Origin of the sequence: Candidatus Poriferisodalis sp. (assembly GCF_965208925.1) — a bacterium.
Lineage (GTDB): Bacteria > Actinomycetota > Acidimicrobiia > Acidimicrobiales > Poriferisodalaceae > Poriferisodalis.
In genome coordinates this window covers 1,663,565-1,778,907 of record NZ_OZ242364.1, presented here as the reverse complement: position 1 = coordinate 1,778,907, position 115,343 = coordinate 1,663,565, and the positions used below count along the sequence as shown (strand labels likewise).

The 115,343-nt window shown below is 67.0% G+C and carries 93 protein-coding genes (2 of these 93 running past the window's edge); 39 read left to right on the top strand and 54 right to left on the bottom strand.

Features of this window, described 5'->3' with window-relative positions; genetic code table 11:
- Positions 1–439: the final stretch of a CaiB/BaiF CoA transferase family protein gene (locus tag ACOGI5_RS07850; protein WP_419863869.1), read on the top strand. 794 nt of this gene lie to the left of the window's left edge; 439 of the gene's 1,233 nt are visible here — the last part of the coding sequence; its start codon lies beyond the left edge, outside the window; the stop codon is at positions 437–439.
- Between the two features lie 39 nt (positions 440–478).
- Positions 479–1,324, top strand: coding sequence for a response regulator (locus ACOGI5_RS07845; RefSeq protein WP_419863868.1), 846 nt, complete (start codon positions 479–481; stop codon positions 1,322–1,324).
- Positions 1,325–1,426: 102 nt separating this feature from the next.
- On the opposite strand, the gene ACOGI5_RS07840 is transcribed toward ACOGI5_RS07845, so the two are convergent.
- The gene (locus ACOGI5_RS07840) at positions 1,427–2,383 is read right to left on the bottom strand and encodes a thioesterase family protein (protein WP_419863867.1); all 957 of its coding nucleotides are present in this window, start codon (positions 2,381–2,383) and stop codon (positions 1,427–1,429) included.
- 72 nt (positions 2,384–2,455) lie between these two features.
- On the opposite strand from ACOGI5_RS07840, the gene ACOGI5_RS07835 reads away from it, so the two are divergent.
- The 7 genes from ACOGI5_RS07835 (at position 2,456) to ACOGI5_RS07805 (ending at position 15,447) form a co-directional block, all read left to right on the top strand.
- Positions 2,456–3,280, top strand: coding sequence for a TRAP transporter small permease subunit (locus tag ACOGI5_RS07835; protein ID WP_419863866.1), 825 nt, complete (start codon positions 2,456–2,458; stop codon positions 3,278–3,280).
- Between the two features lie 7 nt (positions 3,281–3,287).
- Positions 3,288–4,859 carry a TRAP transporter large permease gene (locus tag ACOGI5_RS07830; protein ID WP_419863865.1) on the top strand — a complete coding sequence of 524 codons (1,572 nt, stop codon included), beginning with the start codon at positions 3,288–3,290 and terminating at the stop codon, positions 4,857–4,859.
- A gap of 88 nt (positions 4,860–4,947) precedes the next feature.
- Positions 4,948–6,183, top strand: a complete 1,236-nt coding sequence (locus tag ACOGI5_RS07825; protein WP_419863864.1) for a TRAP transporter substrate-binding protein — start codon at positions 4,948–4,950, stop codon at positions 6,181–6,183.
- Between the two features lie 127 nt (positions 6,184–6,310).
- A complete protein-coding gene (locus ACOGI5_RS07820; RefSeq protein ID WP_419863863.1) occupies positions 6,311–7,240 on the top strand; it encodes a TIGR03621 family F420-dependent LLM class oxidoreductase in 930 nt (309 codons plus the stop codon).
- 218 nt (positions 7,241–7,458) lie between these two features.
- Positions 7,459–8,082, top strand: coding sequence for an FxLYD domain-containing protein (locus ACOGI5_RS07815; protein ID WP_419863862.1), 624 nt, complete (start codon positions 7,459–7,461; stop codon positions 8,080–8,082).
- Between the two features lie 235 nt (positions 8,083–8,317).
- Positions 8,318–11,872, top strand: a complete 3,555-nt coding sequence (locus ACOGI5_RS07810) for a PD-(D/E)XK nuclease family protein (protein ID WP_419863861.1) — start codon at positions 8,318–8,320, stop codon at positions 11,870–11,872.
- A complete protein-coding gene (locus ACOGI5_RS07805; protein WP_419863860.1) occupies positions 11,872–15,447 on the top strand; it encodes a UvrD-helicase domain-containing protein in 3,576 nt (1,191 codons plus the stop codon). Before ACOGI5_RS07810 ends, ACOGI5_RS07805 begins: the two co-directional genes overlap by 1 nt.
- Here ACOGI5_RS07805 and ACOGI5_RS07800 read toward each other — a convergent pair.
- From ACOGI5_RS07800 to ACOGI5_RS07760, 9 genes are all read right to left on the bottom strand, one after another.
- Positions 15,420–16,787 carry an amidase family protein gene (locus tag ACOGI5_RS07800; protein ID WP_419863859.1) on the bottom strand — a complete coding sequence of 456 codons (1,368 nt, stop codon included), beginning with the start codon at positions 16,785–16,787 and terminating at the stop codon, positions 15,420–15,422. The two genes, ACOGI5_RS07805 and ACOGI5_RS07800, sit on opposite strands and share 28 nt — an antisense overlap.
- A gap of 25 nt (positions 16,788–16,812) precedes the next feature.
- Positions 16,813–17,883, bottom strand: a complete 1,071-nt coding sequence (locus ACOGI5_RS07795; protein ID WP_419863858.1) for a TIGR03857 family LLM class F420-dependent oxidoreductase — start codon at positions 17,881–17,883, stop codon at positions 16,813–16,815.
- 36 nt (positions 17,884–17,919) lie between these two features.
- On the bottom strand, positions 17,920–19,356 hold the full coding sequence (locus ACOGI5_RS07790) for a hypothetical protein (protein WP_419863857.1): 1,437 nt from the start codon (positions 19,354–19,356) through the stop codon (positions 17,920–17,922).
- Entirely contained in the window at positions 19,353–20,033 is a 681-nt protein-coding gene (locus tag ACOGI5_RS07785) for an RNA polymerase sigma factor (protein WP_419863856.1), read from the bottom strand. The genes ACOGI5_RS07790 and ACOGI5_RS07785 overlap by 4 nt, the downstream gene beginning before the upstream one ends.
- Before the next feature lie 132 nt (positions 20,034–20,165).
- Positions 20,166–21,377 carry a CaiB/BaiF CoA transferase family protein gene (locus ACOGI5_RS07780; RefSeq protein WP_419863855.1) on the bottom strand — a complete coding sequence of 404 codons (1,212 nt, stop codon included), beginning with the start codon at positions 21,375–21,377 and terminating at the stop codon, positions 20,166–20,168.
- 31 nt (positions 21,378–21,408) lie between these two features.
- Positions 21,409–22,266, bottom strand: coding sequence for a TauD/TfdA dioxygenase family protein (locus ACOGI5_RS07775; RefSeq protein WP_419863854.1), 858 nt, complete (start codon positions 22,264–22,266; stop codon positions 21,409–21,411).
- Between the two features lie 16 nt (positions 22,267–22,282).
- Complete coding sequence (locus ACOGI5_RS07770; RefSeq protein ID WP_419863853.1) at positions 22,283–23,245, bottom strand: LLM class flavin-dependent oxidoreductase; 963 nt, start codon at positions 23,243–23,245, stop codon at positions 22,283–22,285.
- Positions 23,242–24,636 (bottom strand): cytochrome P450, encoded by a 1,395-nt coding sequence (locus tag ACOGI5_RS07765; protein ID WP_419863852.1) that lies wholly within the window; start codon positions 24,634–24,636, stop codon positions 23,242–23,244. The genes ACOGI5_RS07770 and ACOGI5_RS07765 overlap by 4 nt, the downstream gene beginning before the upstream one ends.
- A 5-nt stretch (positions 24,637–24,641) precedes the next feature.
- Positions 24,642–25,934: an MFS transporter gene (locus ACOGI5_RS07760; RefSeq protein WP_419863851.1), complete on the bottom strand. Its 1,293-nt coding sequence runs from the start codon at positions 25,932–25,934 to the stop codon at positions 24,642–24,644.
- A gap of 134 nt (positions 25,935–26,068) precedes the next feature.
- On the opposite strand from ACOGI5_RS07760, the gene ACOGI5_RS07755 reads away from it, so the two are divergent.
- From ACOGI5_RS07755 to ACOGI5_RS07715, 9 genes are all read left to right on the top strand, one after another.
- A complete protein-coding gene (locus ACOGI5_RS07755) occupies positions 26,069–26,902 on the top strand; it encodes a nitrilase-related carbon-nitrogen hydrolase (protein WP_419865456.1) in 834 nt (277 codons plus the stop codon).
- 58 nt (positions 26,903–26,960) lie between these two features.
- Positions 26,961–28,370: a dihydropyrimidinase gene (gene hydA, locus ACOGI5_RS07750; RefSeq protein ID WP_419863850.1), complete on the top strand. Its 1,410-nt coding sequence runs from the start codon at positions 26,961–26,963 to the stop codon at positions 28,368–28,370.
- Positions 28,371–28,436: 66 nt separating this feature from the next.
- Entirely contained in the window at positions 28,437–29,438 is a 1,002-nt protein-coding gene (locus ACOGI5_RS07745) for a TIGR03842 family LLM class F420-dependent oxidoreductase (RefSeq protein ID WP_419863849.1), read from the top strand.
- 64 nt (positions 29,439–29,502) lie between these two features.
- Positions 29,503–30,453 carry an ABC transporter permease gene (locus tag ACOGI5_RS07740; protein ID WP_419863848.1) on the top strand — a complete coding sequence of 317 codons (951 nt, stop codon included), beginning with the start codon at positions 29,503–29,505 and terminating at the stop codon, positions 30,451–30,453.
- The gene (locus ACOGI5_RS07735; RefSeq protein WP_419863847.1) at positions 30,450–31,301 is read left to right on the top strand and encodes an ABC transporter ATP-binding protein; all 852 of its coding nucleotides are present in this window, start codon (positions 30,450–30,452) and stop codon (positions 31,299–31,301) included. The genes ACOGI5_RS07740 and ACOGI5_RS07735 overlap by 4 nt, the downstream gene beginning before the upstream one ends.
- The gene (locus ACOGI5_RS07730) at positions 31,298–32,080 is read left to right on the top strand and encodes an ABC transporter permease (RefSeq protein WP_419863846.1); all 783 of its coding nucleotides are present in this window, start codon (positions 31,298–31,300) and stop codon (positions 32,078–32,080) included. Before ACOGI5_RS07735 ends, ACOGI5_RS07730 begins: the two co-directional genes overlap by 4 nt.
- Before the next feature lie 51 nt (positions 32,081–32,131).
- Complete coding sequence (locus tag ACOGI5_RS07725) at positions 32,132–33,256, top strand: ABC transporter substrate-binding protein (RefSeq protein ID WP_419863845.1); 1,125 nt, start codon at positions 32,132–32,134, stop codon at positions 33,254–33,256.
- Between the two features lie 376 nt (positions 33,257–33,632).
- Positions 33,633–35,243 carry a hypothetical protein gene (locus tag ACOGI5_RS07720; RefSeq protein WP_419863844.1) on the top strand — a complete coding sequence of 537 codons (1,611 nt, stop codon included), beginning with the start codon at positions 33,633–33,635 and terminating at the stop codon, positions 35,241–35,243.
- A gap of 48 nt (positions 35,244–35,291) precedes the next feature.
- Positions 35,292–36,287 (top strand): molybdopterin-dependent oxidoreductase, encoded by a 996-nt coding sequence (locus ACOGI5_RS07715; RefSeq protein WP_419863843.1) that lies wholly within the window; start codon positions 35,292–35,294, stop codon positions 36,285–36,287.
- A 71-nt stretch (positions 36,288–36,358) separates the two neighbouring features.
- Here the strand turns inward: ACOGI5_RS07715 and ACOGI5_RS07710 are convergent, their stop codons facing one another.
- A complete protein-coding gene (locus tag ACOGI5_RS07710; protein WP_419863842.1) occupies positions 36,359–37,597 on the bottom strand; it encodes a cytochrome P450 in 1,239 nt (412 codons plus the stop codon).
- Positions 37,598–37,740: 143 nt separating this feature from the next.
- Between ACOGI5_RS07710 and ACOGI5_RS07705 the strand changes: the two genes are divergently transcribed.
- The 3 genes from ACOGI5_RS07705 to ACOGI5_RS07695 are packed head-to-tail and all read left to right on the top strand — an operon-like array spanning position 37,741 to position 40,187.
- On the top strand, positions 37,741–38,319 hold the full coding sequence (locus ACOGI5_RS07705) for a carboxymuconolactone decarboxylase family protein (RefSeq protein WP_419863841.1): 579 nt from the start codon (positions 37,741–37,743) through the stop codon (positions 38,317–38,319).
- 56 nt (positions 38,320–38,375) lie between these two features.
- A complete protein-coding gene (locus tag ACOGI5_RS07700; RefSeq protein WP_419863840.1) occupies positions 38,376–39,323 on the top strand; it encodes a crotonase/enoyl-CoA hydratase family protein in 948 nt (315 codons plus the stop codon).
- A 60-nt stretch (positions 39,324–39,383) separates the two neighbouring features.
- On the top strand, positions 39,384–40,187 hold the full coding sequence (locus tag ACOGI5_RS07695) for an alpha/beta fold hydrolase (RefSeq protein WP_419863839.1): 804 nt from the start codon (positions 39,384–39,386) through the stop codon (positions 40,185–40,187).
- 34 nt (positions 40,188–40,221) lie between these two features.
- On the opposite strand, the gene ACOGI5_RS07690 is transcribed toward ACOGI5_RS07695, so the two are convergent.
- The 4 genes from ACOGI5_RS07690 to ACOGI5_RS07675 form a co-directional block, all read right to left on the bottom strand.
- Complete coding sequence (locus ACOGI5_RS07690) at positions 40,222–41,004, bottom strand: SDR family oxidoreductase (protein ID WP_419863838.1); 783 nt, start codon at positions 41,002–41,004, stop codon at positions 40,222–40,224.
- Between the two features lie 41 nt (positions 41,005–41,045).
- Entirely contained in the window at positions 41,046–42,296 is a 1,251-nt protein-coding gene (locus ACOGI5_RS07685; RefSeq protein WP_419863837.1) for an acyl-CoA dehydrogenase family protein, read from the bottom strand.
- A 55-nt stretch (positions 42,297–42,351) separates the two neighbouring features.
- Complete coding sequence (locus ACOGI5_RS07680; protein WP_419863836.1) at positions 42,352–43,902, bottom strand: acyl-CoA carboxylase subunit beta; 1,551 nt, start codon at positions 43,900–43,902, stop codon at positions 42,352–42,354.
- Positions 43,903–44,007: 105 nt separating this feature from the next.
- Positions 44,008–45,039 carry a zinc-dependent alcohol dehydrogenase gene (locus ACOGI5_RS07675; RefSeq protein WP_419863835.1) on the bottom strand — a complete coding sequence of 344 codons (1,032 nt, stop codon included), beginning with the start codon at positions 45,037–45,039 and terminating at the stop codon, positions 44,008–44,010.
- Positions 45,040–45,175: 136 nt separating this feature from the next.
- Here ACOGI5_RS07675 and ACOGI5_RS07670 point away from each other — a divergent pair, with 136 nt between their 5' ends.
- Complete coding sequence (locus tag ACOGI5_RS07670) at positions 45,176–45,961, top strand: SDR family oxidoreductase (protein WP_419863834.1); 786 nt, start codon at positions 45,176–45,178, stop codon at positions 45,959–45,961.
- Between the two features lie 11 nt (positions 45,962–45,972).
- Here the strand turns inward: ACOGI5_RS07670 and ACOGI5_RS07665 are convergent, their stop codons facing one another.
- A complete protein-coding gene (locus ACOGI5_RS07665) occupies positions 45,973–46,383 on the bottom strand; it encodes an acyl-CoA thioesterase (RefSeq protein WP_419863833.1) in 411 nt (136 codons plus the stop codon).
- 243 nt (positions 46,384–46,626) lie between these two features.
- On the opposite strand from ACOGI5_RS07665, the gene ACOGI5_RS07660 reads away from it, so the two are divergent.
- Positions 46,627–48,291: a Ppx/GppA phosphatase family protein gene (locus ACOGI5_RS07660; RefSeq protein WP_419863832.1), complete on the top strand. Its 1,665-nt coding sequence runs from the start codon at positions 46,627–46,629 to the stop codon at positions 48,289–48,291.
- Here the strand turns inward: ACOGI5_RS07660 and ACOGI5_RS07655 are convergent.
- Entirely contained in the window at positions 48,219–50,267 is a 2,049-nt protein-coding gene (locus tag ACOGI5_RS07655) for a 5'-nucleotidase C-terminal domain-containing protein (protein WP_419863831.1), read from the bottom strand. The genes ACOGI5_RS07660 and ACOGI5_RS07655 overlap by 73 nt on opposite strands.
- Positions 50,268–50,483: 216 nt before the next feature.
- On the opposite strand from ACOGI5_RS07655, the gene ACOGI5_RS07650 reads away from it, so the two are divergent.
- On the top strand, positions 50,484–52,862 hold the full coding sequence (locus tag ACOGI5_RS07650; RefSeq protein WP_419863830.1) for an MMPL family transporter: 2,379 nt from the start codon (positions 50,484–50,486) through the stop codon (positions 52,860–52,862).
- 11 nt (positions 52,863–52,873) lie between these two features.
- On the opposite strand, the gene ACOGI5_RS07645 is transcribed toward ACOGI5_RS07650, so the two are convergent.
- Together ACOGI5_RS07645 and ACOGI5_RS07640 are read right to left on the bottom strand one after the other, a co-directional pair.
- On the bottom strand, positions 52,874–53,317 hold the full coding sequence (locus tag ACOGI5_RS07645; RefSeq protein ID WP_419865455.1) for a YbaK/EbsC family protein: 444 nt from the start codon (positions 53,315–53,317) through the stop codon (positions 52,874–52,876).
- 141 nt (positions 53,318–53,458) lie between these two features.
- On the bottom strand, positions 53,459–54,502 hold the full coding sequence (locus ACOGI5_RS07640; RefSeq protein ID WP_419863829.1) for an LLM class F420-dependent oxidoreductase: 1,044 nt from the start codon (positions 54,500–54,502) through the stop codon (positions 53,459–53,461).
- A gap of 119 nt (positions 54,503–54,621) precedes the next feature.
- On the opposite strand from ACOGI5_RS07640, the gene ACOGI5_RS07635 reads away from it, so the two are divergent.
- Complete coding sequence (locus tag ACOGI5_RS07635; RefSeq protein ID WP_419863828.1) at positions 54,622–55,797, top strand: acyl-CoA dehydrogenase family protein; 1,176 nt, start codon at positions 54,622–54,624, stop codon at positions 55,795–55,797.
- Between the two features lie 49 nt (positions 55,798–55,846).
- On the top strand, positions 55,847–57,448 hold the full coding sequence (locus tag ACOGI5_RS07630; RefSeq protein ID WP_419863827.1) for an FAD-binding oxidoreductase: 1,602 nt from the start codon (positions 55,847–55,849) through the stop codon (positions 57,446–57,448).
- Positions 57,449–57,511: 63 nt separating this feature from the next.
- Here the strand turns inward: ACOGI5_RS07630 and ACOGI5_RS07625 are convergent, their stop codons facing one another.
- Positions 57,512–59,224 carry an ABC transporter substrate-binding protein gene (locus tag ACOGI5_RS07625; protein ID WP_419863826.1) on the bottom strand — a complete coding sequence of 571 codons (1,713 nt, stop codon included), beginning with the start codon at positions 59,222–59,224 and terminating at the stop codon, positions 57,512–57,514.
- A gap of 208 nt (positions 59,225–59,432) precedes the next feature.
- Positions 59,433–61,130, bottom strand: coding sequence for an ABC transporter substrate-binding protein (locus tag ACOGI5_RS07620; protein ID WP_419863825.1), 1,698 nt, complete (start codon positions 61,128–61,130; stop codon positions 59,433–59,435).
- Between the two features lie 232 nt (positions 61,131–61,362).
- On the opposite strand from ACOGI5_RS07620, the gene ACOGI5_RS07615 reads away from it, so the two are divergent.
- Entirely contained in the window at positions 61,363–62,280 is a 918-nt protein-coding gene (locus tag ACOGI5_RS07615; RefSeq protein WP_419863824.1) for an LLM class F420-dependent oxidoreductase, read from the top strand.
- Positions 62,281–62,336: 56 nt separating this feature from the next.
- Complete coding sequence (locus tag ACOGI5_RS07610) at positions 62,337–64,373, top strand: ABC-F family ATP-binding cassette domain-containing protein (RefSeq protein WP_419863823.1); 2,037 nt, start codon at positions 62,337–62,339, stop codon at positions 64,371–64,373.
- Positions 64,374–64,466: 93 nt separating this feature from the next.
- On the opposite strand, the gene ACOGI5_RS07605 is transcribed toward ACOGI5_RS07610, so the two are convergent.
- On the bottom strand, positions 64,467–65,279 hold the full coding sequence (locus ACOGI5_RS07605; protein WP_419863822.1) for a metallophosphoesterase family protein: 813 nt from the start codon (positions 65,277–65,279) through the stop codon (positions 64,467–64,469).
- Between the two features lie 57 nt (positions 65,280–65,336).
- Here ACOGI5_RS07605 and surE point away from each other — a divergent pair, with 57 nt between their 5' ends.
- Positions 65,337–66,197, top strand: coding sequence for a 5'/3'-nucleotidase SurE (gene surE, locus ACOGI5_RS07600; protein WP_419863821.1), 861 nt, complete (start codon positions 65,337–65,339; stop codon positions 66,195–66,197).
- A gap of 97 nt (positions 66,198–66,294) precedes the next feature.
- On the opposite strand, the gene ACOGI5_RS07595 is transcribed toward surE, so the two are convergent.
- On the bottom strand, positions 66,295–67,593 hold the full coding sequence (locus ACOGI5_RS07595) for an MFS transporter (RefSeq protein ID WP_419863820.1): 1,299 nt from the start codon (positions 67,591–67,593) through the stop codon (positions 66,295–66,297).
- Between the two features lie 108 nt (positions 67,594–67,701).
- Between ACOGI5_RS07595 and ACOGI5_RS07590 the strand changes: the two genes are divergently transcribed.
- Entirely contained in the window at positions 67,702–68,424 is a 723-nt protein-coding gene (locus ACOGI5_RS07590; RefSeq protein WP_419863819.1) for an SDR family oxidoreductase, read from the top strand.
- On the opposite strand, the gene ACOGI5_RS07585 is transcribed toward ACOGI5_RS07590, so the two are convergent.
- The 8 genes from ACOGI5_RS07585 to ACOGI5_RS07550 form a co-directional block, all read right to left on the bottom strand.
- Positions 68,421–69,368 carry a sterol desaturase family protein gene (locus ACOGI5_RS07585; RefSeq protein ID WP_419863818.1) on the bottom strand — a complete coding sequence of 316 codons (948 nt, stop codon included), beginning with the start codon at positions 69,366–69,368 and terminating at the stop codon, positions 68,421–68,423. The two genes, ACOGI5_RS07590 and ACOGI5_RS07585, sit on opposite strands and share 4 nt — an antisense overlap.
- A 72-nt stretch (positions 69,369–69,440) precedes the next feature.
- Positions 69,441–70,592, bottom strand: coding sequence for an ABC transporter ATP-binding protein (locus ACOGI5_RS07580; RefSeq protein WP_419863817.1), 1,152 nt, complete (start codon positions 70,590–70,592; stop codon positions 69,441–69,443).
- A gap of 28 nt (positions 70,593–70,620) precedes the next feature.
- Positions 70,621–74,052, bottom strand: a complete 3,432-nt coding sequence (locus tag ACOGI5_RS07575; RefSeq protein WP_419863816.1) for a hypothetical protein — start codon at positions 74,050–74,052, stop codon at positions 70,621–70,623.
- 4 nt (positions 74,053–74,056) lie between these two features.
- Positions 74,057–75,136, bottom strand: coding sequence for a glycoside hydrolase family 16 protein (locus ACOGI5_RS07570; protein ID WP_419863815.1), 1,080 nt, complete (start codon positions 75,134–75,136; stop codon positions 74,057–74,059).
- A gap of 2 nt (positions 75,137–75,138) precedes the next feature.
- Positions 75,139–76,038, bottom strand: coding sequence for a carbohydrate ABC transporter permease (locus tag ACOGI5_RS07565; RefSeq protein WP_419863814.1), 900 nt, complete (start codon positions 76,036–76,038; stop codon positions 75,139–75,141).
- On the bottom strand, positions 76,035–76,976 hold the full coding sequence (locus tag ACOGI5_RS07560; protein WP_419863813.1) for a carbohydrate ABC transporter permease: 942 nt from the start codon (positions 76,974–76,976) through the stop codon (positions 76,035–76,037). Before ACOGI5_RS07560 ends, ACOGI5_RS07565 begins: the two co-directional genes overlap by 4 nt.
- Before the next feature lie 112 nt (positions 76,977–77,088).
- Positions 77,089–78,483 carry an ABC transporter substrate-binding protein gene (locus tag ACOGI5_RS07555; protein ID WP_419863812.1) on the bottom strand — a complete coding sequence of 465 codons (1,395 nt, stop codon included), beginning with the start codon at positions 78,481–78,483 and terminating at the stop codon, positions 77,089–77,091.
- A gap of 205 nt (positions 78,484–78,688) precedes the next feature.
- On the bottom strand, positions 78,689–79,729 hold the full coding sequence (locus tag ACOGI5_RS07550; RefSeq protein ID WP_419863811.1) for a LacI family DNA-binding transcriptional regulator: 1,041 nt from the start codon (positions 79,727–79,729) through the stop codon (positions 78,689–78,691).
- Between the two features lie 115 nt (positions 79,730–79,844).
- On the opposite strand from ACOGI5_RS07550, the gene ACOGI5_RS07545 reads away from it, so the two are divergent.
- Both ACOGI5_RS07545 and ACOGI5_RS07540 read left to right on the top strand, forming a co-directional pair.
- Positions 79,845–80,510 carry a 5-formyltetrahydrofolate cyclo-ligase gene (locus ACOGI5_RS07545; protein WP_419863810.1) on the top strand — a complete coding sequence of 222 codons (666 nt, stop codon included), beginning with the start codon at positions 79,845–79,847 and terminating at the stop codon, positions 80,508–80,510.
- Positions 80,511–80,573: 63 nt separating this feature from the next.
- Positions 80,574–80,873 carry a hypothetical protein gene (locus tag ACOGI5_RS07540; RefSeq protein WP_419863809.1) on the top strand — a complete coding sequence of 100 codons (300 nt, stop codon included), beginning with the start codon at positions 80,574–80,576 and terminating at the stop codon, positions 80,871–80,873.
- Positions 80,874–80,946: 73 nt separating this feature from the next.
- Here ACOGI5_RS07540 and ACOGI5_RS07535 read toward each other — a convergent pair whose 3' ends face one another.
- Both ACOGI5_RS07535 and ACOGI5_RS07530 read right to left on the bottom strand, forming a co-directional pair.
- On the bottom strand, positions 80,947–81,606 hold the full coding sequence (locus ACOGI5_RS07535) for a DNA-3-methyladenine glycosylase I (RefSeq protein ID WP_419863808.1): 660 nt from the start codon (positions 81,604–81,606) through the stop codon (positions 80,947–80,949).
- Positions 81,603–82,634: a TIGR03617 family F420-dependent LLM class oxidoreductase gene (locus ACOGI5_RS07530; protein WP_419863807.1), complete on the bottom strand. Its 1,032-nt coding sequence runs from the start codon at positions 82,632–82,634 to the stop codon at positions 81,603–81,605. The genes ACOGI5_RS07535 and ACOGI5_RS07530 overlap by 4 nt, the downstream gene beginning before the upstream one ends.
- Before the next feature lie 103 nt (positions 82,635–82,737).
- Here ACOGI5_RS07530 and ACOGI5_RS07525 point away from each other — a divergent pair, with 103 nt between their 5' ends.
- Entirely contained in the window at positions 82,738–84,099 is a 1,362-nt protein-coding gene (locus tag ACOGI5_RS07525) for a hypothetical protein (RefSeq protein ID WP_419863806.1), read from the top strand.
- Positions 84,100–84,145: 46 nt separating this feature from the next.
- On the opposite strand, the gene ACOGI5_RS07520 is transcribed toward ACOGI5_RS07525, so the two are convergent.
- The 8 genes from ACOGI5_RS07520 to ACOGI5_RS07485 form a co-directional block, all read right to left on the bottom strand.
- The gene (locus tag ACOGI5_RS07520; protein ID WP_419863805.1) at positions 84,146–84,613 is read right to left on the bottom strand and encodes a VOC family protein; all 468 of its coding nucleotides are present in this window, start codon (positions 84,611–84,613) and stop codon (positions 84,146–84,148) included.
- Positions 84,614–84,701: 88 nt separating this feature from the next.
- Positions 84,702–85,220, bottom strand: a complete 519-nt coding sequence (locus ACOGI5_RS07515; RefSeq protein WP_419863804.1) for a UGSC family (seleno)protein — start codon at positions 85,218–85,220, stop codon at positions 84,702–84,704.
- A gap of 139 nt (positions 85,221–85,359) precedes the next feature.
- Entirely contained in the window at positions 85,360–86,130 is a 771-nt protein-coding gene (locus tag ACOGI5_RS07510) for a hypothetical protein (RefSeq protein ID WP_419863803.1), read from the bottom strand.
- Between the two features lie 49 nt (positions 86,131–86,179).
- Positions 86,180–87,244 (bottom strand): hypothetical protein, encoded by a 1,065-nt coding sequence (locus ACOGI5_RS07505; protein ID WP_419863802.1) that lies wholly within the window; start codon positions 87,242–87,244, stop codon positions 86,180–86,182.
- A gap of 45 nt (positions 87,245–87,289) precedes the next feature.
- A complete protein-coding gene (locus ACOGI5_RS07500) occupies positions 87,290–88,066 on the bottom strand; it encodes a TIGR00266 family protein (protein WP_419863801.1) in 777 nt (258 codons plus the stop codon).
- Between the two features lie 177 nt (positions 88,067–88,243).
- Positions 88,244–89,392, bottom strand: a complete 1,149-nt coding sequence (locus ACOGI5_RS07495; protein WP_419863800.1) for an amidohydrolase family protein — start codon at positions 89,390–89,392, stop codon at positions 88,244–88,246.
- A 63-nt stretch (positions 89,393–89,455) separates the two neighbouring features.
- On the bottom strand, positions 89,456–90,310 hold the full coding sequence (locus ACOGI5_RS07490; protein ID WP_419863799.1) for a vWA domain-containing protein: 855 nt from the start codon (positions 90,308–90,310) through the stop codon (positions 89,456–89,458).
- A gap of 206 nt (positions 90,311–90,516) precedes the next feature.
- Positions 90,517–91,968, bottom strand: coding sequence for a DUF222 domain-containing protein (locus tag ACOGI5_RS07485; protein ID WP_419863798.1), 1,452 nt, complete (start codon positions 91,966–91,968; stop codon positions 90,517–90,519).
- A 120-nt stretch (positions 91,969–92,088) separates the two neighbouring features.
- Here ACOGI5_RS07485 and ACOGI5_RS07480 point away from each other — a divergent pair, with 120 nt between their 5' ends.
- Positions 92,089–93,657: a hypothetical protein gene (locus ACOGI5_RS07480; RefSeq protein WP_419863797.1), complete on the top strand. Its 1,569-nt coding sequence runs from the start codon at positions 92,089–92,091 to the stop codon at positions 93,655–93,657.
- Positions 93,658–93,706: 49 nt separating this feature from the next.
- Here ACOGI5_RS07480 and ACOGI5_RS07475 read toward each other — a convergent pair whose 3' ends face one another.
- Together ACOGI5_RS07475 and ACOGI5_RS07470 are read right to left on the bottom strand one after the other, a co-directional pair.
- On the bottom strand, positions 93,707–94,510 hold the full coding sequence (locus ACOGI5_RS07475) for an HpcH/HpaI aldolase family protein (protein WP_419863796.1): 804 nt from the start codon (positions 94,508–94,510) through the stop codon (positions 93,707–93,709).
- Between the two features lie 10 nt (positions 94,511–94,520).
- Complete coding sequence (locus ACOGI5_RS07470; RefSeq protein WP_419863795.1) at positions 94,521–94,829, bottom strand: NIPSNAP family protein; 309 nt, start codon at positions 94,827–94,829, stop codon at positions 94,521–94,523.
- Between the two features lie 479 nt (positions 94,830–95,308).
- Between ACOGI5_RS07470 and ACOGI5_RS07465 the strand changes: the two genes are divergently transcribed.
- Positions 95,309–96,490 (top strand): Fic family protein, encoded by a 1,182-nt coding sequence (locus ACOGI5_RS07465; RefSeq protein ID WP_419863794.1) that lies wholly within the window; start codon positions 95,309–95,311, stop codon positions 96,488–96,490.
- 43 nt (positions 96,491–96,533) lie between these two features.
- Here ACOGI5_RS07465 and ACOGI5_RS07460 read toward each other — a convergent pair whose 3' ends face one another.
- On the bottom strand, positions 96,534–97,832 hold the full coding sequence (locus tag ACOGI5_RS07460) for an AMP-binding protein (RefSeq protein ID WP_419863793.1): 1,299 nt from the start codon (positions 97,830–97,832) through the stop codon (positions 96,534–96,536).
- A 257-nt stretch (positions 97,833–98,089) separates the two neighbouring features.
- Between ACOGI5_RS07460 and ACOGI5_RS07455 the strand changes: the two genes are divergently transcribed.
- Entirely contained in the window at positions 98,090–99,232 is a 1,143-nt protein-coding gene (locus ACOGI5_RS07455) for an LLM class flavin-dependent oxidoreductase (protein WP_419863792.1), read from the top strand.
- Between the two features lie 5 nt (positions 99,233–99,237).
- Here the strand turns inward: ACOGI5_RS07455 and ACOGI5_RS07450 are convergent, their stop codons facing one another.
- Entirely contained in the window at positions 99,238–100,398 is a 1,161-nt protein-coding gene (locus ACOGI5_RS07450) for a pyridoxal phosphate-dependent aminotransferase (RefSeq protein ID WP_419863791.1), read from the bottom strand.
- Between the two features lie 32 nt (positions 100,399–100,430).
- Positions 100,431–102,077, bottom strand: a complete 1,647-nt coding sequence (locus tag ACOGI5_RS07445; protein ID WP_419863790.1) for a hypothetical protein — start codon at positions 102,075–102,077, stop codon at positions 100,431–100,433.
- 40 nt (positions 102,078–102,117) lie between these two features.
- Here ACOGI5_RS07445 and ACOGI5_RS07440 point away from each other — a divergent pair, with 40 nt between their 5' ends.
- Both ACOGI5_RS07440 and gluQRS read left to right on the top strand, forming a co-directional pair.
- Positions 102,118–103,329, top strand: a complete 1,212-nt coding sequence (locus ACOGI5_RS07440) for a nitroreductase family protein (protein ID WP_419863789.1) — start codon at positions 102,118–102,120, stop codon at positions 103,327–103,329.
- Positions 103,326–104,282, top strand: coding sequence for a tRNA glutamyl-Q(34) synthetase GluQRS (gene gluQRS, locus ACOGI5_RS07435; RefSeq protein WP_419863788.1), 957 nt, complete (start codon positions 103,326–103,328; stop codon positions 104,280–104,282). Before ACOGI5_RS07440 ends, gluQRS begins: the two co-directional genes overlap by 4 nt.
- Here the strand turns inward: gluQRS and ACOGI5_RS07430 are convergent.
- The 5 genes from ACOGI5_RS07430 to ACOGI5_RS07410 all read right to left on the bottom strand — a co-directional run bounded on the left by ACOGI5_RS07430 (position 104,251) and on the right by ACOGI5_RS07410 (position 111,270).
- On the bottom strand, positions 104,251–106,701 hold the full coding sequence (locus ACOGI5_RS07430) for an FtsX-like permease family protein (RefSeq protein WP_419863787.1): 2,451 nt from the start codon (positions 106,699–106,701) through the stop codon (positions 104,251–104,253). The genes gluQRS and ACOGI5_RS07430 overlap by 32 nt on opposite strands.
- Positions 106,702–106,710: 9 nt before the next feature.
- Positions 106,711–107,412, bottom strand: coding sequence for an ABC transporter ATP-binding protein (locus ACOGI5_RS07425; RefSeq protein WP_419863786.1), 702 nt, complete (start codon positions 107,410–107,412; stop codon positions 106,711–106,713).
- 155 nt (positions 107,413–107,567) lie between these two features.
- Complete coding sequence (locus ACOGI5_RS07420) at positions 107,568–109,148, bottom strand: acyl-CoA carboxylase subunit beta (protein WP_419863785.1); 1,581 nt, start codon at positions 109,146–109,148, stop codon at positions 107,568–107,570.
- 17 nt (positions 109,149–109,165) lie between these two features.
- A complete protein-coding gene (locus tag ACOGI5_RS07415) occupies positions 109,166–110,017 on the bottom strand; it encodes an LLM class F420-dependent oxidoreductase (RefSeq protein WP_419863784.1) in 852 nt (283 codons plus the stop codon).
- Positions 110,018–110,157: 140 nt separating this feature from the next.
- The gene (locus ACOGI5_RS07410) at positions 110,158–111,270 is read right to left on the bottom strand and encodes an LLM class flavin-dependent oxidoreductase (RefSeq protein WP_419863783.1); all 1,113 of its coding nucleotides are present in this window, start codon (positions 111,268–111,270) and stop codon (positions 110,158–110,160) included.
- 197 nt (positions 111,271–111,467) lie between these two features.
- Here ACOGI5_RS07410 and ACOGI5_RS07405 point away from each other — a divergent pair, with 197 nt between their 5' ends.
- The gene (locus ACOGI5_RS07405) at positions 111,468–112,211 is read left to right on the top strand and encodes a helix-turn-helix domain-containing protein (RefSeq protein WP_419863782.1); all 744 of its coding nucleotides are present in this window, start codon (positions 111,468–111,470) and stop codon (positions 112,209–112,211) included.
- Between the two features lie 27 nt (positions 112,212–112,238).
- On the opposite strand, the gene ACOGI5_RS07400 is transcribed toward ACOGI5_RS07405, so the two are convergent.
- The 3 genes in view from ACOGI5_RS07400 to ACOGI5_RS07390 are tightly spaced (each overlapping or abutting the next) and all read right to left on the bottom strand, a layout consistent with a single transcriptional unit that may run on beyond the window.
- A complete protein-coding gene (locus ACOGI5_RS07400) occupies positions 112,239–113,456 on the bottom strand; it encodes a CaiB/BaiF CoA transferase family protein (protein WP_419863781.1) in 1,218 nt (405 codons plus the stop codon).
- Positions 113,456–114,733, bottom strand: coding sequence for a CaiB/BaiF CoA transferase family protein (locus tag ACOGI5_RS07395; RefSeq protein WP_419863780.1), 1,278 nt, complete (start codon positions 114,731–114,733; stop codon positions 113,456–113,458). Before ACOGI5_RS07395 ends, ACOGI5_RS07400 begins: the two co-directional genes overlap by 1 nt.
- A protein-coding gene (locus ACOGI5_RS07390; protein WP_419863779.1) for a lysophospholipid acyltransferase family protein crosses the window boundary here: on the bottom strand, positions 114,730–115,343 show its 3' portion. 133 nt of this gene lie beyond the right edge of the window; 614 of the gene's 747 nt are visible here — the last part of the coding sequence; its start codon lies off the right edge, out of view; the stop codon is at positions 114,730–114,732. The genes ACOGI5_RS07395 and ACOGI5_RS07390 overlap by 4 nt, the downstream gene beginning before the upstream one ends.

Sequence of the window (115,343 nt, the reverse complement as noted above, 5' to 3'; positions counted from 1 at the left end):
GTGCCGGATCATCGAGCGGCTCGATTGGCTCGATGACGAGCGCTTTGCCGACATCCGCGGCCGGTTCGCCCACATGCCCGAGATCGTGGCCGGCATCGACGAGGCGCTCGCTCACCGCACCCGTGACGAGTGGGGCGAGATCTTCGATGCCGAGGGAATCATCTGGGGCCCAGTACTGGGCCTGCACGAAGTTGCCGACGACGCCCAAGCCGAGGCACTCGGCCTGTTCCCCACGCTCGACAGCCCCGATATCGGTCCGTATCGCAGCGTCGGCATCCCGATGCGATTCGCCAACGCCGAGGTCGGTCCCCGCGGACCGTCGCCGAAACTGGGCGAGGGCACACGTGACGTCTTGGCCGCCGCCGGCATGTCAGAAGCCGAGATCGACAGATTGATCGCCGACGACGCCGTGCGCGAGGCACAAGAGCGCCGCGTCTAAGTTCGCTTTCACAGACCTACCACCGAGGAGGTGCCCGGCATGCGACACGTCTTGATCGTGGCCAACCAAACCCTCGTCGGCGGCCACCTGCACGAGCGCGTGGAGCACATCCTGGCCGTCGATCCTGAGACCCGGTTCCACATCGTCGTGCCCGCGACCGGTGCGAACGGTCCTGATCCCGCGAGAGCGCTGGCCGGTGCACGCCGCCGCCTCAGCCAGGCGTTCGAGGCGCTCGACGACATCGGTGCCCGCGTCACCGGCGAGGTCGGCCCCGCGCATCCGGTCGTGGCGGTCAACCTGGCCATTGATCGGCTGAATCCCGACCTGATCGTCTTGAGCACGCTGCCCGCCGGCGCCAGCAGATGGCTGCATCTCGACCTGCCGCACCGGCTGCAGCGGCGCTTCGGCGTTCCCGTCGAGCACGTCTCGGCGGAGACGCAGACCGTCGATCGCGCAGGCACCTTCGAACCGCCGGTCGTCCACGCTCCTGACGACACGGTTCATGTGCTGCTGGCCGAGGAGAATCAGCACGACGTCGACGTGATCACCATGGCGCTCGCCGAGGCCGGCACGCGCAACCAGCTGCGTGTGGCACATGACGGTGCGAACGCTCTGGCGTTCATGCGTGCGGTAGGTCCGTCGGAGATCGATCTCGTTCTGTTCGACCTCAAGCTGCCGGTGGTCAGCGGGTTCGACCTGCTCGCCGAGACGCGTGCCGCCGACGAATTCGACAAGGTGATGATGGTTGCGCTCACCACCGACGAGGCCGCCGACGACCGCGCCCGCGCGTATGACCTCGGCGCGGATGCGTTCGTGATGAAGCGGCCCGACTACAGCCAGATGGCTCACGTCATCGACGACCTGCTGGCCGAGGTCGCCGGGTAGACAACCGGCCGGACACGTGCGCCCGCCGTGGAGGCGGCAGGACCCTCTGCTCCCGCGATCCAGCAGGTCGCAACGTCGCAGAGTTTCCCGCCGCCTCCACGGCTACGGCATATGTGTCTGACGGGCGGCATTCATGCCGCCGGGGAAGCCGATCTCGGCTGGCGCCTCGACTTGGCTCTGCAGCACCCACCCGAGCAGGCCGTGCCGGTCGCTGATGGCCGTGTGAGTGCCGGCCAGCCCTCGGGGTGCCACGACGGTGGCCGCATCGAAATAGAACCACTCCCCCGCTGGCACTCGCAGCAGTTGCAGCGTTACGTCAGTGTTGATGTAGGCGCCGCCGGAAGGCGAGAAGTCCCAGCCCACCGCCGCGCCGAGATCGGCCAGCGTCGCAACCCGAGCCAGCGGTGACGTCTCCTCACCGGCCACGAGCGGATAGTCCAATCGCAGCCATGTGCGGCCGGGGCCCGGCTCCTCCGTCGAGCCGTCGACGAAGCGAAAATCCACCGCATCGGCGTTGAAGCCGGGACGCGGGTAATCGATATCGGGATTCGCGCCGGGATCGGCCCGCTCGACGGGGATCGGCGGCAGCGATTGCCCGTCACTCCCAGGCTCGACCGCCGGGATTGTCGGCGTCAGCCATTGCGAGGTCGCACGGGCCACCAGGCGACCTCTGTTCGATTGGCCCGGTACCGGGATCTCCGATGGAGCGGCGCGCACCTCGGCGTCGACCAGCGCAGTTCGCTTGCCAGCCTTGACGGTGGTTGCGGTGATCTCGTAGCTCGCCATCGGCATCCCCGAGAGGATCTCCACCGTCAACCGGCTGCACACCTGAGCGATGCCTGCCCGTCGCTGCTCGCGCTCGACCGCCCAGCCCAGCAGTCCGCAGATGGCGCCGCCGTGCATCACCTGGTGAGCCCATGGGCCGCGCGTCAGCTCGGTCGCGCGCACGCCGCCGGGTTCTGAGACGAACAAGGCGGACGGCATCAGCGCCGACGGCAGCGATGCCGCGTCAGGGGAATCCGAATTGGCGCCGCTCGGCCCGGATTCGATGTTCACCACGGCGACAAGCTAGGTGGCAGGATGTTGGATCGCCGGTTTGCTGAGCCGGATCGCATGAGGGGGATGGGTGTCGTGACCGATACCGCGGCGGCGGCGCCGCCGGCACCACCAGTCGCCCGCGAGATCAAATGGTGGGCGCGGCTGCATCCCATCGGCTGGCTGGCAGCGTCCACGATCGTGATCGCAGTTGTCGCCCGGCTGTTCACCGACACCGAATACTGGATCGGCAACCTGGTCTGGTGGAACTGGCTGGTGCTCGCCGGCGCCATTGCCATGGGGCTCTGGCACGACGGGCTGGACCGGCTCCGCCGGGGCGTGGAGTCCATTGCCACGTTCAGCCTGACGGTGGCGTGGATCCTGGCGTGGGTGGTTTTCCTGCTGCAGCTTTTCAACGTCATCACCCGCTACGGCAATGACCTGGTCGAAGCCGACATCCTCTTCGGCGAGACCACCAGCCTGGCGTGGCAGTCGTTCGGACTGATGTTCCTCATTGCCATCAACTTCGGCGTGCGCGAGGGCGTCAACCCGCGCATCGACTTCTGGTGGGCCAACTTCAGCGTCCGACGCAAGGCTTGGCTCGATTTCGTCATTCACTCAGCCCTGCTGCTGCCGTTCATCGTGATGGCCATACGGATTCTCAAGGGCTATGCGGCCACATCGCTGGGACGTCGGCACAACGGGGAGTGGCCCAGCGGCTGGAGGGTCTGGGAGACCTGGGAGGAGGCCGTCGATGCCGGCGGATTGCCCGTCGGCCCGATCAAGGTGATGATCCTCATTGCCTTCATCCTGTTCGGCCTGCAGATCCTGGCCGAGGTCATCAAGACCGGCTTCGCGATGATCGGCGATGAACGCAGGGGCGACATCGTCCAGCACGATTCGCCGCTGCGGGTCGAGTAGCAACCTGATGAGCCACCTGCTCGCCATCTTCGGCATGGACACCGGCGTCTTTCTGGCGCTGACGATGTTCGTCGTCTTCATGCTCATGATCCTCACCGGCTACAACGTGGCCTTCTCGTTCGCCGCGACTGCGCTGGCGTTCGCGTTCATCGGCGACCTCACCGGCTCGTTCAACGCCGCCACGCTGAACACGCTGCCGGCGCGCTGGTTCGTGGCCATCAGCGACCCGGTGCTGCTCGCCGTGCCGCTCTTCGTGCTCATGGGTGCGATCCTGGAGCGATCAGGCATGGCCGAGCGGCTGCTGAACGCCGTGGGCATGTTGATGGGCGCACTGCGCGGCGGCGTGGCCGCCGCGGTGGTGCTGGTAGGCACGCTGCTGGCGGCTGCCACTGGCGTGGTGGCGGCCACCGTCATCGTGATGGGCCTGCTGTCGCTTCCCGCGATGGTGCGGCTCGGCTACGACAACAAGCTCTCGACGGGCGCCATCACCGCTTCGGGCACGCTCGCGCAGCTGCTGCCGCCCAGCATCGTGCTGATCCTGCTGGCCCAGCAGATGGGTGTCGGCATCTTGGGCCTGTTCGCCGGCGCCCTGCTGCCCGGTCTGATGCTCAGCGGCCTGTACGTGGCCTACGTGCTGGCCGTCTCGTGGTGGAAGCCCGACATGGGTCCGGCGATGCCGCTGGAGGAACGGAAGCTGGAGGGCAACCCGTCGGTCCAGACCAAGCTGCTCATCGCCGCGCTGCTGGGCTTCATGGTCGGCTGCGTGATGCTGCTGGCCAACGTGCGCATCGCATTGATCGCCGCCGTGCTGGTGCTGATCGCGAGCTTCGCAATCATGTTCTTCACCCGGATGCTGGCGTGCGAGGTGCTCATCGCGATCGTGCCGATCGTGGTGCTCATCCTGGGCGTGCTGGTGTCGATCTTCCAGGGGATCGCCACGCCGTCAGAATCGGGCGCAGTCGGCGTGTTCGGCGCGCTGGCACTCACGGGCTTGAACTGGCTGTTCGACCGCCTGCTCATGCGCGAGGGCGCCACCCACATCACGCCCCAGTGGCGACTCAGCCGCGCTGCGGCGGTGCAGGCAGGCAAGTCGACGGCCAGCGTGGTGGTGCTGGTCATGACGCTGCTGTTCAGCTCCACCTTCTTCAGCGCCATGTTCTTCCAGCTCGGCGGCTCCGATCAGACCTCGGAATGGCTCACCTCTATCGGCGGCGGGAAGCTGGGCTTCGTCCTCGTCGCAATGGTGGCGGTGTTCCTGCTGGGCATCAACCTGGAGTTCCTCGAGATCACCTTCATCGTCGTGCCCATCTTCGTGCCGGCCATGGAGGTGCTCGGCTTCACACAGGACGAGAAGGTCTGGTTCGCCGTGATGATGGCTGTGAACCTGAACATGGCGTTCATCTCGCCGCCGGTCGGTTTCTCGCTCTTCTACTTGCAGAGCGTGGCGCCGCCCGAAGTGCGCACTGCGGAGATCCACAAGGGCGCCATCCCGTTCATGGGACTCCAGTCGATTGCGCTGGTCATCCTCGGCGTGTTTCCGGGCATCGTGTACACGTCGCTCGAGCTATTCAGCGGCTGAATCGGCCCCGTCGGGGGCGTCCTAGGTGCGTGCTAATTTCGCGCCACGTAGTTGGCGCGACTTGCGCGCATACGGGGAGGCACTACCCATGACTATGCACGACGAGGCCAGTCCGGAGACTGCCCTCGATGATGGCATCGAGGACGCCGGCTTTGACCGGCGATCGTTCCTCAAAGCAGGCATTGGCGTAGCAGGCTTCGCCGCAGCCGCGACACTGCTGAATGCCTGCACATCGGACGGTGACGGCGACACTGCGGCGACCACCTCTGAGGGTCCCGCGGGGACCGATGCGCCGGCGACGTCGGTCGCGCTCACCCAGGACGGACCTGAGATCGAGTGGGAGATGGCGACGAGCTGGCCTGCGGCGCTGGTCACCCTGTTCGGCTCAGCGAATTTCTTCGCCGAGCAGGTGAGCCGGCTCACCGGCGGCAAGTTCAAGATCAACCCTCGACCGGCAGGCGAGATCGTCGGCGGTCTTGAGGTGCTGCCGACGGTGCGCGATGTGGGCGTGCAGGCCGGTCACACGGCCTCGTACTACTACGTGGGTCTCAGCCCGGTGCAGCAGTTCGGCACCGCTGTCCCGTTCGGCCTGACCCAGCGCCAGCAGAATGCCTGGCTGTACAAGGGCGGCGGCCTCGAGATGCTCAACGAGTTCTACGCCGAGGAGCACGGCGTGATCGCGTTCCCAGCCGGCGGCACCGGCTGCCAGATGGGCGGCTGGTTCACCAAGGAGCTCAACTCGGTGAGCGACCTGCAGGGCTTGAAGATGCGCATCCCCGGCCTCGCCGGGCGCGTGCTCGAGAGCCTGGGTGGCGAGCAGGTCACCCTGGCCGGCGGCGAGATCCTGCCCGCGATCCAGCAGGGCGCGATCGACGGCGCCGAGTTCGTGGGGCCCACCGACGACCTGATCCTGGGTCTGGACCAGTTCGCCGGCGATCTGTTCTATTACCACCCCGGCTGGTGGGAGCCAGGCACGGCGGTGGAGGTGCAGTTCCCGCTGTCGCTCTGGAATGACCTGCCTGCCGAATACCAGGCGGCCATCGAGATTGCGGCGGCGTCGGCCAACATCAACACGATTGCCGACTACGACGTGCGCAATCAGGCTGACCTGCAGCGGGTCAAGGAATTCGCCAGCATCCGGCAGTTCCCGGATGAGCTGATGGCGGCGTTCAAGGAAGAGACCGAGAACGTGCTGGATGCCGTGGCGGCTGACGATGCCCGCTTCGCGGCCATCCTGGCGCCGTGGCGCCAGTTCCGCGATGGCATCGCAGAATGGCACGGCCTGGCAGAGCGTTCCTTCCTAGATCAGCAGACGCAGATCTAGTCCCAGGACTGGCGCTGATGGCCGGCGTCAGGACCTGGCACCCATAGCCGGCAACCGGCGCCGTGGTGTCGCGCCTGTGACGCGCTGCCTTCGTCGGGAGCGGATCGGCTCCACCTAGCCTGCCGCTGTGCATCCCTTCAGATTCGGCGTCCAGTACGGCAAGCCGGAGAGCCCTGCGGCGTTCCGCGAGATGGCGCGCAAGGTCGAGGGCTTGGGCTACTCATCCCTGTTCTGCCACGACCACTTCTGGGACAGCTGGTCGCCGATCGTGCATCCTGCTGTTGCTGCGGAGATCACGACGACGCTGCGGGTCGGGACGCTGGTGTATGCGGCCGATTACCGGCACCCCGCGGTGCTGGCCAAGGATTTCGCCACGCTTGACCTGCTGGCGGAGGGCCGGACCGAGTTCGGCATCGGCGCCGGCTGGCTGACCGAAGACTACGAACAGGCGGGCATACCGCTGGATCGGCCCGGCGTGCGCATCGACCGCATGATCGAGGCGCTGGAGGTCATCAAGGGGCTCTGGCGCGGCGAACCGCTCGACTACGACGGCGAGCACTACCAGATCTCCGGCATGGTCGGGCGGCCGCTGCCGCATACGCCAGGCGGACCGCCGGTCATCATCGGCGGCGGTGGCAAGCGTGTGCTGACCGAGGCAGCACGCTTGGCTGACATCATCAGCCTGAACCCGAATCTGCGATCGGGCACCGTGGGACCGGATGCGGCGCGCAGTTCGGTCGCGGCAAAGTTCGCAGAGCGGCGTCAGTGGATCGCCGATGCCGCTGGTGAACGGTTCGCAGAGATCGAGATCCAGCTGAACACATTCATGGCACTGGTGTCCGACGATGCCGACAGCGTCCTCGAGGCGTTCGCCCCCGGTTTCGGGCTGACGCTCGAAGAGGCTCGGGAGGTGCCGCTGGTGCTTGCCGGCACGGTGGATGACATCTGCGAGCAGTTGCACCATCACCGTGAGACCTACGGCGCCAGCTACATCATCGTTCACGACCCCGAAGTCGATGCGATGGCGCCGGTCGTGGCGCGGCTGGCCGGTACCTGAGCCGCTCAGCCGCCCGATCGCACCGCTGACTTCTCGTCAACTCTGAGCGACGACGCCTGCTGGCGCGGCCACGACGTCGCCGGCATTCGAAGGAGCCCGTACAGGACATCGCGGCGCTTCTCCGACCCGGTTCACGGCCCGCTTCGCGTCGCCACATTTGGGTCACATTCGGTTCTTACGTTGCTCCCCAAGTCAGAACCTCACGAAAGGAGAATGACATGGGGTTCACGAATTCAAGAGCAAAGAAGTGGCTTGCCGGAGCACTGGCCGGAGTCACGCTGTCGGCGGCCGCGCTGGGCGGGTTCGCCGTGGGCGCAGGCGCCGGGGACGGACCCGAGAACGCCGAGCGGCCGGCGGGCCAGGTGATCGGCGACCGAGGCGGCGGCGAGAACGGTGGCGAGAACGGTGGCGAGTCCGGCGGCGAGCGCGGCGGCGAGGTGACCGAGGCCGGCGGCGAAGGCGGGGGCGACACCGCAGCGGCGCTCACTCCCGACCAGACCTACGACGTGACCCGCAACGGCGCACGGCTCAGGCTGGCCTACGACCCCGCCACGAACACGTTCAACGGCACGGTGACCAACACCACCAACAGCGTGCTGACCCGAGCCCGGGTGGAGATCCACCTCTCCAACGGCACCGAGCTCGGCCCCACCACGCCGACCAACCTGGCACCCGGTCAGACCATCACCATCAGGCTGCCCGCTACCCAGGCGCCGTTCGCCACCTGGAGCCCCCACGCCGAGGTCGGCAACGCCGAAGCCGGCGAGAGCGGCACCGGCGGCGGCGAGGGCGCCGAGCGAGCAGGCGGCCACGCCGAAGGCAACGAAGGAGGTGCCAGCTGATCTCGTAGAGCCACAGCTGCCCCGCCCAGACGGCAGGTGACCCCCTCCCATCACCGCACCGCACCAAGGGGCAGTACACAGGGCGATCCCCCGGCACCCGACAGCAACCCGCCGTCAGGGCCGGGGGATCCGCCGCGCAATGGCACAAGACTCCCGTGCGCCGACTGATGAGAACGCTCGGCGTCCGCGGGCCCCAACATCATGGCCGTCACACCCCTGACGTAAGTTCGCTGTGGTGCAGCATCTCTGGTTCCGGCTCGTCGGCTTCGGCGCACCGGCCTGTGACGAACTTGAGGCCTTCGTCCGTGATGCCAAGGCCGATGATCCCTTTGCGCCCGTCACCGTGTTGGTGCACAACAACTACGAGGGGGTGGCGCTTCGCCGCGAGCTTGTGAAGCGACGTGCGAAGCGTCAAGAAGCCTCGGAGACCCAGCGGGGGCTCATCGCCGTGAGCTTCTGGACCCTGCGGGACCTGGCCGACGAACTGATGTCCGTCAACCTGCGTAACCAGGAACTCCGACCGGTGAACGATCTGGTCGTCGCTGCCGCGATCCGGCAGGAGTTGGCCGATGATCCCGGCCTGTTCGCTGCAGTCGCCGATCATTCATCCACGGAAGCATCTCTGGCGCGTGCGTACGCAGAGCTCCGGATGCTCCGCAACGATCAGAGACGACGGCTTGCCGGGTCCGAAGTCGCACGGACGTGCGAGGTGGTCGCCATCGCCGATCGCGTTTGGAGGCGCCTGCAACGTCAGCGCTACTACGACGCCAGCGCTCTCATGGAACGGGCAGCCGACCATCTGCGGCATCTCGACGAAGAGGCGACGGCACGTCTCAACACTCGGCTTGGCCGCACGGCATTGCACTTGCCGCGCACCTTGGCGCCAGTCGAAGTGCGCTTGGTGCGCGAGCTGGCTGCCGCGCACGAGACCGTCGTGCATCTCGGCGTCACAGGGAATCGCGACGCAGATCGCCCCGCGCACGAGACGTGCACGGCCCTGAGCAGGCCTCGACGCCCAGAGGTGGCGGACGCGCCAGCGAGCGGCGCAGGCGAATCCGTCGAATTCGCCGATGATCTCTTCGCCGACATCGAGGGCGATGAAGCCACGGCAGATGCAGTCATCAGCGTGACCGATCCCGACGACGAAGTGCGCGCCGTCGTGCGCGCCCTGCTCGAGGATCTTGACGCTGGAGTGGCGGCCAGCGACATTGCCGTCCTCATTCCGGCGCGCGAGCCCTACGCGCGCGCACTCACTGAGCAACTCGACGCCGTCGGCATCGCTTGGAACGGCGATGCTGCCAGAACGCTCGCCGAGTCACTCGTGGGGCGATTCGTCCTCAGCCTGATGCGACTCGTCGTCGATCAGCGGATGCGGCGTGTTGACGTGATGGCCCTGCTAGCAGAGGTGCCCGTATGGGTGTCGTTCGAAACTGCCGACGGCACACGAGCGCGTGCACCCGCACCCGCTGCGGCGTGGGAACGCTTGGCCCGCGCGGCCAAGGTGGTCGAGACCGGTGACTGGGTGACTGCTGGCGGCGCGGGCTCGCCAGAGCTCGATGCGTCAACTCGGCTTGGCCGGTTCGCGCAATCGCTCGATGCGCAGATCAACGCGGAGGAAGCGGACCCAGAGGCCAGTGAGGCTCGACTCGCCCGTCTTCGAGCCGACCGTCGACGCTGCAGCGACCTTGCCGTGTTCGTCTCCGAATTGTCCTCGCGCCTTGGCGCAACGGCGGCGGCGCGCACGTGGGACGCACTGTCGGCGTGGCTGCGCGCGCAAGTGAGGTACTACCTAGGACGCACCACCGACGACGACTGGACTCCGGGTCTCGAACCGACGCGCAGCGGCCACCCACCCGATTCTGACGATTGCGCATCTGCTGGCACGGCCGACACGCAGTGGAGCACAGAACGCTCAGCCGCCCAGCGCATCGACACCCTGCTCGAAGGCCTGAGCTCGCTCGGCGAGATTGAGTCCGCGGCGGATGCCTCCCTCATGCTGCGGACGTTGCAGGCTCAACTGGCTGCGCCGCACGGCCGCAAGGGCGTCGTCGGTGCTGGCGTTTTCGTCGGCAGCTTCAGCGGCCATGCCCGCGTGCCGCGGCAGCGGCTGTACATGCTCGGCCTGGCCGAGGGCATCTACCCCTCCCGCCAGCACCCCGACAGCCTCATCGGAGACGCAGACCGCCACCAGGGCGCACTGACCAGCCGCTCCGAGCGCACCGACGTCCAGCATCGTGACCTGCTGACTGCATTGGCGTGCTGCCCGGAGGGCAGCACGATCACAGTTCCGCGCGGCGACCTGCGTCGCAACGCCGAGAATGTTCCCTCCCGCTGGCTGTTGCCCACAGCACAGCGTCTCGCAGCGGAGGCATCGCATCCCAGTGACGATTTCGCCGGGGGTTTCCTCGACGCGAGCAATCTGACAGCTGCGGCGGCATCGGGAACGGTGCCCGGCCTGCGGGTCAGCCATTCGTTCACCAGCGGGCTGTTGGGTGCGCGCTTCCCGGCCAGCGACGCCGAGTACGAGAGCAAGGCGCTGCACCTCACCGCTCAGCGACGCGGTGAACTGAACCGGCACTGGCTGTTCTCCGACACCGCCGAACCCGCCTTCGCACGTGGCATCGCGCTGTGGCGAGGACGTCGAAGCGGCCGCTTCACCCGTTTCGACGGCAATCTCAGCCAGGTCGTCGAAGCCCACGACAGTCTCGCCGAGGTCCTGTCGGCGAGTCGTCTCGAGGCATGGGCTGCCTGCCCCCGCAAGTACCTGTTCTCGTACCTGCTCGGTATTGACGAAGTCGTCGAACCCGAGTCGATCGTGCGCCTCAGCCCCATCGATCGTGGTCAGCTCATCCACGAATCCCTTGATGCGTTGCTGCGAGAGCTGATCGAAGAGGCTCGCACGGTGAGCGAACTCCCCGGCATCGGCCGCAGCTACAGCCAGGGTGATCGTGACCGCTTGCGTCAGATCGGAGAAGCCAAGGCGGCACAGCTTGAGGCCGTCGGCACCACGGGCTACCCGTTGCTGTGGAGCTTCGACCGAGAGACCCTGCTGGCCGATCTCGTCGAAGTGCTCGAGCGCGACGAGCAGCGGCTCACAGACCGTCATGCCGCCGCGCCGGGCAAAGTCGTCGCTTCCGAGCACCGCTTCGGCTTGGTCCCGATGACCGATGGCGATGTCGAGGCCGCGGTCGTGCCGTTCGAGGCAGAACCAGGTCGTCAGCTGCTCCTCCGAGGAGCGATCGACCGAGTGGAGCGACTCGGCGGCCCGGACGAGGACCACTCGTCGGCCAACGGTGGGCGACTGGTGGTGATCGACTACAAGTCCGGTTCGGCATTTCCCTACTTGGGCATTCGCAGACCGTCCGAACGGGCCCGCCGACCTGACGACCCCACCCTGCGTGGCACGAAGCTGCAACTCGGGGTGTACGCGCTCGCAGCGGCGCATCACTTCGCGCCCGGTTTCCGGGTGGTCGATGCAGTCGCGCAAGCTGCGTACTGGTTTGTCTCGGCGCGCGCCGATTGGACTTGGGTCACTCGCAACATGGACGACGCCTATTTCGCGCGATTCACAGACGTCGTGCGCTCGATCACCGACGGCATCGCCGCAGGCGTCTTCGTCGGCTACGTGCGAGCGGGGGACGATCGAGCTGGCTTCACGCCATGTCCTTACTGCGATCCAGACGGGATCGGCACAGCCGAGGTCCTGCGACAGTGGAAGCGAAAGCGCCTCGCTCCCGAACTGAGCGGTTTTGCCCACCTAGTCGAGGGCCCGATCGAAGAGGTTGCGTGATGCTGGCTGACCAGGCTGAACGCGATCTGATCGCGTCGGAGGCAGATCGGCTGCTGTTCGTCGAAGCGGGGGCAGGCACCGGGAAGACCACAGTGCTCGTGGAACGGATCGTGTCGATGGTGACCGGCATCGGCGGCTTCGAACCGGTGCCGATGCCGGCTATTGCTGCGATCACGTTCACCGAGAAGGCGGCGGCAGAACTCCGCAACCGCGTGCGCACAGAACTCAACAAGGCGTTGCAAACGGCCTCGGAGCGCGAGCGCGAGCTCGTGCAGGTTGCGCTCGGCGAACTTGACGGTGCTGCAGTGTCGACACTGCACGGATTCGCCCGCCGCATCCTGGCCGAATATCCCATCGAGGCGGGGTTGCCGCCGTCGTTCGACACGCTCGACGAGATCGCTTCCGACGTGGCGTTCGACGAACGCTGGGAGGCATTCCTGTCCGAGCTGCTGTCTGACGAGTCGATGCGCTGGCCGATCGGCATGCTCGACGCGGTTGGCGTGAGCACCGACCACTTGCGAGACCTCGCCCGAGCACTCAACGACAACTCTGACCGGCTCGAGTGGCCGGCTCATGCCGCAGCGATGCTGCCGCTCAAGACCACGGAAATCGAGAGCACCGCAGCCGACCTGCTGCAACGCCGCCGTGAGTGCGCCAACCCTGCCGAGTGCAAGCTCTACGCCTCATTCCCTCGCGTCAGCATGCTCATGGAGCGCCTCGCGAATGCCCGCAATAGCCGTGAGCGACTGCGAGCGCTGTTGTCCGCAGGTATCCCCAGGGTGGGCAACAAGGGTCGCCAGCGCGACTGGCCTGATGTCTCCGAAGTGAGGGATGCATTTGACGAACTGCGCTTGCTCGTCGCCGGATCGGTGTCCTCGGTGGTGACCGAGGCATTGGCACAGGTCTGCGAACGCCTGCGCTCTTTCACCGTCGACGGCACCATGCATCGTCGCCTGGCAGGCGGCCTGGAGTTTCATGATCTGCTGACCCGGGCGCGGTGGCTGCTGCGCGACAGCCCCACGGCGCTGCGCGTCCGCACCGCGCTGTCGCAGCAATACCAGCGCCTGCTGATCGACGAGTTCCAAGACACCGATCCGATCCAGATCGAACTGGCGTGCTTGATCGCATTCCCCGACGGCCTCGACGCACCGTCGGCGGAGCCTGAGCGACTCTTCTTCGTCGGCGATCCGAAGCAGTCCATCTACCGATTCCGGCGGGCCGACATCGCTCTGTACATGCAGGCGCAACAGCGCCTCGGCCAAGAGCTCGGATCGGTGGTCTCGCTCACGACGAACTTCCGCACACTGCCCGAAGTCATCACATGGATCAACGATGTGTTCTCGCAACTCATCAGCGAGGTGCCAGCCGTTCAGCCTCCCTACCGCGCGTTGGCTGCGGGCCGGCAGCCGTCCACGCCGCAGACTCGCGCGCCGGGCGCGTCTCGGGTAACCGTGCTGGGACTCCCCGCACACCCAGCCGAGGCCCACATCGAGGACATTCGCGAGGCCGAGTCCGAGGACGTGGCCGGTGCCATCACCACGATCATTCAGGAGAAGTGGACCGTCATCGATCCCGACACCGGCACTGAGCGCTGTGCACAGCCCAGCGACATCGCCGTGCTGATTCCCAAGCGGACAGGGCTGCCGCAACTCGAAGATGCGCTCTCCGAAGCAGGCGTCTCGTACCGGCTCGAAGCGGCGTCGTTCGTGTGGCGGACCCAGATGGTGCGCGATCTGATGATGTGCCTGAGGGCAGTGGCTGACCCTACTGATGCACTCGCCGTTGCGACCGCACTGCGCACTCCGGTTTATGGGTGTGGCGACGACGACCTCTTCCTCCACCGGGTTTCGGGTCACGGTTCGTGGAACTACACCGATCCTCACCTCGCGGAGAGTGCCAGAACACCGGTCACCGAGGCGTTGGCGCACTTGCGCTCACTGCACTTGCGACACACAGTTCTCGGACCCGCCGAGCTGATTGATTCGCTGGTGAGCGAGCGCCGCCTGTACGAGCAGGTGGCCGCCCGGCCGCGGCCACGCGATGCCTGGCGCCAGATTCGCTACATCGTCGACCAAGCGCGGGCATGGTCAGACAGCCAGCACGGCGGCCTGCGCGGCTTCCTGGCTTGGGCCACGGGACAGGCATCGGAGAACTCACGCATCACCGAATCCATCCTGCCCGAATCCGATGACGATGCCGTGCGCGTGATGACAGTTCACGCCGCCAAAGGTCTGGAATTCCCGATTGTCATCGTGGCCGGACTGCAGGACAAGCCCCGCAAGCGCGGCGGTGTGCAGGTGATCTTCGGCAGCGACGACGCACAGCCCGAGATCCGCGTACGCGGCGACGTGGAGTCGCACGACTTCTGGGAGCGCAACGAAGCCGAGATCGTCGCTCTCCACTACGAGCGATTGCGCTTGCTCTACGTGGCCTGCACCCGTGCGCGCGACCATCTGATCGTCTCGGTGCACCGCAAGCCGCGGCCCCGCACGACGGGCGGCGAGCACAATCTCGAGAGCGGCCAACTGCTGGCCGTCGCCGCGAACCGGCTCGTTACGTCCGATTCCTCACAGCCGCTGCGCGGCGAGACGTGGCGTGCACGGGACTTCCGGCCGCCCGGGGCGCGACCCGACACGCCAGTCGCCGACCATGCGCACGACGACGGCCCCCTGGCTGCAGGGGATCATCGCGAAGCGACGCCGTCTGTCGCCACGGCCGATGCTGCGCCGGATGATCTCTTCAGCAGTCGCGAGGAATGGCTGCAACGGCACGCCGCAGCCGTCCACGCGAGCCGCAGACCGGCCTACCTCAGTGCCTCTGCGCTCGCCAAGCAGCACGCTGTCGGGGCAGTCGGCGCCCGCGGCGGCGACAGCGACGAGTCCGCCTTCCCCTCAGCACTCGACGCAGCCGGGCTGTCAAAGGACGACGGCAGCGCCGACATCGGACTCGCAGCAGGAAGCCCGTCTGGCATGCACGGTGATACGGCGAATGGGGCGCCGCCGATGCGCCACGGTCGCTACGGCACGGCGCTGGGCAGCGCCGTGCATTCGGTGCTGCAGAGCATCGATATTGCCGATCCAACAACGCATGGCCGCGAAGCGCTGCGAGCGCTTGCGAACATCTGCGCACGCGACCACGGCGCCTCCGGGCGTGAGCGCGAGGTGTTGCGACGGGTGGAGTCCGCGCTCACGAGCCGCACGGTGAAAGACGCTGCGCTCGGACGTTTCTGGCAAGAAGTGTTCGTGACTGCGCCACTCAACGACGCACTCGTGCTCGAAGGCTTCATCGACTTGCTGTACGAGACACCCGAAGGCCGTCTGGTGGTCGTCGATTTCAAGACCGACGCCATTGCTGACAGCGATTCCGTCGAGCAGAAAACCGCCTACTACCGATTGCAAGGCGCCACCTACGCCTGGTGCGCACAGCAGGCCACCGGCATGGCGGTGGAGCGAATCGTGTTCCAGTTCTTGACCCGCGACGCTGCAACCGAAGGTGTCATCGAGGGCGCTGATCTCGCCCGAGCGCTTGACGAGGTGCCCTCAGCCGCTCAGAGGGCGCGGGGTGGGGGCTGGTAGCCGCCGGTGAGTTCGCCGATGCGGCGGGCCAGCGTCATGGTGGTGCGGTCACCGCCGTATGGGCCGACCACTTGGAAGCCGACCGGCAGGCCCTGGGACGTGAGGCCCAGCGGCGGCACGGTTGCAGGCAGGTAGGACATGCCGGTCAGGATCGTCCAGCGGGTCATCTCGATGTACGGCCGCTCGACGCCATTTGCCGGGATGCGGCGCTCGGCGAAGGTGCCCTCCTGCATGTGATCGAAGGGCGGGTGGAAGCTGACCGGCATGAGGATCGCGTCGTAGCGGGTGAAGAAATCGGCCCACTTGCGGCGGCACTCCTCGCGCGTCATGTGGTGTTCCAGCCACTCCCGATGACCGGGTCCCTCGCCACGACCCGCCAGCGTCATGGCGGCTCGCACCAGCCACAGCCCGGTCTCCCATGCAGGCAACGGATCGATATCCGGCCGGGCCTCGTGGTCGACGCTCGCGCCGCTCGCCTCGAGTGAAGCGACGGCTGCATTCATGACCTCGAGCACGTCGCCGTCCACCGGGCAATACGGATCGTCGAGCCACGCAGCCACGCGCAGGCCGTTCACATCACCCGGTGCCGGCGGCAGCTGCGGCAACCACGGCGCTTCGCGCCGCAGCAGCACATCGAACAGCAGCTCCAGGTCGTCGCAGCTGCGGGTCAGCGGGCCGAACACATTGATGTCCGGCTCGGTCGTGCCGCCACGGACGTGATCCAGGTAGCCCGTCGTCGGGATCACACCGAAGCTCGGCTTGTGGCCCCAGATGCCGTTGTACGAGGCCGGAAAGCGGATCGAGCCGCCGATGTCCGTGCCGATCTCGAAACCGGTGAAGCCCATGGCGGTTGCGGCTGCGGCACCGCCCGAGGAACCGCCGGGCACCTTGGTCAGGTTCCACGGGTTGCTGGTGGTTCCGAACAGGTCATTGAAGGACTGGTTGTCGGCCGACCAGCGAGGCAGGTTGGTCTTGCCGATCACGATCGCCCCGGCAGCACGGCAGGCAGCGACGACGGCTGCATCGGTGTCAGGAACGTTGTCGGCCAGCTCCCGCGCCCCGCCGGTCGAGCGGATGCCCGCCGTCATCAGGGCGTCCTTCGCTGTGAACGGCACACCGTGCAGGGGCCCGAGCGGCTCGCCGCCGGCCTGCGCGGCATCGGCTGCGCCGGCCCGCTCGAGTGCCGCCTCGAAGTCCCGGGTGACGACTGAGTTGATCTCGCCGTCGAGCCGTTCGATGCGCTCGATGACGTGCGCCGTCAGTTCCCGGCTCGACAACTCGCCCGCAGCGATGGCCGCCGCCTGTTCGGTTGCGCTCAGCAGTCCCAGATCATGTGCCATGCGCTCATTCCAGCAGTTCTCACCGTCACGAACCGGCGGGCGCAGTGATCTGCCGGTAGGCATCGATGACCGACGCCAGCTCGGCGGGTGTTGCGCCGTGCATGAGCACGGCATCGCAGCCGAGGTCGATCTGGCGCTTGACGGCCGCGGCGCATTCGGCAGGAGTGCCCGCACCCATCGGGGCCAGCCACTCATCGGGAAGCAGCGTGCCGATGTGCTCGAGCTCGCCGACTGTGGCCGTGCCGTCGATCGGTGCCAGGAACTTGGCCACCACCTCGTCAGCGCGGAACCGCGCCAGCACCTCGGGGTCCCAGCGATTGACGCCCACCAGCACGTCGCCGTAATACTGCAGGTAGGTGGCGAGGCGTCCCACCGTCTTGCGCAGCCCCAGCTCAGCCGGCACCTCGTCGCTCACCACGACAAAGCAGGACCACACCGCCGCGTCGCCCGGATCGCGTCCTGCCTGCTCGGCAGCCGTCTTGACTGCATCCACCGATCGCACCACCGTCTCGTCGGAATAGAACGGGTGCAGGATCACGTCGTCGAAACAGCGACCGCCGAGCGCCAACGTCCGGGGACCCATCGCACCGAGCGCCATCGGCAAGTGCTCATCGAGCGTCATGTCGAGGAGCAGGATCGGAACGCGTCCGGTCGGACCGTCGAAGTCCGAGATGATCTCGCCCCGGAACAGCCGGCGCATGATCAGGGTGAACTCCTCCAGCTCGGCCGTGGTGACGGGCTTGAGGCCCATGATCTCCTGCGCCACGGCGACACCGCGCCCGAATCCCATCGTGAATCGCCCGCCGGCCAGGCTCTGCACGGTCAGCGCGAGACCGGCAGTCAGCGTCGGGTGGCGGGTATTGATGTTCGTCACTCCCAGCGTGATGCCGATGGAGCTCGTGACCGCGGCGGCAGCGCCGCAGATGGCGCCGGCTTCCTTGCGGTTCGGCCGTTCCCCGAGAAACGCCCGGCCGAGCCCCATTGCTTCGGCTGCTTGAACCTCGGTGAGGGCATCTGAGGAGTCGTCGGCATCGCCAGGCAGCATGTAGAAGCCCAGCTCCGGGAATTCCTGTTTGGCGGATGTGTCCTGAGGCATCCGGTCACACTAGGACCGGCCCCGAGCCGACGGCAGCTACTCGGTGCGTTCGACGAGGAACAGCGTCTGTTCGGGCTTGCCGACCACGACCGCGAGATGCTCGCCCGCCCTGCCGACCTCCCCGTTCACTTGGTCCAGCTCCTCATCGGCGATCGGGCAGACCTCCCACGTCTGCCCGCCGCGTTTCAGCATCGCCATGCCGTGGCTGACATGCACCGTCGTAGCGACATCCATGACGGTGGTCTCGTGCAGGGCCACGGCCACAGCACCCCCGTCAGCCGATCGACTCGGAGTCAGCGGCAGTGCGGGCACCGTGTACTTCGGCGGACTCATGGTCGTCCATTCCAAGTCGGCGCCGGAAGCTGCGGCGGCATGTGCATCGGAGCGAGCCACGTGCGGCCAGCGATCCGCGAATCCCCCGTCCAATCGTGCGTGCGGCCAGCTGTCACGCCGCATTTCGCCGATCTCTTCCAGATCGGCAACGAGTTCCGCTGCCGCACCGATCGGCGCTTCGTACTCCGTGGGGCTTGGGCACTGCTCGTCGAGCCACAGGCGCTCGACCCGCTCGAGTTCGATGGCTGCGTCGGTGACACGAACCCGGGCTTCGAGCAGCTCCCACCCCACCGTCGGCGGAGTGTCGTCATCGACGCGGACGTAGCTCCACTTCTCGCCTGTGCGGACTGCCACCACCTGCTCACGGCCGCACTCGAGCGGTCGAACCACACCGAACACGGCGATGCGCCCCGATCCGGACAGATCGACTGCCACGACCTCCATGTCGCCGGGCAGGCCCACCGTCTGCCAGTCCGCGCCGTCGTAGGCGTACCAATTGCCGGCTGCGCGGGCAACGGCGTGCGCGCCGCTGAACGAGTAGCGCATGTCTGCACCCTCGGCGTCCGACGGCGGTTGCACGATCGACACGGTCGTGGCGAACACGGCGGATTCCGGGTCGCTGCTGGCAGGCGGCTTGCTGTCCCAGTTCTCCGACTCGCCGGCGATTGCCGGTTCGAGCGTCTCGCCGACGGACGGCTTGGCGGGACCAGCCGCTGCCTCCTCCGATTGCTCCGGCACGACTTGGGAGGATTCGTCATCGCTCGCCGCTGCCGTGGTCAGGATTTCGGCGGCTGCCTCGTCGGCCATTTCCTCGTCCGCCATTGCTTCCTCGGCCGATTCCTCCTGAGCGACGCTGACTGCGACAGCAGCAGTCGTCGCGGACACTGGAACCGCCTCCTGCTGTTGTTCTGCGGCCACCACGGAGTCGCTGAGTTCATCAAGCCCGCCGTCTCGCAAAGACACGACACCGATAGCTGCCACAGCCACCAGAGCGAACGCCCCCACACCGCCGCGCGCTGCATTGCGCCGGCGCTGCAGCTGGGCAGCCCGCGCCTGGACGCCTGCGAGCGAGCCCGAGCCCACCGACATCGACGATGCTGTGCTGCGCAGCCGGCCGCGGAGGCGATCCTCGGCGGTCACGAACCCTCCCCTTCTTCGGGTGCCGCTTCCAGCACATCACGCAACTGCTCCAGCCCCCTGCTGAGCCGGCTCTTGACGGTCCCCGCCGCGATGCCGAGCGCATCAGCGGTCTCGGCCACCGACCAGTCCAGGTAGAAGCGAGCCACGATCACTGCGCGGTGAGCATCGTTGAGCGTCGAGAGCGCCTGCTCCAAGTCGAGGTCGCGGGGTCGGTCCTCGGTCGAGTGGGGTTGCGCCAGCAGCGGCCGTCGTTCGCGCTCGCGCCGGACCCGTCGCAGCCACGAACGGGCCCAGTTCAGCCCGACCCGGAACACCCAGCCCTGCGGATTCGCAAACGAGCTGACCTGTCCCCAGCGCTGGCAGGCCCGGGCGAACGCCTCATCTGCAGCCTCAGTGCCAAGTGCCGCATCACGCAGCGCCAGGCCCAGCGCTCGCGCCATCTCGTCGCGGTGGGACGCATAGAAGTCCTCGAACCGCAGTGCCACTGCATCGACGTGGGCAGCTCCGGTGCCCGCTGCGCTCTCAGCGACGTTCACCGTCAGTCCCGTGCGGATCGTGCCCGAACCCATGAGCTCTGAGCCCACGAGCCCTGAATCCACTGGCACTGAACTGATGAGCCCCGAGCCCATCAGCGCCGAGTCCAGCCGCGAGGCAGTGAACGGCAGACCTGCGCTCATCACTGCTGGAATCGTCAATGCAATGGGCGCGCCAGCCATGCCTAGTCCCCACGAAGACTGCCTGCCCCTTCAGACTCCCGCCGGACTGTTTCGGTTCCATGAAGATCGTTGCATGAACGTCATGGTCAACGGTCACGGTCGCCCGTGCGCGCGCCCTTCGGCCGCGAACTCGTCCTCGATGAGCACGCCCGCGCCGCGCAACGCGTCAATCTCCGCGCCGCCGGCGCCCAGCCACTCCGCCAGCACCTCGCCGTTGTGCTCGCCGAGGTACGGCGCCAGTGAATCCGATGTCACCCCCGCGATCGCCCCGGAATCCGCAGTAGCACCGGCAAATCTGTACGGCGTCTGGGTGACGCGCCGCTTGCCGCCGTCGCGGGCGTCGATCTCGATCGAGGAACCCCTGTGTGCAGCGGTGGGCGATTCGTGCGCCTCTGCCGTCGTGCGGATGTCACCCCATGCCAGGTTCGCTTCGTCGAGGGCCGACAGCATCTCCGCACGGGTCCCGAACGAGCTCAGGAATGCGTTGATCGCATCGGTGCGGTACGCCCGCTTGGTCGGGATGTCGGCGTCGGGGGGCGACGGGTCAGCGAGCCCGTGGGTCTCGCTCAGCTGCCGCCAGATCCATCGGAAGTCGCCTGCCGTCAAGACTGGACCATCGACGCCGTCCCACACGAGTCCGCCCTGGGATGTGTAGTTCCCGCCGTCGAGTCCGGCCTGGCTCCCCTCATCGGTCGCCAAGAAAGACTCGAGCATCGCGATGTCGATGTGCTGGCCGTGCCCGGTCGTTTCCGCGACGCGCAGCGCTGCGAGGACGCCGATCGATCCGTGCAGTGCTGCGTTGGTATCGGCGACAGCCAAGTAGGGCTCTTGGAGCGGCTGCTGATGCATCTTGGCGGCGCGAGCCATCCAGCCCGACTCGCCGTGCAGCACTGCCGCATAGGCCGCTCGCTGCGAATCGGGACCCTGCTGCCCGAATCCGCTGATCGACAGCATCACCAGCGCCGGGTTCACCTGGCACAGCTCGGCAAACGACAGGCCGTGGCGCGCCATGACGCCCGGTCGGAAGTTCTCGACGAGCACATGGGCCTGCGCCACGAGCCGCTTCACCGTCTCGGCTCCGCCCTCGGCCCGCAGGTCGATGCAGACGTTTCGCTTGCCCACGTTCTGCTGGGTGTAGAAGCCGGCGAGCCCCGCCCGATTGACGCCCCACAGGCGCGAGATGTCGCCTTCGGGCGGCTCCACCTTCACGACATCTGCTCCGAGGTCGCTGAGAATCCGTCCGGCGAACGGCCCAGCCAGCACGCGGCTCATGTCGACCACGCGGATGCCTGCCAGCGGTCTCATCGACATGTGCTCCCCTCGCAGGTGAGGCGACTCAACGCGGCCGGTCGCCGGCGATGGTCACCCGGAGCATGTGCCGGCGCTGCCCGTGATAGTCGTTCAGCGCGTAGTGCTGGACGCTGCGGTTGTCCCACATCGTGAGCGTGCCCGGCTCCCACCGCACCCGGCACGTGAACTGCTCGCCGACCGCATGGCTCCACAGCATCTCGAGCAGCGCCTTCGATTCGTGCCGGCGCATGCCCGAGATGGCCTCGGTGAATGCCCGATTCACATACAGCGCTTTCGCGCCGGTCTCGGGATGGGTCCGCACGACCGGATGCGTCAGCTGTGCGTGCGCCTCGTCGGACACCTCGACATTCATCGAGCTGCGCTGGCCGGCGTACCGGTCCGAATCGCCTCGCCGCCCGTACTGGCGGGCGGCGGAGTGCACCGCGCTGAGGCTCCCGGCGAAGCGCTTCATCGTGTCGGACAGCCCGGTGTAGGCCGCCTGCTGGTTCGCGAACAGCGTGTCGCCGCCGAAGCTCGGCACCTCCACCGCATACAGCGCTGTCGCCATCGGGGGGCATTCCAGGAACGACATCTCCGAGTGCCACCCACCGCCGAAATTGACCGTCTCATGGGGCTCCTTGATGACCGGCACCACCTCGGGCTCTTCGGAGGTGCCGCCGAGGTAGGGATGACGCTCCAGCTCGCCGAACCGACGGCCGAATCGTGCGAGCGCTGCCGCGTCCATCTGCTGGTCGCGGATCACCACGACATGGTGGGTGCACAGTGCTTCTCGGATCGCTGCGCACCCTGCGCCGTCGAGCGTGGCGACATCGAGCGGCCCGTCGTCGGTCGCCCACAGCTCGGCACCGAGTGCGCCGGCGAGAGGCTTGGCCGTGATGGTCATGACGATCCTGTCGCGTTCATACCGGGTCCGCCTGTCTCAGCCGCCGTGCCACTTCCCCCGCTGCAAGTATCGCCTCTTCGGGGTTCCCGCCACACAGCGTCATGTTGATATGGCGGCAGCCGGCGTCGAGGTACGGCATGAAGAACTCGACGATGTCGTCAACCGTGCCGCATGGGGTGTACTTCTCGAACGCTTTGAATGGCACCCGGTAGAAGCGCTCCAGTTCGGGGCCGACCCAGCCGGCCGCTTCTTCACGGCTGTCGCCCAAGCCGATCCACAGCTGGATGCCGTGATCGGGCGCGGAGGGTGCAGGAGCGTCGATCGCCCGCTCAGCGGCGGCCGTCTCGGCGTAGAGGCGCAGTGCCGCCCGGTAGTGCTCCACCGTGCACCAGATGCCCAGCCAGCCGTCGGCGAAGCGACCGGCTCTGCGGATGGCGGCATCGGAACGGCCCCCGACATAGACGGGAATGGGCGGGTCGGGCACCGGGACGATGCGGGCCTCCGAGAAGGAGAAGAACTCGCCTGCGTGATCGACGGTCTCGCCGGCCAGCAACCGCGCCACGATGCCGAGCGATTCGTCTGTTCGGCGCCCGCGGGTTCGCGGATCGACGCCGCACACTTCCACTTCGTGGCGGTCGTCGCCGCCGATGCCGACGCCGAAGCTGATCCGTCCCGGTGCCATCTCGGCCAGGTTCGCGAGCTGGCGGGCGACGGGAATCGGGTGGCGCAGCGGCAGCAGGTACACGCCGAGATAGACGCCCAGCGTGGGATGCAGGTTCGCCAGGGCCGCCGCAGTGACCATGCCGTCATTGCCGTGCCCGATCCGGAAGCTGACGTGATCGGCAAAGAACACATGGTCGATGCCAGCATCGGCGACGAGTTCGAGCATGCGACGGCGCTCGGCCCACGGTCGTGACCAGAGCTTGACGTCGGGTGTGACGCCGACCCGGATTGGCGGTGCAGCAGTGCGCTCGGTCATGCCGCTGCCGCCTCGCGGCCGGCAGGCGCATCCCAGAGCACCGGCAGGTGCTTGAAGCCGTGCTGGAAGTTCGACAGCAGTCGCTCGGGTCTCCGAGCCGGGTCGAGGCGCAGATTGGGGAGCCGCCGGAGCGACTCAGCGAACATCGCGGACATCTGGCGACGGGCCAGGTGAGCGCCGAGGCAGAAGTGCGGCCCCGCCCCGAACGTGAGGTGGTCGTTCGGGCTGCGCTCGATGTCGAACCGGTCGGGCTCGGCAAACACGGCCGGGTCGCGATTGGCCGCCACGTGGAAGACCACCACCTTGTCGCCGGCACGCACGGTCCGGCCGCCGAGTTCGACATCACATGATGCCGTGCGGCGGAAGTGCACCACGGGCGGCATGTACCGCAGCATCTCCTCGATGGCGCCGGGCAGCAGATCGGGGTGGGTGAGCAGCTTGTCGAGCTGTCCGGGATGCTGCAGCAGCGCCCAGAGCCCGCCGGGCATGCCGTTTCGCAACGTCTCGTTGCCGGCTACGGCAAACAGGAAGAACATGGTCTCGAACTCTTCGTTGGTGATGCCGCCCTCGGCGTCGTCGGCGGCCAGCAGGATCGACACCACGTCGGAGCCCGGGTTCGCCCGCTTGTATGTCGCTAGGTCGTGTGCGTACGCATACATGTCTGCGAGGCCTTCGCGAGAGCGAGGGTCGGGCATGCGACCGTCGGGGCCGGGGCGGATCTGGGCGCGCACCTCGCAGGCGCGCTGCGCCATCTCCGTCCCTGTTGCCGGATCGAATGCGTCGGACACCGAGTACTCGGCGTCCTGGTAGCCGATGACCCGGTTGGACCAGTCGAACAGCAGCATCCGGTCCACTGATGGCACTCCCATGATGTCGGCGAGTGTCAGCAACGGCAGCTCGGCCGAGACCTCCTTGGCGTAGTCGGCGTGCCCGCGATGCACCACCGCGCTCACGAGGTGCTCGGCTCTGGCAGAGATGGTGGCCTCCAGTGCGGCCACGGCGCTCGGTGTGAACGAGCGCATGAGCAGGCGCCGCAGCCGGGTGTGCTGAGGCGGGTCCTGATTGAGCATCATCCGCTGGACGAATTCGAGCATGGCAGCGGTCTGGGGATCGCGGATCTGCGTCCCGCCGAGGTGGGACGAGAACGTCCCCGGATCGCGCAGCACCCGGTTCATCAGCTCGTGCGTGAGCACTGCCCAGAAGCCGGGTCCTGCTTCCCACCCCATGAGCTCGGGTTCGGGCACCCAGTGGACCGGTGCATGTGCCCGCAGGTCGGCGATCAGGTCGTGCGGCACGCCCTCCAGATAGGTGCGCGGGTCGAACAGCGGCGACGGATCCGGGCCGGCGTCACGCTCAGATGCAAGCTCAGTGCCCGTGCGAACGGCTCCCATGGAACTCAGCGTGCCATTTCTTGTTGTTGCTGTGGGCCCGCAGCGACGACAGTCGTGCGCTGCGGTGGGCTCGGGGGTTTGGTGATCACGAAGAACAGCATCCCGGTGGCGGTAATGGCAGCGAGCGCAACGAATGCGGTGACGTAGCTGCCGGTGGTGTCAGCCACCCACCCTGCGGCGAGCGGGCCGACGATCGGGCCGATCATCACGATGAGCGAGCTCACGCCCATGATCGCAGCGAAGGCCGAAGAGCCGAAGTAGTCGGCTCGCATGGCTTGCATGAGCGGCCCGCGCGCACCCCAGGCCAGCCCATGAAAAACGACGGACAGCACCACCACGAACGCGTTGGGCGCCCACGCCAGCAGCAAGATGCCGCCGGCGTGCCCGAACATGGCGACCGACGCAATGAGCCGCTTGTTGATCCGGTCGCCGAGGTAGCCGCCCACCGCCATGCCGGCGAGCTGCATCAGCGGCAGCGCGGCTGCGAACAGGCTGGCCTGCTGCAGCGAGTAGCCCCGTTCGGATGTCAGGTAGAGCTGCAGGTGCGCCATCACTGCACCGACGACGATCAGGGCGCTCAGGTGACCGAAGGAAATGGTCCAGAACGCTCTCGTGCGCATCGCCTCTTTCGCCGTGAAGTGGACGTCGGTGAGGCCTTCGGCGCGGACCGTCCTTCCGTTGGCAACGATCTTGGCCCCGCCGTCGACCTCTTCGCCGAATTCAGCAGGGCTGCCGTCGAGGTACTTGGCCAGCCACCAGGCGACGGCTGCACCGCCGACACCGGTGACCGCAGCCGTCGTGCGCCAGCCGAACCACGTGAACATCAGAACCACGAGCGGGACGCACATGCCGCCGACAGCTAGGCCCATGCCGCCGAGCGCCAGTGCTCGGGCCCGCAGCCGTTCGAACCATCGGACGATCGCGACGGTGACCGTCAAGAACCCGCAGAAGGCGCCGCCGACCGACAGGATGAAGAAGGCGCCGTAGAACTGCCACAGCGAGTGCAGCTGGCTGAACCACACGAAGCCGACCGCCATGCACACGGCGCCTGCTCGGGTAATGGTCTTGGGCCCGAACCGGTCGATCAGCCAGCCCTGCGCCGGCCCCAGCAGCGCCGTCTCGGCGCGATTCACCGCGAACGCGCCCGACAGGGCCGTCTTGCTCCAGCCGTACTCCCGATCGAGCTCCACCAGGTAGGCGCCCAGCGAGTGCATGACGAAGGCGCTCTGCAGCCCCTGGATCACTGCCCCTGCACCCACCACCCTCCATCCGCGGAAGGTGGTGCTGCGTTTGGACATCGTTACATCCTGCCTGATGAGGCGGTTGCTGCGTCGGTTCAGACCACCTCTACAGGCTGATCTAGACTCGTTTTTTTCCTCCAGCCACGCACAAGGGACTCCCAAGGGAGCGAGGAGGGCACAACATGGCACGCATGGTGACGGCCGCAATCGTGCAGACGGCCTGGACCGGCGACAAGGAGTCGATGATCGAGCTCCACGAGAAGTACGTGGCCGAAGCGTCCGCCGCCGGCGCCCGGGTGATGTGCTTCCAGGAGCTGTTCTACGGTCCGTACTTCTGCCAGGTGCAGGACGCCGAGTACTACTCCTACGCCGAAGCGATTCCCGACGGCCCGACCACCAAGCGCTTCTGCGAGCTCGCCGCCCAGCACGAGATGGTGCTCGTCGTGCCGATGTACGAGCGGGAGCAGGCCGGGCTCCTGTACAACACCGCAGCCGTCATCGACGCCGACGGCACCTACCTCGGCAAGTACCGCAAGAACCACATCCCGCAGGTCAAGGGGTTCTGGGAGAAGTTCTACTTCCGTCCGGGCAATCTGGGCTATCCCGTCTTCGAAACCGCCGTCGGAACGGTTGGCGTCTACATCTGCTACGACCGGCACTTCCCCGAGGGCTGGCGTGCTCTCGGGCTGGCCGGCGCGGAGATCGTGTTCAACCCCTCTGCCACCAGCCGCGGACTGTCCGCCTACTTGTGGCAGCTCGAACAGACATCCTCCGCGGCAGCGAACATGTACTTCGTCGGGGCCATCAACCGTGTCGGCGTCGAGCCGCTCGGTGACAATGACTTCTACGGCACGTCGTACTTCGCCAACCCTCGGGGACAGATCGTTGACGGGGCCGCATCGGACCACGCCGAGGAGCTGGTGGTGCGCGAGCTGGACCTCGAGATGCTCGACGAAGTCCGCAACCAGTGGGCCTTCTACCGAGACCGCCGGCCCGAGTCGTACGAACCGCTCGTAGCGCCCTGAGGCGGCGAGCCAAGACTGGAGCGGGCTTCACAGATCGCGACCGAGGGGGAACACGGAGATGACGACGCTGATCAAAGGGGGCACCGTTGTCAGCTCGACCGGCGCGGATCCGGCCGAGGTGCTCATTGACGGAGAGCAGATCGTCGCGGTGTTGCAACCCGGCAGCGACATCGCTGTGGCAGCTGAGCAGGGCGCAGAGGTCGTCGACGCCACCGGACGGCTGGTGGTGCCGGGCGGGGTGGACGTGCATACGCATATGGAGCTGCCCTTCGGCGGTACCTACGCCTCGGACACCTTCGAGACAGGCACGAGAGCCGCAGCGTGGGGTGGCACCACCACGATCATCGACTTCGCCGTTCAGAAGTACGGCGAGAACGTGCGCGAATGCCTCGACGAATGGATGGCCAAGGCCGAGGGCAACTGCGCGATCGACTTCGGCTTTCACATGATCATCGGGGGCGTCGACAACGACTCGCTCAAGGAGATGGACCTGCTGGTCAACGAGGGCATCACCAGCTTCAAGCTGTTCATGGCCTACCCGGGCGTCTTCTATGCCGACGACGGGCAGATCCTGCGAGCGATGCAGCAGGCCGCCGGAAACGGCGGGCTGATCATGATGCACGCCGAGAACGGCTTGGCCATCGACGTGCTGGCCGCCCAAGCATTCGAGCGGGGCGAGACCGCGCCGGTCACCCACGGCTACGTGCGGCGCAAAGAACTGGAGTCAGAAGCCACCCACCGGGCTATCCAGCTGGCCAAGGTGGGCGCGGCACCGCTGTACATCGTGCACCTCTCTGCCGCTGAGGCCCTCGAGCAGGTGACGCTGGCACGCGACGCAGGCATGAACGTGTTCGCCGAGACCTGCCCGCAGTACCTGCATTTCAGCTTGGAGGAGCACCTCAACCTGCCCGGTTTCGGGGGCGCCGCCTACGTGTGCTCGACGCCGATCCGTTCCCGGGAAGAAGGCCACCAGGACGCCTTGTGGAAGGGGCTGCGCACCAACGATCTGGCCGTCGTGTCCACCGACCACTGCCCGTTCTGCATGAAGGAGCAGAAGGAGCTCGGGCTCAACGACTTCCGGGCCATCCCCAACGGCATCGGCGGCGTCGAGCACCGCATGGACATGATCTACCAGGGTGTGGTGACCGGCGAGATCGGCTTGGCGCGGTGGGTCGAGCTGTGCGCCACCACACCTGCGCGCATGATGGGCCTGTACCCCCGCAAGGGAATCATCGCAGCGGGTTCCGATGCCGACGTAGTGATCTATGACCCCGAGCACCGCTGGACCATCAGCGTGGACAACCACCACATGAATATCGACCACTCGGCCTATGAAGGCGTCGAGGTGACGGGTCACGTCGACGTGGTGTATTCCCGGGGTCGCAAGATCATTGACAACGGCCAGTACCTGGGCCGCGCTGGCCACGGCCAGTATCTGCCCCGCGGACTCTGCCAGTACCTGCAATAGGGGGCGGCATCACCTCCCGGCGCAACGGCGCGCCGGGGCAGCACAGCGGATCGGAGAACTCAGCACATGGATTTTGGCGTTGTTCTTCAGACCGATCCGCCTGCATGGCGAGTGGTTGACCTGGCCCAGCGGGCTGAGACGCTGGGGTTCGACTACGGGTGGACTTTCGACAGCCATGTGCTGTGGCAAGAGCCCTACGTGATCTACAGCCAGATGCTGTCGGCCACGAATCGCATGATCGTCGGCCCGATGGTCACCAATCCGGGTACCCGCAATTGGACGGTGACCGCTTCGCTGTTCGCCACGCTCAACGACATGTTCGGAAACCGCACCGTGTGCGGCATCGGGCGCGGTGACTCGGCGATGCGGGTGCTGGGCCACCGCCCCACCAGCCTGGCCACACTGTCCGAGTCGATAACGGTCATCAAGGGCTTGGCCGAGGGCCGCGAGGTGACCTACAACGGCACCCGCCAGCAGATCCCGTGGTCGGCGGGCAGCCAGCTCGACATCTGGATGGCGGCGTACGGGCCGAAGGCGCTGCGACTCTGCGGGGAGCAGGCCGACGGCTTCATCCTGCAGCTCGCCGATCCCCAGATCACCGAATGGACCGTTGCCGCCGTCCACCGGGCCGCAGCGGAGGCTGGACGCAATCCCGACGATCTGTACATCTGTGTGGCGGCGCCGGCGTATGTCGGTGAAGATCTCGACCACCAGCGCGACCAGTGCAGGTGGTTCGGCGGCATGGTCGGCAACCACGTGGCCGACCTCGTCGAGCGGTACGGCGACACCGGGGGCGGGGTGCCGCAAGCTCTCACCGACTACATCGCCGGCCGCGAGGGCTATGACTACGCCGAGCACGGAAAAGCCGGCAACGTCCACACCGACTTCGTGCCCGATGAGGTGATCGACCGGTTCTGCATTCTGGGCGATGCAGACCATCACATCGCTCGCCTGGCCGAGCTGCGTGATCTGGGCGTCGACCAGTTCGCCATCTACCTCATGCACGACGCCAAGGACGAGACGCTCAACGCTTACGGCCAGCGCATCATTCCGGCGCTCAGAGACTGACCGGTCCATCGTGCAAGCGGCAACTGCTACCCAATCGCATTCATTGGCGTCCGATCCCTCAGTGATGGACGACCCGATCGTCCGCGAGCAGTTCATCAGGCTGCAGGCAGCTCGCGAGCGCCGCCGAGCGCGCACCCGCAGCACAGTCCGCCAAGCATTCGTGCTGGTGGCGTTCGTGCTGCTGCTGTGTGTCGCCTACACCGCCTACAAGGCGGTCGGGGCCGCCATCGACGACGCACAGTCAGAGTGGCCGATCATCGGCTCGTTCCTGCCCGAGTCCGGCGACCTGAAGATGCCGCCGGTGCTGGACATCGTCTCGGGCATCTTCGCCGAGCCCAGGGGCACCGGCGAGCCCTTCTGGTCGATCGTCGGCAAGGAGGCCGCCTTCACGCTGCGCGAAGCCGCAGTCGGGTTCGCCATCGGGGTCATCGTCGGCCTGGGCATCGCCATCGTGCTGACGACATCGGGTCGCCTGGAGCGAGCGCTCGTGCCGCACGTCATCGCCAGCCAGACCATCCCGCTGATCGCCATCGCCCCGATCATCGTGATCTGGGGCCGCAAGAGCTTCGACTTCCTGCCGTTCGAATGGCAGGACTGGATGTCGGTCTCGATCATCGCCACCTACCTGACGTTCTTTCCCGTGACCATCAACGGTCTGCGGGGGCTGCAATCGCCGCTGCCGGAGAACCTGGAGCTGATGGACTCCTACGCCGCACGCTGGGGACAGACGCTGTGGCGGCTGCGGCTGCCTGCGTCGCTGCCGTACCTGTTCGCGGCGTTCAAGATCGCAGCGACGGCGAGCGTGGTGGGCGCCATCGTGGGCGAGATCTCGGCCGGGGTGAAAGGCGGCCTGGGCCGCCGCGTGCTGCTCGAGGCGCAGCGCTACACGACAGGGCCCGAGCGCCTGTATGTGGCGGTGCTGGGCGCAGCCGCCCTCGGGATCTTCGTCTTCGCCGTGATCTCGTCGTTCGAGTACGTGCTCGTCCGGCGCAAAGGTCAAGAAGCTGTGACATGAGCCATACGGGACATGAGGAACGGGACATGAACAGCGCCGAGCCGCAGCCTGAGGACAACGGCACTCCCGACGGCGCACCTGCCGCCGTCGACGTAGCGGGCGTGTCCAAGGTGTTCAACCCGGGACGCTCCAACGAGATCAAGGCCCTGACCGGCATCGACCTGCGCATCGACCCAGGCGAGTTCGTCACGCTGATCGGGCCGTCGGGCTGTGGCAAGAGCACGTTGCTGAGGCTGATCGCCGCGCTGACGGGCGTCACCGAGGGATCGGTCGCCGTGAACGGCAAGACTGCCGATCAGGCCCGCCTCGACCGCGACTACTCGATGGTGTTCCAGCGGGCAGGTCTGTTCGACTGGCGCAACGTGTCGCGCAACATCGAGCTGCCCCTCGAGCTCATGGGCTGGAAGGCGGCCGAGCGACGGGAGCGCTCAGCCGAGATGCTCGACTTGGTGAAGCTCAGCGAATTCGCCCGGCACCACCCGGCGGAGCTCTCCGGCGGCATGCAGCAGCGTGTGGCGATCGCCCGGGCGATGTCGTTCCATCCCCAGCTCCTGCTGATGGACGAGCCGTTCGGCGCGCTCGACGAGATGACCCGCGAGCACATGCAGAACGAGCTGCTGCGGATCTGGGCTGAGACCCAGATCACCGTGATCTTCGTGACCCACTCCATCAGTGAGGCCGTGTTCCTGTCCACCAGGGTCGTGGTGATGTCGCCCCGGCCCGGCCGCATCTCGGCTGTGATCGACGTCGACTTGGGCGAGCGCAACGAGGCGACACGTGACGATCCGGCCTATTTCTCCTGCGTGACTGCGGTGCGTGACGCGCTGCGCGAAGGCGACGAGTCGTGAACACGGCAAGGTCGCTGGGGCGTGCGTGGCTGCCGCCGGTGGTGGCCGCAGCGGTCATGTTCGGCGGCTGGGAGCTGCTGCTGGCGTTGATTCGCCCTGACGGTTTTGTGCTGCCGCCGCCCTCGAGCATCGTCGGCGCGGTGGTCGAGAAGTTCGACGTCATCGTCACGGCAACCGGCGTCACCGGTTTCATCATCGTGACCGGTTTGATCGCCGGGGTGGCGGTGGGAGCGCTCGCCGCGGTGCTGGTCACGGCATTCCGTGCGGCGAATGAGACGCTCACACCGCTTGCCGTCGCCGTGAACGCCGTGCCGATCATCGCATTGGCGCCGATCTTCAATGCCTGGTTCGGCATCCTGTCGCCCCGTTCCAACCAGGCCGTGGTGGTGGTGCTGGTCTTCTTCCCGGTCTTCATCAACACGGCCCGCGGGCTGGGACAGGTGGAGCCCAGCCAGATCGAGCTCATGGAGTCCTACGGCGCAGGGAAGTGGCGGATCATGCGCGAGGTGCGCATCCCGAACGCGATGCCGTACTTCTTCACCGCGCTCAAGCTGGCGACGTCGCTGGCGGTGATCGCGGCCATCGTGGCCGAGTACTTCGGCGGCCGTCAGGATGCGCTGGGCAATCTCATCACCAACTCAGCCGGCCTGACCCGCTACGACGACGCCTGGGCCGCGGTGCTGGCTGGTTCGTTGGTGGGCATCTGCCTGTACGCGATCGCCGTAGCGCTGGAACGGCTGATCATGCCTTGGTACTTCGCAATGCGGAAGGCGGCATGACCTCGACCTTGGGCGTGTGAGCCCATTGAGCATCCCAACAGGGGGGGAAATATGAAGGTAAGGAAGACGCTGACAAGGACGCTGGCGCCGCTGCTGGCGCTCGGCCTACTAGCCGCGGCCTGCACTGGCGGCGACGACGCGGATGAGCCCGAATTCGAGCCCATCAGCGAGGTGTCGCTGCAGCTGCAGTGGTTCACGCAGGCACAGTTCGCCGGCTACTACGCGGCGCAGGCGCTCGGCTTCTATGACGACGTCGGGCTCAGCGTGGAAATCCTCGAAGGCGGCGTGGACATCGTTCCCGCCTCCGTGCTGGATTCCGGCGCTGCTGACTTCGCCGTCTCGTGGGTGCCGCGGGGTCTGGTGCCCCGGGAAGAAGGCACCAACATCACCAACATCGCGCAGGTGTTCCAGCGAAGCGCCACGTTGCAGGTGTCGTTCGCTGATGCGGGTATCGACTCGGTGGCGGACCTCGAGGGCCGCACGGTCGGCAACTGGGGATTCGGCAACGAATTCGAGCTGCTCGCCGGGCTGCGCCGCAGCGGGCTGGATCCGGATTCCGACATCCAGCTCGTGCAGCAGAACTTCGACATGCTGGCACTGATCGACCGTGAGATCGACGCCGCGCAGGCGATGATCTACAACGAGTACGCGCAAGTGCTCGAGACGATCAATCCCGACACCGGCGAGCTGTACCAGCCCGAAGATCTGCACATCATCGACTGGAACGACGAGGGCACGGCAATGCTCCAGGACGCCCTGTGGGCCGACGCCGACCGCCTCGATGACGATCCTGCGTACTACGACGCAGCGGTCCGGTTCGTGGAGGCGTCGCTGCGCGGCTGGATTCACTGCCGGGACAACACCGAAGAGTGCGTGCAGATCGTGCTCGACAATGTCCCGACGCTGGGCCAGTCGCATCAGACGTGGCAGATGAACGAGATCAGTGCGCTGATCTGGCCGTCTCCGCTTGGCGCGGGCATCATGGATCCCGACCTGTGGGCACAGACCGTCGATGTGGCTACCAGCGAGGGCATCTTGGCCTCGGAGCCCGACGACGGCGCCTACCGCACCGACATCGCCGAAGCGGCGGTGGCCAATCTGCGGGACGCCGGCATTGATGTCGTGGGCAACGACTGGGAGCGGATCCCCGTCGTGCTGCTCGAGGGCGGCGAATAGCCGCAGACAGCATCAGTTGAACGGTCGCGGGGCGGCGGCGAGCGGATCGCCGTCGCCCCTGCTGGCCGCGTTCGCAGGGGCATTGCCTGCCACGGCTAGCAATGACCGGTCTCGATGGTCCGGCGAAGGGGTCAGCACCCTTCGGCCTCTGCCAGAGCATGCGGACTTCTCAACTTGAGGCTCAGATTGCTGATGCTTGCTGCTCAGACTGCTGAAGCCTGCCGGGTTTCCTGATCGCATCTCGTTCGCTTGACGGAATTGGGCACAATTCGCGGCATCCGTCTGCTCGATTGGCTGAGTGGCGGTCCATGACCGACGGGCCTCGGCGAGACTTCCCGATGCCATCGACCAGCGCACTCTCCGCATCATCGGACGAATGCCGCTCGCGAGCACCTCCAACTTGGTGCCGATTCTCGCTCTGGGCGAGCCGCAATTGCGGGCGAAATTCGGACGGCTGCAGCGCGCCGGCTGGCTTGCGTCGATGAGCGTCGGGATGATCGAACGCCAGCAGCAACGCTGGTTTCTCACGAGTCAGGCCGCCGAGGCGCTCTATCTCCACGATCGTGCACAGGCGCACGGGACCGCAGTGAGCTGCGCAGCCGAGCAGATCCTGTCCCCGGACACGGGCACTCTCCCCGGCGAACCGGTCCTCGGCTCTCGCGAGCGTGTCCAGTGGACAGTCACCGCGCGAGGTGTGCGCACGTGCGTGCGCCGACTGGCTTGGCTGGAGCTGCTCTACCGGCTCGCTCCCAGGCTGCTGTTCTCCGGCTGGCTGCGTGTGCCACCTGGCGTTGCCCCTGGGGTGGGAGATCTCGCCATGACCGAATTCCGGCTGCTGCGCCACGGCGGCTGGTTTCACGCTGTCGCGCACTATGGCGAGCGGTATTGGGTGACGTTCACCTACGTGGGCCTGCACGCCACCGAGCGATCGCTGCGGCGCAAGCGAGCCCATCGCTTCTGGGGACTCGACGCGTACTCGAGCGATCACGACGCCCACGAGCGGGCTGCCGACCGGGTCTTCTACGGCGACCCCACTTACGACGCAGTGCCATCCGCGCAGGTGATCCTCGCCGCCGATTCGTGGGCGGCTCAGTTGGCGCAACGCGAGTTTGCGCGCGACGCGTGGCCATTGATCTGCACACCCGATGGGCTGTGGGGAGATCCCGTCGAGCTGCGGCCATCCAGTGATCGCGTCGACGACCCGGTCACGCCGATGGAAGTGGGGAGAGCCGAGAAGCTGAAGCGCTGGCGGAAATACAACGCAGACACGGTGGCCATCGCCGAGCCGCTCTCCTACGCCGTCTTCATGGCCGTCGCGCAGTTCCCGGCAATGCGGGGCAGCCAGCTGAGCAGCTTGTTGAGCACATCGCCTCGACGGATCGACGCAGTGCTCACCGCGCTCGACGAGGTCGGGCTCATCGACCGTTTCGACGGCCACTGCTATCTCACCGAGCGCGGTCTGCGCCGAGCGGCCAATCTGAGCCGGCTGCTGGCCCGGGCGCTCATCCGGCGCCACGGTGCCTACCTGATCCCGACCTTCCGGCACCGGCAGCGCCACCACGACGACGGCGTCAACCGGCTGGTCCTGCAATTCGCCTCCGAGGGCGCAGCAGCATTCGCGGGTTGGAGGGGGGAGATCAACGTGCCCGCCATCACGCAGATCCGGCCCGACCTCGTGGTGCTGGTCACTGATGGGCCGCTCGGCAGCGGCGCCTACTGCCTCGAGTACGAGCGCAGCGCCACCACTCCCTCGGAGATCATCGACAAGATCAGGCCCTACCGGAAATGCGCCGCCGTGGGACGACCTGTGCCCCTGCTGATGGTCTGCGAGACCGAGCAAGCAGCCGAGAGGTTCGCCGAATACGACTCGCTGCTGCCCCTGCTGGTCACCCACACGGCGGCCGTCGAAGCAGGCCGGCTGACCGGCGATGACACCGTCTGGCGGCAGCGTGACGCCGACACCGTGTCGCTGCACTGCCGCCGCTGATCAATCCGCTACGAGCAACAGAGATCGTCATGCCATGATCGCCGTGACATGCAACTTCGCACACGGCTGACGGCGCGGCAGGTGGACCTGCTGCTGGCCGTCGCCGCCACGGCGGCGATTGGGTCCGGGCTGGCGTCGTGGGCGGTGGGAACCGGTTGGGGACGCTGGCTCACCGTCATGCACGCTCTCGCAGGTCTGAGCCTGCTGGCAATGGCCCCGGCAAAGCTCCGGGGCTCGGTGCGCACAGGGCTGAAGCGTCGGCGCGCCACCCGGTGGTTGTCGATGCTGCTCGGCGCTCTCGTCGTCGCGACCGTCGTGCTCGGAGTGCTGCACGCCACCGGTCTGTGGCACGGCGTGGGCTACTGGTCGGCGTTGTGGACACATGTCCTGCTGGTCGCGTTCGTGGCCCCGCTGCTGGTGTGGCACATCGTCAGCCGGCCGGGCCGTCCCGGCATCGCCGACCTCGACCGCAGGGCATTCGTCGGCGGGGGCATCGCGCTGGCCGCCGCCGGCGCGGCCTACTGGATCCAGCAGCTGGCGGTGGGCGACAACCGACGATTCACCGGCTCTCACGAGATCGCTTCGTTCACACCCGCCGGGATGCCAACCACCATGTGGCTCAACGACCGGTCGCCCCGGGTGGCAGCGTCGGACTGGGAGCTCACCGTCGCCGGCGAGCCGGTCGTGCTGGAGACCCTCCACGACCGGGCCGCGCCGCTGATCGCCGACCTCGACTGCACCGGAGGATGGTGGAGCCGCCAGTCGTGGGACGCAGTGCCATTGGCCGAGCTGCTGCCCGAGAACGACGCGCCCACACTGGAAATCACATCGCTGACCGGCTACAGCCGGCTGTTCCCCGCCGGCGATGCGGCCGACCTGTACCTGGCCGTCGGGTACGGCGGTGAGCCGTTGCGCCGAGGCCACGGCGCCCCGGTGCGGCTGGTCGCACCAGGCAGGCGGGGATTCTGGTGGGTCAAGTGGGTCAGCCGAGTCGACCCTGTCGACCGGCCGTGGTGGCTGCAGCTCCCCTTCCCGGCGGAATAGCGGGCGGCACGCTCGAAGCCGCGGTCGCGACGGGTCGAGCAGACCTCAGATGCCTGCATCCGGTCGGGAACTCAGATGCCGACGCGGATCAGCAGGTTGCGGGGGCCTCGGATCTGGTAGCCGCCCCATTCAGCGCTGCGGCCGTCCGCGTCGGTGGCGAGCTCGAAGTTCGGGAAACGTGCGAGCCATTCTTCGAGCGCGACTTTGAGCTCCATGCGGGCCAGGTTCGAGCCCAAGCAGCGGTGAATGCCGATGCCGAAGGCGAAGTGCCGGTTCTCCGCCCGGTCGATGAGGACCTCGTTGGGCCGGTCGAACTTGGCCGGGTCGCGGTTGCCCGCCCCGAACGGCAGGTACACCTTGTCGCCCTCGGGGACCGGGCAGCCACTGATCTGTGCGTCGTCGGTAGCGCTGATCCGTGCCATCGTGACAGGTGCGTACGCCCGCAGGAACTCCTCGATGGCCGAATCGAGGAGCTGCGGCTCGGCCAGCAGACGCTCGCGGTCGTCGGGGTTGGTCGCCAGGTGCAGCAGGCTGGCCGAGATCGAACTCCACGTCGTGTCGATGCCAGCCAGCAAGAGCAGGAAGCCGACACCGGTGATATGGCGGTTGGTGAGCGGGTCGCCGTTCGGCAACCGCATGTCGATCAACTTGGACGGCAGATCGTCCGCACGTTCCTCGCGACGAGCGTCAACCAGATCGCCGAAGTAACGAAGCACTTCGCGAGTGGCGACGGCGCGGTGGTCGTGCTCCTCCGGCGTGGCCTGCAGCACGGCAACGGCCCAGCGGGTGAACATCGGCTCGTCTGACTCGGGCAGTCCCAGGATGCGGGCGATCACCCGCACCGGGATGTACTTGGAGTAGGCGTCGGCGGCGTCGACGACGCCGGAACCGCCCCGGTCCGCCCCCGTTTCGGCTGCGATGACATCGAGGCGCTCACGGGCGATGCTGCGCGTGACCTCGACGAGCTCCTCGACCGCCGGGGGCGAGAAGAACGGCAGCAGCATCCGGCGAGCGTCGGCATGGAACGGCGGATCGGAGGTGATCGGCGGCGCCGAGATGAACGAAGCACCCTCGGGCGTGTGCGCTACGGAGCTGTCGCGTGAGCTGAAGTTGTCGGTGTCGTAGGCGACCGCCGCGATGTCGTCCCAGGTGGTGGGCAACCACCCGCCACCGTTTCGGTCGCTGTGCGCGACGGGGCACTCAGCGCGCAATTCGTCCCACACCACGGACGGGTCCGCTATGTACTCGTCGCTGAAGATGTCGAAGTCGCGCTCGACCTCGCTGCGATCAACGCCGGTTGTTGTGCTCACGGCAGCCTCCTCCCCCGAGGCTCAACAGTCCCAGATGGCGCCAGCGTAAGCGAGAAGCTCGAGCCGGAGTGCGTGATGGTGTTCATCACGGCCATGACTACTGCACATTCACCGGGGTATGGAGCGGGTCCTACTCTGTGCGCATGCACTTTTCTCGACCGTCGGAACCACGGTTGGAGCCCTTGGAATGGGCAGCGAAGCTCGCACGCGAGGCCATGAAGGACTCGCCCGCCTACGTGGTGAACATGCGGGCGACGATGGCCCACAACAAGCTCGTCTCCAAGGCCATGGGCATGTTCTCCCAGACCATCCTGCTGCAGTTCGAAGACGACCTCACGCGGCGGGACGTGGAGATCGCGGTGCTGCGGACCTGCTGGAACTGCGGCTCGGCGTACACGTTCGGTCAGCACGGTCTTGTGGCGCTGGTCGACGGCGTGACCGAGACCGAGCTCTACGACGCCACCCGGCCCATCTCCCAGGGCAAGTGGACACCTGCCGAAGCCGCCATGCTCCAACTCGTCGACGACCTGTGCGCCGACGACTGCGTCTCAGACAGTGCCTGGGCCGAGGCATCACAGCACTACAGCGCCGCCGACCTGTGCCAGCTGCTCGCCGTGTCGGGCTGCTATCGCATGGTCTGCGGCTTCAACAACAGCGCCGGAGTGCAGCTCGAAGACGGCGTGCCCGGCTGGCCGACGCCGGTCGACACAGCCCAGGCCTAGCCGCCCGTCCGCCCCCGCAGCAATGCCGCGGGATGTGCGCAGCTAGCGTCCGCGCCATGAACTCCGACACGAGCGCCGCCGGATCTGCCGGAGCTGGATCCGGCAACAGCGGTGCGGAGCCGGTGGTGCTCTACGACGAAGACGACACCGTCGCCTTCATCACCCTCAACCGGCCCGAACGCATGAACACGCTCACCGAGAGCGTCATTGCCGGGGTGGCAGACGGCATCGATCGGGCGACAGCGTCGAGGGATGTCTGCTCGATTGTCATCCGCGGCAACGGCCCGACGCTCACCGCGGGCTATGACCTCAATCCGGGCGGGGGCAGTGGCTCAAGCTCAGAGGAGCTGTACGACTCGTGGGGTAGCCCATACAGCGCACCCGGCCCGAAACCCCGTGAGGGTGCTTGGGATCCGGTACGCGACTGGCAGTTCATGGGCCACAACGTGAAGCGATTCATGAAGATCTGGGAATGCCCCAAGCCGGTGCTCGGGCAGATCCACGGCTGGGCGATCGGCGGAGCCACGGACATGATCCTGTGCTGCGACCTGCTCTTCATGGCAGAAGACGCCCATATCGGCTACGCCCCGTCGCGGATCTATGGCACGCCCACCACCATGATGTGGGTCTACCGGCTGGGCCTCGAGCATGCGAAGCAGTTCCTGCTGTCGGGCGATGCCATTGACGCGCAGACGGCGCACCGCATCGGATTGGTCGCCTACGTACATCCGCCCGACGAGCTCGACGAGCGGGTCGAGGCATTCGCCCGCCGGCTGGCCCACATCCCCGCCAACCAGTTAGCGCTCAACAAGCTGCTCGTGAACCAAGCCTTCGAGAACATGGGACTCCGCACGAGCCAGCTGCTGGGAACCTTCTTCGATGGCGTGACGCGGCATACCGAAGAGGCGTACCGCTGGGTGGAGGACTTCGAGACCAAGGGCTTCCGCCAGGTCATCGCCGAGCGCGACGCTCCTCATGGCGACTACGGCGAGCGGTCCCGATGAACCCGACCGACGCGGATTGCGGCCGCTGCAGCCACCGCCGGCAGTTCCCCGGAGGAGACCGTGGCTGAGCTGCCGACTCTGGTGCTGCTACACGGGCTGGGCGCGAATCGGCACGTGTGGGACGGAGTGACCCGGATCATGGAGGCGGCCGGCGGCACCGTGTACGCGCCCGACATTCGCGGGCACGGCGAGGCGGTGTGGCGCGTTCCCTACACGTTCGGGGCCATGGCGGCAGATGTAGCTGAGGCACTACGGCGTGAATACGGGGAGCGTCCTTTCGCTGTCGTCGGGCATTCGATGGGCGGCGCCGTCGCGCTCGCGCTGGCCTCAGGTTGGTTCGGACCGCCGCCTGTCGGGGCAGCGACCGTCGGGGTGAAGCTGCGCTGGTCGGATGACGAACTGGCTCGCATGCCAGACCTTGCGGCGCGCCCCCCTCGGCTGTTCGACGACCGTGCGGGTGCCGTCGACTGGTTCTTGAAGCTGTCCGGATTGTTCGGCGTCATCGATGCTGACGATGAACGCATCGCCGCTGCAGTTACGGCCGGCGTGACGTCGGACTCAGATAGCCCAGGCCGCTGGCGAACGGCGCAGGACCCCGCCACCATCGGCGTAGGCCCGCCTGACATGTCGGGTCTGCTGCCGGCAGCGAAGTGCACCGTCGCTATGGCGATCGGCGAGCACGATCCGCTCGTCGCACCAGATCATCACGCTGACTTGGCCGCGGTCGCAGCGACCAACGCTCACGCGGCCGACGTCACTGAGCCACACGTATTCGACGGCCTCGGCCACAACGCGATGGTCGAGAACCCACAACGGGTCGTCGACTGGCTTGCGACGTTGCCGGGGTTCGCTGACGTCCTCTGACCAGCAACCGTGCGCAGGGCCGGCTCAGCCCGACTCAGCCCTCTTCGAGCGGCAGCTCTCCGGAGATCTTCACGCATTCGCCGCCGTCGATGTCCATGACATGACCGGTCATCCACGAGCCGGCAGCTGACAGGAACAGGGCAGCCTCGCCGATGTCGGACGGCTCGCCGAGCCGCTTCATGGGCAGCTGGTCGGCGATCATCTGGCCACGCGGCCCATCCCACAGAACACGGGCGAAATCAGTGCGGATCAAGCCGGGCGCGATGCAGTTGACCCGCATCTTGGGCCCCAGCTCGGCCGCGAGCTGCCTGGTCATGTGCATGAGCGCGTCCTTGAACATGCAGTAGACGCCCAGCGCCTCGGATGTGTGATGGCCGCCCACCGACGCGATGTTGATCACCGAGCCGCCGTGTTCGCCCATCCACATCTGCCTTGCAATCTGCGTCCACTGCAGCGGCGCTCGCAGGTTCACCTCGTAGGTCTTGTCGAGGCGCGGGATGTCGCAGTCCACCATGGGTCCCGCCCAGGGATTGGTGGCCGCATTGTTGACCAGGATGTCCAGCGATCCGAAACGCTCGATGGTCTCGCCCATCACCCGCTCAGCCTGATCGAGGTGGCCGATGTGAGCGGCGACGTAGCTCACCTCGCCGCTGGCGGTCTCGGCCAGTTCGGCCACCGCCGCCTCGCACTTGTCGGCCTTGCGGCTCGTGATCATCACGTTCGCGCCTGCATCGGCGAACGACTTCGCGATGCCCTTGCCGATACCGGCCGAGCCGCCGGTCACGAGCGCGGTCTTGCCATCCAGTCGCAGTTCCATGGTGGACTCCCCTAGTTCTTGCGGATCTAGTTCTCGGCGATCTAGTTCTTGCCGATCTCGTTCCACGGGCCGCCGTCGGCACGCGGCTCACGCGGCAGCCCGAGCACCCGGTCGCCGATGATGTTGCGCTGGATCTCCGACGTGCCCGCGTAAATCGTGCCCGGCCGGGCACCCATGAAGGTCTGCACCCACGCCAGCGACGAGAACTCGACGCCGACCGCGTCGGTGTTGATGCCATGCGCTGCGGGATGCCCGCTGGGTGCCGTGGCCTCCATGCCCAGCAGCTCCATTGACAGCTCGGTCACCCACTTGTGGTACTCGCTCCACAGCAGCTTGTGCAGCGACGACTCGGGTCCGGGTGCGTTGCCGGCCAGCACGTTGGTGACGTTGCGCTGGCCCATCCACCGCATGATCTCCACCTTGGTGTGGGCCCGGGCGAGGTCTTGGCGCATGAGCGGATCGTCGGCGGCGCCCCGCTCGACGGCCTCAGCGGTGATCCGGTCGAGCTCGTCACGGAAGCGCAGCGCATCGGTGGTGGCGCCGTGGCCGCGCTCGAAGCCGAGCAGCACGTTGGCCACCCGCCAGCCGTCGTTGACGTCGCCGACCACGTTCTCCTTGGCTGTCTTGGCGTCGGTGAAGAACACCTCGTTGAAGTCGTGCCGGTTGTTGATGTTGATGATCGGGCGCATCTCGACGCCGGGCTGATCCACCGGCACCAGCAGGAACGAGATTCCCCGATGCTTCGCCTCGGTGGGGTTGGTGCGGCACAGCACGAAGATCCAGTTGGCGGTGTGGCCGCTGGAGGTCCAGATCTTCTGCCCGTTGATCACCCACTCGTCGCCGTCCAGCACTGCACGGGTGCCCAAGTTGGCGAGGTCCGAGCCGCTGTCCGGCTCGCTGTAGCCCTGGCACCAGCGGTGCTCGCCCGAGATGATCTTGGGCAGGAAGTGCCGCTTCTGCTCCTCGCTGCCGCACTCGATGATGGCGTTGCCGACCATCGTGATGCTGAAGCCGTCGTTGTTGCCGCCTGTGGGCACGCCGGCCTTGGCGAACTCCTCGGCCAGCACGATCCGCTCGACCTCGCTGAGCCCCGCGCCGCCGTATTCGACCGGCCACGACACGGCGAGGAGCTGGTTCTCAGCCAGGAGCGCACGCCACTCCTCGACGAAGGTCTCGCTGGCCTCGTCGGAGAGCCGGCCCATGCCGCCCCAGTTCTCCGGGAGGTGCTCGGCCAGGAATGCCTGGATCTTCTCCCGGTAGTCCTCGGCCTCGTCGGTATAGGTGGGATCCATCGTTGCGCTCCCCTGTTATCCGCCGCTGAGTCTGCCACGCAACTGGTTGGATAGCTCAGGGGCGATACCCGAAGGAACTCGGCCCGGGCCGCAGGGTGCGGCGGGCGAGGTCGACCCACTCGCACAGCACCGGACGTGTGTCGCGGGGGTCGATGATCTCCTCGATCTCGAAGAACTCTGCAGAGCGGTGCGGCGAGCGGACGCTGTTGAGCCGCTCCCGGATCTCGGTCAGCAACTCGTCGGGGGTGTCGCTGTCGGCCAGATCCTGCTTGTAGGCCACCTCGAGGCCGCCCTCGATAGGCAGCGAGCCCCAGTCGCCAGAGGGCCATGCCACCCGGAAGCTGCGGGCGCCCGGCTTGTTGTTGGCCGCGCCTGCGACACCGAATGCCTTGCGGATGACCACACAGGCGAAGGGCGCGGTGAGCTGTCCCAGTGCCGCGAGGGCAGCCGATCCGAAGCGAATCGTCCCGCTCTCCTCGGACTCCTTGCCGATCAGGAATCCCGGGCAATCCGCGAGATGCACCACCGGCAGGTGGAACGTGGAGGCGGTGTCGAGCAGGCGGATGAGCTTGCGGCAGCTGTCGGCTGTCCAGCCGCCGCCATATACGTACGGATCCTCACCGAAGATCGCCACCGGCCACCCGTCGAGGCGCGCCAGCCCGGTGATGATCGAACGCCCCCACCGGCTTCCGATCTCGAAGAAGCTGCCCTGGTCGCAGACCGACTCGATGATCGAGCGCATCTTGTAGACGCGCCGCGGCTCTCGGGGCACGATCGAGATCAGCTCCTCGTCGCGGCGCTGCGGACTGTCGCCGGTGAGCACCCGCTCGGGCATCTCGTCCACGTTGGGAGGCAGATACGAGAGAAATCGGCGTGCACGTTCGAACGCCTCGTCCTCGCTGTCCACCACGTCGTCAATGGCGCCGTTGGCCGTGTGGATGTCCGCGTGGCCGAGTTCTTCCTTGCCGTGATCGCCCAGCGATGCCTGCTCAACCAGCGCCGGCCCGGCAATCATCATCTGCGCTGTGTCGCGCACGATGACCGAGTAATGCGCGGTGGCCACTCGGGCGGCACCGATGCCCGCCACCGAGCCCAGCGCCAGCGACACCGACGGCGCCACCGAGAGATGGTTCACGATGACATCCCAGCCCCGCAGTTCGGGGATGTACGTGCGGCCGGCCATCTCGATCGACTTGACCGAGCCGCCGCCGCCCATGCCGTCCACCAGACGGATGTGCGGCAGCCGCATCTCGTACGCCATGGACTCCGCTGCGTTGCGTTTCTCGGGGATGGTGGCGTCCGAGGAGCCGCCGCGCACCGTGAAGTCGTCGCCCGAGAGCACGACGGGGCGGTCGTCGATGCGGGCGAGGCCAAAGATGAAGTTCGACGGCGTCAGATGGACGAGCTGACCGTGATCGTCATACTCGGCCACGCCGGCGGTCTTGCCAATCTCGTGAAACGAGCCCTTGTCCGCCATGGCGTCGATGCGCTCGCGCACGGTCATCTTGCCGAAGAAGTGCTGGCGCTCGACCTTGTCGGGCCCGCCCAGCGCCTCAGCGAACGCTTCGCGGCGCCGCAGCTCAGCGATCTCAGGCTCCCAGCTCATGCGACCCCCGTTCTGGCTGCTCGCTCCGACTCAGCAGGTCCGCACAGAGCGTACGGCCGCGCTCGGTGTGCCTGCCGGTGAAGCCAGGAGAACATCCCGAACCGTTCAGCCGGCAGTGGGATCGACCAGCAGCTTGATTGCCGTGTTGCGCCGGGTTGCGAGATCGTCGATCGTCTGCGGCAGCTCGTCGAGCGTGATCGTGCCCTGCACCAGCGGGGCGACGCTGATGCGTCCATCGGCGATGAAGCCGGCAGCGGCGCGCATCTCGTCGAGCGTGAATGCCAGCGACGTGTCCACCGAGACTTCCTTGAACAGCCAGCGGTTCGGGCGGATCACCGCATCGCTGCCGGTCACGCCGACTATGCAGACTGAGCCTCCGTAGCGCACCATGTCCACCGACTGCTGGATCGTCTGAGGGATGCCGGCGCAATCGAATGCGATGTCGGCCCGCAGGCCGCCGGTGGCCTCATTCACCGCCTCTCGCATCTCTGCGCCGGGTGCTACGGCCGCATCGGCCCCGACCTCGAGCGCTAGGCGGCGCCGTTCGGCGTCAGGTTCGATTGCGATCACCGTCCCGGCTCCCGCCAGGCGAGCGCACTGGGCAACCAGCAGGCCGATCGGTCCACAGCCGACGACGCACGTCACGTCACCCGCTCGCAAGCGGCTGCGACGTACCGCGTGCAGCGCGACCGAAGCGGGCTCGATCACCGCAGCGTCGTCGTCGGTGAGCTCGTCGGGCACGCGCACCAGTCGGTCTGCGCTGGCAGCCATGAACGGCGCGAAGCCGCCGGAGGCCGGCGCCTTGGGACCCATGTAGTACGAGCGCGCCGTGGAGCAGTAGGCGGGATGGTCGGCGCGACATTCCGGACACTGGCCGCAGCCCGGTGCCAGTCCGCCCGTGACGCGGTCGCCCATGCCCACTACCTGAACATCAGCATCCACAGCAACGATGTTGCCGACCCACTCGTGGCCGCAGATGCCCGGCGCGTATGGCCAGCCTTCGGCATAGGCATGCACGTCGCTGCCGCAGATCCCGCAGAGCGAGATCTCCACCAACGCCTCGCCCGGCCCGGGCGTCGGATCGTCGACCTCCCGCAACTCGAATTGTTCCTTGCCGGTCACCAGTCCCGTGCGCATGCCACATCGTCGCGCGGGACAGCGCCCGGATTCAGCACGAGACAGCGCCCGGATTCGGCGCGGGACAGCGCCCGGATTCGGCGCGGGACAGCGCCCGGATTCGGCGCGGGACAGCGCCCGGAAATATGGTGCGCGTATGGAACTGAGACTCGATGGCCGCACTGCACTGATCACGGGCGGCAGCAGAGGTCTGGGCCGCGCCATGGCCGAGACCTTTGCGGCCGCAGGTGCCTCGGTGGCGGTGGTCGCCCGCGACCAGGCCATGCTCGACGAGACGCTGGCAGCATTGAACGCCGCAGGTCCCGAAGGTGCCCACACCGCCATCTCGGCCGATGTCCGCATGGCCGACGAGGTCACCCGGGCTCACGCCGCAGCGACGCAGGCCTCCGGCGCCATCGACATCCTTGTCAACAATTGCGGGACATCGCACGCCAAGCCATTTCTGGACATCACCGATGACGACTGGCAGGACGACTTCGACCTGAAGCTCTTCTCCGCGATCCGCCTCTGCCGCCTCTGCCTGCCTCACATGCGCAGCCAGGGCTGGGGACGCATCATCAACTCGCTGAATGCCGAGGCCAAGGCTCCGCGAGCGCAGACGTGCCCGACGTCGGCGACCCGCGCCGCAGGCATGGCGATGACCAAGGCACTCGCGTCGGAGTTCGCCACCGACGGTGTGCTGGTGAACGCGCTCAACACGGGTCTGCTGGTGACCCACCAGTGGCGCGCTCGCTGGGAACGAACGCAGCCCGGGGGGACCTTTGAGGAATACACGGCAGCGGTCGGGGAACGCATTCCGCTGGGCCGCATGGGCGACGCCCAGGAGTTCGCCAACTTGGCTCTGTTCCTCGCCAGCGACGCCGCCAGCTACGTCACCGGAGCCGCAATCAACATCGACGGCGGATTGTCCCCCGTCGTCTAGTCCTCGAGCAGCTAGCCGGGGATCAGGGCGCCGAGCTTGTCCATCAAGCCGGGAGGCGGTCGGCGGGGCTTGCCACTGTTGTCGCAGATCGCTGCGGTCAGGTAACCCTCTACCAGCACCGCCTCGTCGGACTCGCGGATGATCCGCTGCTGCCATCGCGTGCTCGCGCGGCGACGCTCGACCAGTTCGGTTTCGACGCGCAGCGTGTCGCGAGCGGTCGCGGGCGCCCGGAAGCGCACTTCCAAGTTTGTCACCACGATCTGGACGTTTTGATCTGACAGGTCCGGCAGTGCGAGATCGGCGGATTCCAGCGCCAGGCAGCGGGCGGCTTCGAAGTACGACACGTAGACCGCATGGTTGACGTGGTTATACGGGTCCAGCTCGCCGAATCGGGGCACGATCTGGGTCGCGTGTGTCGCCATCGGGGCAACGCTACGGCGCGATGGCCGTCACCATCGCCGCAACGCTACGGCGCGATGGCCGTCACCATCGCCGCAATGACACGGCGCGATGGCCGTCACCATCGCCGCAATGACACGGCGCGATGGCCGTCACCATCGCCGCAATGACACGGCGCGATGGCCGTCACCATCGCCGCAATCACACAGCGCTCTGCCCCCGGCCATCTTCCGGGTCCCCCGGTGATCCCTCTAGCGTTGCGGTGCGTGAGCGTCATCGCGGCGATCGACGTGGGAACCAATTCGTTCCACCTCGTCGTGGCATCGGTGGACGAGGATGGCCATTTCGAGGTGTTGACGCGCGAACGCGAGCCGGTGCGGCTCGGATCGGGCGGGGAGGACATGAAGCGCCTCGCGTCCGATGCCATGGACCGCGGCCTCGCGGTGCTCGACCGTATGCGACGCATCGCTGCTCACGCCGGCGCCGACACCGTGACTGCCGTAGCCACCAGCGCGGTGCGCGAGGCCGACAACCGAGGCGAGTTTGTGGCGCGGGCTCTCGCCGAGGCCGGCGTGGACATTGAAGTGGTGTCTGGAGTCGAAGAGGCCCGGCTGATTCACCTCGGCGTACTAGCGGCCGTCCCGCTGCTCGACAAGCGACACCTGGTCATCGACATCGGCGGCGGTTCCACCGAGTTCATCGTCGGTGACGGTGCCGAGCCGCTGCTCCTGCGCAGTCTCAAGCTCGGCTCGATCCGGCTCACCGACCGCTTCTTCCCCGAGGGCCGGACGCGCAAGCGTGCCGTTCGCGAGTGCCGCATCTACATCGAGTCGTTCCTCGGCCACCTGCCAGCCGAGATCGACGAGCTCGGTTTCGAGACTGCAGTGGGCTCGTCGGGAACCATCATGGCTCTCGCACGCATGTGTGCTATCCGGCGCGGTGACCGGGAGAGCCGCACCGGACGGCTGTCGTTCACGACAAAGGAACTGCGTTCCTTGACGGCCGATCTCGCCGGCGCGCCGACACCGGAGCGCCGGCTCGCTATCGAAGGACTGGAAGAACGCAGGGCTGACATCATCGTGGGCGGCGCATTGCTGCTGTCTGAGACGTTCAAGCTCCTCGGCATCAAGCGCATGGAGGTGTCCGACTACGCCCTGCGCGAAGGGATCCTCTTCGAGCAGATACGGCGAGCTGCTGCGCCGGGACTGGACCCGTTCCACCGTCTCGAGGATCTGCGGCGCTCAGGCGTGATGTACGTGGCAAACAGCTACCACGAGGACCTCGGCCACGCCGAACACATCACGGACCTCGCGCTGGAGTTGTTCGACGGCCTGAGCACGCTGCACGGACTCGGCGAAGAAGACCGCGAGCTGTTCGAGGCGGCCTCGCTGCTGCACAACGTGGGGATATTCGTCTCCCACAGCGCCCACCACCGCCACAGCTACTACCTCATTCGCAACAGTGAGCACCTCACCGGATTCACCGAGCGCGAGATCGAGATCATCGCCCAGGTTGCCCGCTACCACCGCAAGAGCGCACCCAAGTCCAAGCACCCTGAGTTCGCCTCTCTGGGTGCAGCGGACAAGAACAAAGTGCGCTGGATGGCGGCAATGCTGCGTGTGGCGATTGGCTTGGACCGCTCCAATCGTCAGGTGGTGACGCGCGTCCGCGTCACGAACGAGCCTGGGGAATCCGGCACGCAACCCGACGGCGAACTCCGGCTGGTCGCACGGGTGTCACCCGGGGTCGACACCTCCGTCGAGCTCTTCACAGCCCGAGCTCGCAGCGAGCTGCTCGAAGCAGTCACCGGACGCAGCGTGGTGATCGAACCTGAGATCGCCGAGACCGGACGGGCTGCTCACCCCACCAACGGGATGCGCAGCACCCAGCCCACCAGGATCAGGTCCGGGTCGGTCAGCGCACCGCCATAGGCCTGCTCGCGGCCCTTGTTCGCCTCGAAGATGAGTGGCCAGCTGGCGCCCTCCCCCAGGTGCAACGCCGCGATCTTCCAGAGGAAATCGCCCGGCTGCACGGTGTACAGGACGAAGTCGCTCTCGGCGACGGCACCGTCACCGGAAGTCTCATCGCCGTCTTCGGCCTCCAGCGGCGACACACGACCGCCGCCGTCGACGGGATACTGCTCGGCAGTGATCTCGCCGCCGAGGTCCTCAGCGATGTAGTCCGCCAGCGCCTGTTGGTAGGTGACGCCGAGCCGGGTGAAGGCGAGGCCACCGAGCGGGTAGCAGTCGCCGCCGTTCGCGAGGAAGTCGACCGTCGCCAGCACGACAGGATCACCTTCGGTGACCTCGCCGTCCCGAACGATTTCGGTGCCGTCATCCAATGTGACGCTTCGCAACCGCGTGCCGCTGGGCTCGATGAGCTCACAGTCGCTCTCGCGATCGACGCCTTGAGCGGTTCCGTCAGGGTCGTAGGTCACCGTCATGCCCGAGACGTGCGGGAACTGGCCCGACGCGCGCGGCAACGCGCCCAGCGCTCGTTCGAGCAGCTCTGCCAAGGTGGCACGCGGCACCGATCCACTCACCAGCACGTTGTTGAACGGAGCGATGTCCCACGTCGTGCCTACGGTCACCGCGGCTGGGGCGATGACCGAGTCATTGCGCAGCCCGCCGCCGTTGGTGACCGCCACCTGCGGCGCTTCCACGCCGAAGCCCGGCGCGAGGTGCGCGCCGCGTACACGCAGAGCGTCCGCCATGAGGCTGCCGACATTGGTCGACTGTGACCGCAGCACTGGCTTGCGGCCCTCGAGCTCGACAGCGCTCGTGCCGATCTGGGTGCTCCCGACCAGAGCCACCTCTGCCGTCAGCGGCTCAACCACGGACGACTGCACCTCGGCATCGGGCTCGCGGTCGAGCGCGACGCCGATCGAGGCGCCCGCAGCCGCCGTGACGTTGCCGTCGGCATCGAAGGTCACCTCCAGCTTGCCGATGCAGCGGTAGCCCCCAGGCGCGGTGACTACCGGGACTTGGCTGCCCGCTGCATCGTCGACCCACTGCGGGTACGGCCCCACCGGCTCCTCGCCAGGCTGGCAAGTGTCGCCGTCGTTGGCCAGCAGTTCGTCACCGCCCCCGGCAATGATCACATCAACGCCGGTGAGCCCAGCGACGAGCTCGCCTTCTTCCCGCACGTCCTGCAGGTGGCTGACGAGGATGATCTTTGTGATGCCGTCCGCCGCGAGGCGATCGGCTTCGGCCTGCACTGCGGGCAGCACCGCACTGACCGTCACCTTGCGCGGGCTCGAGATGTTCGGCAGCCACGGCGTGACCGCACCGATCACACCGATGCGCTCACCGCCGGTCTCGATCACCGTCGAGGGCGCCACCAGCCCGCGCTCGGCCAACGCGGCCAAGGCCGGTTCAGCCGAGACGTCGATGTTGGCGCTCAGGAAGGGGATCGGCGGATCGAATCCCTCGATGAAGCGAGCCGTCACGTCAGGGCCGAAGTCGAAATCGTGATTGCCCAGCGCCATCGCGTCGTAGAGCCCGCTCAGCGCGACCGAGTCGTACATGGGGCCCTCGCGGTCGAGCGACACGCCCAGCTCCAGCGAGGCGAGGAAGTTGTCACCGGACGTAAGCGTCACTACCGGCCCGGCTTCAGCGGCCGCAGCCTGCAGCTCGCGCATCGCTGCGACGAACCTCGCTACCCCCGGGAAACCGGACTCGACATCACCTAGCAGCTTCGATTCGCCGTCGTTGTTGTGCAGGATCGTCACCGTGACCGAATCCGCTGAGATGAGCGTCGGTTCAGCATCCTCCCCTTCGGCCTGGGCACCCGACGGCACCGCTGCCAGCGACACCGCCAGCAACACAGCGACGGCCGCCGTCACCCACCGCACACCGCCGACCCGTCGCCGGCGCCTTCCTGCGTCGTTCAACTCGCTCACAGCCACCTGCTGACTCCTCAGTTCATTCGCCGCGAAGTGTCGCAGCACGGTGTGACAGCGACGCCACGGGCGGGAAACGTAGAGGCAAACGCTCATGGCGCGCGCCGCACGGTCTGCTGCGGCGGTAGCTTGCCGGGCTGACCCGCTCCGGGCGCACTGTGCCGGGCACCAGACATCGCGCTGGGCCGCGGCGGCGCTCATCGTCTGGAAAGGACGCCGCCGATGTACACCGCGCTCGGCCAGTGGTGCTTCCGCAACCCGTGGCGCGTCTTCGCTGCGTGGCTGGCGCTCGCCGTCGCTGCTGCGCTGCTCGCTGGGCTCGTGGGGCCGTCGTGGGGCGCGGCGCTGAGCACCCCCGACTCCGAGAGCGACCGCGCCGCCGACGTGCTGGACAGCCACTTCGGCGACTTCGGCTCCAACATCAACGGGTCGATCGTGGTCAAGTCCAGCTCCGGGGTGGACGACCCTGCCGTGCGATCGACGCTCACTGAGCTGTTCGTCGCCGTCGATGCCCTCGACGAGGTGACGGTCAACTCGCCCTATGACCCCGGCGGCCGCCAGTTCGTCGCGCGGCAGGGTCCCCATGCGGGTCAGATCGCCGTCGCCGAGGTCCGGATCAGCCGCTCGTTCAATCTCGACAACGCGGGCGGGCTCGGCGAGCACATCGTCGAGCTCATCGACCGCAGCGGCGTGCGCGAGATCCCGGGTGTCCAAGTGGAACTCGGCGGCTCGTGGCTCGCCGGCCAGGAGCCTCCCGAGACCGAGGCCATCGGGCTCGCCTTCGCCGTGTTCGTGCTGATCGCCGCCGTGGGCTCGGTGGTCGCCATGGGCGTGACCGTCGGGACGGCGCTGATCGGCGTCGGCATCGGCGCGCTCACCATCACGATCCTCAGCAATGTGTTCACGGTGCCCGATATCGCGCCGACGCTCGGGGTGATGATCGGGCTCGGTGTGGGCATCGACTACGCGCTGATCATCCTCAACCGCTACCGGGAATGGGTGCGCAACAAGTTGAGCCCGCTCGACGCGGTCGGTGCGGCGCTGGATTCCGCAGGACGTTCGGTGCTCTTCGCCGGTGCGACCGTGGTGGTGTCGCTGCTGGGACTGCTGCTCATGGGCTTGCCGTTCGTCGCCGGAATGGGGCTGTCTGCAGCCATCACCGTCGCGATCGTGATGGCGGGTTCGATGACCCTGCTGCCCGCCGTGCTGGGGCTGATGCGCAACCGGATGACGACCACCAGGGTCCGCGGCATCCTCGCTGCATCGCTGGTGTCAGTGGCGCTGCTGGGCTTCGGTCTGGGCATCCGCCCGCTGCTGGCCGGGCTGCCCGCGGCCGCTGCCGTTCTCATTGCCGGGGCCGTCGGCGGCCCTCGCAATCCACTCAGGCGGATCCTGCACCACCGCCAGCCCAAGCCGCTGCGCTCCACCGCCTGGTACCGGCTCAGTCGGGTCGTGCAGCGCCGGGCCTGGCTGTTCGCGCTCGGCGGCACCGCCGTGTTGGTGCTGGCGGCCGCTCCGGTTTTTGCATTGCGCCTCGGTTTCTCCGACGAAGGCAATTTCCCGCCCGACAGCACCACCCGCAAGGCCTACGACCTCATCGCCGACGGCTTCGGCCCGGGCGCGAACGGCCCGCTGCTGATCGTCGCCGAGACGTCTGGCAACCAGGACCTGCTCGCGCTGTTGGAGCTGACCGACGCGCTGAACCGCACCGAAGGCGTCGTGGCTGCCTCGCCCCCGTTCCCGAGCCCCGACGGCCAGGCCGCGATGATCCGGGTGCTGCCTGCGACCGGTCCCCAGGACGCCGAGACCGAGACGCTCGTCCACACCCTGCGCGACCAGGTCATCCCGACCGCCATGGACGGCACCGGCGTCGACGCGCTGGTCGGCGGAACGGTGGCCTTCCAGATCGACTTCAGCGACTACCTGGCCGGCCGCATGCAGATCTTCTTCGGCGCGGTGCTGGGGGCGTCGTTCCTGCTGCTGATGGCCGTGTTCCGCTCGCTGGTGGTGCCGCTCAAGGCGGTCATCATGAACATGCTGTCCATCGGCGCGTCCTACGGCGTGCTGGTGGCCATCTTCCAGTGGGGTTGGTTCGGCAGCATTCTGGGCATCCAGCCCGCACCGATCGAGCCGTTCATCCCGATGATGCTGTTCGCCGTGCTGTTCGGGCTGTCGATGGACTACGAGGTGTTCCTGCTGTCACGCATGAAGGAGGAGTACGAGCGCACCGGCGATCCGGTCAACTCCGTAGCCGACGGACTTGCCGCGACAGCCCGAGTCATCACGGCAGCGGCGGCGATCATGATCGTGGTCTTCGGCAGCTTCGTGCTGGAGGAGGAACGGGTCGTCAAGCTGTTCGGCCTGGGCCTGGCCACAGCCATCGCCATCGACGCAACGCTCGTGCGGATGCTGATCGTGCCCTCGACGATGGAACTGCTCGGCGCCCGCAATTGGTGGCTGCCGGCTTGGCTCGACCGCATCATCCCCAACCTGCGGGTCGAGGGCGAACTGCCCGATATCGGGCATGCCGACGATGAGGATCTTGAACCCGAGCACGTCGAGCAGCCCGAACGCGGCGAAGAGCCCGAGCACGCCGGCTGAACGCGTCGCATTCAACCAGCGACGAAATCGGCGACCTCGGCGCCGCTCGCGCGCACCAGCTCGTCGGGCGTCAGCTCGAAGACCGTGTCGGGCGTGCCTGCGGCGGCCCACACCGTGCCGTAGGTCAGCAGTGCCGGGTCTGCCACTGCACGCAGCGGCCGCGCATGCCCGAACGGGGGCGTGCCCCCGATCGCGTAACCGGTGGCCTCCCGCACGCCATCGGCGTCGGCACGGGTGATCGTGCCACCGAGCAACTCCCCCAATCGGCCGGTGTCGACCCGATTTGCGCCGGAGGTGAGCGCCAGCACTGGCCGACCGTCGCACAGGAACACCAGCGACTTCACGATCTGACCGAGCTGGCAGCCGACTGCTGCCGCCGCCTGCTCGGCGGTACGCGTGCCCTCGGGAAAGCGCAGGACGTCGGGTGACAGCCCGAGATCGGCAGCTGCAGCCATGAACCGTTCATCCGACCGCGCCCGCCGGCCACGTCCGCTCACCGGCGGAAAGCTAGCTGGCGACCTGTCGCTGTTCTGGCAAGCCCAACCGGCGACGACACCGGCACACGCCGCCGAACACGTATCGCCTGCGGGTTCCCGCTATTCGGCCCAAGCCTTGACTTGCGAGATGACTTCGAGCGGGTTCTCGGTCTCGGGCGGGATCGTGATGTCCAGATAGCTCACGCCGACGGAGCGGTACACCTCGACTCGTTCCTTCACACGTTCGGGATCGCCTGTGAGGCTGGCACGGTCGACATAGTCGTCGGGCACCGCGGCAAATGCCTCGTCGCGCTTGCCGGTCAGGAACAGGTCCTGGATCTTCTCTGCCTCGTCGACGTAGCCGTAGCGCTTGAAGAGGTCGTTGTAGAAGTTCTTGTCGCGGGCACCCATACCGCCGACGTAGAAGCCGACGTTGTCGCGAACGCCCTTGCGCACCGAATCGACCATCGCGCCATCGCCCAGCGCCACGGTGCCGCCGGCCACGATCTGCAGGTCGGCCAGTTCGTCGGAGCGCTTGGCGCTGCCGGCAGCGAGCGACTCTCCCCACACGTCGTTGAACATCTCGGGAAGGAAGTGGATGGGCTGCCAGACCTCGGCCAGCTCGGCAGTCATCTCCACGTTGCGAGGCCCGATCGACGCCACCGCAATCGGGATGTCCCTGCGGAATGGCTTGGCCATCAGCTTGAGCGGCTTCCCTAGGCCCGTGCCCCCGTCATAGGGCAGGCTGACGGCGCTGCCCTCATGAACCACCTTGTCACCCGACCAGACCTTGCGGCAGATCTCGATCACGTCGCGGGTCCGTCCCATTGGCTTGGAGAACGGCACCCCGTGCCAGCCCTCGATCACCTGGGGTCCCGAGGTGCCGAGGCCCAAGATGAAGCGACCTTCCGACAGGGTGTCGATGGTCATGGCGGTCTGGGCGATGATGGCGGGGCTGCGCGAATAGATGGGCAGGATTCCGGTCATGAGCTGGATGCGCTCGGTCTTGGCAGCGACATACGCCAGCGTCGACACGAGATCGAAGCCGTAGATCTCGCCGCCCCAGATCATGTCGACGCCTGCTGCTTCGAGATCTGCGACGTGCTGGCTGAGCCGCTTGGGATCCAAGCTCGCGCCTGCTCCGATCGCCATGGATATCTTCATCGTCGTACCTCCTAGATCAACGGCGCGAATGCTAGGAGCAACTCTGTTGCTCTGGCAGCGCAGGCAGCGCCGCATCGATGACGGAGCAAGCATCGGCACGGACCACACTGGGAGGATCGGTGCACGACAACGACGAAGCCACTGACGAGGTTGCGGACGAGATCATCGACACACTGCGACGCTGGGTAGACGAAGTGGTGGTGCCCGAGTCGTCTGCCCTCGAGCTGGCTGACGAGTACCCCACGGCGATGGCCGAACAGATGGAGGACTTCGGCCTGTTCGGCGCCACCATTCCCGAATCGCACGGCGGGCTCGACCTCGACCATGTGACGTACGCCCGGGTCATCGAGGAGCTGTCTCGGGGGTGGATGTCGCTGGCGGGCATCGTCAACAGCCATCTCATCTGCGCCAAGCTCATCTCCCGGTTCGGCACCGGCGAACAGCGCGACCGTTCACTGCCCGGCATGGCCACCGGCAAGCTGCGCGGCTGCTTCTCGCTCTCGGAACCTGACAGCGGCTCCGACGCGGGTGCTCTGCGCTGCCGTGCGGTGCGTGACGGCGACGAGTTCGTCATCAACGGCACCAAGATGTGGGTCACCAACGGCGAGCGGGCAGGCATCGTGGCGCTGCTGGCTCGGGTTCCCGAAGGCGACCCCATGGGTTCGGGCATCACCTGCTTCCTGGTGGACAAGACACCGGGCAAGCAGTCGGGCGGCATCACGGTGAGCCGCAAGATCGACAAGATCGGCTACCGGGGGCTCGAGACCGTCGAGATGTCCTACGTAGACCATCGCGTGCCGGCCGACAGGGTGCTCGGCGGAGATCAAGGCATCGGCAACGGCCTGCGCTGGGCGCTTGCCGCGCTCGAGTTGGGCCGCATCAATGTGGCAGCTCGCGGCGTGGGCGTGGCCCAGGCTGCTTACGACGCCGCGGTCGCTTATGCGAAGCAGCGCGAGGCGTTCGGCAAGCCCATCGCCAAGCACCAGGCGATCGCCTTCAAGATCGCCGAGATGGCCACCAAGCTGCACGCTGCGCGGCTGATGACCTACGACGCGGCGCGCAAGGCCGATGCCGGCGAGCGGGTCGACCTGGCCGCAGGAATGGCCAAGCTGTTCGCCTCGGAGACCGCTGCAGAACTGTCGCTGGACGCCATGCGCATTCACGGCGGGAACGGCTTCTCCACCGAGTACCCGGTGGAGCGCTACTACCGGGACGCGCCGTTGATGATCATCGGCGAGGGCACGAGCGAGATCCAGAAACTCGTCATCAGCCGCACGCTGCTCGCCGACGACTGACGCTGCTGAAACATCTAGGTTGACGGGCGCGTATCTGGAGGTACAGGTCATGGCAGATCGCAAGTCCTTCTGGGCGTGGTGCCTGGAGTCTGAAGAACCCACCGATGCTGACCGGGCTGAACTGGCCAAGAAGCTCTCGGCCCAGTACGGCACCGAGATCGTGGCCAAGCCCGTCCCGTCGGTGGACGACGCCGACCTGCGCCCGCCCCGCATCGCGGTTCCCGACTCGGTGGCCGGCTGGTGCTCGACGAGCACCTACGACCGGGCCCGGTACGCCTATGGCGCCCACTTCACCGAGCGAGTCCGGGCCTTCAACCTGGACTTCCCGAACCCGCCCGACGCGGTGGCGCACCCGCGCAACGAGACCGAGGTTGAGGCCACGCTCGACTGGTGCGATGCCAACGGCTACATCGCAGTCCCCTACGGCGGCGGCTCGTCAGTGGTCTGGGGCCTGACGCCGCCTGAGGACCGCGGACCCACGGTCGTCATCTCCTTGGACCAACTCGATCAAGTACTCGAGATCGACGACGTGTCCCGGGCCGCTCGCATCCAGGCCGGCGTTTTCGGACCGCACCTCGAAGATCAACTGCGCCCGAGCGGGCACACGCTGCGCCACTTCCCGCAGTCGTTCCGGTTCTCCACGCTCGGTGGGTGGATCGCGACTCGCTCAGGCGGCCACTACGCCACCAACCACACTCATATCGACGACTTCGTCGAGTCGACCCGGATGATCACGCCGTCGGGCTGGTGGGAGTCGCGCCGGCTGCCGGGGTCGGGTGCCGGCCCCAGCCCGGACCGCATGGTGATCGGCTCGGAAGGCATCTACGGGATCATCACCGAGGCGTGGATGCGCATCCAGAAGCGCCCGACGTTCCGGGCGACGGCGGGCATCACATTCCCGTCATGGGAAGCCGGCTACACCGCGGTGCGGCACCTAGTCCAGGCGAAGCTGTGGCCCGCCAACCTGCGCATCCTCGACCCGGCCGAAGCCGGTCGAGCCGCCGGCATGGACGGCAAGCACGCGCTGGTGATCGTGTCGTTCGAATCAGCCGAGCTGACCCAGCGCCACAGCATCGCCCAGGCGGTCGAGATCGCCCGCGGCTGTAACGGTCATGTGCCCGACGACGAGATCCAGATCGACGACGGCACCGGAACGCCTACCGGACGCGGCGGTGCAGTCGGCGCCTGGCGCAGTGCGTTCATCGGCGTCGGCAATGGCGTGGAGACATCGCTGGGGCTCATCAACGACACCTTCGAGACAGCGATCACCTGGGACCAGTGGCCCGAGTTCGACGCGGTGGTACGCGAGAAGGTCGGCGCAGTGCTGGCCGAGGTCTTCGGACCGCATCATTCGCTGTCGTGCCGGTTCACCCACGTGTACACAGACGGTCCGGCGCCCTACTACACGTGGTCGGGCATGGGCACCCAGGGCGGCGAGATCGAACAGTGGCAGATCGTCAAGGACGCCGCCAACGAGGCACTCGAAGCAGCCGGCGGCACCTGCACACACCATCACGCGGTCGGCCGGATGCATCGCCCCAACGCGTACGACCAACAGCGCCCAGAGCTGTTCGCCGAAGCGATCCGAGCCGCGAAGAAGCGGCTCGACCCCAACGGCATCCTCAACCCCGGCGTCCTCATCGACCCCTAGACGCGACGAGCGGCCGCCGCTGCATGACTGCAGCGACGGCCGCTCTGTGTCGCTAGGTCTGGATCAGCGGCAGCCGCCGTTGTCCTTGTCCCAGGCGCAGTTCGGAGAGCCGCCGTTCACGTCCACGATGGCGCCGACGATGTCCCACGTCTGCTCCGCCGCGTCGTACTGGCTGAAGTCCGAGCCTTCTACGTAGTACCCGTCCACAGCGCCGTCGGCAGCAAAGCTGATGCCGTCCAGCAGCAGCGGGTGGTAGATGTCCAGCGACCGCGCCGCCAGGATGAAGTTGGTCCTGGTCAGGCCGCCCGGCAGCTCGGCAGCCACACGGATCGCCTCGGTGTGCGGGTACGCGAAGTAGTAGCCGGTGCCGAGCAGCGAGATCTCGGGATCGAGTCCTCGATCTGCCAGTTCGCCACGCAGGAACGAGATGAACGGCTCGTCGACGTGCTTCGGGTCGGTGGAGTCCTTGACACCGCCGCCCACGATCCACCAGTCGTCAGCCGAATCGCCCGCCGGCGCCATGTAGGCCGCCACGGCCTTGCAGACCGACGGCGTGAACGCCACGGACAGGTCGTCGAGCAAGCCCGAGGCGTCCACCTCTTGAATCGCAAGCAGGCACGGATTGCCGGCGGTCATCGAGATGAACACATTCGGGCTCGCGGCGGCGATGGTCGTGACCTCGTTGGTCAGCGTGGGTGCGGCCGGGTCATGACGCACCGGGATGAACTCGCTCACGACGTCGGGATTCGCATGCGCATACGCGTGGAAGCCCAGCTCATAGGCCAGGCCGAAGTCGTTGTCCATCACCAGGCCGGCCACCTTCACCGGCAGCTCGTCGGCGAGGTTCTGCTTGATCCAGTTGCCCCACAGGATCGCCTCGGTGGAGTACGACATCTGCAGGCCCGTGGTCCACGGGTGGTTCACCGGATCGCCCCAAGCCGGGTGGCCCGTCGCCACCATGACCTGCGGGATGCACTCGTCGTTGATCTGGTCGTACACGGCGAGCGTGTTCGGCGAGCCCAGCGTGTGCAGCGCGAACACGTTCCCCGACTCGATCAGCTCATCGATGAACTCGATGGTCTGTGCGGCCACATAGCCGTCGTCACGGGAGATCAGCACCATGTCCTTGCCGGCCACGCCACCGGTGGCGTTCACGTACTCGTAGTAGTTCTCCCAGCCGACGGTGATGTCGCCATAGGCGGCCAGGTTGCCCGACTTCACGGTCGTCTGGCCGATCCGGATCTCGGTGTCGGTGATGCCGGTGGTGTCCGACCAGTCGGACGGGCACCCGTTCATGTCGATCTCGAAGCCGGACGGCCCCCGCAGGATGCCGTCGTCACCGACGCCCCACTCGCCGGCTTCGATGCCGGCGGTCAGCTTGTCGACGATGGCGTGACGCTGCGCCGCGGCAAGCTCCCAGATGCCGTCGATGGTGGACAGGTCGAAGTCGTCGGGGTTGACCGACATCATCTCGTCGTCGGCCATGTCGTCGTCGGCCATGTCGTCGTCGGCCATGTCGTCGTCGGCGTCTTCTTCCAGCGCCTCCTGGGTGATGCCGCCGCCGATGGAGCCTTCGTCCTCCGGCTCGGCCTCGTCGGCCATGTCCCCATCGGCCATGTCCTCATCGGCCATGTCCTCGTCGGCGGTCTGCGTGCCGGCGTCCGTGGTGCCGTCGCCCGCATCGTCGTCGTCACCGCCGCCGCATGCGGCCGCGATGAGCGAGAACGCGAACAGCAGCGCCAGCAAGCGCCACAGCCGTCGGTGTGATCCGGTCATATGGGTCTCCTTGATGTGTGCCCGCACCAGCGGCCGCACGGCCCACTGACGCCCAACAGTCCCGCCGAAGCTAATCGCTTGCCACACGTCGTGTTGCCGCGCCGAGGGACATGACAAGCGACGAGCGGCCGCCACCGCATGAGTCATACGGCGGCGACCGCCCTGTGTCGCTCAGTCTGAAAGGGCTGACAGCAGCCCTAGATCTTGATCAACGGCAGCCGCCGTTGTCCTTGTCCCAGACGCAGTTGCCTGAAGCGCCGTTCACGTCAATGACGTTCGAGACGATCCAGGAGTGATTGGACGAGTCGTACTGGCTGATATCCGTGCCCTCGATCGGGAAAGCATCGGCGTTGCCGTTCATGGCGAACGTGATGCCGTCCAGGAAGATCGGGTGGTGGATGTCGATCGCCCGCACCGCCAGGATGAAGTTCGCCCGGTTCAGGCCGGCCGGGTTGTTCGCACTCGCAGGCAGTTCCGCAGCGATGCGCAGCGCCTCCACGTACGGATAGCCCAGCATGTAGCCGTTGCCGAACATCGAGATGGTGGGATCGAGGTCATTGGCCTCGAGGCTCTCGATGATGAAGTCGATGAAGGCATCGCTGCCGATCAGCGCCGGGTCGGTGGTGTCCTTGACACCGCCGCCCACGATGTACCAGCCGTCGCCGTCATCGCCTGCAGGGGCAATCCAGCTGGCCGGGGCCTTGCACACCGAAGGCGTGAAGGCAGCCGACAGCTCTTCCTTCAGACCTGACGCTGCGACCTCTTGGACGGCCAGCAGGCAGGCGTTGCCCGCGGTCATCGAGATGTAGACGTCGGGGTTGCCGGCGGCAATGGTCGTGATCTCGTTGGTGATCGTCGGCGAGGCCGGGTCATGGCGCACCTTGATGAACTCGGACACCACATCGGGATTGTTGTGGGCGTACTCCTCGAAGCCCAGCTCGTAGGCCAGACCGAAGTCGTTGTCCATCACCAGGCCGGCCACCACGACGGGCAGCTGGTCTGCGAGGTTCTCCTTGATCCAGTTGCCCCACAGCACCGACTCGGTCGAGTACGACAGGATGCTGCCGGTGGTCCACGGGTGCACCTCGGGATCGCCCCATGCGGGGTGGCCGGTCCACACGAACGGCTGCGGGATGCACTCGGCGTTGAGCGTGTCGTACACCGCCAGCGTGTTCGGCGAACCCAGCGTGTGGATCGCGAAGACGTTGTCGTTCTCGATCAGCTCGTCCACGAACTCGATGGTCTGTGCGGCCACATACGCGTCGTCGTAGGACTTCATGACCACATCACGGCCTGCGATGCCGCCTTCGGCATTCACATGCAGGAGGTAGGTCTGCCAGCCCAGACGGGCATTGCCGTACAGCGCGAGGGTGCCCGACTGCGGACCGGTCTGGCCGAGACGGATCTCCGTGTCGGTGATGCCCTCAGTGTTGGACCAGTCGTCAGGACACTCGTTGAGGTCGATCACGAAACCTTCGGGGCCGCGCAGGATGTTGTCGTCGCCAACGCCCCACTCGCCGGACTCGATGTGGGCAGAGACTCGCTCTACGACCTTGGCACGCCGGAACTCGGCCTCTTCGAAGATGCCCTCGATGGTGGAGCGATCAAACTCCATCATCTCCTCATCTTCGGCCATCTCCTCTTCGGCCATCTCGTCTTCTTCGGCGGCCTGCTCGATGACGTCCTGGCTGAGACCGCCGGCTTCTTCCTCCGGCTCGTCGGAGGCCATCTCCTCCTCCTCGGCCATCTCCTCTTCGGCCATCTCCTCCTCTTCGGCCATGGCCTCAGTGGTCTGGGTTTCGCCGGCGTCGTCGTCGCCATCGTCGCCACCGCAGGCGGCCGCGACGAGCGAGAACGCGAAGAGCAGCGCTAGCAAGCGCAAAAGGCGGTTCTTGGATAGTTGCATGGATCCCCTCCTCGGTGGAACAGCAGCCACCGCGGCATCGCAAGTTGACGGCAATCAGCCGAAGCCCTCGACCGTCCCCCAATAGACCGCTGCGGCGGTGCGCGCGAGCGTAATCGCGCGTAGCCGTGCGTTTCCCGCCGAGGTGCGACGATCCCGTGACAATCGCCCGCAGAGGATCCTGCCGCCTCCGCAGCGGGCGCGAGCGGGCGCCTACGACATAGCGTGTCGGCCCATGGAATGGGGAGTCACTCTGCCGCACTTGGGCCGTATCGGATCTCGGGATGGCCTCATCACGTTCGCTTCGGAAGTCGACCGGCTCGGATTCGATTCGGGCTGGGCCTCGGATCATGTCTGCTGGCCGGCCGAGCTGGTGTCGAAGTACCCGTACTCCGACGACGGCTCGTTCCCGGCGCCGCCGAAGACGGGATGGCTCGACCCCATCGGGACTCTGCTATTCGTCGCCGCCGTCACCGAGAACCTGCGGCTGGGCTTCAGCGTGCTGATCCTGCCGTACCGGCCGCCGGTGGAGACGGCGAAGCGTCTCGCCACCATCGATGTGCTGTCGAACGGCCGGCTGATCCTGGGCGTGGGCGTGGGTTGGATGCAAGAGGAAGCCGAAGTGCTGGGCATGCCGTGGGACCGCCGGGGCAAGCGCTCGGACGAGCAGCTCGAGGTGTTCAACACGCTGTTCACCGAGGACGATCCGAGCTTCGACGGCGAGTTCTACTCGTTCCCCGCCGTCGGCTTCGAGCCCAAGCCGGTGCAGGATCCGGTGCCGGTGTGGGTCGGCGGCAACACGGCCGCCGCCTACCGGCGAGTGGCACAGCACGGGCACGGATTCCATGCGGCATTCGAAACACTCGACGATGTCGCAGCCGGCTGGAGCCAGGTCGGAGACGCCTGCGACGCTGCAGGCCGCGACCGCAGCGAGATCACCCTGTCGCTGCGCTACTACCTCGATCCGGCATCGGCGATGAAACCCGAGGTGTCGGTGGCGGGCAGCACCGAGCAGATGATCGACATGGTCGGCCAAGTCGCAGCAACTGGGGTGACCCACTTCGTGCTCGACCCAGTGGCGCGAGGTGGCATCGAAGGCCGCATGGATGCGCTGCGCGCCTTTATGGCCGACGTCGCGCCTCACTTCGCCTAGGGGATCGCCTCATAAATCAGGCGCTCGATCGGCCAGCGCCGCGCCAGACTCGCGCCGTGCTGTGGGGTTCGGGGCTGGGCAAGTCGTACCCGCCGCGGCGGCTGTTTGCCGGCGTGGATGTACAACTCGCGGCCGGTCGGCGTATCGCACTGGTGGGCGGCAACGGGATCGGCAAGACGACCTTGCTGGAGATTCTGGCCGGCATCAACGAGCCCGACGAGGGCGAGGTCCACCGCCAAACCGGGCTGACGATCGGTTACCTGCCCCAAGAGCTCGCTGAGATCGCCGAAGGCACCGTGCTCGAGGCGACGCTGGCCGGAGCGGGTGACATCACCTCTATGACGGCCGAGCTTCGATCGCTGGAGGCGAGGCTGGCCGAGGTCGACGCAGCCGACCATCACGACGTGCTCGCCCGCTACGGAGAGCTGGAGGCTCACTTTCGCCAGATCGGCGGCTACGGCTTCGAAGCAGAAGCTCACCGCGTGCTCGCGGGCTTGGGCTTTGCGGCCGACGATGCGCACCGCCCGGTGGCGCAGCTGTCAGGCGGCTGGCGGATGCGGGTCGCGCTGGCGCAGCTGCTGCTGGCGAAGCCCGATGTGCTGCTGGCTGACGAGCCGACAAATCATCTCGACGTTGACTCCGTGGCCTGGCTGGAAGACCAGCTCGCTGCCTGGGAGGGCGGGCTGCTGTTCGTGAGCCATGACCGTGACTTCATTGACGCAGTCGCCAACCGCGTGATCGAGATGGACGGCACGACAGCGCACACCCATGTCGGCGGTTTCGCTGAGTTCGTCGTGGCCCGCGAGGAGCGGATCGCGGCTGCCGAGGCTGCAGCGGCGCAACAGGCACGCCGGCGGGCCCACACCGAGCGATTCATCGAGCGGTTCCGGTACAAGGCCACCAAGGCTCGGCAGGTGCAGAGCCGGATCAAGGCACTGGCGAAGCTGCCACCAGTAGAGGTCCCGAGCCGCAAGGAGCTGGCCGCCCGTTTCGGATTCGGCACGCCGCGGCGCTCGTCGCGGGTCGTCGTGGAGATGATGGGCGCTTCGGTGGGCTACGCCGACGGCGACGCGCCGGTGCTCGAAGGAGTCGACCTCGTCATTGAACGCGGCACCAAGGTGGGTGTCGTCGGTCCGAACGGCGCTGGCAAGACGACACTGCTGCGGGTGCTGCAGGGCGAGATGGACGTTCTCGACGGTGAGCTGCACCGCGGTCGCAATGTGGACATGGCCACGTTTGCTCAGCATCTCGCTGAGGTCATGGATCCCCGACGGTCAGTCGTGGAGGAGTTCACCGCCTCGGTGGGCGATCAGCCCGGCCGGAATGTGCGCACGATGCTCGGCGGCTTCGGCTTTCCGGGCGACGCTGCGGACCGCAAGGTTGCCGATCTCTCCGGCGGCGAGCGCACGCGGCTTGCGCTCGGCATCACGATGGCGAACCCGGTGAACCTGCTCGTGCTCGACGAGCCGACGAATCATCTCGATCTGCCGAGCTGCGACCTGCTGGAGGATGCACTGTCGGTGTACCCGGGCACGGTGCTGCTCGTCACTCATGACCGCCACCTCATCCGCAGCGTGGCCGACTCGCTGATCGTGGTGCGTGACGGCACCGCCACCCTGCACCCGGGCGTCGACGAGGATCTGCTGCGGCCACCAGGGCTGAGCACGAGGCGGACCGCTGGCGGAAGCACAGCGGGAAGCACCGGCACCCAATCTCGCAGCGGCACCGCGGGCACAGCACTCCGCGAAGGTGTCGGCAGCTCAACCACGACCGGTCCGGTCGCCGCACCCGCAACGACTCGGGCCGGCGCAGCGCAGCGACGCCGAGACAGCGCCCGCCAGCGTCAGGCGGCTCACGACGCGACCGCGGACCTGCGCCGGGCGCTGGCGGCGGCCGAGCGAGCGTGGGAAGCCGCCGAGCACCGAGTCGCAGAGCTGCAGGCGCTGCTCGGCGAGCCGACTACCTACGACGACCCGGAACGTGCGCGCCAGGTCGCCGACGACTACGGCACTGCCAAGTCGGAGGCCATGCGCCACATGAGCGAGTGCGAGTCACTCCAACGCCGAATCGACCGCGCCGCGGCCGGAGCCTGAGCAGCCGACCGCGCTGCAGCCTGTATCTGAGCTGCAAGCACTAGCTGGCCGGCCGACGCCAAGGGGTTGAGCCCCGGGCAGAGACGCATGCCGCTAGGCGCAGCCGTCGGGTGGCGCGGCCACAGGCACATGAGATACGTCGACCGAGCGGTCGGCGCCGTCCGCACCCCGCGAGAACGTAACGAGGGAAGCAGTGCCATTCGACGGGACGCCCATGGGTGCGCCCGGGTACCAAGCCACGACGTCGCCGACCGAGACATCGGTGGTCACGTGCCAGTGCCCGAGCGCCACGTAGTCGGCCCCGGTGGCCTCGATCTCCTCGGCGGCGATCGGCGATGACCGGTGTGCATCGTCGGGGGTGCGCTGATAGTGCCCGTGCCCTGCTGCGATGAACCAGCCGTCGTCCGGGCGTGCGGGCACGCCTGCAAGAGGCCGGTACTCGGAGTGGTGGGCGTCCATCGCCCGACCCCACAGCGTCAGGTCGTGCTCGCCGAAGTGGAGGGTTGCGCCTTGGGGATCGTCGAGGAAGATCACACCGGCGCCGGTGACCTCAAGCCGGTGCTCATGATCTGCGTGGGTGCCCCACAGCGACTGCTCGTCATGAACATCGTGGTTGCCGGGGATGATGACGACTGACGCATCGACGCGGCCGAGCAGCTCCATCGTGTGCGCGACGTCGGACCGTTTCAGCCGGGCGTGGTCGAACAGATCTCCCGCGATCAGCAGGACATCGGCTGCGTGGGCGACTGCAGTCGATGCGAGGGCATGGATCGGGCACTGGCATACATCCCGGTGACTCCCATGCGGCCCGCGCACGTGCCCGATGTGCACGTCGGATGTGTGCAGGACGCGCAGCTGGCGCCCTGTGCCAGCTTCAGCCGACCCCATCGCAGCCTGTGCCTTCACAGCGAGACAGCTTGCCACGGCGCCGACACCTGCACTTCTGAAGCCAAAGGTGTTCGAGTGCCATACGTCGATACGTCACCTGCGGGCAGTACCTTCGACACGGTGCGGATTCTGGTGACCAATGACGACGGCATCGAATCAGAGGGGCTGCACGTTCTTGCGAGTGCGATGACCGCTCATGGCGATGTCGTCGTGGTGGCACCAGACTCCGAGTACTCAGGCGCGGGCGCCGCGATCGGTCCGCTGCATCTGATGGACCCCCAGGTACACAAGGTGCGTTTCGAAGGCGTCGCCGATGCGTGGACCGTCTCGGGGGCGCCCGCGTTGTGCGTGATGTTCGCCCGGCTGGGTGCCTTCGGCCCGGTGGACCTGGTGGTGTCAGGGATCAACCCGGGCGCGAACGTCGGTCGTTCGGTGTACCACTCCGGCACCGTCGGCGCGGTGCTGACAGGCCGCAACGGCAACATCCCGGGATTGGCGGTCAGTCAGACCGTCGAGGGATTCGGGGTTGAGGGCCAAGGCTGGGAAGACGCCATCGCAGACCAGAAGTGGCACGCAGCGGCCGGAGTTGCCAGCGCCGTGCTCGGCGGCCTGCTCGCGGACGAACACGAGTCGGCGTGGGCAGTCAACCTCAATGTGCCGAATCGTGAAGTCGCCGACATGAAGGGCTGGCGCTTCACCGAGGTGGGCACGCTGCCGCCGCGATCGATCACCTCGGTGCACCTGGAAGCGCATCCCGACAACGCCGACGCGTTCCGGGTCGCCATGGAGTGGGGCGATGCTGTCGACATGCCCGCCGAAGTCGACACCGGCGCCGTCATGGGCGATTTCGTTTCGGTGTCGTTTCTGTCGCGTCTCACCGCCCTGCCGACGACGGGCGACTCGAAGCTGGCCGCCTGCCTCGACGGGCTGTTCTGAACCGGCTGTCCTGAGCCGGCTGTTCTGAACGGGCTGTTCTGATCATCCCGGCGGCCGTGACGGTGCCGCGGCGGCCCGACTGATGCTCAGACAGCGCTCAGACCGGCAATCGCCGGGTTGTCCGGAAGTTCCGCACCAGCATCACCACGGCTGCAATGCCCAGCGCCACCGCCACCCACGCTCCCCAGCTCGCCAGATCGGCGTACGACCGATGCTCGACCGCCAGGCCTGAGCTCACGCCGGCAGCCGCGCCGAGCGCGGTCATCAGCACGTCCGCGGTGGCCTGCACGCTGATGCGACGCTCCACCGGGAACGATGCAGTCAGCAGCGAGCTGGCCGCCACCACGCAGCAGCTCCAGCCGACCCCGACCAGGAACAGGCCCCACAGCAGCCCGGTGGCATGCGCGGCTTCGGTGTTGGCTGCGAACCCGGCGCCGACTGCCAGCACCAGCGCCCCGAGGACGATGACGAGTTGCCCGCCGATCCGGTCCACCAGCCAGCCGACGTAGGGCGAGAAGGCGAACATGCCGGCGATGTGCAGCGAGAGCATGATCCCGATGACCAGCGGGTTCTGGTCGCCCTGGGACATGTGGATCGGCGAGACGGTCATGACGCCGACCATCACCGCCTGGGACAGCATCATCGCGATGAGCGCGATGGAGGCCACCGGATGGGCCAAGATGCGCCCGGCTTCGGCTGGGCTCGGCAGCTTGATGCTCGCTGATCCGGTGCCGGCGGCCGCGACACGCAGCGGATCGGGCCGCAGGCGTTGCCAGATGTTGACGGCTGCGAGGCCGAACAGTCCCAGCGTCAGGGCGTACGGCAGTGCGAAGCCGCTCAGCCCCTCGGTGTCGGCGAACAGGCTCTTGAGGCCGAGCGCCACCGTGGGTCCGAGCACCGATCCGACGGTGCTGGCCCACAGCACGAGGCTGATCGAGCGAGCCCGGTTCTCGTCGGTGGCGAGGTCAGCGCCGGCGTACCGTGCGGCCAGATTGACGGCCTGGCCGGTGCCGATGAGCACCATGCCTGCCACGAGCATCGAGTAGCGCCCGGCGAACGCCGACAGCAGCGCCAGCGTTGCACCGATTGCGCCGATGACGTAGCCGGCGGCGAGCCCGACGCGGCGGCCGTGGCGGGCCATCAGCGCGGCGAGCGGGATGCCGGCGAGCGTGCCGCCGATGCTGAGGCACACGGCCGCCAGCGACGCTTTCGTCTCGCTGCCCGTCATCTGGTGGGCCAGCAGGGTGGCTGTCGCGAACGATGCCGTCATGGCCAGCCCGCCGGGGATGACGCCGAGTTGCAGCACCCGGATGGTGCGGCGTGCCAGTTCGTCGCGTTCGGGCGAACCGGGGAGGTATGCAGCCCCTTCGCCGCCCTCCGACAAACTCTGCACCATCGACCTAGCCTCCGGATCGGCCAGCCGGTTTCACGGCGAGGCCGATTGCGAACGCTACTGCGGGTCACCGAGGCGCGTCGGGATGAACTGGCAGGAGAGGAGTGCGAGATGCGAGACATCACCGGTTGCGTGGCGATGATCAGCGGTGCGAATCGCGGCATCGGCGAAGCCATCGCCGCGGCACTGCACGCCGACGGCTGGGCGCTGTCGCTGGCTGCACGCGATCTCGCTTCGCTGGAAGCCTCGGTGACCCGGTACCGCAGAGATCAAGGGCCGGCCGTGACGCTGCACCGCTACGACGCCACCGAGGACGGCGCCGCCGAGCGGTGGGCTGCAGAGACGATGTCGTCGCACGGCCGGATCGACTGCCTCGTGAACAACGCGGGCGTCGCACATCCCGATGCCCTCGAAGAGCTGACCGAGGACACGCTGGACGAGATGTGGGAGGTCAATGCGAAGGGGCCGTTCCGCATGATCCGTGCCACGCTCGACCACCTGCGCCGCAGCGGAGAAGGCCGCATCGTGAACGTGATCTCGATGTCGGGCAAGCGAGTGCGCGGCACGTTCGCACCGGGCTACGCCATGAGCAAGCACGCCGCTATGGCGCTGCACCACTCAGTGCGTCACCTGACGTTTCCCGATGGGATTCGCTGCACGGCCGTGTGCCCGGGCTACGTGCAGACCGACATGACCTCGGGCTTCGGCGTGGACCCGTCGATCATGATCCAAGCCGACGACTTGGCCCAGGCCCTCGCGACCATCCTGCGGCTGCCCAACACCGCATCGGTCGCCGAGCTGCTCGTCACTACCGAGCCCGAGACGATCGCCTAGCGGGCTGCCTGACGGCGACGGTTGATCTTCAACGTGGCTTCGTCGCTGCCGTCGTGGAACGTGCCGAGCCACTTGTCGAGCGGCACGATCGCCGTGCCGTAGTTGCAGTCGAAGTACCGGTGGTGGAGCGTGTGGAAGCGGTCGCCGCCGGCCACGGTGCGACCGCCGGCCACGACGAAGCGGTCGAAGCCGGAGTGCGACGCTGCCGGTGACAGCAGGAAGTACGTGGCGGTCAGCGTGATCACGTAGGGGTTCGCCGGGATCAGCAGGAACATGAGCGGCGCCGAGAGGTACAGCACGTGCTCGAGCGGGTGCATCGACACGCCCGACCACGGGCCGATGTTCACGTTGCGGTGGTGCAGCGAGTGAGCCCAGCGGTACAAGTGCTTGGTGTGGAGCAGTCGGTGGTTGGCGTAGAAGTGCACCGAGCCCAGCGGGAAGATCAGCAGCGTCAGTGCCGCGGTGTAGCCCAGAGCGAACAGGCTGCCGCTTGCCGGAACGGTCCAGATGAGATCGTTGGCATACAGCCACAGCATCAGCGACTCGTACAGCGCTGCGATGGAGCAGGCGCTGGCCAGCGACCAGGAGACGTTGTCACGCGTCTGGTTGCGGAACAGGAACGGGCGGCGACCCACCGACAGCCATCGCTCGTCGTACTTGTGCTGGATGCCCTGGCTGCGCCGGATGAATAGCCACCAATGCAGCCCTCCTGCCACCGCGATCATGAGCGCCACGTTGCGCAGGTAGACCAATGCGACGGCCCACGCCGCTGGAGTTGCGAAGCTCTCGAGCGACGGCGTGAGCCAGTTCCACGCCGCGATACCCACAACGATCCACAGGCCGCCCTGCCACCACAGGAACTTGGCCACCGTCCAGCGCGCCATGGCCAGCGGTCGAGGCGGCCGGTCGTACAGCGGCGGGAGCGTCACCTCCCCGATCCCCACGACGCGAATTGTACGACTGCTTCCCGCCGGGTCCAGCGCTGCAGCGTAATGAGCAGCACCGGCGGCAAGCGTCTAGTCCCAGATTGCCTCGTGGCTGTCGAGGTCGAAGAAGTGCAGGTTCTCGACGGTGACGGCAATCCCGACGGGCTCTCCGGCCCGGCAGGCACTCCGCGGGTCGAAGCGCGCCACCGCGTCGGCGCCGCTGACGTCGTCCGCGGCGTCAGGATTGCCCGGATCAACCCGGGCAGCGTCGAGCGCGAAGTGAACCACTATCTCGCTGCCGAGTGACTCGGTGAGCTCCACCGTCGACGAGATGGTCGCGCCGTCAGCAACGTCGGCAGCCAACGTCGCGTCCTCGAGGTCCTCGGGGCGAATGCCGACGGCGATCTTGCGACCGTCGTAGCTCGCCAGCGCGGGCCGCTGATCGAACGTGGCCCCGGGGAGCATCAAGGACTCATCTCCCAGACGCAACGCCCGGCCCGCAAGCGTGGCCTCGTACAGGTTCATCGACGGTGAGCCGATGAACGCGGCCACGAAGACGTTGCCCGGACGGTCGTAGAGATGCTGGGGCGTGTCGACCTGCTGGAGATAGCCGTCCTTGAGCACGGCCACCCGGTCGCCCATCGTCATGGCCTCGACCTGGTCGTGGGTGACATAGATGGTGGTCACTCCCAGCTGGCGTTGGAGCCGTGAGATGTCAGCTCGCATCTGCACGCGCAGCTTCGCGTCGAGGTTGGACAGCGGCTCGTCCATGAGGAACGCCGCCGGCTCACGCACGATGGCGCGTCCCATCGCCACGCGTTGACGCTGGCCGCCCGAAAGCTGCGAGGGCCTGCTCGCGAGCTGATCGCTGAGCTCGAGCATCTTGGCTGCCTCGGTGACGCGTGCCGCGACTTCGGCTTTGGGAATCTTGGCCAGCTTGAGTGCGAAGCCGATGTTCTCGGCCACGGTCATGTGGGGGTACAGCGCGTAGTTCTGGAACACCATCGCGATATCCCGATTCTTGGGCTCGACATCGTTCACGATGCGCTCGCCGATACGCAGCTCGCCGTTCGAGATCTCCTCGAGGCCCGCGACCATCCGAAGGGCGGTGGACTTGCCGCAGCCGGACGGACCGACGAGCACGACGAACTCGCCGTCAGCGACATCGAGGCTGAGCCCGTAAATGGCCTGAAAGCCGTTCGGATAGACCTTGTCAACTTGGTCGATGGTGATCGATGCCACTGTGCTGACTCCTCGTCGGCGTGGGTGATCAGGGGATGCGGGTGGGTGAGGCCGCAGCTCGCGACGCCTGAGGCCGATGCGGCCACAGCTCGACGCTGGCCTCAATGCTGGTGATCGTTCCCGAACGGCTGAACAACAACCCGCTCGTGTCGGCATCGAGCTCGTCGCCAGCCACCACCGAAGCACTCTCGCCCGCCGTCACCACCAGCGACGGGCGGCCCTCAGCCAGCCGATAGATCACTGGCACGCCGCAGTAGGTGAACCCCAACGTGCCGGCACTGAGCTGGCCTTGCTGATCATCCGGCCCGAGCGGTGCCCATGATTTCGAAGCTTGCAGGAATTCGTCGGGATCGAGCAGCACCGGCCGGAAGCGCACCCGCCCATCGCGCACTTGCACCCCGAGTTCGCCCCAACGAAGCAGGATCCCGTCCTTCGCTGCGCCGGTCATCCCAGGCTGCTGCGCACCCGCACCCGCAGGCGTGTGCGAATACGGCTCGAGCGGGAAGGCGCCGTGCTCACCGACCGACTTCAGGAAGCCGAGGCCAGCCCGGATCCCGCGGTAGTGGTCGACAAGCCGGTCGATGAGGTCGCGGTCAGCCCCGCTGTCGACGGCGGCGGTGATCTGGCGCTGGATTGCCACCAGCAACTTCATCACCATGTGCCAGTAGATCGAGCCGAGACCCTCGTAGCGGTACATGGTCTGCGCGCGCCCGATGAATGACTGGTGCTTGAACACTGCTTCGTACGCTGCGGCGATCTCAGCACGCTCTGCTGCGCTGATGCGCGACGCGGACTGCAGCTCGTCGAGCGCGCTGCCGAGCTCCCGGCTGCTGGTCAGCCAGCTCGCGAAACGGATGCTGCCCTCAGAGTCTTCCGCCATCAAGCCAGTGCGACCGTTGAGCACATCGCGCAGCTCATCGGTGATCTGCGAAGCAGGGACTCGATTGCGCTCCATGAAACTGGGACGCGCGTTGTCGGGATGAAGCAAGAAGGATCGCTGGTCAGATCGATACAGGTCGCTGGCGAACAGCGCATCGAGTACTCCGACCGCCTCTTCGAGGCCCGTTGTTTGCGAACCGAGCAATGCGACCTGCCCCTCGAGCATGAGCGGCAGCGACTCGAGATGCGCGACTCCGCTGTCGAAGGTCACCAAGCGATAGGTGTCGACAAAGCCGTCCGGACGGCGAGCAGCCTCGACGACCGCGTCAAGGTGCGGTCGCACTGCCGAGGTCAGGCGGCGCAGGCGATCCATCGGGGTGGACAGCGGCGGTTCGGGAACCTGATCGTAGATGCGAGCGCGGAATTCCTCGAATGCGGCGCCAAGCCGATCCGACAGTGAGCGGCGACTGGCGTCGTCGAGGCGTTCGGGGTTGGCGAGCGCAGCGTGCTCTTGGCAGATCCGCAGCACCTCCCCGAGCCAAATGGCCACCGACGGACTGAGAGGAACGGTCTCGGCGTCGGAGTCGGAGAACAGGCTGTCCAGAAAGTCGAGGTAGTCGCGCAGGTGAATGACGGTGACGACCGACAGGCCGATGCCGGCGAGGGCGTTGTTCGCGTCGTTCCACTCGGGCCGCTGGGCGTTCAGCCAGATGCCGCCGCCGGGCACCAGGCTGGAGATCTTCGCGAGTGCCGGCAGCAGCAGCTTTTCGGCAAGCGACACATGATGAACGCTTCCAGCGGCGTCGAGCACGAGCTTGCCGTCGGTGCCGAGCCGATGGGTCCGTTCGTCAATTCGGGCTTGGGCATCTGCGTCGAAGCGCAGGGTGCGCTTGGGGTCCGCGACCATGTCCCGGTACGGGAGCATGCGGTACGGCACGTTCGCCGACGCATAGCCGACCCACCCCAGCAGCGATTCGAGCAGACCGGGAACGTGGCGGCGTGCGAGCTCCAGCAGGCGGTGCAGGTAGACGATCTGGTGATCGCCCCAGTAGCCGAAGTTCGACCAGTAGCCCTCATCGGGCATCTCCCAGTCGACGCCTTCGCTGGTGATCCGGTACGGGTTGTGGCCGTCGCAGGTCGAGGCATTCAGGAACTTGGCCACGACTGCATGGGCCAGCATGGGAAAGCTGGTGACCAACGCCTCCCAGTTCTGGAAGATGTCACGCCAATTGCCCTCGTAGGCGAAGCTGGACGACTCGCCGTCAGCACCGATGCGGAACTCATTCCATGGCCTGCTCGGATCGCCGTGGCGGCGGCTGAACGACAGCGGCAGGTACTCGTCCACCAGCCGGAACAGATCCGTGTCGTCGACGACCGCCCCGTGCAGCTCGCCCAGGCCGACCGTTGCATCGAGTCCAGCGGTCTTGGCCGCGAACCGTTGCGCCGCATCAGTGTTCCGTGCGGTCACGAACTTGCCGACGTCGGCGAGTTCGACGCGGTAGTCGTCGAGCGGCACTCCCCCGCGCATGCAGTTATAGAGAACGTTCGAGTAGTGGTTGATGTCGACGCGGCGATCTGCGGTGCGCTGCAGCCCGTCGGCCGAGGCCACGAGCCGCACGAGCTCGCCTCGCATCCGATCGACCGAGGCCCCGAGCTCCGGCCGAGGATCGGGTGTCTCCCGCAGCCAGCGGCGGAGCTGTGCGACGTCGGCATGGGATCGGGAGGTGTCGGCGACTGTGAACCATTCCAGCGGTGTGCCGGGTTCCAGCCGCGCAGCGCCGGCGAGCAGGAACGAACCCTTGCGGCCGGTCACCAGGTGCTCGGGCTCGAGCGTGCGGCCTGAGCGGAACAGTCTCACCTGCCGATCGGAAAGGACGACCTGGGCGCCGCCGAGTCCGCGTGACCACACCACTGCGGCGTGCAGCGATTCAGCCGGGTCGGGGCGGTCGCTGATCAGCGCCTCGAGCGTGAAGAGTGCGAGTTCCGTTCCGCCGTCGTACTCGCTGCGCCGGTAGGCATCCACCAAGGTGCTCGATTGCTGCTGTACCGCCAGCTCGACACCTGAGGGAAGCACGTCGATCAGCCCATCGAGCACTTCCACATCGAGGGCGGCCCGGTCTGGCGAGCGGGTGAGCTCGCAGCTGCGCACGAAGCCGTACTCCGGCGTCGCAGACCACGTGTAGCTGAAAGTGAGTCCGAGATCGTCGTGCTGCTCGGTGAAGCGAAGCCGGTCTCCTTCGACGGTCTTGGCGATGGTGCGATGCACCGAACCCATCGGCGCGTGCGGAGCGAACGGCTCCCAGACATGACCACCGCCTCGTATCAGGGTGAGGGGCCCCGTGCGACCCCCGCTGCGATGCAGCCGGTCATCGGTCTCGTAGGGAAACAGCGCCAGATCCGCGCTGTAGCGGCCTGCGGTCAGCGCCCCGCTCGATGACACGAACAGCCACAGGTCGCCGAGCGTGACCACGTTGATGAGAAACGGCTCAGCGTGGTCGTAGTCGGTGATCCGGTACCACTCGCGCCCGTCTTCGGTGCAGATCTCGCCGGAGGGCTCGGCGATGGCGGGTGCATGAGTCATGCGGTTACGCCCCCGCCCCTGAATCTCGCTGGTAGACGCGCACGTAGTCCACATACATCTGCACGGGGAATTCCAGGTCGAGGGCGATGGGGCCCGGGAACAGCCCGCCGACGGCCAAGTTGAGGATCAGGAAGAAGTCGCCGTCGAAGACCCACTCCCGGTTGCCCACCCCGGTGCGCGGCAGGTCGTAGTACATCTGGTCGTCGTAGAACCATCGGATGCCGTCGTAGTCCCATTCGATTGCGTAGGTGTGGAATTCGTCGGCGATCGGGTAGTCCTGGCGGAACCACTTGGACAGCCCGAGTGCCCCTGCATAGCCGGGTCCATGCACGGTGCCCAGAATCAGATCGGGCTCGCGGCCGACGTACTCCATGATGTCGATCTCGCCGACGAAGGGCCAGCGGTGCGCTTCGTCCTCGGCCCGGTGAATGAAGTCCGAGCCGAGCATCCAGAACGCCGGCCACAGCCCGGCCCCGGCTGGCACTTTGATCCGCGCTTCCATGCGCCCGTAGGAGAACTCACGCAGCCCCTGGGTGAGCATCCGGGCCGAGGTGTAGTAGGAGTTCTCGTACTTCTCCTGGTGGGCTTCGATCATCAGCAGCCCGTTCGAGACGCGGGCGTTTCGGGGGCGTGAGGTGTAGTACTGCGCTTCGCCGTTGCCCCAGCCCCAGCCGCCGATGTCATAGGTCCAGTTGGACAGGTCGATCTGGTCGCCGTCGAACTCGTCGTGCCACACCAGCTCCCAGCCCGGCTCGTCACGGATCGGGATGGGGGGTGGAGCCTCGATGGCCGGTGTGAATGCCTCGGTGGTGGTGGTTGTGGGCGCGGCCGTGGTGCTGGTGGCGGGCGCGGCCACGGTCTCCGGTACCGCAGATTGGGGCGTTGCCTGCGATTCTGCTGTCGTCGAGCCAGCGCAGGCGCTCGCGGCGATCGCCACGGCCAACGCCGTTGCGACCCAACGGCCAGCGGGGCCCACGCCGGCCCTGCGCTCGGGCATCAGCCCGTGACTGCCCGTGCCCGGCAGCGCCTTGCGTCGCACGATCAGTCCTTGGTCGCCCGTGGCCAGAAACATCCTGCGTCGCACGATCAGCCCTTGACCGCGCCTGCGGTGAGTCCGGAGATGATGTAGCGCTGGAGGAACAGGAACAGCACCAGCATCGGCGTCATCAGGATGAGCACGGCAGCGGCCAGCGCGGGCCAGTTGCTGCCGTACAGGCCCTCGAAGACGATGAGGCCTCGTGTCACGGGGTACAGGTCCTCGCTGGTCAGGTAGATGGTGGGCAGCACCAGCTCGTTCCAGATGCCGATCGCATGCAGCACCGTGACCGTCGCGATGGCGGGACGGATCAGCGGCATGACGATCTTGAAGATGAAGCGGTAGTAGCCGCAGCCGTCCACGGCCGCCGACTCGTCGAGTTCCCGCGGGATCGACTTGATGTAGTTCACGAGGATGATCAGGCCGATGGGGTTGACCAGGAACAGCAGGATGAACCCGGTCCGGGTGTTGAACAGGCCGAGGTTCAAGATGAGCTGGAACTGCGGGATCAACGCAGGCGGCAGGAACAGCGCCACGAGATACAGCAGCAGGACGTACTTGGCGCCCTTGAAGTAGCCGCGGGCAATCGGGAAGGCCACCAGCACCGAGGTGAAGACGCAGATCGCCGTCGCCACCGCGGTGTAGAAAACCGAGTTCACCAGGTAGCGGGCAATGTTGGCCTGCTCCCACGCCTCGACGAAGTTGTCGAACCCGAAGGACTCCGGCAATCCCGTCGGATTCTTGAAGAACTCGGGCAGCGTCTTGAACGACGTAAGCACCAGCATCAGCATCGGCCCGACATAGAGCGCAGTGAACGCCAGCAGGATCGCGTAGGAGAAGATCTTGCGCCTGCGGGCGGCAGTGCGGCCGCTGCGATCCACCTGAGGCCCCTCGCCCGGTTCCGTTCCGCCGGCGCCGACGCTGGGACTGGTTTGGCTGACGACCGTCATGACAGGTACTTCTTCTCACGCCGGCTGACGAAGGCATTGGCGGCCAGCGCGATGATCAGCACCAGCATGAACAGCGCGATCGAGGCCGCTGCCGCATAGCCCTGCCTGAACGCACTGCTCACCGAGCCTGAGGTCTGCCCGAACCCTTCCGCGAAGACGAGGTAGCCGAGCACCTGGGTGCCGGGCCGGTAGCCGATCAGCACCAGGAACAGCTGCCACGCCTGCAGGGAGCCGACGATGTTCAGCAGGAAGTTCGTGTTGACCGCCGGCGTGAGCAGCGGCCAGGTCACGTTGCGGAACAGCTGCCAGCCGCTGGCCCCGTCGATGCGAGCCGCCTCATAGAGACTCTCGGGAATCGTCTGCATGCCGGCCAGGAAGATCACCATGGTGATGCCGACATTGGCCCAGATCTGCACCACGATGACCCAGGCGAACGCCTGACGGGGCTGCCCTCCGAGGAACTCCGAGCTCCAGCCGATCCACGAGAACATCTCCGCCACCGGTCCGCCCCCCGGCAGCAGGAACAGCTTCCAGATGAGGCCTTGGATGGCCACACCCAGGATGACCGGCATGAAGAAGATCGTGCGGAAGATCGTCCTGCCTCGCAGCCGGGTGTTCAGCAGCACCGCGAGCAGCAGGCCGAGACAGAACTGGATGGTCGTGACGAAGAAGCAGAAGATCAGCGTGCGCCGCAGCGCGGCGATGTTGTCGCGGGATGCGGCGCCCCGGAAGAGGAACTCGTCGTAGTTCTCGAACCCGAGCCAGTTGATGGCGATGCCACGGATGCCGGTGGCATCGGTGAACGAGTACACCGCTGTCGCCAGCGACGGGCCGACCGCGATGAGCAGGTACAGCCCGAACCCGGGCAGCAGCAGCAGGATCGGGGCCGCGCTCTTCCATCCACGGGCAAACAGGTAGTCGCGTGTGACGATCTTCATGCGACCCGTCGCCTCCGATCAAGGGAGGGGGTGCGGGCATCCTGCCTATCCGGACAGGACGGACAGGATGCCCGCACCGCTGTAGGGAGGGCTCTTGAACTTCTCGGCAGAACTAGTTGGCGTCGAGACCGGCCTGCAGGTCGGCTTGGGCCTGGGCAGCCAGTGCGACGTGGTCGGTCCACTCGTTGAACGGATCGAACCACGCGGCTGCCTGCGAGCCGTTCGCCCACTGGCCTGCGCCGGCCGGTGCAACCCAGTACTGCTCGAAGCCGACCCGGTAGTTCGCCAGGAACGGCGCGACCTCGCGGCCCAGGTGGGTGTCGAGCACGGCGGTCGGCTGGGTCGGGATGAACCCGACGGCATTCGCGAACGCCTGGTAGTTGTCGGGCGCAGAGAAGGCCTCGAGGTAGGCGAGCGCGGCCTCGGGGTGCGGCGTGTCTGCCGCGATGGCCCAGCCCTGGTCGTACTTGCCGAACAGGTACTGGTTGTCCTCGGCGTTGTCGCTGCCCGGGAACGGGACGTAGGTCCAATCGAAATCGGGCTCAGCGCTCTCGAGGGCAGGTGCCTGCCACACGCCGGTGGGCATGAAGGCCACGTCGCCGGCTGCGTAGCGGGGCGGACCGGCGTCATGGGAGAGCCCCGTCACGCCCGCTTCGAGCATGTCGGAGGTGTAGATCTGCATCCGGCGGAACATCTCGACGGACTGGTCGTTATCCCAGGTGATGTCACCTGTCCACAGGCCCTCGACGAGCGCCTCTTGATCGGGATACATCGCGCCGAGCAGGCCGTACGCGCCGACGAACACCGGCCAGCCGTCGGCACCGCCGACGGTCATGCACTCGTTGCCGGCGGCCTTGACGACCTCGCAGGCAGTGACGAGCTCGCCCCAGGTGGTCGGCACGTCGAGACCGTTGGCCGCGAGGAGGTCCTTGTTGACGAACATGCCGCTGTAGGAGACACGGCCGAGGTTGATGGAATAGACCTTGCCCTCGAACGAACCGGCGTCGGCGATGGTGGCTTCGTCGTAGTTGTCGACGAAAGGCTGCCCGGTGATATCCATCAGCAGCCCCGCCTCGATCAGCGTCTGCCAGTTCGGCGGCACGGCGCCGGACATGTAGGCCTGCGCGGCGTTCGAGAAGCCGAAGATGCCGACAACGTCGATGTCGCCGGCCGACAGGCGGGTCTGTGTCGCAATGGACAGGTCGCCTGCCTCGACGACCGAGAGGTCGATCGTGATGTGGGGATGCGACGCCTCGAACGACTCGTTGAACGCTTCCATGAACTCCACCATGGGCGGGTTCTGGTGGACGAGCACGCGTAGCGTGACATCTTCCTGCATCTCCGCTTCGGGCTCGGGCTCTGGGTCGGCGGGCGCCTCAGTGGCCGCTGGGGCTGGAGCCGCAGTGGTCGCACTCGAGTCGCCGTCGTCGTCGCTGCCGCACGCGGCCCCTATCAGGCCGAACGCGAGCAGGACGGCACAGAGCCGCCAGATAGTTGTTTTCTTCATGGGGTTTCCCTTTTGGTTGTGACCACGCTGGGTGTGGCCGGGTGTGTGGTGGACAGATCAGTGGTGCGGGTGAGCGGGCCACCGCCGCAGGCCCAAGGCGCTGAGCGGGCGCGGCGGGCGGCGTGGCCGCTCTCGAATCGGCCGTCGTTATGGGAGCGCTCCCACAACAGCGCAGACTTCAGGGCGGCGGGCGGCGACATGTTCTCTACGCCCCGGCCGGTGCGGCTGCTGGCAACGCAGCGCCGCAGGTTTCTCGAATGACGAGCTCGGTCGGGAATACCACCGACTCCGCGCTGGTGAGCTGGCCGTCCAGCACCGACTTCAGCAGCCAGACCGCTCGCTCACCCACCTCTTGCACCGGCTGAGCCACCGAGGTGAGCCGGGGCACAACCATGTCGGCGGGGATGATGCCGTCGAAGGAGACCACGGCGACGTCTTCGGGGCACCGCAGATCTGCCTCGCGGATCGCCTGCAGCGCCCCGACCGCCATGCGGTCCGAGCCGACGAAGACCGCATCGGGACGGCGCTCCAGCAACTCAGCCATTGCTCTGCGGCCGGCGGCCTCGGTCCAGTCGCCTTCCCTGATGCGGCCGTCGATGCTGAGACCCGCTTCGGCGAGCCCGTCGAGGAAGCCGCTGCGGCGGTCCACGCCTGCGCTGGTGTTCGAGGGCGGTGCGATGAGTGCAGGGCGCTGGCGCCCGAGCTGCGCAAAATGCAGTGCTGCAGACCGGGCACCGCCGCGGTTGTCGGCATCGACGGAGAAGACCGCGCTCAGATTGTCGGGCCGGCCGATCACGACGAACGGCATGTTGGCGTCACGCAAGTGGTCGATCAGCGGGTCAGCCATGCGCGTCGCCGTGACGATGACGCCGTCGACAAGTCCGGGATTGACGACCCGGGAGATGATGGCGCTCTCGTCGATCTCGTCGCCGAAGACGAACAGCGCAAGCGTCATGTCCAGGCCGTTCATCGCATCGCTGGCGCCGAGGATCAGTCGCCCGAAGTACGGGTCGTTGAAGAGCGTGCCTGCTTCGCTCGGGATGACCAGGCCGATCACCCCGGTGTGACGCGAAGCCAGCGATCGAGCAGCGGCGTGGGGCCGGTAGCCGGTTTCCGCGATGACGGCTTCCACCCGGCGCTTGGTCTTGGCACTGACGTTGGGCTCGCCGTTGACCACACGCGAGACCGTGGAGCGCGAAACGCCAGCTCGACGGCCGATTTCTTCCAGATTGAGGCGTGCAGCCATACGGCTCCTTTGGGAGCGCTCCCAGAACTTAGTCATGGCCGCAAGAGGCTGTCAAGTCGAACTGTGCCGAGTGATTGGTCTGCGGGTGGCGATGCCCGCACCTAGCTTCGGGTTGATGATTGACACGCCGGGGTCTGCTGCGTCGAAGGCCGACTGGCGCCGGTGGATCCGGGAACACTCGCAACCCGTGCCGGATGCGACGACTGCGGCCGTCGTCGCAGGTCTGCGGACGTTCATCGAGGCACTCGACGAGCGCTCGGCAGCCGTAGCAGGGCACGGGACGCCCGTCGCCGAACTCGACGATCGATCCTTCGCCCGAAAGGCGTCTCTGCTCGCGGGGGCGGGCCTGATCCTGTTCTACCGGGCGATGGCGGACGAGCTGTCGTTGGACGGACTGGCTGATGGGCTGGGCTGGCAGCGCTTCGCGGTCACCCGCACTCCCCCGTCCGGTCCGCTCACGCTGCACCCGGCAATCGGGGCGATGGAACAGCATCGGTACGGCTTCCCCCAGCCGACGGCCGACGCGTTCGAGTTGCAGCCCCGGCACATCTCGCTCGCGCTGGTGCCCGGCGTGGCCTTCGACCGCCGAGGCACCCGACTGGGCCACGGCGTCGGCTACTTCGACGAGTTGCTCACCAGGCTTCCCGAAGACTGCCCCCGTATCGGCGTGGCCCCCTCCGAGCTCGTCTTCGACCGGCTGCCGTGCGAGCCCCACGATGTGCCGATGACCCATCTGGCCACCCAGGACGGGGTCATCGCCGTCGATCCAGTCGGTGGCTAGTGGAGCGCATCGTCGAATCGCGCTAGCAATGGCCGTGACACACCACCACGGAGAGGAGCCGGCATGGCAACACAATTGCGCCGCTACGACGTCATCGAGGGCCAGATGGACTCGCTGCTCGAGTGGTTCCCCAACATCATCGCCGTACGGGAGAAGTTCGGTTTCAAGGTCGAGTTCATGTATGCCGACCGTGAGAACAACCAGCTCGTCTGGGCCGTGAGTCATCCCGGTGACTATGAAGCCGCTTATGAGGAGTTCGCATCATCGCCCGAGCGCGCGGCCGTCTTCGCCGGCCAACCCGATCGGGTGAGCGGCATGCACCTGTCGATGGTCGACACCGTCATCGCCCCCGGCTCCAACTGACAACCAGCCGCCGACACGTTGGTCGCTGCTGCGGCCAGCGTCACGTATCTGTGCCGCTGGCTGGGACTCAACCTCAGGCGCTCAACGCAGCTGGTCGATCAAGCTCTGTCCGCGCGTACTCGATGACGGGCCGCCGGTGGCAGCCTTCAAGATGATCATTCACGATGCCTGAGGCCTGCATGAGCGCGTAGCACGTGGTCGGGCCGACAAACCGCCAGCCCAGCTTGCGCAACGCCTGGCTGAGGGCAGTCGACTCGGGTGTCGACGACATCGAGATGAGTGTTGGGTAGTCGACGACCGCCGGCCGATCCTCAGGACCCGGCTCGAACGACCAGAAGAAGGCAGCCAGGCTGCCGTGCACCTCGATCGTGTCGAGGGCAGCACGGGCGTTGTTGATGGTCGCCTCGATCTTGCCGCGATGGCGCACGATGCCTGCGTCGCCGAGCAATCGCTCCACGTCGGTCTCGCGGAATCCGGCCACCGCCTCGAGGTCGAACCCGCTGAACGCCGCCCGGAAGTTCTCCCGCTTGCGCAGGATCGTCAGCCATGACAGCCCCGCCTGGAAGCCTTCGAGGCACATCTTCTCGTAGAGGCGCACGTCGTCGACCACCGGCATGCCCCACTCGGTGTCGTGATATGCCTCGTAATCGTCGTGGCCTTCGCCCCACCAGCAGGCCAGCGAGCCGTCAGCCCGCCGCCTCAACCCATCTGGTACCTCGGCGGTTTGATTCACGCGGCGGCGGCGACGGCCTCTGCGATGGCGTCGTTGGTGGGTGTCGGGCCGTAGAACATCATCGTCGTGCGGTCGGCGAAGGTGTTCCGCTCGGCAATCTGGGCACCCACGGCCGACGGTGTGCCCGACACGACGATGAGATCCAGCAGATCGTCGTCGATGAGGTCGCTCATCTCCCGCCAGTTGCCCTGCTTGGACAAGGTGTTCAGGCGCGGCTGCAGATCTCCGTAACCATGATGATCGAGCGCACCTGCATAGGCGGGCGTCGATCCGTAGAACGCGAGCTGGCCCGCGGCGGAGCGGCGTGCCTTGTCGATCTGCTCGTCGTTCTCGCCCATCGCGACGATGGTCAGGCAGGCGACAGTGACCTCGCCGACATCGCGTCCTGCCGACTCGGCGCCGGTCGCCATGGCCGGGAGCGTGACATCGGTCATGAACTGGGCGGTGTGGAACGGATGCACGAAGAATCCGTCCGCCGCCGCACCGATGACCTCGACCATGCGGGGACCGACTCCGGCCACGTAGATCGCCGGCGGCTCCATGCCGATAGGACCCGGGTTGAAGAACGGCGTCATGAGCGTGTGGGTGTAGAACTCGCCTCGATGATTCAAACGTTCGCCGGTTTCGAAGGTGTGCCAGATGGCGCGCACCGCCTCGATGTACTCACGCATTCGCTCAGCGGGGCGTGACCACTGCTCGCTGTAGCGCTTGGTGATGTGGGGCCGGATCTGCGTTCCGAGGCCCAGGATGAAGCGGCCGCCGCTCATGCGGTGCAGGTCCCACGCGGTGACAGCGCACGTCATCGGGTTGCGGGCGAACGCGACCGCAATTGCCGTGCCGAGCTCGATGCTCTCGGTGCGCTCTGCCGCCAGCGCCAACGGCAGGAACGGGTCGTGGGATGCCTCGAATGACCACGCCGCCGACAGTCCCATCTCCTCGAACTGCGCTGCTTCGTCTGCGCAGCCTCCCGGCGTCGACGCAGTCGTCGCACCGTCGATCCGATGCTGTGCTGTTCCGGTCGTATTCATTGCATGGGCCTCCTGATCGGTCTCAGCTCGCGGCTCGCTGACAAGTGCCTGTCGTCGAACCGGGTGAATCTTGCCCTATCGGGGGTCCATAGGCTGCGGCGTCGTGCGGCATCGGCCTGATCGGCTGTTCCTGCTGACAGGCGGCGTGCAAGGCTTGGCCTTCTCGTGGGGCCTGCCGGCAATGGTGTGGTGGGTGGTGGATCTGCGGCTGTCGCCATTCCGGCTTGCGGTACTCGGCACTGCGCTGGTGCTGTCGATTCTCGTGACCGAGACGCCGACTGGCGTGGTTGCCGACCTGTACAGCCGCAAGTACTCCGTGGTCGCGGCCTACGTCGTGATGGGCACGGCAATGGCTTTGGGACCGGTCACCGAGCTGTTCGGCGTGCTTGTCATCTGGCAAGTGCTGTGGGGTGTCGGCTGGACGCTGCAGAGCGGCGCTGCCACAGCGTGGATGACCGACGAGCTTGCCCACCACGCCTCACATTCGCACCGCAGTGCCGCGGTGATGCCCGTCGAGTCCTCGACCTCGGGCGACGACACCGGAGCTGATGACAGCGGCGGCATCTCCCGCAGCGATCACAGCCGCCAGGTGGACGGGCTCATCGTGCGCCATGCCATCTTCCGGTCAGCGGGCGTCATGGTCGGTCTCGTCGCCGCCACCGCCATGGGCGCCTGGTCGGTCCGGGGGTCGATGGCCGTGATGGGCATGCTCGCGATCGCAGCAGCCGGGTACCTGGCCATCACCATGCCCGAAGCCGGGTTCGAGTCGCCGCGACGGCGGTCCGGCGGCGCACCCAGACCTGCACACACCAGCGCTTGGAAGGACGCGATCGCACTCTGGAAGCGAGGCGCACGGCTTGTCCGTCGCAATCCGTCGCTGCTGGCAGTGACCCTGTCAGCCACGATCGCCGCCGGAGCGTGGGAAGCCAACGATCGGCTCTCGGCCCTGCGGCTGTTCGAACTGGGCCTCACCCAGCTCGATGGCCGGGAGGCGGTGCTGTTCTTCGGTGCAGCCTGGTTCGTCATGTCTGCACTGGCGATCCCGATGATGGCGTGGCTGCGTCGGCGTCTTGATCAAGCCGACCAGCGAAGCGCTCGGCGGGACGCCTTTCTACTCGCGCGATTCCTGACGATCGCCGCTGCGGGCGCGCTGGCGTTGGCGCTGAGCCCGTGGTTCACGATCGCCCTCATCGGCTGGGCCATTCTCGACGTGGCCGGCGAGACGGCGTACTCGCTCACCGAAGCGATGGCGAACCGCCACGCCGACTCGTCAGTTCGCGCCACGGTGGTTTCGTTCGTCGGGCAATCCCAGGCGGTGGGAGAGGTGTCGATCGGCTTGGGCCTGGGAACGGTGGCGCAGATCGTCTCAGTGCCGGTCGCGCTGGCGATCGCTGCGGCGCTGTTCGCCGTCTCCGCAGCGCCAGCGGCAGTCGTCGGCTGGCGCACGGACGGCGCCGTGCAGTGATCCGCAGCGCCGGAGGGAGCCGAGGATCAGGGTCGGTCAGGCTCTGTCAGCCTTCGCCCATCTCGGCCATGGCGGCTTCCGAGCGGCGTGCCATCTCTTCGGGATCGACCTCTTCGATGTGGGTCGCGAGATTCCAGCGATGGCCCCACGGGTCCTCGATCATGCCTGAGCGGTCGCCGTAGAACTGGTCCATGATCGGCCGCACCTCAGTGGCGCCTGCCGCGAGCGCAGCCGCATACGTGGCGTCGACGTCTTCCACATACAGGCTCAGTTGCATCGGCGAGCCGCCGTAGTGCTTGGGCGAGTGGAATTCCATCTCCGGAAACTCGTCGGCCACCATGATGAGCGAATCGCCCAATTGCAACTCCGAGTGGCCGATCTTGCCGCCCATGTCGATGCGCATCCGCTCGGTGAAGCCGAGAATCTCGGTATAGAACGCGATGGCGTCTGCAGCACCGTCGATGCTCATCGACACCGAGATGCGCGGGTAGTCGTCGGGGATGGGATTCACCATCGTGCTCTGCTCCTGAGTTCGAAACGCGCGGCGCATGGGCTTGAGCGTTCGTCGGTGCGGTCCGCCGGTCGGCGGGCGCAGCCCGAAGCTAGTGCGCGACCAGCACCCTGACGGCCTGGGACACCGCCGTCTCGGCGCGGGCTTCGAGCCCTGCTTCGTCAGCGCTGGCGATGGGGTGCTCGATCACGGTGAACGGATGGTCCGGCACGCCCTGCACCCGAGCCATCAGCTCGGCGGCACTCACAAAGGCACTGGTCATGACACTGACCGCAGGCACGCCGACCCGTTCGGCGGCGACAGCGTCGTGCAGACTGCACGACGAGCAGCTGCCTCAGTCGCCCACGCCGGCCAGCACGGCGTCCCAGCCCATCGCCTCGGCCAGCAGCTCATGCTGGGCGGGCGCGCTGTAGTTGGACTTGGTGCGTCGGATCACCTTGGCCACGCCGTGGCGGTCGCGCAGGAGCCGTTCCATGTGGTCGAAGAACGGCCGCGTGTTCTCCTTGCCATTCGAGATGATCCCGATGGTGGTGCCCTCCAGCGTCGAGAGCCGCGCCGGTGCCGCGAACCCTTCTGGATCCTGTTCGTGGGTCGGGTTCAGCAGTTCCACGCTGCGCTCCTTGTTCGCACGCCGGCGGTGATACGGCGCTGCCGGCGTCGGGGCCCGCTACATGCTGCCACGCTCGCTGCGCTGAATTGCGAGCTGGTCGAGCGGTCTCCCGCATCGCCTGCCGCTCTGCCTCGTCATGTCAACCGTTGATGCTGTCGAAGCCGGCGTACAGGAACTCGAACACTGTGCTGGCAGGGTCGGCCGCACTCACGATCTCGCTGTAGGGCAGTGACGCCCCGCCGAAGGCCGTGTCGTTCCAGTAGGGATCGGCGCGGTCCACCTCGCCCCACGGGCCCACGTAGGCGTACGGGAACGGATGCGCGGCGTCGCCGGGCGACAGGCCGTAGGTAGCTCGAGCGTCAGCATCGCCAATGGCAGTTGCGATGTCGAAGTGGCCGGGCCACAGCTGGATCTCGTCGGGCTCCGTCGCACCGGGCAGGTCGCGCAACTGATCCAGCGCCTGTTTGCCGAGCCGGAACCACGCCGCAAGGTGCGCGCCCGTCTCGGGACTGACCCGCAGCCAGCGCTCCACGTCGCCGAGCTCTGGACTGTCGTGCTCTCGCGCCTCGGTACCCGGCGACACACCGGCGAACTTCGCCGCCGCCGACAGCGTGGTGATGTGGACACTGCGCTGGGTGCCCCCTTCGGTTGCGAACAGTTCGTCGCCGTCGATCCAGACCTGACATTCCATCTCGCCAGCGCGGCCCATCGTCACCTCGAACACCGGCGTGCCGAAGCCCCTGTCGAGGCTGCGCAAGCCGAAGCGGCCGGTTGCCACCCGGCGGGCTTCAGCCACCACCGAGTACGCCAGCCGGTGATAGTCCTCGACCGCGGCCAGGTAACTGTCGGGCAGCTCTCGCAGCAGCCCCGCTCGTGTCATGTCGCCTCGCACGAGCGCATTGTCATCCATGTGCCGAGTCTTGCGCGGCGTTCAGATCATGCGGTCGCGGTTGGCGGGCTCAGCGCACTTCGCAGTCGACGCAGGCGCCGACCGCCACCGTGGCTGCGTGGCTTCGAGTGCCGAGCCAGGGCGGGATGACCGCTGCGAAGCCGCCCGCCGGCCCGCCTGCGGCAACGATCAGCAGATCTTCCGGCGATTCGAGCGCTGGATAGGTGCGCTCGGCACGGTCCTTGACGACGGCGCCTTTGCCCACGGCCGCCCAGTCGCCGCGGCGTACCTGGGCGCGCTCGTACACGCAGGCAGCGATGTCGCTTTTGGTCCAGCCGGCGGTGTCGAAGTGGGTCCGCAGCTGCGGCGGCAGCACCACCACGTAGTTGCCCGGCCAGATGGAGTAGTTGAGCTGATTCGCCCGGATCTCAGCAGCGAGGGTCTCGCACAGCTCGGTTGGGTCCGTCGTCCACTCGTTCATGACCTGGCGGGGCGCCATCGACGCCACTGCGGTCACCGACGACACATGGCCTCGCTCGGCGGGTGCGGTGCCGAGCCGCTGATCGCCCAGCGATACCCAGCCGGTCGCCTCCTCGTCCTCGGCGATGCAGTAGCCGAGCTTGCCGGGATGGCCGAGGGTGGAACGGTCGATGCCGCCAGGCCTGACATCGAGCACGTTGGCCAGCACCAGCCGCACTGCCCGTGCGATGACGGCGCGTGACCGATCGGCTCCCCCGAGCACGCTGAACGTGGCGTCCATGGCCAGCTCCTGCCGGATGGGGCCGTTGACGATCAGCAGCACCGCGCACCCGCCCGTGGACGCCGTGGGCCCGTGGAGGCCGAACTCGGGCTGCAGCAGGGCGGTGAGCGCGGTCACGACGACCGGGAAGTGCGGCGGCAGGCAGCCCGCCATCACGGCGTTGATGGCTGCCTTCTCGGCCGTGATGGCGCGGGCTCGCACCGGCTCGATGCCAATGAGATGGTCCGGTGCCAGCATCGCCCAGTCCAAGCAGGCGGCCACGGCGTCGTCGGTGGGCGGCACCACGGGCAGCCCGTCAGTCCAGCCGCGCGAGTGGAACGCCTCCTGTGCCTCGAAGAGGTCGTCGACCATGACACGGCCCGATGCAAGCTTCACCGGCACGACCCTACGCTTCGGTCAGTTGACGCGGACTGTCGCGTACTAGCTCCGCTCAAGCAATCCCGAGAGCAGGCCGCGGGAGTCGTCGGACATCGGTCCTGCGGCGTTGGCCAGCACTCGCGACGACAGCCGCTCGAACGGCAGCGACTGCAGCCATACCCAGCCGGTGCCTGACACGGTCGCCAAGAACAGTCCCTCGCCGCCGAAGAACATCGACTTGAGGTTGCCGGCCCGCTCGATCGAGTAGTTGAGCGACGGCTGCAGTGCGACGAGGCAGCCGGTGTCGAGCCGGATGGTCTGGTTGTTCAGCTGGACGGCTTTGATAGAGCCGCCTGCGTGGAGGAAGGCCATGCCGTCGCCGGAGAGACGCTGGAGGATGAAGCCCTCGCCGCCGAACAGCCCCGTGCCGATGCCGCGCTGCCACGCAATGTCGAGCTTGGTGCCCATCGCCGCGCAGAGGAACGCGTCGCGCTGGGCGATGATCTCGCCGCCCATCTCCGCGAGATCCACCGGGATGATCTTGCCGGGGTAGCCCGCCGCGAAGCCGACCTTCGCCTTGCCGCCGGCACTGGTGTTGGTGAAGTGGGTGAGGAACAGCGACTCGCCGGAGATGACGCGCTTGCCGGCGCCCTTGAGCTTGCCCCACATGCCCGAGCTCGGCTCGGAGCCGTCGCCCATGACCGATTCGAACGACACGCCGTCTTCGATGAACATCATCGTGCCCGCTTCGCCGACGACGGTCTCGCCGGGATCCAGCTCGACCTCGACGAACTGCATATCGTCGCCGAAGATCTGGTAGTCGACTTCGTGGCTCTGCATGACTCTCCTCGCTGGTACGCCGCGAGAGGTGTGCGCGGCGCTCCTCGCCCACGGTACCCGTCGGCCTGAGGCGGTCCGGGGCGCGGTGGATCCCGATTCGCGGAGACTGTGGACGCTGCCGATTTCTCTGTTCCGACGGCGGAACCGGGTGCTGGCGAGGTGTTGGCCTGGCTGCGTTCAGGCCGCGTTTGCGGCCAGACGGTCGCCGCCGACGGGCAGCTTGGACAGATCGATGTCGTACAGCTCGGCCGAGTTGTCGCACAGGATGTCGCGCTGCTGCTCCGGCGTCAGATTCGCCGAGTGCTCGTCGAGCAACTCCTGGCTCCACGGCCAGGTGCTGTCGGAGTGCGGGAAGTCGTTCGCCCACAGCAGCCGCTTGTGGTTGACGTCGTTGACCATCTTGAAGGCCACCCAGTCGTCTTGGAACGTGGTGTAGATGTGCTCGCTGAAATACTCGCTGGGCAGCTTGGAGAGTTCCTGTCCCGGCGGCAGCCAGTACCGGTGGCGCTTGTAGGCATGGTCCATCCGGTACATGTAGTGCGGCACCCAGCCGGCATCGGCCTCAACGCAGACCACCCGCAAGCCGGGGTTGCGCTCGAACACTCCCCCGAACACCAGCGTGCCCATGATGTCCTGGTTGGCCCGGATGATGGTCATGAAGGCGTTCGCCTTCGGACCCCGGGGCCGGCCCTGGCCGCGGCTGGTGAGGATGTGCCACGACACCGGCAGGTTGAGGTCGACGGCGGCCTGCCAGAACGGATCCCAGCGGGGGTCGTCGAAGTCGAATTCCGTGTGCGGGTTGCCCGACATCATCACGCCCCGCATGCCCGCTTCGGCCATGGCCTCGATGTCGCTGACGGCCTCTTCCACCGAGCGGAGTGCGGTCTGCCCCACCGCCAGCAGCCGGTCGGTGTCCACCGAGCAGTAGTCGGCGATCCACCGGTTGTAGGCGTCCATGGCCGCCTTCTTGTAATCCGGATCGGAGTGGTTGCACAGCACCATGCCCACCGACGGGTAGATCACCTCAGCAGAAACACCGTCGCGGTCCTGGTCGGCGGTCCGCGTGGCCGGGTCGTAGCTGCTGGCCGGCAGTTCCTCGTACGCCGCGCTGCGCTTCAGCTCCTCGGGTTTCTGACCTGCGGCAGCGATGAGGCCCATGTCGACGGTGCGCTTCATGCCGTCGATGACGTACACATCGCCCCGCTCTTCGGTCCACTCCACCCGCGGCGCCACATCCCGCCACTTCGGCTCGATGTAGTCGACGTAGGTGTTGCGCGCCTCAGCGATGTGCGAGTCGGCCGAGATGATCGGATAGTCGACGTCCACGTTTCCCCTCCAGGTCCAGCCCCGCTGGCGAGCGTACCTACGTCGGGCCAGGCGCCGCTGAGATCAGGCGGAGCGCCGCCGCATTCCCTCCTCGGCCTCGCGCACTCCCCCAAAGAAGTCGTCGTCGGGCGCAGAACCCACAGTGGCGTGCATCGTTCGCCGCTCGCTGTAGGCCCGGCTCACCGACGCGAATGCCTCGCCGACACCTTCGTCGGAGGCCTCATAGTTCTGCACGTTTCCGGGCTCGACTCCCAGCCGAGCGCCCTCGAAGTATGAGTCTTGGTTGGCACCCATGAAGACGAACGCCCAACCCTGCTCGCGCCGGCTGCTGATGAGCCGGTGGATATCGGCCCAAGCGAAGTCGGTGCTTGCGTTCTCAAGGCCATCGGTAACGATCACGACAGTTTGATCCTCGGGCGCCTTGCCAGACTTGCTGCGTCGCTTCGCTCGCTCATCGGCCCGCCCGATCAGCGAGCCGATCGCATCCAGAAGAGGCGTCGCGGCGCGGGGGCGATACTGCTCCACTGACAGCGGGCACGCCTTGTTCACCGGCACAGCGTCGGCGAGGATCTCGAACGGATCCTCGGAATCGAACTGGACGAGGGTGATCTTGCACTTGCCAGGCAGAGCGGCCTGTTCCGCGATGAGCCCGTTGACGCCGTGCACCACCGCTACCTCAAGGCCGGACATCGACCCGGACCGATCAAGCAGCATCCACGCCTTCGACCGGTCAGATGTCGACCTCTTGCCGTTCTTCTTGCCGCCCTTGGCCGTCTTGCCACTCTTGGCTCTCGGAGCGCCCGTTGCGTTCGGTTCGCCTGCTGATGCGGTCGTGCCATCGCCGCCGCGCTCCCACGGTGCCGTGCTGCTCCGCTCGAGCTCTCCGTTCAACCCACCGTTGGTTGATGATGTTCCCATTCTCTTTCCTCTCATCCAAACTCCGACTCGTCCGCTGACAAAGCCGAACTTGCCGTGTTGCGGGGCCGCTGATCGGCCGCCGCCTGACTGGTTTCCAAGGTAAAGAGGGGGTGTTACATCAATGCTCTCGGGGCGAGCAGAGCAGCAGCGCGACACCGCGTCCGGCACCACCGACGAACGAGGGGCTCGGTGCCCCAGTGTGGGTTCTAGGGCGCCCGGGGTTGAGCGGCTCGGGCTCGGGCTGCGTTTGCAGGTTCGGGTTCGGTTGTGTGGGTTGTGGTCCAGGTGCCGTCGGGCTGGGGGACCATTGTGTGGCCGTGCTGGTGGAGATGGTGGTGGTGTCGGTGGCACAGCAGCACCAAGTTGTCGAGGTCGGTTCGGCCGCCGTGGATCCAGTGGTGGACGTGGTGGGCGTCGCAGCGCGAGGGGGGTTCCGCGCAGCCGGGCCATTGGCCGTGTCTGTCGCGTGCGATGAGCAGCCGCCGCAGCCGCAACGAGACTGTTCGGGTCGAACGGCCGGCGTCGGCTGGTCCGCCGGGGCCGCCGAGGATCATGGGGATGATCTCGGCGTCGCAGGCGAGGCGTCGCACGATCTCGGGCGGCAGTTCGACGCCAGCATCAGTCAGGCCCGCGACGTCCGTTTGGCCCCGCAACGCGTCGAGCCCGATCAGCACGCCGATCTGCGCCGGCGGCAGCCGCCGCTCGGGATTGCCCGCAGCGGGCTCGTGTGTCGGGAGGCGATCGGGTCGGCTGCGTGCGCGGAGCCGGTCGACGGCTGCTGAGTCGGTGTCGGTCAGGGTGATGCCCGCCAAGGCGTAGGCGAGAACGTCGGCGTCGCGCTGGGCGGGGGTGCGGCGCCCGCTGCGGACCTGCTTGTCGTCGAGCCAGTACTGGCGACGCAGCGCCTCGAGATTGGCTTCGACCGCGGCGCCGACCTCGGGGTCGAGCTTGGCCCACAGCCGCAGCATTCCTTCGTGGTCGCGCTGCCAGCCCGCGCTGCGAGCCTGACGCTGCCGCTCGAATCGCTCCATCGGGGTTTCGACCGAGTGGTCGGCCTCGGCTTGGCGCACCCGTCGGCGGGTGGCGTCGGTGTCCTCGCCAGCCGCTGCAGCCACCAGTTCGGCGCGCACCCCATCAGGCACACGCGCGTCGCACAGTGCTTCGGCTTGGGAAGCGTTGATGCCGCCCTCCGACAGCGCCTCCAGCACCACGCCGTGCTCGCGGGCCTTCTCGGCACCGCGGACCATGCGGCGGGCGTCACGCTCGGACACCCCCGCCGCGTCGCGCAATGACAGGTGCGGTGCGGCATCGGGCGCCGCACCCGAGCGGCTCAACGCATCCAGCGCGCCCAGCACCTCGGCCCGGTAGCCCGCCAGCCGGTTCGCTACCCGCTCGATATCGCCCAGCACACCCAACAGCGCGTCGCGCCCCAACCCCGCCAGCGCCTCACCGCTCAACCGACACAGCGACAACGACGCCGACAGGTCGACAGTGGCGCTGCCCACGTTGGGGCTGCGGTCGGGGCCAACAGGGCCGCCGTCGGGAGCTGGATCGGTGGTGAAGAGCCCAGCGGACGCTTCTTCTGCAGCGCCGCGTTCAGCGCCTACAGCAATGCCCTCGCCAGCCCGCCGGGCCCCGCCGAAGCCGTTCCTCAACATGGGAACAACCGTACGAAGGGGGTGTCACACGAATAGCGCACGGCCCGCCCGTCAGCCGCCCAGCCCGTCGCAGCGTGTGAGGCGACCGTCAAACGACCTCTTCTTCGTAACCTCGCCAAAATGAGTCGATCTGAACGAATTCAGGAGGAGACGACATCTCCCAGTCCCACTGCAGAAGCCGCGGACCCCGACGACACTGACCCGATCAGACCTGAAGGAACTGAATCGGGCCTCGAGGACGTCGACAGCGGACGGGTCAAAAAGATCTCGGATTCCGCGCTTGCGGCCGGCAGGCAGGTCGCCTACGCGACGGTTTCCGGGAGTCGCAAGGCGGCCGAGGCCGCTGGCACAGCCGCTGCATCGACCGCCCGGGTCGTCGGCGAGACCGCCAAGAGTGCGGCTGAGGCCAGCGCGGCGACGGCGCAGACAATCGGCACCGGTACCGCCAAGGCAGGAGTCGCCAGCGGACGAGCCGTCGCCACTGGCGCACGGTGGCTCATCGACTCGACATCTGAACGGACAGCGCAACTGTTCGCCGCAGCCCAAGGACTGGTGGCAAGCGACCTGTCACCTCAGTTGAACGATCTGGTGCAAGCAGCCGTGAAGGGCAAGGCCACCATCTACGACAAGGCCATGGACGCCGAATACCTCGCAACCCACATCGGCGGCGGAAACCACCGCCTGTTCGACGGCGGCCACACCCTCTGGGGGGCGATCAAGGCGACACACGGCGCGTCACAAGACGACACCCTCGTCCAGGAAGCGCTCGGCGGGATGCAGGGCCTGCTTCGAGACGTGTCCACACCGAAGGGTCTGCCCCTGGCCAACTGGGACAAGTCCACCTACGACTCCGTTGCAGATTCGCTTCAGTCGACCTTCGGCATACCCAAGGATTGGTTCTACGACCTGAATTCCTACGACGTCGGCGAGCTGCTGGGCGGCACCGTCGGCGTGGTTTCGCTGATGTTCGGCTGGAACAAGGCCGAAACCGAGTCGTTCGCGAGCCTCGCAGCAGGCATGGGCATGTCGGCAGCCGTGAGCGCCAACCCACTGTTGCTGGCAGTGTCGGTCGTTGCCTTCGGGCGCGCCTTCCACAAGGCGAACCATGCGGACGAATACGTCGAGCTGGCTGAAGGCGGGCTCAAGGGCGCAATCGGCACCGGCTCCAGCTTGGGCGCCATTGCGCTCGTCGGCGTCGCCGGCGGGCCCGCCGGGGTTGCGCTGCTCGCGGGCGTTGCCGCAGGAGTGCTCGCGCATGTCGCCACCAAGGACGTGACGCTGGATGCAGTCCAGGGCTTCGTCAAGCAGGACGCGGCGACGGTGGTCCGCCACATCACCCAACATGCCAGTGCCATCGGCGATGTCATCGGGAACACGGCTGATGTCGCAGGCCGTGGCGTCGTAAGCGGCACGGCGGCTGCGGGCAAGTTCGTCGCGAACTCAGCGTCGACCGCCGGGCGATTCACGGCCGAACAGGCAGTCGCCGCCGGAAAGGCAACGGCCGGAGCGGCGGCTGCAGCCGGAACAGCAACGGCCGATGCTGCGCGGGCTGCTGGCCGCGCTGGCGCAGCCGCGACCACGGCGGCGCGTACTGCAGGCGAATCGGCGGCGCGGCGAGCCAAGGCACTCGTTGACCGCAAACAGCCTGAGGATCCGGAAGTCGATCAGCCGGACACGTCAGACAACTGACGGACAGGAACGCCGACAAGGCCGTCCGCGACAGCAGCGTCGAGGCAGCTCAGTAGATCATGGAGTCGGCTCCGGTGGTGGCCTCACCTACGCCGGACTCGCGGGCCGTGCGCAGGTCGCGGGCCATGCCGCGACCCAACGCCATGGCGTCGCCGGCGACGGTTTGCATGCGGTAGCCCTTGCCTCGGCGGTCGGCCGACAGCGACGCCGTCGAGTGAATTCCGGCCACCACGCCGTGAGCGGCGCAGCGTTCAGCGATGTGCTCCAGCGCCGCCTTGTAGTCGGCATTGTCGTCGGTGTATCCCGGCCCGTAGCCGTAGCTGATGGACAGATCGGCGGGCCCTACGTAGATCGCGTCGACGCCGTCGATCGCCAGGATGTCGTCGAGCGCCTCGACCGCCTGGCGAGTCTCGATCATGGGAATGCAGGCCGTGGTGTCGTTCGCCACCTCGAAATAGTTCTCCCCCGCCGCTGCCCGCGCCGCCACCAGCACCGGGCCGAAGCTGCGGGCGCCCAGCGGCGGGTACTTGCAGTAGGTCACTGCCGCCTGCGCCTCAGCGACCGAATTCACCATGGGCACAACGACACCCCGGGCTCCCGCATCGAGGACGCGCCCGATGATGCCGGGCTCGTTCCACGGCACTCGCACGATGGGCGTGCCGCCGCCCATCTCGACGGCCTGCATCATCTCCACCGCGGCCTGGTAGTCGGCCACGCCGTGCTGCATGTCCACGCAGACGTAGTCGAAGCCGGCACGCCCGGCGATCTCGGCCGAATGGCTGGACGCCATCGACAGCCAAGTGCCCAGCGTTTCTCCCCCGGACGCCCACGTATCCATCATCGTGTTCGGCATGACTGCGCGCTCAGGCTTCGAAGATGTCGCGCAGGATCGCATTCTCCTGCGTCTCGACCAGCGGAGCGATCTCCTTCACGAACTCAAGCCACTCGGGGTCCTCGAAGAGCGCCTTGCGCTTGGCAGCCCGCTCCTCGAGCGTGTCATAGCGCCACATGTGGATGATCTCGTTGATGCCGCCGAACTCGGTCGTGTAGTAGCCCACGGGCTCACCGAGGTACTTGCGCTGCGCCTCGTAGCCCTTCTCGAAGTACACCTTGACCCAGTGCTCGGGTGCGCCCACCTTCAAGCGGTAGCGCCGCATCTCCACAAAGCTCATAGCTGTCTCCTTCGACGTGTCGAGCCGAGCCGCGATCTCGCTCAACCAGATCGCGCAGGCGCACCGTAGCGCGCCGCGTCCGCGCATCTCTCGTCCGAGACGGCTTCCGATGTTCTATTCAACGTTGCGGCCTCAAGTTGTATAGCCATCTGCGTTATCTCGCGCAGTTTGACAACACGACAAAAACACGCACACAAACAAACATTGAGCCACAACGTTTAATAATCGACTGCGTTATCTCGCGCAGTTTGACAACACGACAAAAACACGCACACAAACAAACATTGAGCCACAACGTTTAATAATCGACTGCGTTATCTCGCGCAGTTTGACAACACGACAAAAACACGCACACAAACAAACATTGAGCCACAACGTTTAATAGCAGCTATCGTAGAGCAGGCTGCGACAATCCGCATAGTGCCAGTGAAGAAGCGCTCTGCACGGATCACAGCCGAGACAGGCAGGAGCAACGACGCATGGCTGCAACACGACTCCGCACTCCGACTGGTGAGTACGTCATCACCACGGTTGCGGGTGAAGAAGTACGCGCGTTTGTACCCGCACCACTGCCGCCGGATCCACCGCTCGGCATGGACGGGCCGCTGGTCACCGCACTTGACGAGGCAAGCCGAGCCCTCGGCCGATTCGATGGCGCAGTTCGCTATCTCCCCAACAAGGGCCTGCTCATCTACTCGTACGTGCGCAAGGAAGCTGTGCTGTCGTCTCAGATCGAAGGGACACAGTCATCGCTGTCCGATCTCATGCGTCACGAACTCGATGCGTCACCGGGTGTGCCGCTCGACGATGTGACGGAAGTCTCGACCTACGTCGCTGCGCTCGAGCACGCCGTCGCAGAAATGACGAACCCATCGGGGTTGCCGCTCTGCAATCGCCTGTTGCGGCAAGCTCACGGGATCCTGCTGTCATCTGGACGCGGTGCGGACAAGCATCCCGGAGAATTCCGGTCGACGCAGAACTGGATTGGCGGTTCCCGCCCAGGAAATGCGGCGTTTGTGCCACCTCCTGCGCAAGAGGCTCACCAGGCGATCTCTGACTTGGAGAAGTTCCTGCATGCAGACGACAGGTTTCCTCCGCTGATGCGTGCGGGGCTCGCACACGTGCAGTTCGAGACCATCCACCCCTTCCTCGACGGCAACGGCCGAATCGGCCGCATGCTCATCACGCTCTTGTTGCTGGATCGTGATGTGTTGTCAACGCAAGCCTTCTATCCGAGCTTGTACTTCAAGCAGAACCGATCGGACTACTACGACCTACTGAACCGTGTGCGGCTGTACGGAGACTGGCACGAGTGGCTGTTGTTCTTCCTCGAAGGCATCCGGTCAACTGCTGACGCCGCGCTCAGCACGACGCAACGTCTCGAAGAGATGGCGGCCCTCGATCGGAAGATCATCAGTGACCGCACTGGCCGAGCGGCAGGCTCGGCGCTGCGGGTGCACGAGTCGCTCATGCAACGGCCAGTTCTCAACGTTGAGACGAGCGCCAAGTTCAGCGGCCTCTCGTGGCCTGCTGTCAATAACGCGTTGACGCGACTCTGCGAACTAGGTATCGCGTCCGAAGCCACTGGTCAGCGTCGCAATCGCGTGTTTGCATACACGGGGTACTTGCACGTGCTGGAAGAGGGAACCGAGCCTCTCTAGTGCCGTTGAACGACGGCGGCAGCCACGCTTGGTGTTGCCTCGCTCAGTCCCGGAGGTCGCGGACTCGCTGCGCCTTGCCTTCCGAGCGCGGAATTCCTTCGGGCTCGACAGTGCGGACGTCGACCGCGATACCGATGCGCTGGCGCACCGTGCCGGCGAAGTCCGCGGCGATCGCTTCGTGATCGCCGGCGTCAGGCTTGGGCTCCAGCACTGCGGTGATGCCTTCCATCCGGCCTTGAGAGTGCACTTCGAGAAAGAAATGCCCGGTCAGCCGCGGCTCCGCTGACACCAGCTCCTCGAACTGGCTCGGGAACACGTTGACGCCACGGATGATGAGCATGTCGTCGCTGCGTGCCGCGACCCGTCCCATGCGACGCATCGAACGAGCCGTGCCGGGCTGCAGCGAGCAGATGTCGCGGGTGCGATACCGGATCACCGGCATGGCCACCTTGGTCAGCGATGTGAAGACGAGCTCGCCCGTCTCGCCTTCGGGCAGCACCTCGCCCGAGTCAGGGTCGATGATCTCGGGATAGAAGTGGTCCTCCCAGATGGTCGGGCCGTCCTTCGTCTCCACGCACTCGTTGGCGACGCCCCCGCCGATCACCTCCGAGAGGCCGTAGATGTCGACGGCGTCGATGCCGAAGGCCTCCTCGAGCTCGGCCCGCATCGCCTCCGACCACGGTTCCGCGCCGAATATCCCCACCCGCAGCGACGTCGAAGCCGGGTCGATGCCCTGATTGCGAAACTCGTCGGCGACGACCAGCGCGTACGACGGCGTCGCGCACAGCACATCGGCGCCGAAATCCACCAGCAGCTGCACCTGCCGGGCCGTCTGCCCGACCGATGCCGGCACCACAGTGCACCCGTACTGCTCGGCCCCGTAATGCGCCCCCAGTCCGCCGGTGAAGAGCCCGTAGCCATACGACACGTGGACCACATCGCCCGGTCGCACACCCGCCGCCATCAGCGAGCGCCCGAACACGTGCGCCCACATGTCCAGGTCGGACTGCGTGTAGCCGACCACGGTCGGCTTTCCCGTGGTGCCCGACGAGGCATGAACCCGCAGCACCTGCTCCCGCGGCACGGCGAACATCCCGAACGGGTAGTTCTCGCGCAGCTCGGTCTTGGAGGTGAACGGGAACCGCGCCAAGTCGTCGAGCGTGTGCAGATCGGACGGGTGGACGCCCGCCTCGTCGAACAGCTGCTGGTACGCCGGCACATGTGCGTACGCGTGCGCCAGGCTCCACTTCAGCCGCTCCAGCTGGAGCGCTCGGATCTCTGGGATCGGGGCATTCTCGATGGGATGCAGTCCCCGCCCTGCGGTGGGCTCGAACTTGGGCATCTGGCGGTTCCTCCCCACTCGGATGACGCTGGGTTGGCCGGTTCGGGAGCCAGCCGGTTTCCTAGTGTTGCAGTCTGTGCGGCCGCTGCGACCAAGAGGCTGAGCCGGCACGGCGAAGCCGTGGCCCGAGCGGCCCGTGAGCCTGTATCGAATCGAAACTGGGAACAAGAGCGGGAAACAACAGGTGACGCAATGGGAAGGCAATGCACTCCGCTAACGCTCCAAGGAGCGGTGAACCGAAAGGGCCCCGAGTCCCCATGACTGACTTCCGCTTCACGATCCTCGTGGTGCCGTACATGCGCCGTCGCGGCGAGCAGATCGGCCTGGCCGGGTCGATGCCCGAACGCTGGCAGACCCTCATGGATCACATCCGGACCCAGATGCAGTTCGCCGAGTCGGTCGGCTACGACGGCTTCGCCATGACCGAGCAGCACATGCAGGTGGAAGGCATCGAGACCACCACCAACCCGCTGTTCTGGGATTACTTCGTGGCCCAGCACACCGAGCGGATGCGGGTGGGCCAGCTCGGCATGAACCTCACCGCCGTCAACCCGATCCAGCTCGCCGAGAACATCGCCATGCTCGACCACTTCACCGGCGGGCGCACCTTCGTGGGCTTCACTCGCGGCAACACGCCGCGCTGGACCGGCACGTTCGGCCAGCACCTCGGCATCACCTCCACCGAATCCGACAAGTCGGAAACCGACCAGCGAAGCCGCCGGGCCCTCTACGAGAACTGGCACCTGGTGAAGTCGCTGTGGACCCAGGACAAGGTGTCGATCCGAGGCGAGTTCTGGCAGGCCCCGCCCGAGCTGGAATGGCACTTCCCGCCGACGGACGACTTCGATCCCACCGCGGTCGACGAGAACAAGACCCTGCGCGAGATCGGCATCGTGCCCCGACCGCTGCAGCAGCCGCACCCGCCGGTGTATGCGCCGTTCAGCTACAGCATGGAGACGTCGAAGTTCTGGGCCCGCGAGGGCGGCAAGATGGTCAGCTTCGTGGCCCCCGAGCGGCAGAGCTTCATCGGCACGGCGCTCGACATCTATCTCGAAGAGGCGCACAAGTCGGGGCGCGACACCACGGCAGCCGATGCGCTGGCGATCGGCGGCCACCTCACGATGGGCCGCACGCCTGCCGAGGGCGCAGACCTCTATGACGGCTTCGAGGAGCTGTTCAACTGGGCGTACAACGCCCCGCCTTACGTGGTGCCGATGGGGCGCGTGTGGCGAGGCAGCCGGGAAGAAGAACTCGACCACGTGGCCTCGCTGCACGAGGAGTTCGGCGTCACCGAGTTCTTCCTGTGGCACCACGTCGGCTACTTCACCCAGGATCAAGAGCTGGCGATGCTCAACGAGTTCGCCGAGGGCGTCATCGCTCCCCTGCGAGCCGGTTCCTGAATCAGCTACAGCGTCTGGAGGCGTTCGATGGCGGCATCGAGGACGTCGTGCTGCTTGCAGAAGGCGAAGCGGACGAGGTGGCGGCCCTCGTGGACGTTGTCGTACATGACCACGTTGGGCACCGCCGCGACGCCGATCCGCTCGGGCAGGCCCCAGCAGAACTCGATGCCGTCGTCGTGGCCGATCGAGCGGATGTCGGCAGTGATGAAATAGGTGCCAGACGGCTCGAATACCTCGAGACCAGCCGAGCGCAGGCCCGCCGACAGCCGGTCCCGCTTGGCCCGCAGATCATCGGCCTGGGCCGTGAAGTAGTCGTCGCCCAGGTCCAGCCCGGCGGCAATCGCATGCTGAAACGGCCCGCCGCTGACGTAGGTCAGCCATTGCTTGGCGGTGCGAACTGCCGCTACCAGCTCCGGGCGGGCGCAGACCCAGCCGATCTTCCAACCGGTCACGGCGAAGGTCTTGCCACCACTGGAGATGGTGACGGTGCGGTCGGCCATGCCCGGCAGCGTCGCGATGGGGATGTGCTCGCCGTCGAACACCAAGTGCTCGTACACCTCGTCGGTGACCACGATCAGATCTCGCTCGATGGCCACTTCCGCGATGGCCTCCAACTCTGCCCGGCTGAACACCTTGCCGGTCGGGTTGTGCGGGCTGTTGAGCACCAGCATTCGGGTGCGCGGCGTCACTGCCGCCGCCAACTCGTCCGGATCGAACCCGTAGTCCGGCGGGCGAAGCGTGACCACCTTCCGCACGGCACCTGCCATGGAGATCACAGCGCCGTACAGGTCATACCAGGGCTCGAAGGTGAGCACATCGTCGCCTACCTCGGTCAGCGCCAAGATGCTGGCCGCCAACGCCTCGCTCGCACCAGCCGTGATGAGCACCTCGCTGTCCGGATCGACGTCCATGCCCCAGAAGCGCTTCTGGTGCCGGGCGACTGCGTGCCGCAGTTCCGGAATGCCGATGCCCGGCGGGTACTGGTTCGCAGTGCCGCTGCGTATCGCTGCGACCGCCGCCTCCAGCACCTCGGTCGGCCCGTCGGTGTCAGGAAAACCCTGGCCCAGATTGATGGCACCGGTCCGCACCGCCAGCGCCGACATCTCGGCGAAGATCGTCGACTGGTAGCCCTGCAGGCGCGAACTCAGGTACGGCAGCCGTGCCATGTCGCGGAGGCTAGAGGCTCAGTCTGGGGGCGCTACTGGTACGAGACGAACAACGGCGACGGTGTCTGGGCGAGTACCTGGTCCGCAGTGGGTGTGGGGAAGTCTTCGTCGTAGAAGTTCTTCCAGCCCCAGTAGAAGCGGTGGGCGTCTGGCTCGCCGGTCAACGCCTTCCACGTGCTGAATTTCGTGTTGATCGGGCCCTGCCCGTCCATGTGGATCATCACTGCGAGTTCTGCTGGCGTCTCGATGAGCTCGCGGTTGGTGATCATGGAGAAGCGGAACTGGTGCAGGATCAACAGCTTCTGAGGCAGGGCCTCCTCACGGACGAGGCCGGCCAGCCACCGCACCACCTGGTTGATCTCGGCCGCGTCGACCGAGCCGATCTGCTGCAGATGCACCTCGCCGGGCCGCAACCGCCACTCGGGGTCGAGCGCTAGCCCCACATGCGGGAGTCGCAGGAATTCCTCATAGTGCTTGGCCTGCGTCAGAAAATCGGTCCGCCCTGACTGCAGGTCCAGCACCACGTACATGTCGTTGGCGGCCGCTGCCTCGATCCACGGCCTGATGTCGTCGAGAGCGGTTTCGTTGGAGTAGTCGCCGTCGCGGCCGGCTCGCGCAGAGGCAACGGTGGCGATGATCTCGAACGCGAGCACTACGTCCGATCCGTCAGCGTCGTAGCCCTCCGCGATCGACGCCAAGCGCGCTATGCCCTCAGACGGATCCTGCTCTCCCAGCACACCGAGCTGCGATGTCGCCGGGTGGCCGTACATGGCCACCAGGCGGCGAGGGCGTCCGGGCTCGAACATGAGCAGGCCGCCGCCCGGCACTTCGTCGCCACGACGGACGACCTCCAGCTGCCACGCCGCGTCGGGGCCAAGATCCGCATGCAGCTCCACCTGCGAGGCATCGCGCAGCATCGCGCGATCGGCCGGAGGCAGAGCCCGCAAGTCGTCGCCCATGACCACGCTCAACGCGGCAGCCTCGATCTGACTCCCGAGGGACCCGAACACCGCCGCTTGTTCGGCATCGCCGACGATCCACACCCGCTCGGGGGGAGCAGCTCGATACGGCAGCACTGCGGTCGGACTGACGGGCACCCACTCGACGTCGAAGCCGGGAAGCCGTTGGGAGAGGCGCTGCTCGTTGAAGCCTGCGGCCACGATCCGCTGCGGCGCGAGGCGCTGTATCTCCGTCATCGGCTCGGGCTCTGACCACGACTCGATCAGCAGCAGGGGTCCACCGATCCCGCGTGCAGCCAGCGTGAGGATCGCCTCAGAGTCGTAGGCGAACGCCAGACCGATCTCGTCGGCACAGTCGTAGAGCGCGCGCGATACCTGGACGCTCCCGAGCACTGCATCAGCGGTATCGATCGCCAGGTCCTTCTCTGGGTCCCGCGGCGAACAGTCGCGAACCGTCGCAGCAGGCTCGAGCACTTCGGAAGTCGCCGACGCCGCAGGAGCCGCGGTCGCGGCAGCCGCGCCAGCATCCGCTTGGGCCGAAGCGGCAGGCTCGGCCGTTTCCTCCGCCTCCAGAGTGCTGGGCAGACAGCCGTACGCGAGCAGGGCGAGAACGGCCGTGGCGAGCACCGCGCCGGCCGTGATCGGCCGAGGGCCATCCCGATGCACCGGCCTGGGACCGGCGACAGGTGCGCGCTTGGCGGACGGTGGGGGTCTCGTCACGCTCGGAGAAACTATTGACCGAGACGGCAATACTGGCGGCATGCCGACACCAGAGCTGAACCCCCATGTCCCCGCCCGCTATGACACCGCCGCTGTCGACCTCGCCTCGGTCGACGGCGTGCTGTCGACCACTCGCTCGGTGCGGCTGCGGCTGGATCTCGAACGCGATGTCCCGCATGACCTCGTGCTCGACTGCATCGACGTGGCCGAGCAGGGACCCGGCGGCGGCAACCAGGCCAGCCGGCGGTGGCTGCTGATCCGGGACCCGGCCCAGCGTCAGGCCGTCGGCGACATGTACAACTCGGTCGTCGGCGCGTTCATGCAGCGAGGGCGCGACGCCACGGCGGGCACCGGGCACCCGATGGAACAGGTGATGAAGTCGGCCTTCCACCTCGCGGAACATCTGGCCGAGGTGCCGGTCATCGTCATTCCCTGCGTGTGGGGAGTCCACGACGACAGCGGCAAGCCAGGGCTGTTCGACTCGGTGCTGCAGTCGGCGTGGAGCTTCTGCCTTGCAGCTCGTGCCCGCGGCCTCGCTACGGCATGGACGACAGCGATTCTCAACAAACAGGACGAGCTGCGCGACGTACTCGGGATCCCCGAGGGGGTCACGCCGGTGGCACTGCTGCCCCTGGCATGGTCGAAGGGCACCGAGTTCGGCTCGGTGCCTCGCCGGCGCGCCAATGAGATCGCCTACGTGGACGGCTGGGGTCGCACCTGGGAGGCCCGTGGCGAAGAATCGACGGCCCGATCACTGGGCGAGGGCCCTGGTGCCACCGTGGAGATCGATATCGACGCACCCGCCGAACGAGTGTGGGAGATCGTCAGCGACATCAACGCCGGGGCCGACTTCTCCGAGGAATTCGTGCGCGCCGAGTGGGCGCCCGGCTATGACGGTCCCGCACAAGGCGCCAAATTCATCGGCCACAACCAGCATCCCGCCATCGGCGAGTGGAACATCGATCTCACCGTCACCGAGTACGAGCCGAATGTCCTCTTCGGCTGGGCAACAGGTGAGACCGAAGAGGTTGCCGGCGCCCGCTGGCGCTACGAGATCGACGTGCTGCACGGCCAGCGCTGCCGCCTGCGCCACACGGTGCGGATCGGTCCGGGCGAGTCCGGCCTCACGATGGCCATCACGGCGATGCCCGACAAGGAGCCTCGCATCCTGTCCCGCCGCCAAGACGAGCATCTGGCCAACATGACGCGCTGCATCGAGGGCATCAAGGCGCTCGCCGAGGGCAGCGCTTGAGCCCAGCCTCGACAGTCGGCCGCTGGGCCCCGAGCCCGACCGGCGACCTGCATCTGGGAAATCTGCGAACCGCGCTGCTGGCCTGGCTCTTCGCCCGCTCGGCAGGCGGACAGTTTCTGTGGCGGTTCGAGGATCTCGACGGTGCCGTACGACCCCAGTTCTATGACTCGCAGCTGCGCGACGTAGCTGCGCTCGGCCTCGACTGGGACGGAGAACCGGTCCGCCAGAGCGACCGCTTGGACCTGTACCGCGACGCCATTGCGGACCTGCGCCAGCGCGATCTCACCTACGAGTGCTTCTGCACCCGGCGCGAGATCGCCGAAGCCGCAGCAGCCCCGCACGGACCCTCACCCGAAGGCGCCTACCCCGGCACCTGCAGGCGGCTGTCACGTGCCGAACGCGAACGCAAGCGTGCGAGTGGTCGACCCCCGGCGCTTCGGCTGCGGGCCGGTGCCGACGGCGTCGGGCCTACGGAGCTGACCGTCGCCGACCGCCAACTCGGCGACTACCGGGGCATCGTCGATGACTTCGTGCTCCAACGCGGCGACGGTACCCCTGCCTACAACCTCGCAGTGGTTGTGGACGATGCCGCCCAAAGCGTGACCGAGATCGTGCGTGGCGACGACCTGCTGCCGTCAACCCCACGCCAGGTGCACCTCGCACACCTGCTGGGCCTCAATCCACCCACATACGCCCACGTGCCACTCGTGCTCAATCCGCAAAGCCAACGACTGGCCAAACGCGACGGCGCGGTCACACTGTCGGATCGGTTGGCACTCGGCGAGACGCCATTGGACGTGCTCAACCTGCTGCTGGCGAGCCTCGGATTCGAACGCGTGGAGTCCGTCGAGGACCTTGACATGGTCGGCCAGCACTTCGATCCGGCATCGCTCCCACGACAACCTTGGGTCTACGAGCCCCCTACTCCATCACCCGCAGCTGCCCAGGAATGAACATGTTCTTCAGCTTGCGCCCAGGGAACACCGGCGCCAACGCGATGGCAGCCAGCGCCAACACGAACGACAGCGCCATCTCCCACCAGCTCACCGACACGATCATGCCGATGTCGGGAATCGCCGCTGGCATCTGGAACAGCGCCATCCACAGCAATATGGCGTAGCCAAACAGACCGCCGAGCACCACGGCAACCACGCCCAGCAGCAGTCCCTCCACCGAGAGATTCGCGATCACCCGTCGCACGGGAATCCCGTAGGCGAACATCGTCGCATGGTCCCGGGAGCGCTCGTCCACGCTGATGTTGGCGGTGTTGAACGCGATCAGCATCACGAGGAAGATCACGAAGATCCGCGTGATGAAGAACACGCCCTGGGATTGCTGCAGCGAATCCTCCAAGGACTGGAAGGTCTCGCCCAGGCCCTGCACCAAGGACACGCCGCTGCCGCTGCCGAAGAGCGACCGCTTCACGTCGTTGAGGCTGCTGCCGTCAGCCGGCACACCGGTCACGATGTTGGCGAGACCGCCGAAGCCCCACGTCGAGGTCTGCGAGAGATCCATATAGGCGTTGAGCCGCAACGGATGCGGATGGATCGCATCGACCTGCAGTATGCGAGTGCTGTGGGTGAACGCTCCGTCGACGAGCGCTGGATGCGTCACGACGACGTCGTCGCCGATCCCCACGCCGAGGTCGCGGGCGGCCTTGTCGGCGAGCACGATGCCAGGCGCTCCCCGAGACAGCGAACCCTGCGTCGCGGTCGGCGTCCACACGGTGCTGCCAAAGTCGACAAAGCGAACTGCGAGATCGAGCTGGAGGGCCTCGTCGACGCTTCCGCCCGGCTCGGCAGCGGTGACATTGGCCCCCAGCACCATGGCCGCCTCGCCCGATTGCACCGTCGGATTGGCGAGCACATCTTGGACCTGCGGTGAGTTCACCGGGTAGAGGGAGTCCAGCTGCACGGTGAAGCGGTCGGGCTCGCCGCCGAGCAGTTCTTCGTTGCCGTCGTCGAGCGTGGTCGTGAACGTGCTGCCCAGCCCCAGCATGGCGAACATGATCGCGAGGCTCATGGTGAAGGTCAGCAGCGTCAGGAAGGTCCGGCGGGGGGCCCTCATCAGGTTGCGGAACGGCATTCGCTCGAGGCTGCGGCCGGGCAAGGGGATGCGGCTGATGATGGGCCCGAGGCTCCCGCCCCGCGATGACAGGTGGCTCGAGCGGATCGCGTCGACTGGCTTCACCCGGACGGCGCGCACGACGGGCCAGAGCACGGCAAGCACCGGCACGGCGAACCCGAGCGCCATGGCCTGCCCGTAGATCCCAGCTTGGAAGGGCTGCTCGAAGATCGGCAGCCACGCGACCTCCTGCACGACGCTCACCGTCTGCAACGCAATGGCGTAGCCGACGATGACGCCCAGGATCATGCCGATGATGCCGATCTGCAGGCCGATCAGCAACGGCCGGATGACGATCGACCGGGGACGCTCCCCGACCGCCATGGAATTGCCGATCTCCCGGCGCTGCGCTTCGACCATGCGCGCGGAGAAGTTCAGCGCAGCGAATGCTGCGCCCACGAAGAGCAGGAGCGAGATGGCGTTGTAGATGCCCTGGTCGATCTCGGGCGAGCCGGTCAAGCCGATGTACGACGGCGTGGCCTCGCGGGTGAGGACATCGAGCAGCACACCGTCCTGCGACGCCGCGGCTTCGACGAGCTGGGCGGTCACCGCCGCAGCGTCTGCACCGGGCTCCAGGGTCATCACGAGATCGTTGACGGCACCGGTGCGGCCCGAGATGTCCTGCGCGGCAGCCAGCGGGGCGAACAGCACGGCAAGGTTGGATTTGCCGAGCGACCCGTTCCCCTCGATGATCAGGAAGAATTCGGGTGACACGGCAGCGCCGACGTAGTCCACGTCGATATCGCCGCCGACAGTCAGCGTGCCGCTCGTCGGCAGGTCCCAGAAAGTGGCGAAGCTCCTGGTGACCAGCACCTGCGGTGTTGCGGTTCCTGACGCCGGACGGGCAGAGTCGTCGATCAGGTAGACGTCGTTGACCACCGGTTCGCTTCCCGAGACGTCCATGCCCACGATGCGCCCATGCACCAGCAGTTCCTCGCCGCCGGCGACGGTTTCGACCTGGGTGTCGAACAGGAGACGTTCGTTGTATCGGTCGATGCCGTCGATCTCGCTGGCAATGCGGGCGAGCGAGCCGGTCGGCACGTCCCCGCCCTCGCTGACCGTGGCCCGCAGGTCGTACATGCGGGTGGCCTCGAGGCTCTTGTCAATGGAGACGAGGCGCCACTGCGTCACGCTCGAGAGCCCCGCGTACAGCCCGATGCCGATCGCGAGCGTGAAGCCGATAGCGACGATCTGGATCCAGCGCCTACGCGCGTCCCGCAGCGACCACCGCAGCCGGAGGAGCTTCATGCCCGGGGCCTACCAGCGCAGCTCGGACAGCGGGGTCTTGCCGCCCTCTGGCGGTCCATCACTGATGATCTCCCCGCTGCTCATCTCCACGACGCGATCGGCCATCCGGGAGATCTCGCGGTTGTGCGTCACCACCAGCACTGCCCTGTCCTGGTTCGCCTGATCGGCGAGCAATTCGAGAATCTGGGCGCCGGTCTTGAAGTCCAGCTCGCCCGTGGGCTCGTCCGCGAGCAGCACCGGGTTGCCGGTGGCCAGTGCTCGAGCGATCGCCACCCGCTGCTGCTCGCCGCCCGAGAGCTCATGCGGAAAGTGCCCCAAGCGGTGGCCGAGGCCGACGGAATCAAGAATGTCGGCCGGACTAGCCGAACCGCTCTTGCCGGAGACGTCCATGCCGAACTCGACGTTCTCGGTTGCGGTCAGGCCGGGGAAGAGGTTGAAGCTCTGGAAGATGAAGCTGACCGTCTCACGCCGCAGCGCAAATAGCTCGCTGCGGCTTGCTGTGGTGAGGTCGCGTCCCCCGACGACCACCTTGCCGGATGACGGCACGTCGAGGGCACCGATGATGTTGAGCGTCGTGGTCTTGCCGCTGCCGGACGCACCGAGGACGACGACGAACTCACCGGTGTCGACGTGCAGGTCGATGCCGGCCAGCGCCGTCACCAGCACTGGACCGACCTCATAGTGCTTGGTGACGCCTTCGAGATCGATCACGGCTCGGAACTCCTCGGTCGTCAGCGATGTCGATAGTGGCTGGAACTACTGCGCCTCGTCAACGACCGCGCGGTCGCTCGACACTCCCCCGGAGACACTACTGCGGGCTCGCTCGCAGATGGGTTACGCCACGAGGACCCCAGCGGGCAGCTGACTCAGCAACTCGGCCAGTAGCTGAGCGGCCGCTGCTCAGGCGGCGGCACCGAGCGGTTGGCCAGCATCCGGATGTCGGAGATGAGCACGCGGCGGGTGTCGGCAGGGTCGATCATCTCGTCGATGCGCATGGTGCCTGCGGCCTCGTAGGGGTTGGTGGCCTCGGCCACTTCCGCCACGAGCTTGAGGCGCTCGGCCTCACGCTCGTCGGCATCGGCGATCCGACCCAGCCTCGATCCGAATGCCACGTTGACGCCGACCTCGGGATCCATGAAGCCGATCTCGGCGCCGGGCCAGCAGTAGATGCCATGGCTCGGCATTCGGGAGCCGTTCATGGCCTGCCACGCCATCCCGAATGCCTTGCGCAGGCACACGGTCAGCGTCGGCGCGGACGCGTTCTGCAGCGCGTGCATCATGCGGATGCCCCAGTGCAGCATCAGGTCGTGCTCGACGCGCTTGCCCACCATGAATCCGGGAACGTCCACGAGGAAGACCATCGGGATGTTGTACGAGTCGCATACGGTCGCGAGCCGGATGACCTTGTGGCAGGCCTGCGGGTCGAGCGTGCCAGCGGAGAACATCGGATTGTTGGCGATGACGCCCACCGGGTAGCCGTCAAGACGGGCCAGCGCGCAGACGATGTTGCGGGCGTAGTTCGGCTGCATCTCGAAGACCGACCCCGGGTCGCAGATGCGGGCCACCACCCGCCGCATGTCGTAACCCCGGGTGCGGCGGGCCGGCACCAACTTGCCGAGTTCGGGGTCGGGACCGTCATCGCCGCATGGTTCGGCCCGCGGCGCCGGCTCCCAGGCGTTCGTCGGCATGAACGACAGCCATCGCCGGATGGCCGCGTACCCCTCCTCGTCGGTTTCGACGCCGAGGTCGATCTGCCCGGTGATGCGGGAGTGCACATCCACGCCGCCCACGTCCTCGAATGAGATCACTTCGCCAGTGGCGATCTCGAATACCTTCGGCGAGGTGACTGCCAGGCACGAGCCGCGCACCATGACGACGTAGTCGCTCATGGCCGACAGGAACGACGAGCCGCCGAAGGACTGGCCGCAGATCATGGTGGCCATCGGCACGCGGTGACGTCGCTGCGCCATCTCGAACATGGCGCCCGGCTCGGAGATTCCCTCCGAGCCCATCAGGTCGGGAATGCGGCCGCCGCCTGTCTCTCCGAAGTGCACGATGGGAATGCCCATGGTGAGTGCGCGGTCGTACAACCGGGACTCCTTGCGGGTTCCGACGATCGCGCTCGATCCGCGCAGCACGGTGATGTCGTCGCCGAAGACCGTCACGGGGCGCCCGTCGACTTCGCCGTGGCCGCCGACCTTGCCGTCTCCGGGGGTGATGTCGCGCATCTCCGGCCGGATCGAGCGGCTGAACGTGCCGACCTCGCGAAACGTTCCGGGGTCCAGCAGCGCGTCGATGTGCTGACGGATGGTCCGGTCGCCCTCTTCATTCATGGCGCGGACCTTCGACGCGCCGCCCATGTCTCGCCGGATGACGTCGGCCCGGGCGTGCAAGTCGGCTGCACGCTCTTCGTTGCTGATTGCGTCGCCGTCGCCGTATTCAGCCATCGCTCGTCTCCTTCCCTCTATGCGTCCGCGTAGTCAGCGAGGATCTGCCCATAGGTCTCGCCGAGTTGGGGCGGCCGCCGCCCCGGCACCATCACCTGGCTGACGCCGAGCTCGACGAGCTGATCGAGGTGGGAACGGTCGGTGGCACCGGTTGTCCACATCTCCACCTCGCCCGGGTCGCGCCCCGCGTCCTCGGCGTACCGGCGGGCGGACTCGAACAATTCCGCCAGCACCTCCGCCGGCCGTTCGGCCGGGAAGAACACGTCGCCGAGCTGTCCGGCGCGCCGCGCCGCCCGGTCGCTGTGGCCGCCCACCAGGATCGGCACCGGCTGCTGGACGGGCTTGGGCTGGCTGTACACCGGGTCGAAGTCCACGAACTCGCCGTGAAACTCGGCTTCGTCTTCGGTCCACAGCACCCGCAGCGCCTCGATGTACTCGTCGGTGCGGGCACCGCGGCGGTCGAAGGGCACGCCCAGCGCCTCGAATTCCTCACGCAGCCAGCCCACGCCGATGCCGAAGTCGAAGCGTCCGCCGCACAGACGATCCAGCGAAGCGATCTCCTTCGCCAGGATCAGCGGATTGCGCTGGGGCAGGATGAGGATGCCCGTGGCCAGCCGGATGCGTGACGTCACCGCGGCGGCGTACGCCAGCCAGATGAGCGGGTCCGAGTGGTCGAGCTGGCTGGCGCCCTTGAACAGGCGCCCCCCTTCGTCGTAGGGATAGGTGGAGCTGTACGACTTCGGCACGACCACATGCTCGATCGCCCACAGCGAGTCGAAGCCGACCTCCTCAGCAGTCTGGGCTGTCTCCTGCGCCGCAGCGCCATCGACATTGCCCATCAAGTTTGCGGAGATCAGGCCGAATCTCATCTGGGAACCCCCGGTCCGCCGCGCCCGGATGACGCGGCGGCGAACATCATGGCCGATGAGCGCAGTGCGTTCCCGTTGAGAGAGCTTTCGGGCCCCAAGTCAGGTGTGGCGTACGCGGACACTCGGCCCGCCCAGGTTTGCTACGCGGCGGCGGTGGCCAGCTCGGTGGCAGCGAGGCCGACCGGCGGGGTGTCCCACTCCTTGAGCACGGGCAGCACCTCGGTGGCGAACAGGTCGCGGTTGCGGCGGGCCTCGGTCCAGGTCATGCCGGCAAAGCTCAGGTTCGGGAAGAAGGCCGCCATGTCGATCTTGTCCCTGATGACCTGGATCTTCTCGAGCACCTGATCGGGCGTGCCGAACGGCATCAGGCGGGCGAAGTCCTCGGCAGCGCCACGCGCGCCGTGACGATCGATGTACTTGGAAATGCCCTCGTAGAACTCGTAGCCCTTGACGCCCTCGTGCGGCCGCTTGGGGCCGAACTCGTAGTGCTTCATGACCGTGCCGTAGTAGTTGCAGATGTGCTCCATCGCCTTCTCCTCGGCACGGTCGGCCTTGGTGTCAACGAAGCAGAATCCGCCCGACAGCGGCGGGGGCGGCGGTGCGGTGTGATGCTTGACCCATTCGCCGTGGTATGCGGCGAAGTCGGCCTCGACGATCTCCCAGGGCTTCTGGGGGATCACCAGCAGACCGATGCCGAGCTGTGCCATGAGCGGCATGCCTTCGGGCGAAACAGCCGCGGCATAGGTGCGACCTTTGAAGGAGTGCTCGGGCCGGGGGCGAATCTCGCGGCGGGGCTGCTGCACGAAGTCGCCGTCGTGCTCCACGTATCCCTGCTCGAGACCCTCAATGAGCATCTTGGCGTACTCCAGGAAGCGCTCCCGGCTGGAGTTCATGTCCACCCGGAAGCCCTCGTACTCGATCCGCGCCAAGCCGCGCCCGATTCCCAGGATGAGCCGGCCGTCGGAAAGGTTGTCCAGCACGGTCACCTGCTCGGCGACGCGCATCGGGTCGTGCCACGGCAGCACGATCACCGCAGTGCCGAGCTGAAGATTGGTCTTGCCGGCCACCCAGGTCAGGAACTGCACCGGGTCGGGGCACATCGTGTAGTCGGTGAAGTGGTGCTCCACCGTCCAGATCGAGTCGAAACCGAGATCCTCGGCTTCCTCGACCATGCGGATCTCCTGCTCCCAGACCTCACGGTCCGAGAGTGCATTCTCCGGGTTCTGGAAGACGGCCGAATAACCGACGTGCATGACGTGCCCCCTGGGTCCGGCCGCCGATCTCGGGGCCAAAATCTAATGTTAGGCAGATTCCCGCCACGCCGCGGCCGTTGCGATTCCACGGCGGCAAACAGGGCGCTGGGCTGGACGCGACGAGCCATGCACGGCCGGGGGCCGTGCGGTTAGCGTCAGGCCGACTCGAAGCAGGAGCACACCGGAGGAACTCAGTCATGGAGACGACGGCGGTAGCGCGCAGCATGCGCGGCTCAGTGGGAATGCTGGCAATGGACTGGTTGATGGACCCGTCCACGCTGGAGAAGGCAGCGCAGCGCGGCATGGCAGAGGGCCTGGGAGCGTACGCAACCGGCCGGCTGGGCGTGCTCGGCGAGTGCCCTGTTGACAACGTGGTCGCAGCAGCGTTCTTCTGGAATCCCGACACCATGCGCTCGGCGACCGAAGCGGGCCGTGCGGTCATGAAGCCGTCGCAAGGGGCGCTGATCTGGGCGGACATCTGCACCGAGTACGGCGAGAAGCGGCTCGCCGGGATGGAAGGCGCCGGGCGCTTGGGCGAGTTGCTCGAGCGGGTCGTGGACGCTGCTGTCCCCCAAGGCGCACCGACGTTTGTCGGCTGGCGAGACATGCCCCGGCCCCCCGCCGGAGGACCGGCGCACGGCTTCTTCATGGCCCAGATCATGCGGGAGCTGCGTTTTGGCCGTCACGCTGTCGCAGTGCAAGCGCTGGGCATGGGCCCGCTCGAGGCGATCCTGTCGGGCCCGGCGGGCGAGTGGAACGCCGAGTTCTTCGGTTGGCCCAAGCCCTATCCCGACGTCAGCCACCTCGCTGATGCACGCGACGAGATCGAGTCGCTCACCGACAAGCTGCACGCACCCGACTTCGAGTGCCTGACGCCAGACGAGCGCGCCGAGGTCCGCGAGCTGGCCAAGGCCGCTCGCTTTCACAACCCTGACGAGTAGCGGGGGCTCAGCGCAGCGTCGTATCTGTCACTTGGCGAGCAGGTCTTGGTGCTCGCCCAATCGCGGCGCGCGGGTTGCGCGCCACGGCGTGGCTGAGAACTTGTAGGGCGCGCCCGGGTAGGTCACCGCGGTCCCGTCGTGATCGATCTCGACGGGGAAACCGCGGGTCACGAAGTGCTCGTCGGCCAGCATTTCCTCGGGCGAATACACGATCCCGCAGGCGAGACCGATCGACTGCAGGCCCACGAACAGCTCATGCGCTCCGAGCCGTTCGGCCAGGAAGTTGACCGTGTCGCGTCCCGCACCGAAGACCTCGGCGCCGAGCGGATCGGCGTCAAGGTGGAGGATGTCGATCTGCTCGTAGCTCTCGCCAAGCCGGAGCAGCTCTGCGTACGGGCATTCCTCCATGAGCCCGAGCTCAGCGACCCACGTGGCCAGCGCCGCAAACTCGGGGCCTCGCCGGGGCGGCACGCCGGTGTTGAGCCACCGGCCGTCCGCGCACTGCACCTGCGTCGGCTCGCTGATCTGCGGCAGTGCGTGGCGGCCCGTCTGGCGCTGCACGTCGATCTGCTGATTCAGCCAGAAGTAAGTCGCGAACTCGCAGGTGGCGTTCGCAGCAGCGAGCATGGACACCTCGATGAGCTGGCCGCGGCCCGAGTGCTCGCGCCACATGAGCGCCGCCATCAACGTGACGACTGCGTACTGGCTCGCCATGTGCAGGCCCTGATTTCCCCCGCCCCGCACGGGCGGGAGCGTGTGGTCGTCATAGCCGCAGGACCACACCGGTCCGCCCTCGGCCAGCACCGTCAAGTCGGTGGCCGGGGGGTCGGGTCGGTCGCGACCGTTGTGGGTGATCGACACCCAGATGAGGCCTTGATTTGGCCTTCCGAGCTGGCCCCAGTCCAATCCGAGCGCGTCGAGGCGACCGAGCGGCTCCGCCTCGATGACGGCGTCGGCGGTGCTGACCAATCGACGAAAGTCGGCTGCGCCTGCCGCGGAGTCGAGGTCGACCACCACCGAGCGCTTCGACGTGTTGTAGTGCCACCACCACAAGGCGCCCTCGGGGTCGGGTTGATCGCCGGCGAATGGCTCGTGGCCGCGCATCGGCGAGCCGCCTGGCGGCTCCACCACGATCACGTCAGCGCCCATGTCCGCCAGCAGTTTCCCTGCGAGCGCGCATCGCTGCGAGGTCAGCTCGACCACGCGCAGGCCGTCGAGCGGCCTCGCACCGCCTGCGCCCGTCATCAGATGACGCCGTCCGCTTCGAGCTGGGCGATCTCAGTGTCGCTGTGGCCCAGCACATCACCGAGTACGTACCGGTTGTCCTCGCCGAGGCATGGCGCAGCGCGGCCGATGGCCCAGTCGGTCTCGGACAGGCGGACCGGCAGCCCTTCGACCCGGGTGTCGCCCACTTCACTGTGCGGGACGGTGACCCACATGCCCCAGTCGCTCGTACGCGGGTCGCTGTCGATGCGCTCGCTCGGTCGCAGCACTGGTGCGGCAGGCACGCCGGCAGCAACGAGCAGCTCGGCGATCTCGTGCTTGTCGCGGTGCGCAGTCCACTCCCCGATCAGCCGCTCCAGCTCGCCCTCGTGGGCCAGCCGTCCGGCCAGCCGCACCCAGCGCTCATCGGCAGCCCACGGCTCGCCCAGCGCTTCGGCCAAGCGCTCCCAGTCCCCGTCGTTGCGGACGGCAATTGCCACCCACTGGTCGTCGCCATCGCAGGCCCAGATTCCGTGCGGTGCCATGGCCGGCGACTGGCACCGGTTGCTGTTCGGCAGGCCGTCGCGGCGGGCGGGGCGGTCATTGACGGTGAAGTCCAGCGAGGCAGCGCCGTGCAGCGTCCCTGCGGCTTCGATGCACGCCAGGTCCACCCACTGGCCCTCGCCGGTGCGACGACGGTGGTAGAGCGCCATCAGGATCGCCATCGCCATGTAGTAGGCGCCCGTGTGATCCATGAACGAGTAGCCCCAGCCTGCCGGTGGCAGGTCGGGCAGGCCCGACTGGAACGTCAAGCCGGACACGGCCTGCGCAATCGGTCCCCATGAGCGGAAGCTGGCATACGGTCCGTCGGCGCCGAACCCGCAATTCGACACGTAGACAATGTCGGGCTTGACAGCCCGCAAGGCCTCGTAACCGAAGCCGAGCCGTTCCATCACACCCGCGGCGAAGTTCTCCGTCACCGCATCGCTCTCGGCCACCAGCTCACGCAGCAGGTCCTTCGCCCGGTCGTCCCGCAGGTTGAGCGTGATGCCGAGCTTCCCGGCGTTGTGATTGTTGAACGAGCCTCCGGCCTCGATGCCGCGGTGCTCGCCGACGAAGGGCTGGGTGCCTCGCAGGATGTCCCAGCGGCCCTGCCGCACGGGATCTTCGATGCGGATGACCTCCGCGCCCAGCTGGGCCAGGATCTTGGTGGCACCCGCCCCGGCGAGCTGGCCGGTGAAGTCGCAGATTCGGATGCCCGCGAGGGCTCCCGGCTCAGGCTTCGGCCAAACAGGCGGGCGGTGATCCGGCCCGATCACGGCACCAGGTCGCGCATCGGCGTGCGTGCACGGCCGGGTTCGTTGGCCAGCGCCCGCGCGCGCTGCTGGCAGTCCTCGAGCGCCTCCCGCAGGGTTGCCGTCCACGCTGTCATGTCCGGTCGCCGGGCACGGCCGCCGTCAGGCCCTGTCGGCGGGGCGAGCGGTTCCCCCACCACGATCGCGACCTGCGTGCGCTTCGGGAACTTGGCGCCGCTCGGCATCGCTTCGCGTGTACCCGCGATGCCCACTGGCAGCACCGGCGCCCCCGATTTCGCCGCCAGCCATGCCGTGCCATCGAACACGGGGCCGATGTCGTCGGAGGGCTGGCGTGTTCCTTCCGGGAAGACCAGCATGGCCTCGCCGTCGTTCAGCAGACCGAGCGCCCCACGCATCGCGTCGAGGTCAGCCTCGCCGCGCCGCACCGGAAACGTGCCGATGGAACGCATGAACCAGCCGAGCGGCTTGGGACGAAAGAGTTCCTCCTTGCCCAGGTAGCGCACTCGGCGATGTGTGAGGCCGCCGATGAGGGGACCGTCGAGGTGGCTGCGGTGAACCGGCGCATAGATCAAGGTGCCGCTCGCCCGCAAGCGCTCCTGACCTGTGGCGCGCA

Excerpts from the sequence above, each read along its gene's own strand:
- ACOGI5_RS07845 (WP_419863868.1), top strand. The coding sequence starts at position 479 with ATGCGACACGTCTTGATCGTGGCCAACCAAACCCTCGTCGGCGGCCAC.
- ACOGI5_RS07830 (WP_419863865.1), top strand. The coding sequence starts at position 3,288 with ATGAGCCACCTGCTCGCCATCTTCGGCATGGACACCGGCGTCTTTCTG.
- ACOGI5_RS07825 (WP_419863864.1), top strand. The coding sequence starts at position 4,948 with ATGACTATGCACGACGAGGCCAGTCCGGAGACTGCCCTCGATGATGGC.
- ACOGI5_RS07815 (WP_419863862.1), top strand. The coding sequence starts at position 7,459 with ATGGGGTTCACGAATTCAAGAGCAAAGAAGTGGCTTGCCGGAGCACTG.
- ACOGI5_RS07805 (WP_419863860.1), top strand. The coding sequence starts at position 11,872 with ATGCTGGCTGACCAGGCTGAACGCGATCTGATCGCGTCGGAGGCAGAT.
- ACOGI5_RS07800 (WP_419863859.1), bottom strand. The coding sequence starts at position 16,787 with ATGGCACATGATCTGGGACTGCTGAGCGCAACCGAACAGGCGGCGGCC.
- ACOGI5_RS07795 (WP_419863858.1), bottom strand. The coding sequence starts at position 17,883 with ATGCCTCAGGACACATCCGCCAAACAGGAATTCCCGGAGCTGGGCTTC.
- ACOGI5_RS07785 (WP_419863856.1), bottom strand. The coding sequence starts at position 20,033 with ATGAGCGCAGGTCTGCCGTTCACTGCCTCGCGGCTGGACTCGGCGCTG.
- ACOGI5_RS07780 (WP_419863855.1), bottom strand. The coding sequence starts at position 21,377 with ATGAGACCGCTGGCAGGCATCCGCGTGGTCGACATGAGCCGCGTGCTG.
- ACOGI5_RS07775 (WP_419863854.1), bottom strand. The coding sequence starts at position 22,266 with ATGACCATCACGGCCAAGCCTCTCGCCGGCGCACTCGGTGCCGAGCTG.
- ACOGI5_RS07770 (WP_419863853.1), bottom strand. The coding sequence starts at position 23,245 with ATGACCGAGCGCACTGCTGCACCGCCAATCCGGGTCGGCGTCACACCC.
- ACOGI5_RS07765 (WP_419863852.1), bottom strand. The coding sequence starts at position 24,636 with ATGGGAGCCGTTCGCACGGGCACTGAGCTTGCATCTGAGCGTGACGCC.
- ACOGI5_RS07760 (WP_419863851.1), bottom strand. The coding sequence starts at position 25,934 with ATGTCCAAACGCAGCACCACCTTCCGCGGATGGAGGGTGGTGGGTGCA.
- ACOGI5_RS07755 (WP_419865456.1), top strand. The coding sequence starts at position 26,069 with ATGGTGACGGCCGCAATCGTGCAGACGGCCTGGACCGGCGACAAGGAG.
- hydA (WP_419863850.1), top strand. The coding sequence starts at position 26,961 with ATGACGACGCTGATCAAAGGGGGCACCGTTGTCAGCTCGACCGGCGCG.
- ACOGI5_RS07745 (WP_419863849.1), top strand. The coding sequence starts at position 28,437 with ATGGATTTTGGCGTTGTTCTTCAGACCGATCCGCCTGCATGGCGAGTG.
- ACOGI5_RS07740 (WP_419863848.1), top strand. The coding sequence starts at position 29,503 with ATGGACGACCCGATCGTCCGCGAGCAGTTCATCAGGCTGCAGGCAGCT.
- ACOGI5_RS07735 (WP_419863847.1), top strand. The coding sequence starts at position 30,450 with ATGAGCCATACGGGACATGAGGAACGGGACATGAACAGCGCCGAGCCG.
- ACOGI5_RS07725 (WP_419863845.1), top strand. The coding sequence starts at position 32,132 with ATGAAGGTAAGGAAGACGCTGACAAGGACGCTGGCGCCGCTGCTGGCG.
- ACOGI5_RS07720 (WP_419863844.1), top strand. The coding sequence starts at position 33,633 with ATGCCGCTCGCGAGCACCTCCAACTTGGTGCCGATTCTCGCTCTGGGC.
- ACOGI5_RS07715 (WP_419863843.1), top strand. The coding sequence starts at position 35,292 with ATGCAACTTCGCACACGGCTGACGGCGCGGCAGGTGGACCTGCTGCTG.
- ACOGI5_RS07705 (WP_419863841.1), top strand. The coding sequence starts at position 37,741 with ATGCACTTTTCTCGACCGTCGGAACCACGGTTGGAGCCCTTGGAATGG.
- ACOGI5_RS07700 (WP_419863840.1), top strand. The coding sequence starts at position 38,376 with ATGAACTCCGACACGAGCGCCGCCGGATCTGCCGGAGCTGGATCCGGC.
- ACOGI5_RS07690 (WP_419863838.1), bottom strand. The coding sequence starts at position 41,004 with ATGGAACTGCGACTGGATGGCAAGACCGCGCTCGTGACCGGCGGCTCG.
- ACOGI5_RS07685 (WP_419863837.1), bottom strand. The coding sequence starts at position 42,296 with ATGGATCCCACCTATACCGACGAGGCCGAGGACTACCGGGAGAAGATC.
- ACOGI5_RS07680 (WP_419863836.1), bottom strand. The coding sequence starts at position 43,902 with ATGAGCTGGGAGCCTGAGATCGCTGAGCTGCGGCGCCGCGAAGCGTTC.
- ACOGI5_RS07675 (WP_419863835.1), bottom strand. The coding sequence starts at position 45,039 with ATGCGCACGGGACTGGTGACCGGCAAGGAACAATTCGAGTTGCGGGAG.
- ACOGI5_RS07670 (WP_419863834.1), top strand. The coding sequence starts at position 45,176 with ATGGAACTGAGACTCGATGGCCGCACTGCACTGATCACGGGCGGCAGC.
- ACOGI5_RS07665 (WP_419863833.1), bottom strand. The coding sequence starts at position 46,383 with ATGGCGACACACGCGACCCAGATCGTGCCCCGATTCGGCGAGCTGGAC.
- ACOGI5_RS07650 (WP_419863830.1), top strand. The coding sequence starts at position 50,484 with ATGTACACCGCGCTCGGCCAGTGGTGCTTCCGCAACCCGTGGCGCGTC.
- ACOGI5_RS07645 (WP_419865455.1), bottom strand. The coding sequence starts at position 53,317 with ATGGCTGCAGCTGCCGATCTCGGGCTGTCACCCGACGTCCTGCGCTTT.
- ACOGI5_RS07640 (WP_419863829.1), bottom strand. The coding sequence starts at position 54,502 with ATGAAGATATCCATGGCGATCGGAGCAGGCGCGAGCTTGGATCCCAAG.
- ACOGI5_RS07630 (WP_419863827.1), top strand. The coding sequence starts at position 55,847 with ATGGCAGATCGCAAGTCCTTCTGGGCGTGGTGCCTGGAGTCTGAAGAA.
- ACOGI5_RS07625 (WP_419863826.1), bottom strand. The coding sequence starts at position 59,224 with ATGACCGGATCACACCGACGGCTGTGGCGCTTGCTGGCGCTGCTGTTC.
- ACOGI5_RS07620 (WP_419863825.1), bottom strand. The coding sequence starts at position 61,130 with ATGCAACTATCCAAGAACCGCCTTTTGCGCTTGCTAGCGCTGCTCTTC.
- ACOGI5_RS07615 (WP_419863824.1), top strand. The coding sequence starts at position 61,363 with ATGGAATGGGGAGTCACTCTGCCGCACTTGGGCCGTATCGGATCTCGG.
- ACOGI5_RS07595 (WP_419863820.1), bottom strand. The coding sequence starts at position 67,593 with ATGGTGCAGAGTTTGTCGGAGGGCGGCGAAGGGGCTGCATACCTCCCC.
- ACOGI5_RS07590 (WP_419863819.1), top strand. The coding sequence starts at position 67,702 with ATGCGAGACATCACCGGTTGCGTGGCGATGATCAGCGGTGCGAATCGC.
- ACOGI5_RS07575 (WP_419863816.1), bottom strand. The coding sequence starts at position 74,052 with ATGACTCATGCACCCGCCATCGCCGAGCCCTCCGGCGAGATCTGCACC.
- ACOGI5_RS07565 (WP_419863814.1), bottom strand. The coding sequence starts at position 76,038 with ATGACGGTCGTCAGCCAAACCAGTCCCAGCGTCGGCGCCGGCGGAACG.
- ACOGI5_RS07560 (WP_419863813.1), bottom strand. The coding sequence starts at position 76,976 with ATGAAGATCGTCACACGCGACTACCTGTTTGCCCGTGGATGGAAGAGC.
- ACOGI5_RS07555 (WP_419863812.1), bottom strand. The coding sequence starts at position 78,483 with ATGAAGAAAACAACTATCTGGCGGCTCTGTGCCGTCCTGCTCGCGTTC.
- ACOGI5_RS07550 (WP_419863811.1), bottom strand. The coding sequence starts at position 79,729 with ATGGCTGCACGCCTCAATCTGGAAGAAATCGGCCGTCGAGCTGGCGTT.
- ACOGI5_RS07545 (WP_419863810.1), top strand. The coding sequence starts at position 79,845 with ATGATTGACACGCCGGGGTCTGCTGCGTCGAAGGCCGACTGGCGCCGG.
- ACOGI5_RS07540 (WP_419863809.1), top strand. The coding sequence starts at position 80,574 with ATGGCAACACAATTGCGCCGCTACGACGTCATCGAGGGCCAGATGGAC.
- ACOGI5_RS07530 (WP_419863807.1), bottom strand. The coding sequence starts at position 82,634 with ATGAATACGACCGGAACAGCACAGCATCGGATCGACGGTGCGACGACT.
- ACOGI5_RS07520 (WP_419863805.1), bottom strand. The coding sequence starts at position 84,613 with ATGGTGAATCCCATCCCCGACGACTACCCGCGCATCTCGGTGTCGATG.
- ACOGI5_RS07510 (WP_419863803.1), bottom strand. The coding sequence starts at position 86,130 with ATGGATGACAATGCGCTCGTGCGAGGCGACATGACACGAGCGGGGCTG.
- ACOGI5_RS07500 (WP_419863801.1), bottom strand. The coding sequence starts at position 88,066 with ATGCAGAGCCACGAAGTCGACTACCAGATCTTCGGCGACGATATGCAG.
- ACOGI5_RS07490 (WP_419863799.1), bottom strand. The coding sequence starts at position 90,310 with ATGGGAACATCATCAACCAACGGTGGGTTGAACGGAGAGCTCGAGCGG.
- ACOGI5_RS07485 (WP_419863798.1), bottom strand. The coding sequence starts at position 91,968 with ATGTTGAGGAACGGCTTCGGCGGGGCCCGGCGGGCTGGCGAGGGCATT.
- ACOGI5_RS07480 (WP_419863797.1), top strand. The coding sequence starts at position 92,089 with ATGAGTCGATCTGAACGAATTCAGGAGGAGACGACATCTCCCAGTCCC.
- ACOGI5_RS07475 (WP_419863796.1), bottom strand. The coding sequence starts at position 94,510 with ATGCCGAACACGATGATGGATACGTGGGCGTCCGGGGGAGAAACGCTG.
- ACOGI5_RS07470 (WP_419863795.1), bottom strand. The coding sequence starts at position 94,829 with ATGAGCTTTGTGGAGATGCGGCGCTACCGCTTGAAGGTGGGCGCACCC.
- ACOGI5_RS07465 (WP_419863794.1), top strand. The coding sequence starts at position 95,309 with ATGGCTGCAACACGACTCCGCACTCCGACTGGTGAGTACGTCATCACC.
- ACOGI5_RS07460 (WP_419863793.1), bottom strand. The coding sequence starts at position 97,832 with ATGCCCAAGTTCGAGCCCACCGCAGGGCGGGGACTGCATCCCATCGAG.
- ACOGI5_RS07455 (WP_419863792.1), top strand. The coding sequence starts at position 98,090 with ATGACTGACTTCCGCTTCACGATCCTCGTGGTGCCGTACATGCGCCGT.
- ACOGI5_RS07450 (WP_419863791.1), bottom strand. The coding sequence starts at position 100,398 with ATGGCACGGCTGCCGTACCTGAGTTCGCGCCTGCAGGGCTACCAGTCG.
- ACOGI5_RS07440 (WP_419863789.1), top strand. The coding sequence starts at position 102,118 with ATGCCGACACCAGAGCTGAACCCCCATGTCCCCGCCCGCTATGACACC.
- ACOGI5_RS07430 (WP_419863787.1), bottom strand. The coding sequence starts at position 106,701 with ATGAAGCTCCTCCGGCTGCGGTGGTCGCTGCGGGACGCGCGTAGGCGC.
- ACOGI5_RS07420 (WP_419863785.1), bottom strand. The coding sequence starts at position 109,148 with ATGGCTGAATACGGCGACGGCGACGCAATCAGCAACGAAGAGCGTGCA.
- ACOGI5_RS07415 (WP_419863784.1), bottom strand. The coding sequence starts at position 110,017 with ATGAGATTCGGCCTGATCTCCGCAAACTTGATGGGCAATGTCGATGGC.
- ACOGI5_RS07410 (WP_419863783.1), bottom strand. The coding sequence starts at position 111,270 with ATGCACGTCGGTTATTCGGCCGTCTTCCAGAACCCGGAGAATGCACTC.
- ACOGI5_RS07405 (WP_419863782.1), top strand. The coding sequence starts at position 111,468 with ATGGAGACGACGGCGGTAGCGCGCAGCATGCGCGGCTCAGTGGGAATG.
- ACOGI5_RS07400 (WP_419863781.1), bottom strand. The coding sequence starts at position 113,456 with ATGACGGGCGCAGGCGGTGCGAGGCCGCTCGACGGCCTGCGCGTGGTC.